Raw genomic sequence first — 103719 nt, forward strand, 5'->3', positions numbered from 1 at the left:
GCTTGCCTGCAGCATCATCTGTCTCCGACGGCTTCGGGCGGCATTCTGAAACGATCAGTAAACGAAAACAGCCACCCTGCCCGGTAAACGACCAGCTCAGGAAGTGTGGACCCCGCGCCTGCGGGGATGGTCCGTCGACGAACCGGCTCCGGGTGCTCACCGCCATGTGGACCCCGCGCCTGCGGGGATGGTCCGTCTGAGCTTCCGGGCTGGCCGGAGAGAGGGAAGTGGACCCCGCGCCTGCGGGGATGGTCCGGTGAGGAGTGCGACGCCGAGGGCGACGAGGGAGTGGACCCCGCGCCTGCGGGGATGGTCCGCGGGTCAAGAAGCAGTCCGAGCGCGCATCGTGGTGGACCCCGCGCCTGCGGGGATGGTCCGTGCCGGTGCGCCGAGCCGGGCGCCGACCCGTAGTGGACCCCGCGCCTGCGGGGATGGTCCCTACGGGCGGACCTGGCAGGAGTCCGGCATCGCGTGGACCCCGCGCCTGCGGGGATGGTCCAGAGTTCCAGATCCGGGCCACCGACGGGTCGGAGTGGACCCCGCGCCTGCGGGGATGGTCCTCGGCTGGTCCGGCAGCGCGATCACCTGGTCGTGTGGACCCCGCGCCTGCGGGGATGGTCCGGACGGCACCCGCATGGAGTCGGTCCGCCCGGCGTGGACCCCGCGCCTGCGGGGATGGTCCTGCGGCGGGAAGGGCCACGGCGTCATGGTCCAGGTGGACCCCGCGCCTGCGGGGATGGTCCGGTGTGCGCCTGGTGCGGCGGCCCGATCCAGCAGTGGACCCCGCGCCTGCGGGGATGGTCCGGACGGCCCGCACCTGTCGGTGTTGAGCGCGGTGTGGACCCCGCGCCTGCGGGGATGGTCCGTCGACGATGCTGCGGGCCCGCCTGGACGCGCTGTGGACCCCGCGCCTGCGGGGATGGTCCGGGGCCGAAGCGGTCCCGCTAACGAGGGGAAGCGTGGACCCCGCGCCTGCGGGGATGGTCCGTTTGCGAGCGTTGCTGCGGGGTCCGAGCGAACGTGGACCCCGCGCCTGCGGGGATGGTCCCTTGGCGTCCCCGACAGCGGCCATCTCAGGCTCGTGGACCCCGCGCCTGCGGGGATGGTCCGACCAGTGGGAGGCCGGTCACGACGCTGACGGCGTGGACCCCGCGCCTGCGGGGATGGTCCGAAGGAGACGCCGAGCGCGGAGATGAAGATGTTGTGGACCCCGCGCCTGCGGGGATGGTCCGTCGGCGGTGGAGGCCTCGGCGGAGATCAAGAAGTGGACCCCGCGCCTGCGGGGATGGTCCCTGATCACCGCCTACCAGCAGTAGCCCCCACCCGTGGACCCCGCGCCTGCGGGGATGGTCCGTCGATCTGGCGCAGCCTGGGTCTCAAGCCCGGGTGGACCCCGCGCCTGCGGGGATGGTCCGTTGCCGATCTGTCCGTCATCACCGGCACGGACGTGGACCCCGCGCCTGCGGGGATGGTCCGATGGACGGCCTGTCCGATCTGCTGAACTGGATGTGGACCCCGCGCCTGCGGGGATGGTCCCGCAGAGCGAGGACAGCGGGGAGCCGCCATGGTGTGGACCCCGCGCCTGCGGGGATGGTCCGCGGTCCGTGAGGGCCGCTCACAGCGTCAGATCGTGGACCCCGCGCCTGCGGGGATGGTCCCGATCGTGGAGGCCGGTGACGACGCGACCCGAGGTGGACCCCGCGCCTGCGGGGATGGTCCGGGTTTGTAATCATGACGGATCACGAGGGGGAGGTGGACCCCGCGCCTGCGGGGATGGTCCGAGACGACGCCCGTCGCCCCGTCGGCGTCCACCGTGGACCCCGCGCCTGCGGGGATGGTCCGCGTCGTCCACACCCCCGGACCGGTAGCACGGTGTGGACCCCGCGCCTGCGGGGATGGTCCGGCGGAGAAAGCGGCCCAGGCCGCCGCCGAGACGTGGACCCCGCGCCTGCGGGGATGGTCCCCTGTCCCGGGTGCGCGCACGCAAGGCACGCACGTGGACCCCGCGCCTGCGGGGATGGTCCGCGACTCGCCGAGCGCTTCCGACCTCTCCCGCTGTGGACCCCGCGCCTGCGGGGATGGTCCGGTGGAGGTCTCGGCCACCGCCGACACCCCGAGGTGTGGACCCCGCGCCTGCGGGGATGGTCCCCCCGCGTCCGCCGGCGCACCGGGAGCCGTGGCGTGGACCCCGCGCCTGCGGGGATGGTCCTCCGCGGCTGCCCCGGCCGCGCCGAAGGCAACGGTGGACCCCGCGCCTGCGGGGATGGTCCGGCCCCCGGCGTCTCCAAGGCGGTTAAGGCCCTGTGGACCCCGCGCCTGCGGGGATGGTCCGTCCTCGCGGAATCCGGGATGTACGGGGTGCTCGTGGACCCCGCGCCTGCGGGGATGGTCCCCGGGTGTCCGGCATCAGCGCGTGCCGTGGGTGGTGGACCCCGCGCCTGCGGGGATGGTCCGACAGCGATCCTCGCGTTCGAGGACAGGCCGGAGTGGACCCCGCGCCTGCGGGGATGGTCCGTCGGCGCCCTTGCCGGCAGACCCCATGACGTTGTGGACCCCGCGCCTGCGGGGATGGTCCGGCGCGCGACATCGTCATCGACCTCGACCTCATGTGGACCCCGCGCCTGCGGGGATGGTCCGAAGCCCCCCACCTATAGTTGCTGGTGAGAGGCGTGGACCCCGCGCCTGCGGGGATGGTCCGGCTCGGGTTCGGGCCCGCGTCCCCGGCGGTGGGTGGACCCCGCGCCTGCGGGGATGGTCCCGTCCGTGACGACCACGGGGAGCCCCAGGCGGTGTGGACCCCGCGCCTGCGGGGATGGTCCGCGCCTGCTGTATCCGGGCGTTCATCTCGTCGCGTGGACCCCGCGCCTGCGGGGATGGTCCGCCCTGATCAGCGACGAGCACCCGGCCGACCGAGTGGACCCCGCGCCTGCGGGGATGGTCCCGGCTACCAGTTCTTCACCGACTGACCAGGGGCGTGGACCCCGCGCCTGCGGGGATGGTCCGGCGAGGTCGCGAACCTGAACATCCGGGTGAACGTGGACCCCGCGCCTGCGGGGATGGTCCGGCGGACGAGGACGAGACCGCCCGGGTCCTGGAGTGGACCCCGCGCCTGCGGGGATGGTCCGCGACGCGCCACAGCTCTCGACGCCCGTTTGGCGTGGACCCCGCGCCTGCGGGGATGGTCCGGCTCTTGAGGAGCTGGGCGGTCTGCTCGATGGGTGGACCCCGCGCCTGCGGGGATGGTCCGACCAAGCAGGTATCACCGGTCACCACGCCGAAGTGGACCCCACGCCTGCGGGGATGGTCCGCATTGGGACACGATCGTGAACGCCACGCGGAGGTGGACCCCGCGCCTGCGGGGATGGTCCGATGGCCCGGGAGATCCTGGACGTGGTGGCCCGGTGGACCCCGCGCCTGCGGGGATGGTCCGGAGGCGTGCTCCATGGCCTCCCCGCTGGCCGAGTGGACCCCGCGCCTGCGGGGATGGTCCGCGATCCTGCGGGCACTCGAGGAGGGCGAAGCCGTGGACCCCGCGCCTACGGGGATGGTCCGGGGATCAAGCCGCCGATCGACGCCGGGGCGACGTGGACCCCGCGCCTGCGGGGATGGTCCGGCGAGCAGGGCGACCGCGCGCCGACCCCGGACGTGGACCCCGCGCCTGCGGGGATGGTCCCATCTGGGACGGCCAGGCCAAGGCCCTCAACCTGTGGACCCCGCGCCTGCGGGGATGGTCCGACGGGCTGCCGCCTCCTGGACGACCTGGAGGCGTGGACCCCGCGCCTGCGGGGATTGTCCGGCCGCCACGTCCACAGGCACGAGCGTGGCCGGGTGGACCCCGCGCCTGCGGGGATGGTCCCGTATGCCGCAGAACGTGGAAGCCGTCCTCGCGGTGGACCCCGCGCCTGCGGGGATGGTCCGAGGGCGGCCAGTTCCAGGTCCGTCCGGGCCTCGTGGACCCCGCGCCTGCGGGGATGGTCCGAGGATCGGGATCACGGCGTGCATTCCTACGCCGTGGACCCGGCGCTCGCCGGGATGGCCGGGCAGCGTCGTCGTCGTGCCCTGCCAGACGATGTCGACCCCGCGCTCGCGGGGATGGTCCGTGCGCCGGAAGGCTCCGCGAGTATGTCCGGAGTGATTCCGCACGGCGGGAACTGCCCCGCCTTCACCCGTGCGCGACCGCGGACGATGCGAGCCCCCGGCGTATCCACCAGAGGTCCTGTCCGGTGATACATGGGGCGGTGGAGATGCTCGCGAGGCGTAGAGGGAGTCCCCCCGCCGGGAGGTGCGCAGTACCCGCCCAGCGGCGCCGGGTCGGCCGCGAGCGCCTCCTCCGGAGTTCGCTCGCCTCGACGGTCGCGGGGTGGCTGAGATGAATGTTGGTGACATATCATGTGTATGTATATCGTGGACTATGGCGAAGGGTGGCCGGTATGTCTGTGACCCAGGTCGATCTCGATGACGAGGCGTTGGCCGAGGCCATGCGGCTCATGGGCACCTCGACGAAGAAGGAGACGGTAAACGGCGCCTTGCGGGACTACGTGGCGCGGATCAAGCGACTGGAGGCTGCCGAGAAGTTGGCCGCGCGTGGTGAGAAGGGCGAGTTCGAGGCTGCTGCTGCGGCCCATGCGGCTGCGAAGCGCGCCCGGCGGGCGGCCTTCGAGTGATCACGTACCTCCTCGACACGTCCGCTCTCTGGCATCTCTTCCGGACGCCCGGGGCGTTGCGGCCCTGGGAGGGGCACATCGCTGCCGGCGTGTTCCGCATCTGCGAGCCCACGAGGACGGAGTTTCTCTATTCGGCCACAGGTCCGGCTCACCGGGACGAGTTGGCCGAAGAGCTGGATGATCTCTGCTATCTCTCGCCGGTCCCCAAGGGTGCGTGGCGCTGGGTCGAGACCGCACAGTACAAGCTCACCCAGCGAGCACAGCACCGTGCCGCCGGCGCCATCGATCTTCTGGTGTGTGCGACAGCGGTCCACCATGGTCATACGGTGCTTCACGTGGACAACGACTTCACCGCCGTGGCGGCGGTCCTCAAGGAAGTGCAGCAGCGAGACGTGCGCGTCTGATTCTTCGCCGGAACCTGACGGGAGCTGCTGCCTCTGGCCGCCCGCATAGCTGGGCGAATCCATGCACGGCTTGTACGCATGGGCTGCTCCAGGCCCCGTTCGGCCACCCGGGAGGGCCCCTGGCTACCATCCCCTGTGACCGAATCAGCCGAACCGCGTGCACGACGCACCCATATACTCGCCGACCTCACGCCCCTGCGGACCTCGCCCGACTACCGGCGGCTCTGGTTCGGGAACACCGTTTCCTGGATCGGGCAGGGCATGACGGCCCTCGCGGTCTCGCTCCAGGTCTACGACATCACCGGGTCCGCGTTCTCCGTCGGGCTCATCGGGTTCTGCTCGCTGGTGCCGCTCGTCGTCTTCGGGCTCTACGGCGGGGCCGTCGCCGACACCGTCGACCGGCGCAGGCTCGGGCTGTTCAGTGCCGCCGGGTCGTTCGGGCTCTCCCTCGTCCTGGTGGCGGCGGCCGTCGTCGGCATCGAGCACGTCGGGCTGCTGTATGCGATCGTGGCCCTCCAGGCCGTCTGCTTCGCCCTCAACGCCCCGGCCCGCTCCTCGATGATCGCCCGGCTGCTTCCGGCCGAACAGCTGCCCGCAGCCAACGCGTTGACGACGATGACCGGTACGACGGGCACGCTCGTGGGCCCGATGCTGGGGGGTCTGATCGTCGGCTGGTGGGGCTACCGGGCCGCGTACACCGTGGACGCCGTCTGCTTCACCGCCTCCCTGTACGCGATGTGGCGCCTGCCCTCGATGCTGCCCGACCGCAAGGGCGGCGAGGAGGGCAAGCGGGCCTCCGTCCTGGACGGGCTGCGGTTCCTCGGGACCCGGCCGAATCTGCGGATGACCTTCTTCACCGACCTGTGCGCCATGGTCCTCGCCCATCCCCGCGCCCTCTTTCCGGCCGTCGCCGTCCTCTGGTACGGGGGTGACGCCCGGACCACGGGCCTGCTCGTCGCCGCTCCGGCCCTCGGCGCGCTGCTCGGCGGGGTGTTCTCCGGCTGGCTCGGCCGGATCCGGCGGCACGGACTCGCGATCCTGCTGGCCGTCGGCTCCTGGGGTGCCGCCATCGCCGTCTTCGGACTCACCCGCAACCTCTGGCTCGGGCTGCTGTTCCTGGCCCTTGCCGGCTGCGCCGACACCGTCTCCATGGTCTTCCGCAACACGATGCTCCAGGCGGCCGTGCCCGACGAACTGCGCGGCCGCCTCCAGGGCGTCTTCATCGTCGTCGTCGCGGGCGGGCCCCGGCTCGGCGACTTCCTGGCCGGTTCGGTCGCCGACCTCGCCTCGCCCGCCGTCGCCGTCACCGGCGGCGGCATCCTGTGCGTGGCCGCCGTGACCCTGCTCGCGCTGAAGTGGCGCGCCTTCGCCCGCTACGACGCCCGCGCCCCACAGCCGTAGCGGGGGCGGGGGAAGGAACCGTCAGGCTGTGTAACCGCCGTCCACCGCCAGGGTGGTCCCGGTGATCCACTGGGCCTCCGGGCTCGCCAGGAAGGCCACCGCGTTCGCGACGTCCACGTCGGCCCCCATGACCTTTGCCGCCGTCCTCAGGCGCTCCGCCTCGGCCACGTCCGTACCCGCCGGATTCATGTCGGTCACCGTGGGCCCGGGGTCCACGATGTTCGCGGTGATGCCCCTGGGCGCCACGTCGTGCGCCAGGCCCTTGGTGAAGCCGACCAGCGCCGACTTGCTCATCGCGTACAACGTCACGTTCGGCACGGGTACGCGGGTGGCCCAGCAGCTCCCGACGCTGATGACCCGTCCGCCGTGTCCCATGTGGGGGAGGGCGGCCTGGGTCGCGAGGTAGACGGCCCGCACATGAACGGCGAGCGTGCGGTCGATCTCGGCCAGGGTCACGTCCTCGACCGGTCCGAAGGGGAAGATCCCGGCGTTGTTCACCAGGATGTCGAGCCGGCCGAACGTGGCCGCGGCCTTCCCGACGGAATCCACCACGGCCGCCGGGTCCGCACTGTCGGCCCGGACGGCCACCGCCTTGCGGCCCAGCGCCTCGATCGCCGCCACGACTTCCGCCGCCCTGTCCGCCGCGCTCACATAGGTCAGCGCCACGTCCGCGCCCCCCTCCGCCAGTCGGAGAGCGGTCGCGGCGCCTATGCCGCGGCTTCCTCCGGTCACCAACGCCACTCTGCCCGCGAGTTGAGACATCTCGATACCTTCCGCCGCCATGGTGAGCTATTTTTAGATCGAACGATCCAAAAATACACACCGGGCAGACTGAGGTGGCAACAACTCCCGGACGAGAAGGCGGATATGGCTGAAAGAGGACGACCGCGCGCGTTCGATCGCACGGTGGCGCTGCGGCGTGCGATGGAGGTGTTCTGGGAACTCGGCTACGAGGGCACGAAGCTCACCGATCTGACCGGCGCCATGAACATCAACTCCGCCAGCCTGTACAACACCTTCGGGTCGAAGGAGCAGTTGTTCCGCGAGGCCGTGGAGCTCTACGGCAGCACCACGGGCTCGGCGACCGCCCGTGCGCTGCGCGAGGAACCGACGGCCCGGGCCGCCGTCGAAGCCATGCTCCGCGGCAACATCGACATCTTCGCCGACACGGGCACCCCGACCGGCTGCATGATCGTCCTCGCGGCCGCCAACTGCGCCCACCAGAACAGAGGTGTCGCCGAGCATCTGGCCGGCCATCGCCGGAGAACGGTCGCCGAGCTGGAAGGCAGACTGGAACGCGCCGTCACCGAAGGCGAGTTGGCACCCGGGACGGATGTACGCGCCGTGGCCGGCTTCTACGCGACCATCCTGCACGGGCTCTCGATCGAGGCGCGCGACGGCGTCCCCGTGGAGCGGCTCCGCTCCACCGTGGACCAGGCCGTCGGCCTCTGGGACACCCTGGTGCGACAGGCGGCCCCGCGACCGTGAGCGGGGCCGGAATCGTGCCTACCCGACGATCGAGCGTGCGAAGCCCAGGTCCACGAGGTCCTGCGGGCGCAACCGCAGCTGGTCGGCCGTCGCGCCCGTCTCCGACGGCGGTCGCTTGAGGATCGCCGCGGCGAGTTCCGGGGCGATGACCGAGAAGTAACTGTCCACCGTGACATGGGTGTTCTCCGGCGCTGCGAGCGCCAGCGCCCCGCCCGAACCGCCCTCGCCGATCACCAGCGTCGTCACCGGGACCCGGGCCGCCGCGATCGCCGCGAAGGTGTCCGCGATGGCCGCGCCCGCGCCCGCCCGCTCCGCCTCGGCGTCGTTGGCCGCGCCCGGGGTGTCGACCAGAGTCAGGACGGGGACGCCGAGCCGGTCGGCCAGCCGGATCGTCCGGGCCGCCGCGCGGTAACCGGCCGGGCGGGTCGGCGTACCGCACTGGGCGACGTACGCCACGGGCCGCCCGTCCGCGCGCAGCCCGAAGCCGCACAGCAGCCCGGGGTCCGTGGAGCCCGAGCGGTCCCCGTGGAGGGGGAGTCGTACGGCGAAGTAGTCCGCCAGATACGCCTCCGCGCGCGGCCGTCGCGGATCGCGGGCCCGTGCCACCGCCTCCCGCCCGGTCCCGGGGAGCGTGGCCGCCGATCCCGCACCGGTTCCGGGTCCAGTGCCGGCTCCGGGCCCCGTGCCGGCTCCCGGTCCCGCAACGGCTCCCACCGCCGTACCGGCTCCGGCCGCCGACCCGGCTCCCGGTCCCGTACCGGCTCCCCCTGCCGACCCGGGTCCGGCCGCCGACCCGGCCCCCGGTCCTGCAACGGCTCCCGCCGCCGACCCGGCTCCCGGCCCCCCACCGGCTCCGGCAGCCGCACCGGCTCCCGGTCCCGCACCGGCTCCGGCAGCCGACCCGACTCCCGATCCCGTACCGGCTCCCCCTGTCGACCCGGCTCCCGCCGCCGACCCCGCACTGGCTCCCGCCCCCCTGCCGGCTCCGGATGCCGACTCGCCGCCGCCCGCCGGCAGAGCGCGCGGAACCGGCGCCGCGGGCAGATCCTCGTGCGGCCCCAGCGCGCGCAGCCAGTGCGTCACCGTGGTGGCCAGCCCGTCGGCCGGGACGACCGCGTCCACCTGGCCCGCCGCGAACTGGCCCTCTGCGCTGTACGCGTACGGGTCGGCATCCGGCGGACGGACCCGGGAACCGGCGAAGCCCACCTGCGCGCCCGGCAGCGCCAGCACCACGTCCGCGCCCGCCCCCACCGTGGCCCAGCCGCCGCCGGTCGTCGGGTCGCGGACCACCGCGATCTGCGGGAGTCCGGCCGCGCGCAGCCGGACGGAGGCCGCGGCCACCCGCTGGAGCTGGGTGAGCGCGACCATGCCCTCCTGCATCCGGCTGCCACCCGTGGCGACGAGCGCGAGCAGGGGGAGGCGGCGGGTCAGGGCCAGTTCGTACGCGGCCGCCAGCCGATCTCCCGTTCTCCGGCCCAACGAGCCGCCCAGGAAACCGAATTCGAAGGAGAGGAGCACGCACGCGCGGCCCCCGACGACCCCGGCGCCGTACACCACGGACTCTTCCTCGCCGGTCAGGGCCGAGGCACGTTCCCGCGCCACGTCGTACCCGGCCCAGCCGAGCGGACCGTCCGGCGGCAGGGGGCGCGGCGGCGGGCGGTGCTCGGTGAAGCCCGCAGCACCGGTGAGCAGGGCGATCGCCTCACGAGCCGTCGCGCGGCCGGGGTTGGCGTCAGGCACGGAGCGACCTCTTCATGATCTTGCCCAGGTCGTTGCGGGGCAGCGCGTCCAGGTAGCGCACGGTGCGCGGGCGCTTGTGCGGGGCCAGTTGGGCCGCCACCAGATCCGCCAACTCTTCGAAGGAGGGCGGAGAGCCGGGGTCCGTCGCGACCACCCACGCCACGACCCGCTCGCCGAGGTCCGGGTCCTCCTCGCCGGTCACGGCCACTTCCCGGACCCCGGGGTGCGCGAGGAGCACGTTCTCGATCTCGCCCGCGCCGATCTTGTAGCCGCCGCTCTTGATCAGGTCGGTGGCCTTGCGGCCGACGATGGTGACGTACCCGTCCGCGTCCACCGTGCCCACGTCTCCCGTACGGAACCAGCCGTCCGCCGTGTGGGCGGCGGCCGTGGCGTCGGGCCGGTTCAGATACCCCGTGAACAGATTCGGGCCGCGCACCTGGATCTCGCCGATCGCCCCGGGTGCGTCGAGCACCGTGCCGTCGTCCTCCGCGAGACGCAGCTCCACCCCGGCGAGCGGCGGCCCCACCGTGCCCGGGCGCGGCGCGCCGTCCGCCCGGATCCCCGTGTTCATCAGGGTCTCCGTCATGCCGTACCGCTCGATCACCCGCCGCCCGGACGCCGCCGCGATGCGCTCGTGGTCGTGCACGGGCAGCGCCGCCGAGCCGGAGACCAGCAGCCGCGCCCCGCTCAGCGCCCGGGTCAGGGACTCCCGTTCCGCGTCGGCCGCCGGGCCGTCCAGCACCTCGGCCAACCGGTGGTACATCGTCGGCACGCCGAACAGCATCGTGCCCCCGGACCCCAGCTCACGGGCCACCCCCTCCGGTGAGAACTTCCCCAGGTGGCGTACGGAGCCGCCGCGCCGCAGTGGGCCGAGGACGCCCAGGATCAGCCCGTGGACGTGGAACAGCGGCAGCGCGTGGACCAGGACGTCGCCACCGGTCCACCCCCACGCGTCCTCCAGTGCGTCCAGGGACGCGGCGACGGCCCGGCGCGGCAGGACGGCCCCCTTGGGCGGGCCGGTGGTGCCGGAGGTGTAGACGATCAGGGCGGGAGCCTCTGCGTCGGCCTCACCGAAGTCGTGTGCGGCGGGACGCGCCTCACCCACCCCAGCAGCCTCGCCCGTCCTCTCAGCCTCGCCCACCCCAGCAGCCTCGCCCGTCCTCTCGGCCTCGCCCGCCCCAGCAGCCTCGCCCGTCCTCTCGGCCTCGCCCGCCCCAGCAGCCTCGCCCGTCCTCTCGGCCTCGCCCGCCCCAGCAGCCTCGCCCGTCCCCTCACCCTCGCCCGCCCCGCACGCCCCGGAGCCCCCCGGGGCACCCGAGGTCGCCGCCGCCCGCGCGTCCACCGTCACCCGCCGCAGCTTCTCCAGCGCCGGGGGCAGCTCGTCGTCCGGGCCCGCCAGGGCGACCGTGGGCTCGCTGTCGGCCAGGATGTGCGCCAACTCGCCCTCGCCCGTACGAGGGTTGAGCGGTACCGCCGGAACCCCGGCCCGGAGCGCCGCCACCACCGCGATCACCGTCTCCGGCGTCGGGGTGGCCCAGACGGCGACCCGGCCCGCGTCCGCGATCCGGGCGGCGAGAGCGGTGGAGGCGGCGGCCAGCTCGCCGTAGGTCAGGGAGAGGGTGCCGAAACGGACGGCCTCCCGGGAGGCCGCCGGGCCGGCGGGGGACTGGAGCGCGGGAAGGAGGGTCACGCCGGGAAGCCTAGGGCGTCGGCGGCCCTCTCGCCGGGACCCGGAGACCGATGAGGGCAGCGTCACCCCGGGTCGGGCTTTCGGAGGGGACCGCCCCGCCCGCGACATGGCTGCACGGAGCATCGAACCGTGATTTCGACACAGCATTGACAAATTAATTTTGCGTTGCCAGCATGCAAAAAGCTTGCTCAGTAAGCGAGTTGGAGCGCTCTCTCCAGGGAAAAACCCGCCCGCACCCGAGCGCCCGAGGCTCCCCAGCACGTCGCAAAGCGCGACAGCGCCTTGCCTGACAGACCCCACGTACCGTCAGGAAGGAACCAGCCGCCCATGTCACCCGCACCCCCACGGTGGGCCGGATACGCCACCGCCCTCGCCGCCCTCCTCGCGGCCGCGCTCGCCGCCCCCACCGCAGGACCTGCCCTCGCCGCCGACCCGGAGACGCGAGCCCCCCGCGTCGCGGCCGACCTCCCCGCCGCCGACTACCAGCAGGTCCAACTCGCTCTCGGAGCAGCCGAACTGGGCGAGGCCATGTCGCTCGCCGTGCTGCCCGACCGGTCCGTACTGCACACCGCCCGCGACGGCACGGTCCGGCTGACCGACGCCGCCGGGTCGACGAAGACGGCGGGCAAACTCGACGTCTACACCCACGACGAAGAGGGCCTCCAGGGCATCGCCGTCGACCCGGACTTCGCGGCCAACCGCTTCGTCTACCTCTACTACTCCCCGCTCCTGGACACTCCGCCCGGCGACGCCCCCACCACCGGCTCGGCCGCCGACTTCGAGGCGTGGAAGGGGCACCTCAACCTCTCCCGCTTCGTCCTCAAGGCCGACGGCACGCTCGACCCCGGCAGCGAGAAGGTCGTCCTGGAAGTGGAGAGCGACCGGGGCCAGTGCTGCCACGTCGGCGGCGACATCGACTTCGACGCCGCCGGGAATCTGTATCTGACCACCGGGGACGACACCAACCCCTTCGAGTCGAGCGGCTACGCGCCGATCGACGAACGCACCGACCGAAACCCGCAGTTCGACGCCCAGCGCTCCTCCGGCAACACCAACGACCTACGCGGCAAACTGCTGCGGATCAAACCCACGGCGGACGGCGGCTACACGGTCCCGGCGGGCAACCTCTTCGCGCCCGGCACCGCGAACACCCGCCCCGAGATCTACGCGATGGGCTTCCGCAACCCGTTCCGGATGTCCGTCGACCAGAAGACCGGAGCCGTCTACATCGGCGACTACGGCCCCGACGCCGGAACCACCGACCCGGACCGGGGCCCCAGCGGCCAGGTCGAGTTCAACCGCGTCACCGCGCCCGGAAACTTCGGCTGGCCCTACTGCACGGGCACCAACACGCCCACGGAGACGTACGGCGAGTACACCTTCCCCGGCGGCCCGTCCGGCGCGAAGTACGACTGCGCCGCCGGCCCCGCCAACAACTCCTTCCGCAACACCGGACTCGCCACGCTGCCGCCCGCCCAGCCCGCCTGGATCCGGTACGCCGGTGACGCGGGCTCCCCGCCGGAGTTCGGCGGCGGCTCCGAGTCCCCGATGGCCGGGCCCGTGTACGACTTCGACGCGGACCTCGACTCCGCCGTGAAATTCCCCGCCTCCCTCGACGGCCGCTTCTTCGCCACCGAGTACGGCCGCAAGTGGATCAAGCCCGTGGAGGTGAAACCCGACGGGTCGCCGGGCGTCATCGACACCCTCCCGTGGACCGGCACCCAGGTGATGGACTCCGCCTTCGGGCCCGACGGCGCGCTCTACGTCCTCGACTACGGCACCGGCGCGAACAACCAGGCGCTGTACCGCGTCGAGTACCTCGCGGGCAGCAACCGGTCCCCGGTCGCCAAGGCCGCCGCCGACCGGACCTCCGGGCCCACCCCGCTCGCGGTCTCCTTCTCCTCGGCCGGCAGTGCCGACCCCGAGGGCGGAAACCTCACCTACGCCTGGGACTTCGGCGACGGAGCCACCTCCACCGACCCGAACCCCAGCCACACCTACACCACCGCCGGGACCTACGACCCGACGCTCACCGTCACCGACCCCGAAGGCCTCACCGGCACCGCCAGCCTGGTCGTCACGGCGGGCAACACCGCGCCCACGGTCACCCTCACCACCCCGGCGAACGGCAGCCTCTTCTCCTTCGGCGACTCCGTCCCCTTCACCGTGACCGTCAGCGACCCCGAGGACGGCACGGTCGACTGCTCCAAGGTCAAGGTCACCTACCTCCTCGGCCACGACAGCCACCGCCACCAGATCACCTCGAAGAACGGCTGCTCCGGCACCATCGACGTCCCCGTCGACGGAGAGCACGACAGCGCCGCCAACATCTACGGGGTCTTCGACGCCGAGTACACCGACGCGGGCGGACTCACCACGCACAGCGACTCCGTCCTCCAGCCCCGCCACCGCCAGGGCGAGCACTACACGGCCCGGCACGGCATCGAGCTCGCCCCGCACGGCTCCGCCGAGGGCGGCGCGGCGGTCGGCTACACGGACGACGGCGACTGGGTCTCCTTCGAGCCGTACGTGCTGTCCGACGCCACCTCCATCACGGCCCGGGTCGCGTCCGGCGGCGCGGGCGGCACCCTGGAGGTGCGGGCCGGGTCCCCGACGGGCACCTTGCTCGCCTCCCTGCCCGTCGCCCCGACCGGCGGCTGGGAGAACTACGTGGACGTCACGGCGGACGTGAACAACGCGCCCACCGGTCCGACCGAGCTGTTCTTCCTCTTCACGGGCCCGACAGGTCAGGGCAGCCTCTTCGACCTGGACGCCTTCACCTTCAGCACCCGGGGAGCGAAGGTGAACGACCGATGAGACGAACCCGTACCCCTCTCCGCCGCCGTCTCGCCTGCGCCGCCGCTCTCGCCCTCGGGGCCGCCCTCCTGGGCCCCGGTGTCCAGAGCGCGGCAGCCGCCGAGCCGTACCAGGTCCTCGTCTTCTCCAAGACCGCCGGATTCCGGCACGACTCGATCCCGGCGGGCATCGCCGCCCTCCGGCAGCTGGGCGCGGAGAACGGCTTCACCGTCACCGCCACCGAGGACGCGACCGCCTTCACCCCGGCGAACCTCGCCGACCACAAGGCCGTCGTCTTCCTCTCCACCACCGGCGACGTCCTGAACGACACCCAGCAGAGCGCCCTGAAGGGGTACGTCGACGAGGGCGGCGGATTCGTCGGCGTACACGCGGCCGCCGATACCGAGTACGACTGGCCGGAGTACGAGGACCTGGTCGGGGCGTGGTTCCAGAGCCATCCGGCGATCCAGGAGGCCCGCCTCACCACCGAGGACCACGTCCACCCGGCGACCGCGCACCTGGACGACACCTGGACCCGGACCGACGAGTGGTACAACTACCGCTCCAACCCCCGCGACAGCGTCCACGTCCTCCAGTCCCTCGACGAGACCAGCTACAGCGGCGGCGAGATGGGCGGCGACCACCCCATCACCTGGTGCCACGAGCAGGCGGAGGGGCGCTCCTTCTACACCGGGCTCGGCCACACCACCGAGTCCTTCGCCGACCCGGACTTCCGCCAACTCATGCTCGGCGGCGTCCAGTACGCGGCCGGAGCCGTCGAGGCGGACTGCTCCGCCGGTGATCCAGGACCCGGCCCGGGCGGCGACAGCGCGGAGGCGGAGGCGTACACCTCCTCCTCGGGCGTGCAGAGCGCCGCCCACGGATCGGCGAGCGGGGGAGCCACCCTCGGCTACATCGACGACGGCGACTGGGCGGGCTACTCCTTGCTCGACACCGCCGGAGCCACCGCCTTCACCGCCACCGTCTCCTCGGCCGGCGCGGGCGGCACGATCGAGATCCGCTCCGGCTCCGCCACCGGACCGCTCCTCGGCTCCGTCGGCGTCGCCCCGACCGGCGGCTGGGAGACCTTCACCGAGGTCACCACCCCGCTGACCGCCGGGACCGGCCCGCTCTTCCTGCGGTTCACCGGGGGAGCGGGCGCCCTCTTCGACATCGACCGCTTCACCCTGACCCGAGCCCCGGCCACCGAGGACGAGGGCTCGTCCAACGTGCACCTCTTCTCCTACCCGTGGTACGGCACCCCCGAAGGCCCGGCGGGCAGTTGGCGGCACTGGCAGCAGGGCGGCCACACCCCGCCCGGCTCCATCGGCGCCGACCTCTACCCGAAGCTCGGCCCGTACGACTCCGGGGACATCGCCGGAGCCGTTGAGCAGCACATGGCGTGGGTCAAGCGTTCCGGCGCGGGCGTCATCGTCTACAGCTGGTGGGGGCAGGGGAGTTACGAGGACGGCCTCGCCGGTGAGGTGATGGACGCCGCCGCCCGCCACGGCATCGAGGTCGCCTGGCACATCGAGCCGTACGGCGGCCGCACCGCCGCGTCCGTCGTCGACGACATCGCCTATCTGGAAGGCAAGTTCGGCGACCACCCCGCCTTCCACCGGGACGCGGCCCACGGCGACCGCAACGCCTACTACGTCTTCGAGAGCCTGAGGATCCGGGACTGGTCGGCGCTCGACGCCGTCAAGGACACCGCCATCGTCCTCGCCCAGACCACCGACACCAGCAGGGTCGACCACTTCGGCGGGATCTACACCTACGACGGCATCGCCGGCGCCACCGCCCCCGGCTGGAAGAACGCGGGCGACTACGCCAAGGCCAACGGCCTCGTCTGGGCCCCCTCGGTCGCCCCCGGCTACGTCGACGACCGGGCCGTCCCCGGCAACACCACCCCCACCCTCGGCCGCGAGGACGGCGCCTCCTACGACCTGGAGTGGAGCAACGCCCTCGACCCCGCCATCGGCGGCGATCCCACCTGGGTCTCCGTCACCTCGTTCAACGAGTGGCACGAGGGCAGCTCCATCGAACCCGCCTCCTCCACCCCGCCCCCGGGGCAGGGTTACGAGACCTTCGAGGGGGCCTACGGAAAGACCGGGGAAGCCGCCGAGACGGCCTACCTGGACCGGACCGCGTACTGGGCGGACCGGTTCGAACAACAGCTCCGGCAGCGCCGGTAGCTCGCACACGAACGGCCGCGTTCCGGCGGGAACGCGGCCGTTCTCACGCACCGGTGAGCCTCACTCGTCGCGCTGAACGTTCCGCATCCTGCCGTACGCGTACACACACCCCGCCAGCGCCAGATCCGACAGCAGCATGAAGCCGATCGCGTAGGAGTCCTTGGCGCTGTAGATCGCGCCCATCACCAGCGGCGGCACGAACCCGCCGAGCCCGCCCATCGCTCCGACGATGCCCGTCACGCTGCCCACCTTCGGCTGCGGCGTCACCTGCGAGACCAGGGCGAACACACTGCCGCTCGCGGTGCCTAGCCCGGCCGCCATGGCCAGGAGCGCGATCGTGCCGACCGGGTCCAGCGGCGGCTCGAAGGCCTGCACGATCGCCATCAGCGCGGCCAGCAGCAGGGCCACCGAGGTCACCGCCGCCGGGTGGATCCGGTCCGAGAGCCAGCCGCCGACCGGCCGGAGGACCACCGTGACCAGGGCGAACCCGGCCGCCTTGGTGCCCGCCTCGGTCGGCGACATCTCGTACCAGGTCTTCAGATACGTCGGCAGATAGACCCCGAACGCCACGATGCCGCCGAAGCCGATCGCGTACAGCGCCGACAGCTCCCAGGTCACCCGCAGCTTCCCGGCCGCGCCGAGCCGGTGCGCCAGCGTGTCCGCGGGGATCTTCCGGCCGGGGTGGTCGGTCACCAGCACGGCGGCCACCAGCGCGAACACCACCAGCGCCCCCGCCACCACGAGGGAGGGCAGATCGTCGCCGTGCTTCGCGATGCGCGGGGTGAAGTAGCCCGACAGCGCCACCCCGCCCATGCCCATCCCGAACACGCCCAGCGCGAAGCCCCGTTTGCGCGGCGGGAACCAGGCGTTGACCAGCGGAACGCCGATCGCGAACGTCGTCCCGCCGAGCCCCAGCAGGAAGCCGACCGCGAGCATCGCCCCGTACGAGTTCTTCGCCGGGATCAGGAGCAGCACCGGCACGATCGTCAGCGCGGAGACCAGCGGGAACATCAGCTTCGCGCCGTACTTGTCCGTCAGCGCCCCCACCGGGATCCGGCCCAGCGACCCGACCAGCACGGGCACGGCCACCAGGAACGACTGCTGGAACGAGCTGATCCCGAGGCGGTCCTTGTAGTCCCCGGACATCGGCGCGATCAGATTCCACGCCCAGAAGGTCAGCGCGAAGCCGACCGTCGCGAGGATCAGATTCCGGTACGCCGCCGAGGACGGCGCCTCCCCCGCCGGGGCGGGGGAGGCGGGCGGCTCGGGGGACGGTTTGACAGAGGTGTCCACACCAGCAAGTCAAGGGCCCGGGACGGCGCACGGCCCGTCGGACTGCGCCGACCGGGCGACAGCGAGCCGTTCCGGGCTCCCTCAGCCGATATCGCCGCCAGCTGGGACAATCGCCGTATGGATCGGCTGGACAGGGAAATCCTCGGCATTCTCCAGGAAGACGCCCGGATCTCGTACCGGGACCTGGGCGTACGCGTGGGGCTCAGCGCCAACGCGGCGGGTGACCGGGTCCGCCGGATGCGCCGCGACGGGGTCATCCGGGGCTTCACCGTCATCGTCGACCCGGCCGCCGACACCCGTTCGGGCCTGGTCGTCTTCATCGATGTGACGCTGCGCCTCGACACGACCAACGAGGAGTTCGAGCGCTCGGTGCTGATGCTGCCGGGGATCACGGAGGTGGTGCACGTGACCGGCGGCCACGACTACCTGCTGCGGGCCACCGCCGCCGACCCGGGGGCGCTGGACAGCCTGCTGCGCCGGCTGAAACGGGAGGCGGGCGTCGCCCACTCCAACACCCGGGTCGCGCTGCGGGCGGCCCCGAAGCACTGAGCCGGCGGCCGCCGGGGCCCTGCGGTCCCCGTCAGATCGGGGCCTGCCAGGTCACCGTCGTCGGCCGGCCGCCGTCCTCACCGCGCCCGTCGTCCGCCACCACCAGCCGCACCCCGCTCCGCCCGTCCGGCAGCCGGACCGGGGCGTCCACCTCCACCTCGATGGCCGAGACCCCGGGCCTGCGGTGCGCGGCGGCCAGCGCCCCGCGCAGCGCGGCCAGCAGCTCCCGGCCCGTCTCCTCGCCCACCAGCGCGTCCACGGCCCCGGTGAACTGCACCGACGGCGGGAAGCCCAGCAGGGCCGCCGCGCCCCCGGTCTCCCGCAGCACCCGGCCGCGGAAGGTGCTCGGCGCCGCGGCGGGCGGCTGCTGAAGGGCGAAGATGGCGGTGCGGACCTCCTGGATGGTGGAGTCCAGCTCGTCCACGGCCCGCCCCAGCAGTACGTCGGCCCCCTGCTCCTCCGTCTGCCCGCCGTTCCCGGGCTCCGCGGCGACCGTGCTCTCCTCCGACGCGGCCCGCCGCCGGGTCGACTCCAGCATCATCTCGGTGGCGAAGAGCCGCTGGACCACCAGATCGTGCAGGTCACGAGCGATCCGGTCGCGGTCCTCGTACACCGCGAGCTGCTCCCGGTCGGCCTGCGCGTCCGCCAGCACCAGGGCGAGCGCCGCCTGCGAGGCGAACTGGGTCGCCAGCAGCCGGTCCAGATCCGTGTAGGGGCGCTCGCCGCGCCGCCGGGGCAGCGCGAGGGTGCCGATGAGCCGTCCGCCGCTCTGCAACGGCAGCATCATGCTCGGCCCGAAGCGGGAACGTACCCCGGTGGTCATCCGGGGGTCGGTGGCCGAGTCGTCGATGAAGACCGGTTCGCCGCCGAGCAACTGCACGAGCACCGGCGAACCGGGCTCGATCACCGTGCCGACGATGCCCGCCGGATCGTCCGGCGTCGAGGCGGTGACGATCTCCATCCCGCCCTCCTCCGTCGGCTGGAGGATCACCCCGGCCGACGCGCCCGCCAGCACCCGGGCCCGCTCGGCCACGGTCATCAGCGCGTCGGCCGCGTCGGTACCGGTCAGCAGGGCCGTGGTGACGGCCGCCGCGCCCGCGATCCAGCGCTCGCGCTGCCGGGCCGTCCCGTACAGCCGGGCGTTGCCGATCGCGATCCCCGCCTGGGCGGCCAGGACCCGCAGCAGGCCCGCATCCGTGTCGCTGAACGGCCCCGGCCGCTTCCTGCCGACGGAGAGGTGGCCGAACACCTCGGTGTCCACCAGGACCGGTTCCCGCAGGAAGCTCCCTTCCGTCTCGACCTCCGCCGTTCCGGTGGCGTACAGCGCGTCGATCCGGTCCCGGTCGGGGTCCAGCACCGCGAGCGCGCCGTGGCGGGCCCCGGTGAGAGCGGTCGCGGCCTCCACGATCTGCTGGAGAGTGGAGCCCAGCTCCAGATCGCTGCCGACGCTGAGGACCGCCTCCAGCAGCATCGGCAGCCGCCCCAGGCCGACGGCATCGGACTCGGCGGGCCCGGACTGGGCCGGTTCGGGCTGGGCCGGTCCGCGGTCGGCCCGCCCGGCCCCGGCCGGTCCCGGCTCCATGGTTCCGGGCGTCCGCGCCGACGCGCTCACCCCGCCAGCGGGTTGAGGACCATCGGCTGGATCTTGCCGTCCAGCATCGCGCCCAGGCCGAGCACCGAGCAGACATCGGGCCGCTCGGCGATGTGCACCGGCATCCCGGTCGCGCTCCGCAGCATCTGGTCGAGGCCCGGGAGCAGCGCGCTGCCGCCGACCATCATGATCCCGCGGTCCGCGAGATCGGCCACCAGGTCCGGCGGGCAGTCGCGGAGCACCTTGCCCACGCCGTCGAGCACCGCGGTGAGCGGGGTGTTGATGGCCTGTCGTACGGCGGCGGTGTCGACCCGCACCGTGCGGGCCAGGCCGGTCGCCACGTCGCGGCCGTGGATGTCGGTGAGGGCCGGGCCGGTGAGCTGGAGCCCGTTGCCGTGCAGCGCCAGCTGGAGCGGGCGCACCGACTGGCTCGGCAGCAGCAGCTCGTGGTGCTGGCGCAGGTACTGGATGATCGCCTCGTCGATCGCGTTGCCGCCCACCGGGATCCGGACGGCGGTGACGATCGAGCCGAGCGAGAGCACCGCGATCTGGGTGGTGGCTGCCCCGCACATCATGATCATGGTGGCGGTCGGCTGCTCGACCGGCAGCCCGCAGCCCACGGCCGCCGCGATCAGGGTGTCCACCAGCTCGACGCGGCGGGCGCCGAGGCCGACCAGGGTCTCCACCGTCGCCCGCTGGGCCAGCGGATCGGCCTCGTGCGGGGTGCAGGCGGCGGCCCGCAGCCGGGGCTTGCGGCGCAACTGGCGGCGGAGCTTGTCGCCCAGCAGATGACGCAGCATGCGCTGGGCCATCTCGATGTCGACGACGGTCCCGCCGGAGACCGGGCGGGCCACCCGGATGTACTCCGGGGTACGGCCGGTCATCTGCTCGGCGAGCGCGCCGACGGCGATGAGGGAGCCGGTACGGGTGTTGACGGCGGCGACGCTCGGTTCATCGACGACGAGCCCGAGCCCCTTCACGTACACCCGGGTCCTCGCGGCCCCGAGGTCGACGGCGACATGGCAACGCTGCAACTGCTCAAGGCTGACGGTCACGGCGATTCTCCCGAGCGCGCGGATGGAGGGGGTGCCGGCGGTGGCCGGTATGTCTCATATCAACTTTGGCGCTGTCGGGCCCGTCGCGCGCGTTGAGATGCGCCGGAAGGGGAGCGGGAGCTGACGGCTCCTCAGCTCACCCGCTCGGCAGCAGCCGCTGGAACAGGCCCCAGGTGAACTCGGCGACCCGCTCCCGGCCGGACCCGGGATCCGTGACGGCCAGCGCCCACCGGGTCGGGGCGCTGCCCTCCATCGGCCGGGCCGGGGGAAAGGCGCGGGCCGCCTCGTCCACGGTGCACGACCAGGGGCGCAGCTCCGTTACGGAGGTGAGCTCCGGGCCCGCCGCGCCCGGGGCCCGGACCAGCCACTCGTTCCAGACGGCGCCGCCGGGCCCGGCCATCACCTCGAACCGCAGATCGGGCCAGAGCGGCAGTGGCCACAGCAGCGCCTCGCACTCCAGGTCGCCGACCCGGCGCGGCCGGATCAGCTCCGGTTCGCCGAGGACCGAGCGGTAGCGGCGCAGCGCTCCCCGGCCCCGGGGCGCCCGCACCATGGCCTGCCAGCGGCGGTTGGCCTCCCGCAGGTCGGCGAGGGAGGCGCTCAGTTCGTGCCGGGCGTCTTCGACCAGGCCGGGCTGGAAGTCGGCCATCCGGCGCAGCAGGACGAGCTGGAACTGGAGCGGGCCGAAGGGGGCGGGAGTGCTCATGCCGCCCATCCTCCCGTGTGCCAGGCGTATCGGACCGGCTGTCCCCGGAGTCCTTGATTCCTCACACAATCCTCACCCGGGTGGCTTCCCCGGTTGTTCCGCGCCCGCCTAACCTGCGGGCGCCATGGATTACTGCCACCCGTGCCGACGGCATCTCAACGGAGCCCTGGCCTGCGCCGGGTGCGGTACGCCCGCCGAGGCGCTGGGCCCTTACGCGATGCCCGCGGACGCCGGCCCCGCCCCGGCCGAGCGGCACGGGGCGGCCGCCCCCGCCGACGGGGACGGCGCCCCCGGCCGCATCCGGAGGGACGCCCGAAGGCCCCGGGGCGACGCCGCCCGTGAACCCGGACGAGCGTCCCGCAGCGAGGCCGGTGGGGTGACCCGGACGGGCGAGGCCGGTGGGGACGCCCGGCGCGGCACCGCCCGCAAGCCCGCCCGGGAGTCCCGCCGCGACGCCGCCCGTGAGCCCCGCCCCGGCTCCCGGCGGCGGGCCCGCGGCAGCCACCGGCGGCGCGGCCGGACCGTGCTGCTCGGGGTTCTCGGGCTGCTCCTCGCGGCGGGCGCCCTGAGCCTGGCGGAACTGGCCGTGGAGCCCGGGCGGGACGACACCGCGGCCGACTTCGTCAGCGACGCGCCGGCCGACCCGGCCGAGCCCGGGCCCGCGAAGACCTCCGCCGAAGCGCCCCGCGATCCCGGTCCGGCCGGCTCCCGGGCCGGGGCGGCCACCGGCCCCGCTACCGACGCGAAACCGGCGGACGCCCGCGGCGAAAGCCCGGACCCGTCCGGCTCCCCGGGCCCCGGCGCCTCCACCACGGACGAGCCCACCGCCTCCCCGGAACCCGACGGGGCGGACCCGTCCGAGGCCCCGGACAGCCGGCCCGCCGACCCACCGGGCGCGGACGACCCGGAGGAGCCGACGACCGCGCCCCCGCCGCCCCCGGCGGAGCCGACGCCCGCCCCGACCCCCTCCCCGACCTGCACCCGCTTCCTGTGGTGGTGCGCGTAGGCAGGTGAGCGCGACGCCTACGGGGTCTCCTCCCCCAGCATCCGGCGCAGCAGATCCCGCAGCACCGTGCGCTCGTCGTCGGAGAGCCCGGCCAGCGGCTCCCGGGCGAAGTCCAGCGCGTCCCGCAGCTCACGGGCCGTACGCCGGCCCCGCTCCGTCGCCGCGGCCAGCTTCACCCGCCGGTCGGCCGGATCGGGCCGCCGCTCGACCAGGCCCCGGGCCTCCAGCCGGTCGACGATCCCGGTGATGTTCGACGGCTCGCACTTCAGCCTGACGGCGATCTTCCGCATCGGCAGCGGATCCAGCGAGAGCAGCCCGAGCACCCGTGCCTGCGCGCCCGTGAGGGAGTGCTCGGCGGCGGCCCGGTCGTACTCCTCGTGGTAGCGCGCCACGACGGTGCCGATGAGCTCGACGACCTCAAGGGTCAGGGTGTCTGTGCGAGTGGCCATGGACGACAGCGTACCGATTTACTTGACATCATGAAATATTCAGGAGCATGGTTGTTTCATGTCATGAAGCTTTTCGTGCCGTGCGGCGCGGAGGCTCACCCCCCGTAGGACATTGAGGAGAACCCGAGCCCATGTCTGCAGCACTTCCCACGTCCAGCCGCGAATGGCACCTCGTCGCCCGCCCGCACGGCTGGCCCAAGGCCGAGGACTTCGCGCTGCGTGAGGCCGCGGTGGCCGCTCCGGCCGAAGGCCGCATCCTCGTCCGGAACAAGTACTTCTCGGTCGACCCGTACATGCGCGGCCGGATGAACGACGTGAAGTCCTACACCCCGCCCTTCAAGCTCGACCACCCCATGGACGGCGGCGCGGTCGGCGAGGTCATCGCCTCGAACGCCGAGGGCTTCGCCGTCGGCGACCACGTCCTGCACGGTCTCGGCTGGCGCGAGATCGCCGACCTGCCCGCCAAGCACGCGGTGAAGGTCGACCCCGACATCGCCCCGCTCTCCGCCTACCTCGGCGTGCTCGGCATGCCCGGACTCACCGCCTACGCGGGCCTGTTCGAGGTCGCCTCCTTCAAGGAGGGCGACGCGGTCTTCGTCTCCGGCGCGGCCGGGGCCGTCGGCAGCCAGGTCGGCCAGATGGCGAAGCTCAAGGGCGCCTCCCGGGTCATCGGCTCTGCGGGCTCCGACGAGAAGGTCAAGCTCCTCGTCGAGGAGTACGGCTTCGACGCCGCGTTCAACTACAAGAACGGCCCGGTCCGCGACCAGCTCAAGGCCGCCGCCCCCGAGGGCATCGACGTCTACTTCGACAACGTCGGCGGCGAGCACCTCGAAGCCGCGATCTCCTCGCTCAACGTGCACGGCCGCGCCACCATCTGCGGCATGATCGCCCAGTACAACGCCACCGAGCCGACCCCCGGCCCGAACAACATGGCGATGATCATCGGCAAGCGGCTGCGCCTCCAGGGCATCCTGGTGAGCGACCACTCCGACCTCCAGCCGCAGTTCGTCCAGGAGGTCGCCGGCTGGCTGGCCTCGGGCGAGCTGAAGTTCCAGGAGACCAAGGTCGAGGGCATCGAGAAGGGGTACGACGCCTTCGTCGGCCTGCTGCGCGGCGAGAACACCGGCAAGATGATCGTCTCCCTGGTCTGACCCGCCTCCTGCCGTTCGCCGGGCATCGGCCGCGCGTTACGCTCGTCCGCAGGCCGTCGCGATCGTGGGCGCGAGTCGCGGCGCACCAACCGGAGGAATCGTCACACCATGACCATCCAGAAGATCGACGTCGCCTACACCGCCGTGGCCACCGCCGAGAACGGCCGCGACGGCCGGGTCTCCTCCGACGACGGTCACCTCGACGTCGTCGTGAACCCGCCGAAGGCCCTGGGCGGCAGCGGCGAGGGCACCAACCCCGAGCAGCTCTTCGCGGCGGGCTACAGCGCCTGCTTCCAGGGCGCGCTGGGCGTCGTCGCCCGCCAGGAGAAGGCCGACGTCTCCGGCTCGACCGTGACCGCCTCGGTCTCCATCGGCAAGACCGAGGCCGGCGGCTTCGGCCTGGAGGTCGCGATCAGCGCCTCCATCCCGAACGTCGACGCCGCCACCGCGCGGGCGCTCATCGAGAAGGCCCACCAGGTCTGCCCGTACTCGAACGCCACCCGCGGCAACATCGAGGTCGAGCTCTCGGTCGCCTGACCGTCAGGACTCCACACGCGAGGACCGCACCCCTGCCAGGGGTGCGGTCCTCGCGGCCGTTGCGCACGCCGTACGCTGACGCCCATGAGTGATCTCGGGGCGGGTTTCGGCTACTTGATGAAGGGGCAGCGCTGGGTTGCCCGGCACGGACGATGGTTCGGCTTCGGGCTGCTGCCGGGGCTCGTCACCCTCGTCGTCTACGCCGGAGCTCTGATCGGACTCGGCTACGGGGCCGACGACCTCGTCGGCTGGGCGACCCCGTTCGCCGACGACTGGTCCTCGCCCTGGCAGGGCCTCCTGCGCACCGGGCTGACCGCGCTCGTCTTCGTCTTCGGTCTGTTCCTCGCGGTCATCACCTTCACCGCCGTGACCCTCCTGGTCGGCCAGCCCTTCTACGAGTCGCTCTCCGAGGAGGTCGACCGCAGCGAGGGCGGCGAGGTCCCCGAGTCCGGACTGCCGCTCTGGCGGGAGCTGTGGATCTCCGCCCGCGACTCCGTACGCATTCTGCTGCGCGTCGCCCTGTACGGGATCATCCTCTTCGCCTGCGGTTTCATCCCGGTCGTCGGGCAGACCGTGGTCCCCGCGATCGGCTTCTGCGTCTCCGGCTTCTTCCTGGCGGAGGAGCTGACCGCCGTCGCCCTCCAGCGCCGGGGCATGGTCCTCAAGGACCGCCTCGTCCTGCTCCGCGGCCGCCGGATGCTGGCGCTCGGCTTCGGCGTCCCGCTGGTCCTGGCCTTCCTCATCCCGTTCGTCGCGGTGTTCCTGATGCCGGGGGCCGTCGCCGGGGCCACCCTGCTCGCCCGCGACCTGCTGGACCCGGACCCGGACCCGGAGACCGAGCCCAGTCCCGGCACCACGGACAGCGGTGACGTTCCCCCGGCCCCCCGGACGTGGTCCGCGTGACCGAGCTGCTGGCGGTCGCCGCCATCACCGTCCTCGCGGTCGTCTCCCCGGGCGCCGACTTCGCCATGGTCGTCCGCAACAGCTATCTGTACGGGCGCACCACCGGCGTCCTCGCGGCGGCGGGGGTCGCCGGGGGCGTCCTGGTCCACGTCACGTACACGATGCTCGGCGTCGGGCTGCTCATCGCCTCCTCGACCGCCCTGTTCACCGCGGTCAAGCTGGCCGGCGCCGCCTATCTGATCTACATCGGGGTGCGCACCTTCCTGGCCCGCGCCGACCTCGACGTCGACCTGTCGGACCGGCCCGGGCTCTCCCCGTTCGGGGCGCTGCGCAGCGGCTTCCTGACCAACGCGCTCAACCCGAAGACGACCCTGTTCGTCGTCGCGACCTTCACCCAGGTCGTCGGCCCCGGCACCGCGCTGTGGCAGCAGGCGGGGTACGGCCTCTTCATGTCCGCCGCCCACCTCGGCTGGTTCGCCCTGGTCGCGCTGTTCTTCTCGCACTCCCGGCTGCGGGGCGCGATGCTGCGCCGCCAGAAGGCGCTGAACCGCTCGATCGGCTCGGTCCTGGTCGGCCTCGGCATCACCCTGGGTCTGGCCCGCTGAACGGCCTCCCCACCCTGCCCCCCTCCTCCAGCACCAGGTTCCGGTCGTGTCGCCGCCGGGTCCGTGCTGTCCGTGCCGCCGGTGACGGTCATCGACCCCGCGCGGGCGGCTCCGCCGCCGTGACGTTGCGGTAGGCGATCTCCGCCAGCCGGGCCTGGCCGTCGCGGCTCGGGTGGAACCAGTCCCACGGGCTGAGCTGCGTCCCGGTGAACCGGAAGTCGAACACCGCCCCGCCGTCGTACCGGCAGTGACGATCCTTCGCACACACGTCCCGCAGCACCTCGTTGTACGCCACCACCCGGTCCTGCACGGCATCCCGCCGGGCCACGGCGGCCGGCCCGAGGTCATCCGCGTCGGCCAGCATCGACTGGCAGATCCCGAGGCTCCAGATCCTCTTGCCCAGCTCGTTCACCCGCCCCGTCGACCAGAGCCGCTTCAGGTCCGGCACGCTGGAGACGTACACCTGCGCCTTCGGCGCCCCCGCCCGCAGCTGCCGCATCGAGGCCTCGAACGACGCCCGGAAGTCCGCCACCGGCGTCATCAGCCGCACCGAGTCCCGGCACGCGTCGTTCGCGCCCGTCATCACCGTCACCAGCTCCGGCCGCTCCTTCGCCGCCCGCGCCATCTGCTCCGGCAACTGGACCATCCGCGACCCCGACACCGCGAGGTTCCAGCTGCGGTCCGCCGCCCTCGACGGGCCGAGGAGCCGCACCGCGAGACTGCGCACGGTATCGTCCGTGCCGGTCGCCCACGACACCTCCGGGCAGTCGGCCAGCACCGAGCAGGCGTCGAAGCCCCGGGTGATCGAGTCCCCGACCGCCGCGATCGACCGGGGCCGGGGGTTCCAGTCCGGGGTGGGGGAGGGGGACGGCGAGGCGCTGCGCGAGGAGGCCGGCGCGTTCCGCGACACGCCGCCCTCCGGGCCGCCCCCGGAGCATCCGGCCAGCACGGCGACGCCGAGGGACGAGAGCGCCGTCAGTGCGGCGGCAGCGGTACGCATCCGTGGGCGTGTCGCACGCTCCGGCATCGGTCGGGTCCCCTCCGGTCAACCTGTGGCGTATGCCTCTGGACATGCCCCCGGCAACCACACGATCCCCAGGTCGGGGCCGTGCGCGCCCTGCCGGGTGAAACCCGGCGAATCAGGGGCCTGAGACCGACGGTACGTCACACGGACGGCCCCGGCGCACGGTAGCTTTTCCCCGTCGAACCAGTGGCGTTCCGCCCGCCCGCGCACACGGACGGCTCCGGTACATTACGTCACGTCACATACTGTCCCTTTTCAGGAGATTAACTCCCGATGCTGTTTACTGATGACAACCTCGGGCCCTGGCCGGAAAGAGGCGGTACGGACGCGAGGCCGCTGGGGAAGGCGTACCTCGTCCCACACGGGAGGTTCCGGTGACGACACGTGGAGTCCTGTACGTTCACTCCGCACCGCGCGCGCTGTGCCCACACGTTGAGTGGGCAGTGGCGGGCGTCCTCGGTGTGCGGGTCCAGCTGGACTGGATCAGACAGCCGGCCGCGCCCGGCACCTGGCGGTCCGAATTCTCCTGGCAGGGCCGCGCCGGCACCGCCTCGCAGCTCGCCTCGGCCCTGCGCGGCTGGGATCTGCTGCGCTTCGAGGTGACCGCCGAGCCGTGCCCCACCGCCGAGGGCGAGCGCTACAGCTCCACCCCCGGCCTCGGTATCTTCCACGCCGTCACCGGCATGCACGGCGACATCCTGGTCCCCGAGGACCGGCTGCGGGCCGCGTTGGCGCGTTCGGTGCGCGGCGAGAGCGACCTGGAGACCGAGATCGCATCGCTGCTCGGCAAGCCGTGGGACGACGAGTTGGAGTCCTTCCGCCACGCGGGCGAGGGCGCACCGGTCCGCTGGCTGCACCAGGTCGTCTGAATTCCGGGCGCGTGATCAAGCCCCTCCGGCGATGGAGGAGCGGGGTCCGGGACAGAGCCCCGCAAACGATGAAGCCCGCTTCCCAGGATCCCGGGAAGCGGGCTTCGCCCGTACGGCAGGGTCACACGGACCTGAACGCCAGCACCACGTTGTGCCCACCGAACCCGAACGAGTTGTTGATCGCCGCGATCGGCCCCTCGGGCAGCGCCCGGGGCTCACCGCGCACGACGTCCGCCTCGACCGCCTCGTCGAGATCGTCGACGTTGATGGTCGGCGGGGCCGTGCGATGGTGCAGCGCGAGAACGGTGGCCACCGTCTCGATACCGCCCGCGCCACCCAGCAGGTGACCCGTCATCGACTTCGTCGCGGAGATCGCGACATGGTCCAGGTCGTCGCCCAGCACCCTCCGCAGCGCCTTGATCTCCGCGATGTCACCCTGCGGCGTCGACGTGGCGTGCGCGTTGAGGTGGACCACCTCGGACGGCTTGAGGTCGCTGGAGTCCAGCAGGTTCTGCATCGCGGCGGCGATGCCCCGCCCGGTGGGCTCGGGCTGCGCGATGTGGTGGGCGTCGGCCGACAGGCCCTGGCCCAGCACCTCGCAGTAGACCTTCGCGCCACGCTTGGCGGCGTGCTCGGCGGACTCCAGGATGACGACGCCCGCGCCCTCGCCGAGGACGAAGCCGTCCCGGCCGGTGTCGTACGGGCGCGAGGCCTTCTCGGGCTCGTCGTTGTTCTTGGACATCGCCATCATGTTGGCGAACGCGGCGATCGGCAGCGGGTGGATCGCCGCCTCCGTGCCACCGGCGACGACCACGTCGGCACGGCCGGTACGGATCATCTCGACGGCGTACCCGATGGCCTCCGCGCCGGACGCGCAGGCCGAGACGGGGGTGTGGACGCCGGCCTGGGCGTTGACCTCCAGGCCGACGTTGGCCGCCGGGCCGTTGGGCATGAGCATGGGCACGGTGTGCGGGGAGACGCGGCGTACGCCCTTCTCCTTCAGTACGTCGTACTGGTCGAGCAGGGTGATCACGCCGCCGATGCCGGAGGCGATGACCGAGCCCAGGCGTTCGGGGGCGATGGCCTCGTCCTCGCCCGCCTTCGCGGTGAAGCCCGCGTCCGCCCAGGCCTCGCGGGCCGCGATCAGCGCGAACTGCGCCGAGCGGTCCAGCTTGCGGGCCAGCGGACGGGGAAGGACGTCGCCCGGGTCGACGGCCGCGAGGGCGGCGATCCGGACGGGCAGGTCGGCGAAGCGCTCGCCTTCGAGAGGCTTGACGCCGGACCGGCCGGCCATCAGACCTTCCCAGGTCGATGCGGAGTCGCCACCCAGCGGAGTGGTTGCGCCGATACCGGTGACGACCACGGTGCGATTGGTCGAGTTCACTGGAAAATCTTCTCCACGTGTAGAGGGTCGTGAATCAGCGGCGCCACCGCCGGGTGGCGACACAGCCGGGCTGGGATCAGCCCTGGTGCTTCAGGATGTAGTCGGCGGCGTCGCCGACCGTCTTGAGGTTCTTGACGTCCTCGTCGGGGATCTTCACGTCGAAGCGCTCCTCGGCGGCGACGACGACCTCGACCATGGACAGCGAGTCGACGTCGAGGTCGTCGGTGAAGGACTTCTCCAGCTGGACGTCCTCCTCCGGGATCCCGGCGATCTCGTTGACGATCTCGGCGAGACCCTTGACGATCTCTTCCTGCGTGGCGGCCATCTTGGCGCTCCTTCGGTGGTTTCTTCGGTGTTCGTGCATCCGGACCCAAAAGGTCCGGTGTGCCTAGGGGAGGGTAACGACCGTCGCGGCGTAGACGAGACCCGCCCCGAAGCCGATGACGAGCGCGGTGTCGCCGCTCTTCGCCTGACCGGTCGCCAGGAGCCGCTCCATGGCGAGCGGAATCGAGGCGGCGGACGTGTTGCCGGTGGACTCGATGTCACGGGCGACCGTGACGTGCTCCGGCAGCTTCAGGGTCTTCACCATCGAGTCGATGATCCGCATGTTGGCCTGGTGCGGGATGAAGACGTCCAGGTCCTCCGGGGCGATCCCGGCCGCGTCCAGCGCCTGCTGGGCGACCTTCGCCATCTCGAAGACGGCCCAGCGGAAGACCGCCTGGCCCTCCTGCGTGATGGCGGGGAACTTGACCTCGCCCTTCGAGTCGAGCGGCAGCTGCGAGACGTCGCCGAGGCGGAACTCGTTCCAGCCGACCGTCTGCTTGATGGTCTCGGACTTGTCGCCCTCGGAGCCCCACACGGTCGGGCCGATGGCCGGCTCCTGGGAGGGGCCGACGACGACGGCGCCCGCGCCGTCACCGAACAGGAAGGCCGTCGCGCGGTCCTCCAGGTCGGTCAGGTCGCTGAGCCGCTCCACGCCGATCACGAGGACGTACTCCGCCGAGCCCTCGACGACCATGCCCTTGGCGAGGGTGAGGCCGTAGCCGAAGCCCGCGCAGCCGGCCGAGATATCGAAGGCGGCGGGCTTGCCCGCGCCGATCCGGTGCGCGATGTCGGTGGCGACGGCCGGGGTCTGCTTGAAGTGCGAGACGGTCGAGACGACGACCGCGCCGATCTGCCCGGGGTCGATGCCCGCGTCGGCGATGGCCTTGCCGGACGCCTCGATCGACATCATGGCCACGGTCTCCTCCTCGGAGGCCCAGTGGCGGCTGACGATGCCGGAGCGGGAGCGGATCCACTCGTCGGACGAGTCGATCGTCTCGAGGATCACCTCGTTCGGCACGACCCGGGTCGGGCGGTAGCCGCCGACCCCGAGGATCCGTGCGTACGGGGCGCCCTTGCTGGGCTTGATCTTCGACATGCTCGCTCCTTAGACGCCTGCGTGCTCGGACATGAGCGCGCGGGCCGCGTCGAGGTCGTCGGGGGACTTGAGCGCGAGCGTCTTCACGCCGGGCAGCCCGCGCTTGGCGAGTCCGGTCAGCGTGCCGCCGGGACTCAGCTCGACGAGTGCGGTGACGCCCAGGGACTGGAAGGTCTCCATGCACAGGTCCCAGCGGACCGGGTTGGCGACCTGTCCGACGAGCCGGGCGACGACCTCGGTGCCGGTGGCCACGGTGTGGCCGTCGGCGTTGGAAACGTAGCGCACGGTCGGGTCGGAGACGGTGAGGTCGCCGACCGCCGCGCGCAGCTTCTCCACGGCCGGGGCCATGTGGTGCGTGTGGAAGGCGCCGGCCACCTTCAGCGTGACGACCCGGCGCACGCCCTCGGGCATGTCGGCCTCCAGGGCGGCGAGCTGCGCGGCGGTGCCCGCGGCGACGATCTGGCCGGAGCCGTTGACGTTGGCCGGGGTCAGCCCGAGCTTCTCCAGGTGCGGGACCGTGACGGCGGGGTCGCCGCCGAGGAGGGCCGCCATACCGGTCTCGGTGACCGCGGCGGCCTCGGCCATGCCGAGCCCCCGGGTCCGGACGAAGCGCAGGGCGGCCTCGTCCTCGATGACACCGGCGAGCGCGGCGGCGGTGATCTCACCGACGCTGTGGCCCGCGACGACGTCGGGGGAGGCGGCGTCCAGGGCGGCTGCGGAGAGCAGCCCGGCGGCCACCAGGAGCGGCTGGGCGACGGCCGTGTCGCGGATCTCGTCCGCGTCGGCCTTCGTGCCGTAGTGGGCAAGGTCGAGCCCGATGGCGTCGGACCAACCCGCGATGCGGTCGGCGGCACCGGGGAGGTCGAGCCAGGGAGTCAGGAAGCCGGGCGTCTGAGCGCCTTGGCCGGGAGCGACGAGTACGAGCACCCTCACACTCTCTCTTGTGGACGGCTCCGCACGCCCGTGGGGACAGGGACGAAGAACCGTCGGGGGAATTGTTGAAGTCCAACAAAAGTCTAGGACTGAGGATCCGCTGCGGCCAAGCGCCCCAGGATCAGGGCGATCCGCAGCGTGAACGCGGAGCGCACATCGGAGGGTGACCATCCGGTGACGTCGGTCACACGTCGCAGCCGGTAGCGCACGGTGTTGGGGTGCACAAAGAGCATCCGGGCGGCGCCTTCCAGACTGCTCGCCTGCTCCAGATAGACACTCAGCGTTTCCAGAAGAGCCGAACCGGCCTCCTCCAGCGGTCTGTAGATCTCCTCCACCAACTGGTCCCGCGCGGCCGGGTCTCCGGCCATCGCGCGCTCCGGGAGGAGATCGTCCGCCAGCACCGGGCGCGGCGCGTCCTGCCACGCCGAGCACGCCTTCAGACCGGCCGCCGCCGCCTGCGCGGACCGCGTCGCGGCCAGCAGGTCGGGCACCACGGGCCCGGCGACGACCGGCCCGGCCGCGTACGGCCCGATCAGGCCCTTGGCGACCTGGAGCGGATTGTCGCTGCCGCCCGCGATGACGACGAGCCGATTGCCCAGGACTCCCGTGAGGACCTGGAGCTTGGCGTGCCGGGCGGCGCGCCGGATCGCCTCCACGGTCAGCTCGCTGTCGCCGTCGGGCGCGGTGCCGAGGATGACGCAGACGTGCTCGGGGGAGTTCCAGCCCAGTGCGGCGGCCCGGGAGACGGCTCCTTCGTCAGCCTCGCCGGAGAGCACCGCGTTCACCACCAGCGACTCCAGCCGGGCGTCCCAGGCGCCCCGGGCCTCGGCTGCCTGGGCGTAGACCTGGGCGGTGGCGAAGGCGATCTCGCGCGCGTAGACGAGCAGCGCCTCCCGCAGCAGCGACTCGTCGCCGGGGGCGGCCACGTCCTCGATCGCGGCCTCCATGACCTCGATCGTGGTCCGCACCATCTCCACGGTCTGCCGCAGGGTGATGGCCCGGGTCAGTTCGCGCGGGGCGGTGCCGAACACATCGGTCGAGATCGCCTGCGGGGTCTCGGGATGCCGGAACCACTCGGTGAACGCGGCGATACCGGCCTGGGCGACCAGGCCGATCCAGGACCGGTTCTCCGGCGGCATCGCCCGGTACCACGGCAGCGATTCGTCCATGCGGGCAATCGCGTTCGCGGCCAGCCGGCCGGAGGACTGCTCCAGCCGTTTCAGGGTCGCGGCATGCAGGTGGGCGTCGTGGGCGGCGGGCTGCTCAGGATCGGGTCGGGGCACGAGGACAAGACTGCCTTATCGGGCCGGTGGATCGGTGGGGCGGGGCGACGCAGCACCGTACCGGCGGGTAGCGGCAGACGGGGTGCGAGGCCCCGCGTCCGCCGCGCCGAGCCGGATCCGCCTCCCCCGGGCTACCGTGGCCGGGTGATATCCGTGCACCGGTCCGAGGACCGCTACCGGGGCGGCGACGAGGCCGCCGGGATCGACACCCGGCACGCCCTCTCCTTCGGCCCCTTCTACGACCCGGACAACCTCCGCTTCGGCCCGATCCTGGCCTGCAACGAGGAACGCCTCGCGCCGGGCGCCGGGTTCGAGGAGCATCCGCACAGCCACACCGAGATCGTCACCTGGGTCGTCGAGGGCGAGCTGACCCACCGCGACTCGGCCGGGCACTCCACCGTCGTCCGGGCCGGGGACGTGGCCCACCTGAGCGCCGCCTCCGGGGTCCGCCACGTCGAACGCAACGACGGCACCGACCCGTTGACCTTCCTCCAGATGTGGCTGGCCCCCCTGGAGCCGGGCGGCGAACCCTCGTACACGGTGGTGCCCGGCATCGCCGACTCCACCCCGTACGCCCTGCCCGGCGCGACCGCGATGCTCCACGTCCGCCGCCTGACCGAGGGCGGCCGCACGGCGGTCCCGGACGCGGCGCGCCTGTACGTGCATGTGGTACGGGGCCGGATCGCCCTGGACGGCGAGGAGCTGGGCCCCGGCGACGCCGCCCGGATCACCGACGCCCGGGACCTGGCGGCGGTCGCGGTGGCGGGCCCGGCGGAGCTGCTGGTCTGGGAACTGGCGGGCTGAGGCCTGCCGCTACCGGCGGGCCCGCCACAGGTCGCGCAGCAGCGCGATCTCGGCCATGTGGTGGATGAGCTCCAGATTGCCGTTGGCCAGCGTGCCGATGTACGCGTCGCCGGGATCGGAGCCGTACGGGTACTGCGAGAGGCCGACCGTGTCGAGCTGCTCCTCGGTGAGCGCGCCGATGCTCGCCCGATGCCGGTCGAGGGTCGCCCAGAACCGCTCCAGCGCGAGCGAGGCGGACGGGGTGAAGTCGACCAGCAGGTGCGGGTCCTGCCGCCGCTCGCCGAAGGTCCACTCCCAGCGGCCCTCGAAGTCGGAGTGCAGATGGCCGAGCCGCCACGCGATGGTCGTGATCGGTACGACGTCGGGCTCCGGCTCACCGGTGAACGCGAGGACCTCCTCGACCCGCTCGACGCTCACGCTCCAGTCCTCGGCGACCTGCGCGACGGACATCCCGTCCGCCACCTGCCGTGCGACCTCCGCGTACTCGTTCGCCGGGATCTCCGGCGCCCCCTTGTCGAGGACCCAGGCGCCGGGACCGTACGCCCGGGGCGTCACCGCCTCCTCGCGGCGCCGGATCGACCAGCTGCCGGGCGCGGGCTCCCAGAGGTACTCCTCGTCGCCGAGCCCGTGCAGTCGGACCTCGGCCATCTCCCGGGCCTGGTCGAACTGCTCCAGCAGAATGCCCAGTCGGTCGGTCCGTGGCCCCTGGCCGCTCATGCGCAGCTCCCTCGTCGTACGGCCCCGGGCGGTTCCCGGCGTCCGGAGGGAAGCTAACGGCTCACCCGGCGGGGCGCGACCGAATTCCCGGAGGGTTACCGGAACCTCCCGTCACTCCTGGGGCCGCCCGGACTCCTCGGACTCCTTCGCGCGTCTCTCGGCCAGCCGGTCCAGCTCGCGCATCGCCTGGGCGTGCCCGCTCATCCGGCGGCTCACACTGCCGGTCGTGAACAGCGCGGTTCCCACGAGCGCCACGGGGACGGAGAGCCCGAGGACGGCCAGCGCCTCGGGCCAGTCGCGCTCGGCCGCGCAGTAATCCCCGGCGTACACCCCCTCGTTGGCGGTGCCGCCGTCCGTGAACAGCCGTGCCGCGCACTCCCTCGTGCTGCCGGCACGCGTCTCGACCTCGTACTCGGTCATCAGCAGAACGGCACACCAGCCCCAGAGCAGCCCCGCCACGACCAACAGGACGGTGCCCCAGTCACGTATGCGGGCGGCCCGCTCCCGGAATTCGAGGTCGTAATCTCGTGATCGCATGGCGGACGAATCTAGCAGCGCACCCAGTGGCTCGGTGAAGCCATGTCAGGGCCGAAGCACGGGCAACCGGATCGGCGCGAACTCGGCACGCGGGGAGGCGGGTCGGGGCTCGCGGCAAAGGGCCGGTTCAGCCGGACGCCGGGAGAGCCGCGACGGCCTCAGGACAGTTCGGCCAGAACCGCGTCCGTGAACGGAGTCCACGCCTCCGCCGCCCACGGGCCGAAGGCGCGGTCCGTCAGTGCGACGCAGGCGACGCCCGCGACCGGGTCGATCCACAGGAAAGTGCCCGACTGGCCGAAGTGCCCGAAGGTGGCGGGGGAGGAGGAAACGCCCGTCCAGTGCGGGGACTTGGAGTCGCGGATCTCGAAGCCGAGGCCCCAGTCGTTCGGGCTCTGGTGGCCGTAGCCCGGCAGAACGCCCTTGAGGCCCGGGTGCACGACGCTCTGGGCCTCCAGGACCGTACGCGGGTCGAGCAGGCGCGGGGCCTGGACCTCGGCGGCGAAGCGGACCAGATCGTCGACCGTGGAGACGCCGTCGCGGGCCGGGGAGCCGTCCAGGGTCGTGGACGTCATGGACAGCGGTTCCAGGACCGCCTGGCGCAGGTACTCCGCGAACGGGATGCCGGACGCCTTCGCGATGTGGTCGCCCAGCACCTCGAAGCCGGCGTTGGAGTACAGGCGGCGGTTGCCGGGCGGGGCCGTCACCCGGTGCTCGTCGAAGGCGAGGCCGCTGGTGTGGGCGAGCAGGTGGCGCACCGTGGAGCCCTCGGGCCCGGCCGGCTCGTCCAGCTCGACGGCCCCCTCCTCGTACGCCACCAGCGCCGCGTAGGCCGCGAGCGGCTTGGTGACCGAGGCGAGGGGGAAGCGGTGGCCCACCGGACCGTGCGTGCCGAGGACCGTGCCGTCCGCCCGCACGACGGCGGCCGCCGCCGTTGTGACCGGCCAGGTGTCGATGATGCGCAGGCTCTCCATGTGTCCGAGCCTAACGGCCGGGCCCGGTGGCCTGCCCCGGGCCCCGGCCCCGGGGAGCCCGGGGCCGCCTGGCGGGGGAGGCCCGGCCCCTGCCACCCGGACCGAGGCCCTCAAGCGGCCAGCGGGGCGACCGGTGCCAGCCGGGTCCCCAGGGCCATGATCCGCATGGCCCGCTCCGTCGCGTCCGCCAGGAACTCGCCGCTCCGGCCGATCGCCTCCACCAGCGTCATCGGCGCGGGCAGGATCGCGCTGTACGCGTCGACGCCCACCGCCCGTACGTCCTGTGCGCCCGGCCCGATCGTCCCGGCCAGCACCAGGACCGGTACCCCCGCCGCCCGCGCCCGGCGTGCCACCTCCGCCGGGATCTTCCCGCGCACGGTCTGGTGGTCGAGTGCCCCCTCCGCCGTGATCACGAAGTCGGCGCGGGCCAGGCGGGCGTCCAGGTCGAGGCCGTCGAGGAGGACGTCGTACCGGGGGAGGAGCCGGGCTCCGACGGCGGCCAGGCCGGCTCCCAGGCCGCCCGACGCTCCCGTGCCGGGGGCCGTCCGCAGGTCGACCGGGGCGCCGGCCGTCGGGGCGAACGCCGGGGCCAGGTCCCGGGTGAGGACGGCGGCCAGCCGTTCCAGGCCCGCCGAGAGCAGCTCCACCTCCGCCGGGGTGGCCCCCTTCTGCGGCCCGAACACCCGGGCCACGCCGCGCCTCCCGCACAGCACGTTGTACGGGTTGCAGGCCACCAGCAGCTCGGTGTCGGCGAGCCTGGGGTCGAGACCGGCCGGGTCGATGCGCTCCAGCTCGTGCAACGACCCGCCGCCCGGACGGAGTTCGCGACCGTGCCGGTCGGTCAGCCGGGCCCCGAGCGCCTGGAGCGCGCCCGCGCCCCCGTCCGACGTACCGGAGTCGCCGCAGCCGACGAGGACGCGCCGGGCCCCGGTGTCCAGGGCGGCCCTGATCAGCTCGCCGACGCCGTACGTCGTCGTCGCGCCCGGGTGGCGGCGGTCCGGCGGGACCAGTGCGAGGCCCGCGACCGCCGCCATCTCCACGACGGCGGTGAGCGGGCCGGGCGTTGTGCCGCCGCCCAGCAGCGCGAAGTGCGAGGCGACCGGGTCGCCCACCGGGCCCGTCGCCGTGCACGACACCAGCCTGCCGCCGCCCGCCAGGGCCAGCGCCTCCGCCGTGCCCTCGCCGCCGTCCACGAGGGGGACGAGGTCCAGTTCGGCGTCGGGGATCACCCGGCGTACCCCGGTGGCGATGGCCTCGGCGACCCGGGCGGCGGACAGGGACTCCTTGAAACCGCTGGGGGCGATGGCGATGCGGTGGGGACGAGTGGTCATGGCTGGGTCTCCAGGAGTACGGGCACGCCGAGCAGCGGCCAGACGACGAGGGCGAAGGCGAGGACGAGGGCCGCCGTGAGCGGCGCGAGGAAGGCGGACAGCCGCAGCAGATCGCGCGGGGTGTACGTCGGGGCGCCGGGCACGTCCGCGAAGAGCGCGACCGGCTTGGCCGAGGACGGCAGGGTGTGGCAGAAACCGGCGGCGGCCGTGGACGCCAGCGCCGCGGTGACCGGGTTGACCCCGGCCCCGACCGCCGCCGCGACGACCAGCGGGACGAGGACGGAGGACCGGGCGGAGCGCGACTGGAGCGCCAGATGTGCGGCCGTGCTGACGACGACCACGCCGGCCAGGAAGATCCACGGGGGCGTGGACGCCCCGAGCGGTATCCACCCCACCAGCCAGTCGGCCGCCCCCGAGTCGGAGAGCGCCACGCCCATCGCCATCGTGGCGGCCATGAACAACAGCAGCGGCCAGGGGACCGTCCGCAGACCGTCCTTGAAGCGGACCGTTCCCAGCGCGGGCGAGGTCGCCACCAGCGCGCCGATCAGCGCGACCACGGCGGGCGACACCCCGTGCACCGGCTCGCTGCACCACAGCAGCACGACCGTCGCCAGGAGGAGCAGACACCGGGACTCCGCCGGGGTGAACGGACCTTCGACGGCCGTCTCGGAGTGCTCCTGGATCTGCGCCGCCGTGATCGTGACCGGACCCTTGCGGTCGGCCCGCCGGGTCGTCGTCAACAGCACCAGTTCGGCCGCGAGATGGGAGGAGGCGACCGCCAGCGGCAGTCCGAGGAGCAGCCATTGCACGAAGCTCAGCTGCTCCCCGGTCTGCTCCCACAGCACCCCGACCGTGATCAGGTGCGCTCCCGCCCCGATCAGCGTCGCGACGGCGGACAGCAGGATGACGGTCGGGAAGAGCAGTGCCAGCATGACGACGAGGCGGCCGCGTTCCCGGAGCGCGGCCGCCAGCGCGAGGAACACCGGCAGGGCGAGCGCGGCCCGCCCCGAGGTGGCCGGCACGGCGAACGCGGTGACGACCAGACCCGCGGTGGTCAGATGCGTCAACTGGCGTACGGTCCTGGCCCCGCCGACCAGGAAGACCGCCGCCCGGCCCGCCAGACCGGTCCGGGTCACGGCGGCCGCCAGGACGAAGGCGCAGATCAGCAGCCACACCGTCTCCTCGCCCAGGGTGGCGAACAGGGTCTCGCTGCTGATCACCCCCGTCACCGTCAGTGCCAGCCCCGCGCCGAGCGCGATGTAGGCGTCGTCCACCGGGGTGGCGATCCAGGCCGCGGTGGCCAGGGCGAAGACGGCGAGCGAGAGCCGCCCGTCGGCGCTGAGGCCGGGGGCGGCGCCGGGGACGGCGAGGAGAGCGCAGAGCCCGAGGACGGCGCAGAGGCCGACGGTCTGCCGGAGAGGGAGAGGCACGCTGTACAGCCTCTGCGGGCGGGGTGAGCCGTCGATGAGCCGCCCGTGAAGGATCTTTCATGCGGGCCGTGGCCCGGAGGCCCTAAGGCAGCCGGTACCCCATGCCCCGGACCGTCTCCAGCCGCTCCGCCCCCAACTTCCGGCGCAGCGACCGGACGTACACGTCGACGATGTTGGAGCCGGGGTCGAAGTCGTACCCCCACACATGCGACAGGATCTGCTCGCGCGACAGCACCTGGCCCGGGTGGCGCAGGAACATCTCCAGCAGCACGAACTCGCGCGCCGTCAGATCCACCGTCCGGTCCTCCGCACGGGCCCGGCGCGTCCGCAGGTCCAGGGCGAGGCTGCCGCTGCGCAACATGGTCACCTCGGGCGCGCGGGCGGCGGTGCGCTGGCGCAACCGTACCCGGGCGAGCAGCTCCTCGAAGCGGAACGGCTTCGTCATCCAGTCGTCGGCGCCGCCCTCCAGACCGGCCACGGTGTCGCGGACCGAGTCGCGGGCGGTGAGGACGATCACCGGCAGCGTGACGCGCGCCTCGCGCAGCTCCCGCAGCACGGTGAAGCCGTCCCGGCCCGGCAGCCCGATGTCGAGCACCATCAGGTCGAAGCCGCCGGTCAGCGCGTGGCCCAGCGCCAGGTCGCCGTCCTCGGCGACGACCGTGGTGAAGCCGTTGGCGCGCAGCCCCTTCTGGACGAACGAGGCGATGCGCTCCTCGTCCTCGGCGATCAGGATGCGGTTCATGAGTCGGTCTCCAGCGTGAGTACGAAGGTGGCTCCGCCGCCCTCGGTCCGGCGGAGTTCGACGCGGCCGTGGTGGCCCTCCGCGATGGCCTTGACGATGGCGAGGCCGAGCCCGGCCCCGCTGGTGCGGGTCCCGCGCCGGGACGTGCCCCGGCGGAACCGCTCGAAGATGACCTCGGCGTCCTCCGGCGGAATGCCGGGCCCGTGGTCGGCGACGTACAGTTCGACGCGCCCCGCATCCGCCCGGGAGCCGACGCGGATGCGCTGGCCGGGCACGGTGTGCTGGACGGCGTTCTGCGCGAGCTGGACCATCGCCTGGGTCATCCGCTGCGGATCCAGGCGCACTTCGCGGTCCTCGACCCCGTCGAGCTGCCACTCCCGCTCGCCGAGGGTCCGCACCTTCACGAACACGTCGGCGGTCAGCTCCGCGAGCTGGACGGGCTCGGGGCGCACGAAGTCGGGGCGCTCGGCCCCCGCGAGCAGCAGCAGGTCCTCCACGATCCGGCTCATCCGGTCCAGCTCGTCGGTGACCAGCCGTACCGTCTCCTCCCGGTCCGCCGGATCGTCGCCCATCAGCTCCAGATGGCCCCGGACGATGGTGATCGGGGTGCGCAGCTCGTGCCCGGCGTCGTCGACGAAGACCCGCTGCGCCGCGAACGCCCGCTCCAGCCGGTCCAGCATCGCGTTGAACGTCTCGGCGAGGGCCGCGATGTCGTCCCGGCCCTCCACGGGGATCCGCCGGGTCAGGTCCTGCTCGGTCAGCTCCGCCGCCGTCGTCCGCACGAGCCGTACGGGCGCGAGGATGCGTCCGGCGACGGCCCAGCCGATCCCGGTCGTCATCAGCAGGGCGACCCCGGACAGGGCGAGCAGCATCCAGAACGTCTTGTCGGCGACGGCCCGTTCGCGCTCCGGGTGGAAGGCGACGACGAACGCCCCGGGCTGCCCGCCCGCCGACGGCCCGATCTCGACCTTCGCCCAGCGCAGTTCGCCCTGCGGGCGCTCCAGCGTGCCGAAGGAGTCCTGGGAGGCGCGGATCCGGGTGAGCGCGTCGGTGTCCCGCCACAGGGCGGTGTCCGGCGGAAAGTCGCGGCGCTGCCGGATGACGTCGGGCCGGTCGCCGGCCGGGCCGGTCAGACCCAGCAGCTCCTCGTCCGGGTCGGCGTACTGGCGTTGCAGATAGATGCGGAGCAGCCGGTCGGCGGTGTCGAAGCGGCCGCCGGTGTCCGGGTCCACCCCCTGCGGCACGAAGTTCGCGAACTCGCCGGTCTCCTGCGTGAGCAGCTGGCTGATGCGGTGGTCCACGTCCCTCTGGAGGATCGAGCGCACGGTGACGGCGACCGCGCCCAGCGCGACCGCCATCACGACCAGCAACCACAGCAGGATCCGGACGCGGGCGGAGATCCTCGGGAAGCCCAGGGGCGACCGGCTAACCGTCATCACCGAAGTCGTCGTCATCGTCGTCGTCGGCCGCGGAGGGGCCCGGGACGACGGAGCTGTCCGGTGTACCGGCCGGGGGTGCGGAACCGCTCGGCGTCGGGATGCCGCCCGGGGAGGCGGCACCGCTCGGTGACGTGTCCCGGCCCGGCGGCGGTGTGCCGCGCGGGCTCTCCTCCAGCCGGACGGTGGGGGGCACCTTCGGCGCCTCCGATGAGTCGGTCATGGCGTAGCTGGTGGCCGCTATGCCCAGGGGCACGGCGACGACGGCTGCCAGGGCCGCCAGACGAGGTGAGAAAGCCATGTGTTCACTCTGACGGTCCCGGACGGTACGAACATGAAGCCAGGATGAACAATCTTTCATCTCGGACATGCCCGACATATGGAGCTGGAGGGGCGTCAAGGGGTGCCGGGGAGACGGCGCCGATTCCGCTTGCTTCGAGTGCACTCCAAGGATCTAGCGTGGAACACATGACGGAGCACCCCCGCCCCGCGGGCCAGGACAGCTACTCGATCAGCGAGGTGGTCGCCTTCACCGGACTCACCGCGCACACCCTGCGCTGGTACGAGCGCATCGGGCTCATGCCCCACGTAGACCGCTCGCACACCGGCCAGCGCCGCTTCAGCAACCGCGACCTCGACTGGCTGGCCTTCGTCGGCAAACTGCGGCTGACCGGGATGCCCGTCGCCGACATGGTGCGGTACGCGGAGCTGCTGCGGGAAGGGGAGTCCACCTTCGAGGCACGGCAGGAGCTGCTGGAGGCGACCCGCCGTGATGTGATCTCGCGGATCGCGGAGCTCCACGACACCCTCGCCGTCCTCGATCACAAGATCGAGTTCTATGCGGGCGCCCGCCGGGCGCCGGAGAGGCACAGCGTCCGATGAATGTTGACAAGATCGCCACCGTGCAGCTGGGAGCGGACGGACCGCTGGTCGGCGTCCAGGGCCTCGGCTGCATGGGCATGAGCGAGTTCTACGGCGACACCGACGAACGCGCCGCCCGCGACACCCTCGACGCGGCCCTGGAGGCGGGCGTCACGCTCCTCGACACGGCCGACGCCTACGGGCGCGGGGCCAACGAGGAGTTCCTCGCCCCGTTCGTCGGGGCCCACCGGGACGAGATCACCCTCGCCACCAAGTTCGCCCTCGTCCGCACCGACGACCCCCACTACCGGGGCATCAGCAACGACCCCGCGTACATCCGTACCGCCGTCGAGGCGAGCCTGCGCCGGCTGGACACCGACGTCATCGACCTCTACTACATGCACCGCCGTGACCCGGCCGTCCCGCTCGCCGAGTCGATCGGCGCGCTGGCGGAGCTGGTCCGGCAGGGCAAGGTCAAGCAGCTCGGGCTGAGCGAGGTGACGGGCCCGGAGCTGCGCGAGGCGCATGCCGTGCACCCGATCGCCGCCCTCCAGTCGGAGTGGTCCCTCTTCAGCCGCGACGTGGAGAAGAGCGCCGTCGGCGCGGCGGCCGAGCTGGGCGTCACGCTCGTCCCGTACTCCCCGCTCGGCCGGGGCTTCCTCACCGGGGCCTTCACCGACGCGGGCAAGGACCTGGCCGAGGGCGACTTCCGCAAGCACCAGCCCCGGTTCACCGGCGAGAACGCCCGGACGAACGCGGCCCTGCTGGAGCCCGTCCACCGGATCGCCGCCGCGCACGGGGCGACGGCCGCGCAGGTGGCCCTCGCCTGGGTCCAGCAGCGCGCCGAGGTCCACGGCCTGAACGTGCTCCCGATCCCCGGCACCCGCAAGCGCGGCCGGCTCCTGGAGAACGTCGCGGCGACCCGGCTGACCCTGACGGCGGACGAACTGGCCGCGCTGGAGCCGATCGCGGACCGGGTGGCGGGGGACCGCTACCCGGACATGAGCAGTACGGCGGCTGCGCGGGAGTAGGCGTCACCAGGCGGCCGGGGCCCCTCACGCCAGCCCCAGCGCGAACACCGCGAACCCCGCCGCGAGCAGTCCCGCCAGCGCGCGGCGGGCGTTCGCGGCGCGGGTGCCCGCCGCCCACGGTGCCTCGAAGCGGCGCGCGTACCGGGCGATCAGCACCAGCAGCCCGGCGAACACCGGCAGCCAGGCGATCCGGGCGAGGATCCAGCCCACCGTGTCCGGCGCGGTCGTCAGCCCCGCCACCGCGGTGCCCCCCGCACCCGCGAGCGAGGCCGGTACGGCGGCGGCCAGCATCGCCGTCTGGTGCCAGCACAGGATCGTCATCGCCGACAGGTTCACCACCACGACCGGCGCCCAGAGCAGCGGCTTGCGCAACAGCCGCCCGAGCCGGTCGCGCAGCAGGACCGCCGCCCCGCTCTGGGCCGCCGCCAACGCCACCACCAGCAGCGACGGCGGATGCGAGTTCGTCCGGGCCTCGCCGGGCACGCCGACCATCGACGCCGGGTAGTGGAAGACCAGCAGCAGGACGGCGAACAGCGCCCCGCCACCGATCAGCAGCAGCCGGGCCCCGCGCTTCTGGATCCGGCCCTCGCCCCACGACACACCGAGCTGGTACGCGAACAGCCAGCCGGGCAGGATGTTCAGCACGCTCAGCCAGGACGGCATCGCCTCCGCGTACGGCCCGTAGCGCAGGAAGTCCACGACGGCGACGGAGAGCAGCAGCGGGAGCGCCGCCCAGCCGCCGAGCCGTCGTGCCGACGTGACGCAGAGCGGGGTGAGGGCCGTGACCACGGTGTACACCCCGACGAACCAGAGCGGCTGGATCACCAGCGTCGACCCCGTACGCAGTGTGTCGCCCGGTACGCCCAGCGCGGAGAGCACCGCGAGCAGCACCGCCCACACGGCGCTCACCCCGAGGACCGGCCGGCCGAGGCGGGCCAGCCGGCCGCCCAGCCAGGCGGCCGTCGTCGAGGCCCGGCGACGGTAGGAGAGGACCGAGGCGTACCCGCCGACCAGGAAGAAGATCCCCAGCATCTGGAGCACCCAGCTCGCGGGGGCGAGCGCGCCGAACGTGGCCAGCGGGCTCGCGTTGTGCAGGCCGTCGGCGTCCAGCCGGAACCCGCCGAGCATCCAGTGGCCGAGCGGCACGGCGAGCAGGGCCAGGGCACGCAGGCCGTCGACGGCCCGGTCGCGGTGGGCGGGGGTGGAGGCGTCGATGCGGGCGGCGAGCCGCCGCGCGTTCTCCCGTACGGCGTTCATCGGGCAGCCCCTTCCACGAACGGCGCGCCGGCCGGGACGGTCGCGCCGGCCGGGACACGGGCCCCTTCCGGCGTGGCGGTGCCCCGCGCGATGGCGGCGAAGGCCCGCAGCGAATCCGTCCCCGGCGCGAAGTAACCGGCATGGCCCCGGGCCTCGTTCGCCGGTACGCGACGGGCGCCGAACGCCGGGTCGGTCGGGTCCGTGCCGTGGCCGAGGCCCGCGAAGCGCACGTTCGGCACGTTGTCGATCCAGTCGGTCGGGTCCTTCGCCGCCCACACCCGGGCCTTCGTCCGCAGCCCCGCCGCATCGTCCGCCCGCATGCCGGGGGAGCCGAGGACCACCAGGTCGGTGACGGGGAGGCGGTGTGCGGCGATCCCGCAGACGACGGAGCCGTAGCTGTGGCAGAACACGGCGGGCTCGGGCAGCCCGTCCGCCGTCAGGCCCTGTGTGAACCGGGTCAGCCGCCCGGCGCCCGCCTCCGCGAGGCCGCCGGTCGCCGCGTCGATGCCGACGCCCACCGGGGTGGTGTACCCGACCCAGGCGACGACGGCCGTGCCCGGACCGGCCGCCGAGTGCAGGGTCCTGGCCATCCCGGGCGGTGCCCCGTGCGCGGCGACCTTCCGGTCGAAGGTCCCGGCGTCGTTGTCGGACCCGGGCACCACCACGGAGACACGCCGTGCGGTGCGCAGGTCCCCGAAGACCTCGGCGACCTGGCCGCGCCCACGCGGGTCGAACGCGAGGATCTGCCGGCCGGGGGCGGCGAGTGAGCGGTAACGGGGGTCGTCCTCGGCGGACAGGGCAAGGGAGTTGGCGCGGTAACGCAGCTCCAGCGGCACCCCGTCGAGATTCCCGACGACGGACGGATGCCGCACCAGCAGCAGTTGCCGCTCCCCGGAGCTCAACCCGGCGAAGAACCGGGCGACTTCGGCGGGCGTCGCCCGCTCCGGATCCGGTAGTCCCGTCCCCAGCACCCGGTCAGCCCGCCACTGCGCACTGCCCGGCGGCGGCCCGGTCAGCGCCTGCTGCGCATCCCCCGCGACCCAGCCCGTGGTGCCCGCCACCACGCTGGTGGCCAGTGCGAACGCGACCAGGGTCCTGGCGTATCGGCGCATCGTGCCCTCCCTCTCCGGATCCGCACCGTCCGGTGCGACCGGGAGGAAGGTAGGAAGAGGACGGGTGACGCGACGTCACACCGGGGAGCCAATTGCGGAGTGATACCGGGGTAGGGGGTGGGGGAGGCCCGTACCGCTACGCGGGACAACACGCGGGACAAGGAGCCCGCAACGACGGGCTACGTCCCCGCGTCCCCCGGTGTCACCAGGCCCGACTCGTACGCGAAGATGACCGCCTGCGCCCGGTCCCGCAGGTCCAGCTTGGCCAGCACCCGCCCGATGTGCGTCTTGACGGTCTGCTCGGCCAGCACCAGGCGCGCCGCGATCTCCTGGTTCGACAGCCCCCGGGCGATCAGCTCCAGCACCTCGCTCTCGCGCGGAGTCAGGCCCTGCCGCCGGAGCGCCTGCCCGGTGCGCGTCGCCCCGGCGGGCCGCTGCGCCGCGAAGTCCGCGATCAGCCGCCGGGTCACCGACGGCGCGAGCAGCGCGTCCCCGGCCGCCACCACCCGTACCGCCGCGATGAGATCGGCGGGCGGCGCGTCCTTCAGCAGGAACCCGGACGCCCCGGCGCGCAGCGCCTCGTACACGTAGTCGTCCACGTCGAACGTCGTCAGCATCAGGACCTTCGGCCGGTGCACCACCCCCGCCGGCGGGTTCAACAGCTCGCGCGCGGCGGCCAGTCCATCCATCTCCGGCATCCGCACGTCCATCAGGACCACGTCGGGATGCTGGTTGCGGCTGACGTCCACACCCCGGCGGCCGTCCGCCGCCTCGCCCACCACGTCGATGTCGCTCTGCGCCGCCAGCAGCGCCGCGAACCCGGCCCGCACCATGGCCTGGTCGTCGACGATGATCACGCGGATGGTCACAGGTCCTCCGAAGAAGGTGGTACGGCAGGGGAGTCGGACGGCGGGCCGGACGGGCCGGACGGGGGGCCCGGCGGGGGCAGCGGCATCCGGGCGGCCACCCGGAACCCGCCGTCGGGCAGCGGCCCGGTGTCCAGCGTGCCGCCGGTCAACCGTACGCGCTCGCGCATCCCCACCAGCCCGTGCCCGGTCCCGGCGCTCTCCAGCGGCGAAGCGGGCTTCGGCGCGGGCCCGTTGACCACCAGCACGTTCAGATGTCCCGCGGCCGCCCGGACCGAGACCTGGGTAGGCGCACCCGGGGCGTGCCGCACCACATTGGCCAGTGCCTCCTGCACGATCCGGTACGCCGACAGATCCACCGCCGACGGCACCTCGCCCAGATCCGCGGCGCGCGACAGCGTCACCGGCAGCCCGGCCCGTACCGTCGCCTCCACCAGCTGCTGGAGCCGGTCGAGGCCCGGCTGCGGCGCCCGGTCGCCCTCCGTCCCGTCGCTGCGCAGCACCGACAGCAGCCGCCGCATCTCGCCCAGGGACTCCCGCGCCGCCGCCGCGATGGAGGCGAACTCCTCCCGCGCGGGCTCCGGGAGACCGGAGATCCGGTACGGCGCCGAGTCCGCCTGCACGGTGATCACCGACATGTGGTGCGCGACCACGTCGTGCAGCTCGCGGGCGATCCGCGTCCGCTCCTCCAGCAGCGTGCGCTGCGCCCGCTCCGCCTCGCTGATCGTCTCCTGCTCGGCCAGCCGCCGGGTCGCCTCGCCCCGCTCCCGTACCGCCGCGCCGATCACCAGGACCACCGCGCCGAGGATCGGCAGCAGCAGGGCGCTGCCGGTGGCGCGGTCCGAGGGCGCGATCAGATGCAGGACCGCCCCGGCGGCGGCCGTCGCCGCCCACACGGCGACGACCGTGCGCCGGGTCTCGCGCAGGCCGAGCGCCAGCAGCAGGAAGAGGTAGGCCACCAGGGTCGGCGGGGGCCACGGCCAGACGTCGAGCCGCCCGGGATCGCGGGCCAGCAGCACCAGCGCGCCCACGATGTCGGCCGGGAAGATGATCCACCACGCCTGGAGAGGCCGGTGGGCGAGCATCAGCAACGGGGCCGCCTGGGCCACCCCGAGCGCCCCGGCGACCGCGCCCGGCATGCCGTACTGCGAGGTCAGGACGGTGATGGTGACCGGGATGAAGGTCGCGGCCAGGGCGAGCACCACAACGTACGGCAGCAGTCGCTGCCACCGCTTCGGCGCGTCGGCCAGCAGCGGGGTGGACGGATGGGACGTGTGGGACAGCCCGTGGGCCAGCTCGCGCAGATTGCGGCGGGCGGCGCTCAGCAGGCCGTCGGCGGGCGGCGGGGGCCCGGCGGGAGAGGAGGAAGAGGAAGTGGCCATGGCCCGGTCAGCCTAGGCAGGCGGAGGCTCCTGGGGCGTCATACCGGAGTTCCGACCCGGCCGGACCGCCTCATACTCCGGTACGGGGTGGGGGGTACGGCGTCACGACCCGGCGTACGGTCACGGGCGCCGCCGGCACGGCGTATGCGGGCAAGCCCGGTGCCGGCTCACAGCTCCGCGAGCAGCTGGGCCTTCTTCGCGGTGTACTCGGCGTCCGTCACCAGTCCGGCCCGGTGCAGCTCGCCGAGGTGATGTATCCGCTCGGCGATGTCCGCGGGGTCGCGCCGCCCGGCGGTCACCAGGGCCGGGGCGGAGACCGCGGGCGCGGGCTGGGTCCGGCGTACGGATTCCAGGACGGCGGCGGCGAACGGCAGCGACTCGTGCACCGGCCCGTAGCCCAGGCCGAACAGCACGGCGGCCGGGTCCTGGTCCGCGGCCCGGGTGACCGGAGCCGCGGCGGGCACCCCGTCGGCAGGCCCGCCGCCCGCGCTCCCACAGCCCTCGGGACCGTGCAGATCGCCCAGGCTGCCGCCGGTGCGGTGGTCGCCCGGGGCCGCCGCACGGGGCAGCAGCCGCAGGTAGCCGTCGAGCGCCTCGGGCGAGCGCCACACGATTCCGGCCAACTCGCTCACCTTGAAGGTCTGGTCGCCGGCCTTCCACTTGGTGCTGGACGCTCCGGTCCAGGACCACCGGAAGGAGACCCGCTCGCCGTCGAAGCCGGCCCGGCCGTCGTACGCCTTGAAGTTCATCGGGGCCTCGGGGGCCGCCACCAGGAAGCGGTCGGCGGGCTCGTCGGACGCCGGGTCCAGCAGGGCCCGCAGCTCGTCGGCGTAGTACTCGGCGAGCACCTCCCGCTCCGCCGGAACCACCAGGCGATAGGGGTCGCACCCCTCCTTGAGCTGCCCGGAGGCAGCCTCCACCAGAGGATCGGCACCCGCCCTCGGTACGGCACGCAGCACCACCGTGCCCCGCTTGCCGGGGGTCAGCGTCACCGACGACAGCGCCGCATACGGGATGCGGCGTTCCCGCAGGCTCTGGAAGAGCTTCGGTGTGCGGATGCCCCGTTCGTAGCGGATGAGCACGGAGTCGGTGTCGAACTCCCAGGTGGCATGAATTCCGGCCAGCACATCACCCATGTGCCTCATCGTATGCGGCACAGTCCCGCACGTCCCCCCTCGAAGTACGTCCCATTTTTTCGGCCCGGCACGGCCCTCTACGCGCGTCAGCCGTTCCGTCCGCCGGAAATACCGCGGTGGCATGCGCTGTCGGCGCTCGCGCAGCTGACCGATCCGTACGCTCCGACGCCGATCGCGGCGAAGTTGTCGAGGCTCTCGGTGCCCGGTTCGAAGTAGCCGCTGTGCCCGGAGGCCCCGGCCGCCGAGACGATCCGCGCACCGAACGCCGGGTCGACCGGGTCGGCTCCGTGACCGATCCCGCCGAACTCCATGTGCGGTACGTCCCCGATCCAGTCGTCCCCGTCCCGGGTCGCCCAGATCCGGGCCCCGGTCTCCAGCTGCCCGGCGCTGGCGGCCCGCATACCGGGGCTGCCCGCGACCGCGATGTCGGCCACCCGGTCGGGGGCCCGGTGGGCGGCCACCCCGCACACCACGGAGCCGTAACTGTGGCAGAACAACGAGACCTTCGAGGTGCCGGGCAGCGCGCCGACCATCGCGTTCAGCCGGACCGCGCCGTCCGCGGCGAGCCCGCCCAGCGCCGCGTCCATGCCGAGACCGGCCGGAGAGGTGTAGTCGGCCCACGCGATGACCGCCGTACGGGTGCCCGGAGAGGCCGAGCGCTCCGCCCCGTACAGGGATTCCGCCATGCCGACAGGGGCCGCGTACTTGCGCTTGCTGCGCTCCAGGGTCAGCAGATGGGTGTCGACGCCGGGAACGACGACGGAGACCCGTGCGGCCCGGTCGAGATCGCCGAACACCTCGGCCGCCCGGCCCTTCCCGGACGGGTCGAAGGCCAGGATCTGCCGCTTGCTCTTGAGCAGCGACCGGAACCGGTCGTGGCGGGCCTGCGCCTCGTCGCGCCCGTCCGGCGAGAGCTTCTCGTCATGGGCCCGCGCCTTCTCCACGGCCGCGGCCTGGCGGAGCGCCACCCGGTTGGCGTGGTAGCGCAGGGTGACCGGCGCGCCGTCCAGATTCCCCACCACCGACGGGTACTTGCCCGCGAGCGCGAACCGCTGCCCGGAGGTGAGGGTGGCGAAGAAGTGGGCCAGCCGATAGGCGGGGGCGTCGGTCTCCGGCAGCGCATGGCCCGCTATCCGGTCCCGCGCCCAGGCGGCGAGCGCCAGCTCGCGCGCCCCTTCGGCCTGCTGATCGCGTACGGCGCTCCAGCCCGTCGTCGCCAGCATCACGAACACCACCGCTACGGCGAGCAGCGCGCGCCATACGGTCAACGTGGGGGAGGTGTCGAAGGAAGTCACTGCGCCACACCCTAGGAGACGCGCGCCGACGTCCGTGATGCGGGTGACGTACATCACCCGTCCGCGAAGGATTGACCCCGGATTCCGCACGGAGAGTCACAGCCGCCCCGTGGCTGCGCTACCGGTGACCGTCGGAAACGCTCCGGCTCTCACGCCAGTCGCGGGCGAGGGCCGGGACGAGCTGGTCGAGATACTCCTCGGTCAGATCGCGCAGCGCCTCCACGCTCGGATCGACCCCGTGCCCCCACAGCTGGCCGGTCACCCGCATCACCCCGGAGAACGCGGCCACGGCCACCCGGGGCCGGGGGTCCCGCTCCACGTCCAGCCCCTCGCGCTCCGCGATCAGCAGGGCGATCTGGTTCTCCAGGGCGATGCCGCGCCGCATATGGGCGGCGAGCAGGGACGGGGTCGACTCGATCATCTGGTAGGTCCGCATGTGGAGGTCGACGGTGATGACCTCCTCGATCGCCTCGCCGATGCTGTTCCACGCACACAGCACCGCCCGGCGCATGGCCTCGAAGGGCGCTTCGTGCGCGGGGCGCCGGCGCAGCTCCTCGATGAAACGGGACTCGACCATCTCCTGCACGGCGAAGGTGGTCTCCTCCTTGCTCGCGAAGTAGCGGAAGAAGGTGCGCTGGGAGACCTCCACGGCGTCGACGATCTCGTCGACGGTGGTGCGTTCGTACCCCTGGGTGGTGAACAGTTCGAGGGCGGCGCGCAACAAGGCGTCGCGGGTGCGCTGCTTCTTGCGTTCACGCAGTCCGGGGCGGGGCTCGACTGTCTGCCCGTCGGTCACGTACCGGTCCCTCTTTTCCCGTGTTTGTCCAGCTCAGCATACCTGTGAGCCACGTGTGAGCTACGTGACAGTTACTGACTTGTGAATTGGTTTGTCAACTGTCAGACGCTGTCACTAGTCTCCCCCGTATGACTAGTCAGACCACCGTCGAGAAGGCGCCGCGGGAGCCCGAAGACAACGCAGGACCCGCCCCGGTCAAGGGGCTTCGCGGCCACCCCTGGCTGACCCTCTTCGCCGTCGCCATCGGCGTGATGATGGTCGCCCTCGACGGCACCATCGTCGCCATCGCGAACCCCGCCATCCAGAAGGACCTCGGCGCCACGCTCGCCGACGTCCAGTGGATCACCAACGGCTATCTGCTCGCCCTCGCCGTCGCCCTGATCACCGCGGGCAAGCTGGGCGACCGCTTCGGCCACCGGCAGACCTTCCTCATCGGCATCGCGGGCTTCGCCGCCTCGTCCGCCGCCATCGGCTTCTCCGAGGAGATCGGCCTCGTCGTTCTCTTCCGGGTGCTCCAGGGCCTCTTCGGTGCCCTGCTGATGCCGGCCGCGCTCGGCCTGCTGCGCGCCACCTTCCCCGCCGAGAAGCTGAACATGGCGATCGGCATCTGGGGCATGGTGATCGGAGCCTCCACCGCGGGCGGCCCGATCGTCGGCGGTCTGCTCGTCGAGCACGTCAGCTGGCAGTCGGTCTTCTTCATCAACGTGCCGGTCGGCATCGTGGCGCTCGCCTTCGGCCTGGTGATCCTCAAGGACCACCGCGCCGCCAACGCGCCGCGCTCCTTCGACATCCTCGGCATCGTGCTGCTCTCGGGTGCGATGTTCGCCCTCATCTGGGGCATCATCAAGGCCGGTGAGTCCTGGGGCTGGGGCGACGGCCGGACCTGGGCCTGGCTGGCCGCCGCCGTCGTGCTCTTCCTCGTCTTCGGCCTCTGGGAGACCAGGGTCCGCGAGCCGCTCGTCCCGCTGGGGATGTTCCGCTCCATCCCGTTGACGGCCGGTGTCGTCCTCATGACGCTGATGGCCTTCGCGTTCATGGGCGGCCTTTTCTTCGTGACCTTCTTCCTCCAGGGCGTCCACGGCCTCAGTCCGGTCGACAGCGGTCTGCGCCTGCTGCCGCTGACCGCCATGATGATCGTCGCCTCGCCGGTCGCCGGCCTGCTGATCACCAAGTTCGGCCCGCGCGTCCCGCTGGTCGGCGGCATGGTCTGCACGGCCACCGCGATGTTCGGCATGACCACGCTCACCGATTCCACCGGCACCTTCGCGATGTCCCTCTGGTTCGCCCTGCTGGGCTGCGGGCTCGCCCCGGTCATGGTCGGCGCCACCGAGGTCATCGTCGGCAACGCGCCCATGGAGCTGTCCGGCGTTGCCGGCGGTCTCCAGCAGGCCGCCATGCAGGTCGGCGGCGCGCTCGGCACCGCCGTCCTCGGCGCCGTCATGTCCGCCAGGGTCAGTGCCGACTTCGCGGACAACTGGGCGGGCGCGGGCCTGCCCGGCGCACCCGACCCGAAGCTGGAGGAGGCCGCGGAGTTCGGCGTGGTCCCGGTCGACGCCCTTTCCAAGGCTCCCGGCATGACGCCGGACATCGTCGAGCGCATCGGCGGGGTCATCCACGACACCTTCATGTCCGGCATGGGCCTGGCCTTCACCGTCGCGGGCATCGTCGCGGTCGTCGCCGCCTTCGTCGCCACCCTCACCAAGCGCGGCGAGAACGCCGAGGCGGGTGCCGGGGTCGGTCACATCTGACGCGCCCCGCACGACAGCCCCGACGGCGCAGATCGTCAACACAGCGCAGGTCACAGCCCCGCCGAATCCTTTCGGCGGGGCTGTCGCCTATCAGGGTGGAGCACCCCGGCCCCTCTTCCGCGCCGCTCGTCCGGTGACGCAGAGTGAGCGTCGTCAGCACAGCACCGACCAACCACGGGGGTTGATCCACCATGCGCACGAACGTCACCCGTCCGCGTCCCCCGCGTACGGGCCTCACGCGTACGGCCGCTCTCGCGGCCGTACTGGCCGTTTCCGCACTCGTTCCCCCGGCCCTGGCCCACGACCGGGCGGCCGCCGCCCCCGAGCGGTCCCGGGCCGTCGCTCTCGGCTCCTGCGAGGCGGGCAGGCTCTGCCTCTGGAAGAAGCCCGACTTCGCCGGGGCCCGCCACACCTTCGAGCTCTCCGACACCGACATCGAAAGCTGCGTCCCCCTCCCGAAGGGCGGCGACGCCCAGTCCCTCGCCAACCGCACCGGGCGGCCCGTCACCACCTACCAGTCCGCCGAGTGCGCGGAGACGGGCGAGTTCGAGACGTACCCGGGCGGAGGCACCTGGGCGCCCCGGTCCCCGTACCAGGTACGCGCCTTCAAGATCTGGGAGAACTGAGCCCGGACACACGGGAGGGGCGGCGGCGCTCCCGCGCCACCGCCCCTCCCGGCCGTTCCTGCCTACGCGTCGCCGCCCGCCGCGCCCGGATCGGCCGCGGCCACGTCCAGGAGCTCGTAGCGGTCGACGGCCTTCTTCAGGGCCGACCGGTCGACCTTGCCCTCCTTGGCCAGCTCGGTCAGCACCGCCAGCACGATCGACTGCGCGTCGATGTGGAAGAACCGGCGGGCCGCACCCCGGGTGTCCGCGAAGCCGAAGCCGTCCGCGCCCAGCGACTGGTACGCGCCCGGCACCCAGCGCGCGATCTGGTCCGGCACCGAACGCATCCAGTCCGAGACCGCCACGAACGGGCCCTGGGCCCCTTCGAGCTTCTTCGTCACGTACGGGACGCGCTGCTCCTCCTCCGGGTGCAGGAGGTTGTGGCGCTCCACCTCCACCGCGTCACGGCGCAGCTCGTTCCAGGAGGTCGCCGACCAGACGTCCGCCTTGACGTTCCACTCGTCCGCGAGGATCTTCTGCGCCTCCAGGGCCCAGGGGACCGCCACACCCGACGCCATGATCTGGGCCGGGATCTCGCCCTTCTCGCCGGTGGAGAAGCGGTGGATGCCCTTGAGGATGCCCTCGACGTCCACGTTCTCGGGCTCGGCCGGGTGCTGGATCGGCTCGTTGTAGACGGTGAGGTAGTAGAAGACGTCCTCGTTCGCCTCGCCGTACATCCGGCGGAGCCCGTCCTGCATGATGTGCGCGATCTCGAACCCGTAGGCCGGGTCGTACGCGACACAGCCCGGGTTCGTCGAGGCGAGCAGCTGAGAGTGGCCGTCCGCGTGCTGGAGGCCCTCACCGGTCAGGGTCGTGCGCCCGGCGGTCGCGCCCAGCACGAAACCGCGCGAGAGCTGGTCGGCCATCTGCCAGAACTGGTCACCGGTCCGCTGGAACCCGAACATCGAGTAGAAGACGTACACCGGGATCAGCGGCTCGCCGTGCGTGGCGTACGCCGAACCGGCCGCGATCAGGGAGGCCGTGCACCCCGCCTCGGAGATGCCGTCGTGCAGCATCTGGCCCGTGGGGGACTCCTTGTACGCGAGCAGCAGCTCCCGGTCGACCGCCTCGTACTGCTGCCCCAGCGGGTTGTAGATCTTCGCACTCGGGAAGAACGCGTCCATGCCGAAGGTGCGGTACTCGTCGGGGGCGATCAGCACGAACCGCTTGCCGATCTCCTTGTCCCGCATGAGGTCCTTCAGGATGCGGACGAACGCCATGGTGGTGGCGATCGACTGCGAACCCGAACCCTTCTTCGCTGCCGCGTACGTCTTGTCCGCGGGCTGCGGCAGCGGCTTCGCACGGACCACCCGGGTCGGGACGTAACCGCCCAGACTCTGCCGGCGGTCGTGCATGTACTGGATCTCCTCCGAGTCGCGGCCCGGGTGGTAGTAGGGCGGGTAGCCCTCGTCCAGCTGCTTGTCCGTGATCGGGATGTGCAGACGGTCCCGGAAGCGCTTGAGGTCCTCGACCGTGAGCTTCTTCATCTGGTGGGTCGCGTTGCGGCCCTCGAAGTTCGGCCCCAGGGTCCAGCCCTTGACCGTCTGCGCCAGGATGACCGTCGGCTGGCCCTTGTGCGCCTTGGCCGCCGCGTAGGCCGCGTAGACCTTGCGGTGGTCGTGACCGCCGCGCCCCAGGTGCAGGATCTGCTGGTCGGTCATGTCCTTGACCATGTCCCGCAGCCGCGGGTCGTCGCCGAAGAAGTGCTCGCGGATGTACGCGCCGGTCTCGGTGGCGTACGTCTGGAACTGGCCGTCCGGCGTGGTGTTCAGCTTGTTGACCAGGATGCCCGTGCGGTCCTGCGCCAGCAGCGGGTCCCAGGAGCGGTCCCAGACCAGCTTGATGACGTTCCAGCCGGCGCCCCGGAACTGCGACTCCAGCTCCTGGATGATCTTGCCGTTGCCGCGCACCGGACCGTCGAGCCGCTGGAGGTTGCAGTTGACGACGAAGGTCAGGTTGTCCAGGCCCTCGCGGGCCGCGATGGACAGCTGGCCCAGCGACTCCGGCTCGTCCATCTCGCCGTCGCCCAGATAGGCCCAGACGTGCGACTTGGAGGTGTCGGCGATGCCGCGCGCCTCCATGTAGCGGTTCATCCGCGCCTGGTAGATCGCGCCGAGCGGGCCGAGGCCCATCGAGACGGTCGGGAACTCCCAGAAGTCCGGCATCAGCCGCGGGTGCGGGTAGCTGGACAGCCCGTTCGGGGCCTTCGACTTCTCCTGGCGGAACGCGTCGAGCTGCGCTTCGCTCAGCCGGTCCAGCAGGAACGCGCGGGCGTAGATCCCGGGGGACGCGTGCCCCTGGAAGAAGATCTGGTCACCGCCGTCGCCCTGGTCCTTGCCCCGGAAGAAGTGGTTGAAGCCCACGTCGTACAGCGAGGCGGAGGAGGCGAAGGTGGCGATGTGGCCGCCGACGCCGATGCCGGGGCGCTGGGCCCGCGAGACCATCACGGCGGCGTTCCACCGGGTCGCGTTGAGGACCTTGCGTTCGATCTCCTCGTCGCCGGGGAAGAACGGCTCGTCCTTCGTGGCGATCGTGTTCACGTAGTCCGTGCTGCGCATCTCGGGCACCGCCACACGCTTCTCGCGTGCGCGCTCGATGAGCCGGAGCATCAGGTAGCGGGCCCGTTCGCGGCCGCGCTCGTCGACGGCGGCGTCGAGGGAGTCCAGCCATTCCTTGGTCTCCTCGGGATCGAAATCCGGGACCTGGCTGGGAAGGCCGCCAATGATGATCGGGTTGCGATCGGATCCGGAAGCCACACTGTTCCTTCGCTGTTCGGTGGTGCTCTACGGGGCTGTTGCGGGGAAACCTGCCCCCAGACAGCTCTGCCAACTCTGTCAACTCTGTGTGCGCCGCCTCCATCGTGCTACCGCGAGGGCCCGAACGTCATCTCTACCGAGTGGTAACCCGAAGGTTCGGAAAACTCGCCCGGCGGGCACGAGTGTGGGCAGTACGCGGCTGGGTACGGGCAAACCGCAACCTTACGCCCAAGCCGTCCAAGCGTTCCCAAAGGCTGTTCGACTCCTAATGGCGGAGCGAAACCGCATAAGCTGAGGAAGGACGTAAACGGATGGAGCGAACCGGGGCAGGCCCCGGGAAGCCGCCGGAGAGACATGCCGGAACTTGCGGTGACGTGGCAGGGAACGTCACCGTATAGGCGGTCTCGCACACTGGGTACTTGCGCGATTCGCCGGGCCCGTGTGGACTACGGCCTACGCCCCGCGCACGCGCGTGGCTGCAGCATTTTCCGAAGACATGATCAGGAGGCAACCCGTGAGCGCGACCGCGGACCACGCGGAGGAGCGGACCAACCCGGCGGCACGCCTGGGGTTCGAGCCCGGACAGGTGGTCCAGGAGATCGGCTACGACGACGACGTCGAGCTGGAGCTCCGTGAGGGCATTGAGGCCACTACCGGCCAGGAACTCGTCGACGAGGACTACGACGACGTCGCAGACGTCGTCCTGCTCTGGTTCCGCGACGAGGACGGCGACCTTACGGACGCGCTGGTGGATGCCATCGGTCTGATCGAGGACGGCGGGATGGTCTGGCTGATGACGCCGAAGACCGGCCGTGACGGATACGTCGAACCGAGCGACATCAATGAGGCCGCCCAGACGGCCGGGCTCGCCCAGACCAAGAGCATCAGCGCGGGCAAGGACTGGACGGGCAGCCGTCTGGCCACCCCCAAGGGGGCCAAAGCCAAGCGCTGAACCGCTTTTCGCACCACCCCGAGGCCCTCACGGGCGCATCCGCACCCGTGAGGGCCTTCGTACGTCCGCCGCCGGGCTGCGTAGGGTGGGAGCCACCCGGACGGGCCCGGCCAGGGTCCCGGGCAAGCGGAGAAGCGGCGAAGGGATACGTGTTCCATGACGATCGAGGTCGGCAGCCAGGCCCCGGACTTCCAGCTCAAGGACAACCACGGCCGGACCGTGCGCCTGTCGGAGTTCCGCGGTGAGAAGAACGTGGTGCTGGTGTTCTACCCGTTCGCCTTCACCGGCGTCTGCACCGGCGAGCTGTGCGCGCTCCGCGACGAGCTGCCCCGCTTCGAGGACGAGGACGCCCAGATCCTCGCCGTCTCCAACGACTCCATCCACACCCTGCGCGTCTTCGCCGAGCAGGAGGGGCTGGAATACCCCCTGCTGTCCGATTTCTGGCCGCACGGCGAGACCTCGCGGGCGTACGGCGTCTTCGACGAGGACAAGGGCTGCGCGGTGCGGGGCACCTTCGTCATCGACAAGGCGGGCACCGTCCGCTGGAGCGTCGTCAACGGCCTCCCGGACGCCCGCGACCTGAAGGACTACGTCAAGGCGCTCGAAGCGCTCTGAGACGATCTCCTGGCGACGCCCGGTCAAAAGCCTGTTTTGGCCGGGAACCGGTCACTAGGATCCAATCGTTGATCCGATGCCAACGAACGACGGGGACGCTGGTGTCTGCCGGCCCCTGAGAAAACTACTGGAGGACTCGTGGGAGTCAGCCTCAGCAAGGGCGGCAACGTCTCGCTGACCAAGGCCGCGCCCAACCTGACCGCGGTCATCGTCGGTCTGGGCTGGGACGCCCGCACCACCACCGGGGGTGACTTCGACCTCGACGCCAGCGCGCTGCTGACGAACCCCGAGGGCAAGGTCGCCGCCGACGGCAATTTCGTCTTCTTCAACAACCTGAAGAGCCCCGACGGCTCCGTCGAGCACACCGGTGACAACACCACCGGTGAGGGCGAGGGCGACGACGAGGTCATCAAGGTGAACCTCGCCGGTGTCCCGGCCGACGTCGACAAGATCGTCTTCCCGGTCTCGATCTACGAGGCCGAGACCCGCCAGCAGAGCTTCGGCCAGGTCCGCAACGCGTACATCCGCGTGGTCAACCAGGCCGACAACACCGAGCTCGCCCGCTACGACCTGAGCGAGGACGCCTCCACGGAGACCGCGATGGTCTTCGGCGAGCTCTACCGCAACGGCGCCGAGTGGAAGTTCCGCGCCATCGGCCAGGGGTACGCCTCCGGCCTGCGCGGCATCGCCCAGGACTTCGGCGTCAACGTCTGACGTTCTGGCGCCAAGGGGGTGGCCGGCCGGTCCTGATCCGCCGGACACCCCGACCGGGCGCTTTCGACGCCCGACCCCGGGCGTCGAAAGCGCCCGGCAGCGTTTTTTCACGACTCGGGGAGGACACACATGGGCGTCACGCTCGCCAAGGGAGGCAATGTCTCCCTCTCCAAGGTCGCACCCAACCTCACCCAGGTGCTGGTCGGGCTCGGCTGGGACGCACGCTCCACCACGGGCGCCGCTTTCGACCTCGACGCCAGCGCTCTGCTGTGCCAGTCGGGCCGGGTGCTCGGTGACGAGTGGTTCGTCTTCTACAACAACCTCACGAGCCCGGACGGCTCCGTCGAGCACACCGGCGACAACCTCACCGGTGAGGGCGACGGCGACGACGAGTCCGTCATCGTCCGCCTCGACCAGGTGCCGGCCCACTGCGACAAGATCGTCTTTCCGGTCTCGATCCATGACGCGGACAACCGGGGCCAGGCGTTCGGCCAGGTCAGCAATGCGTTCATCCGCGTGGTCAACCAGGCCGACGGCCAGGAGCTGGCCCGCTACGACCTGAGCGAGGACGCCTCGACGGAGACCGCGATGATCTTCGGCGAGCTCTACCGGTACAACGGCGAGTGGAAATTCCGTGCAGTCGGCCAGGGGTACGCGTCAGGCCTGCGCGGCATCGCTCTAGACTTCGGCGTCAACGTTTCATAATGCCGCGCAGGACCTAGGCGCGGGGGGCCCCGACGCACGGGGGAGACCCTTTACCAACACGATGGGGTAGCCAGTGGTACTGAAAACCTTCGGCTGGTCGTTCGCGGTCACCGCGCTCGGCCTGGTCGCAGCGATTTTCTACGGGGGGTGGCAGGCTTTCGGCATCGTCGCGATCCTGTCCGTCCTGGAGATCTCGCTGTCCTTCGACAACGCGGTGATCAACGCCGGAATCCTGAAGAAGATGAATGCCTTCTGGCAGAAGATCTTCCTCACCATCGGCATCCTCATCGCCGTCTTCGGTATGCGACTGGTGTTCCCCGTCGTGATCGTCGCCGTGAGCGCCAAGCTCGGGCCGATCGAGGCCATCGACCTGTCCTTCAACGACCCGGACAGGTACAAGGAACTGGTGACGGACGCCCATCCGTCGATCGCCGCCTTCGGTGGCATGTTCCTGCTGATGATCTTCCTCGACTTCATCTTCGACGAGGACCGGGACATCCACTGGCTGCGCTGGATCGAGCGTCCGCTCGCCAAGCTCGGCAAGGTCGACATGCTGTCGGTCTGCGTGGCGCTGATCATCCTGATGATCACCGCCATGACCTTCGCGACCCAGGCCCACCAGCACGGTGGCGGGCACGTGGACAAGTCGGCGACGGTCATGCTCTCCGGCATCGCCGGTCTGATCACCTACCTGATCGTCGGCGGGCTCTCCGGATTCTTCGAGAACAAGCTCGAAGAGGAGGAGGAGCGTGAGCACGAGGCCGAGGAAGAGGCCAAGAAGAAGGGCAAGCCCGTCACCGGGGTCGCCCTCGCCGGAAAGGCCGCGTTCTTCCTCTTCCTCTACCTGGAAGTCCTGGACGCCTCGTTCTCCTTCGACGGCGTCATCGGGGCCTTCGCCATCACCAACGAGATCGTGCTGATGGCGCTCGGTCTCGGTATCGGCGCCATGTACGTCCGTTCGCTCACCGTCTACCTGGTGCGCGAGGGCACGCTCGACGACTACGTCTACCTGGAGCACGGCGCGCACTACGCGATCGGCGCCCTCTCGATCATCCTGCTGATCACCATCCAGCACGAGATCAACGAGCTCATCACCGGCTCGGTCGGCGTGATCCTGATCGCCCTCTCCTTCTGGTCCTCGGTCAAGCGCAACCGCGCGCTCGCCGCCGGATCGGGTGAGGGCGGCGGCTCGGGCACCAAGGCGGAAGTGTCCTCCGGGGTGTGACCCGGTAAGGATTGAGGAACGCTCTCTGCGGGGCGGCCCACACGGCGACGGCTCTCCGGGATCTCCCGGACCCGGCCCGGTGGCCGCCCCGCAGTGATGTCCGGGGTGCGCGACAGGCGATGCGAACAGGCAACGCGAACAGGCAACGCGAACAGGTGGGGGTAGGGATGGGATTCTTCGACGGCCTGTGGCCGGGGCGCGCGGCGCAGTTCGACTCGGGCAACGCGCCGTCGAGCGCCGTCGTGCTGTCCAAACGGAACGCCACGATCTCGCTCAGCAAGCAGGGAGCCCTGTCGGGCAACCTCCGGGTCAACCTCTCCTGGCGGATGCGGACCTCGGACATCGAGGGCCGCTCCCGCCAGAGCGGCATGCTGCGGCGTCCGCTCCAGCTCTTCAAGCCCGAGGTGGTCCAGGCGCACACCCAGGGCGTCGTCAACGTCGACCTGGACCTCGGCTGCATGTACGAGCTGATGGACGGCACCAAGGGGGTCGTGCAGCCCCTGGGCAGCCTGATCGGTGACCTCAACGGCCCGCCGTACGTCCGGCTCAGCGGCGACGACCGGTTCGGCGCGCCCTCGGGCGAGACGGTCTACGTCAACCTCGACCAGCGCGACAAGATCAAGCGGCTGCTGTTCTTCGTCTACATCTATGACCGGACGCCCGCGTTCGACCGTACGCACGCCAAGGTCACGCTCTACCCGGGCAACGGCCCGCGCATCGAGATCGAGCTGGACGAACGCGCGCCGCAGGCCCGCTCCTGCGCGGTGTTCACCGTGGAGAACGTCAAGGACGAGCTGATCGTGCGCCGCGAGGTGAAGTTCGTGTACGGATTCCAGTCCGAGCTGGACCGGCTGTACGGCTACGGCATGCAATGGGGGCGCGGCTACAAGTCCCGGACGTGATCCGGAGCCCGCTCCGGAGCACGATTCAGGGCGCGACCCGGAGCTCGGTTCAGGGCACGGCTCAGGACCGGACGAACTGCGGACCTTGCGGAGGCAGCACGAAATGGGGGTCGGGCGCGTGCGCGGCGGCTGCCGCGGGCTGCGGATATCCGTAGGCGGGCGGCGCGGCGGCGGGCTGGGGATAGCCGTACGCCGGCTGCTGGGCCCCGGCGGCGACGGGGGGCGCGGCCGGAGGCGGATAGCCGTAGGAGGGCTGCTGATGCTGCACCGTGGCCTGCGAGTCGGGCCCGGTTCCGGTGGCGGCGGCCGGGACGGGTCCCGGCGGCGCGCTCGGCGGCGGCACGGCGGGCGGGAGAGGGGCCGCGGCGGCCGGCTCCTGCGCCCCGCCGGACGCCCGGTCCTCGTCCGCCGCTTCCGACTCGTCCACCGAGATGCCGAAGGCGGTGGCCAGGCCGATCAGGCCGGTGGGATAGCCCTGGCCGACCGCACGGAACTTCCAGCCCTCGCCGCGGCGGTACAGCTCGCCGCAGATGATCGCCGTCTCTTCTCCGGTCTCCGGCCGCACATCGAACACCGCCAGCGGCTCGCCGTCGGCGAATGCCGCGTCGAACAGGAGTATCCGCAGGTCCGCGACCTGTTCGAAGGCGGCCCCGTCGGAGGAGGCCGCGATGACGACCTGGTCCACCGAGGCGTCGAGCGCCCCGAGATCCGCCTCGATCGTGTCCGTCAGCCCTTCCGGGACACTGCGCTTCGGCAGCCGCCGGACCAGGCCGGAGGGGTGCCGGGGCTGGTTGTAGAAGACGAAGTCCTCGTCCGACCGCACCCGCCCGGACGCACCGAGGAGCAGGGCGGAGGCGTCCACGTCGGGAACCCCGGCGCCCGGGGTCCAGCGCAGCACGGCCCGGACGGCCGCGGCATCGACAGGGACGTTCGAGCCCTTCAGCATCGTGTGCGTCATGACGGTCATCCTGCCTGCTGGGGACCCGTGCGGACAACGCGGGGGGCGGCACTGCCGTGCCCGGTCGCGGTACGGACCGAGCGGGACGGTACCGCGAGAGGGGGCCGGACAAGGGGCGGGTAACCGGAAATTCATGTGCATCGGGAACTGTTGACACCCGTCCGTACGTACTATTACCGGCCATGTGTTGTTCGGCCGGTCAGGCAGTTCGGGGGAAAAGGATGCGTCACTTCGGGCACATATCGCCCACTGCCCGCGAGGGTCTGTTCTACAAAGAGCCTTGCGCCTTCACCGCGGAGTCCCCGGCGCGGATGCTCTCCGTCGCCCTGGGGGCCACGCTCTACTCCCCGGCCACCCGTCCGTCGCTCGCCGACGACGTGCTGAAGCAGGCCGCGCGCGGTGTCGTCTCCATGGTGCTGTGCCTGGAGGACTCGATCGACGACGCCGAGGTGATCGACGCCGAAGCCAACCTAGTCAGGCAGTTTGCCGAGCTGGCCGCCCGGGAAGCGGCGCCGGGGCCCGCACCGCGCCACGAGGGCGACGCCGGGAGCGCGGCGGGCGCGGACGTCCCGCTCCTCTTCATCCGCGTACGGGAGCCGGCCCAGATCACCGACCTGGTGCGGCGCCTCGGCGACTCGGTCCGAATGTTGTCCGGTTTCGTACTTCCCAAGTTCACCGAGGAGCGTGGCAGGCACTTCCTGGAGGCGCTCGCCGAGGCCGAGACGGCATGCGGCCGACGGCTCTTCGCCATGCCCGTCCTCGAATCCCCCGAACTGCTCCACCTGGAGACGCGCGGCGACATCCTCCGGGGCATCGCCCGCAGCGTCGACAAGTACCGGGACCGGGTGCTCGCCCTGCGGCTCGGCGTCACCGACTTCTGCTCGGCCTACGGACTGCGCCGCGCCCCCGACATGACGGCGTACGACGTCCACATCGTCGCCTCCGTGATCGCCGACGTGGTCAACGTGCTCGGCCGGGCCGACGGCAGCGGCTTCACGATCACCGGCCCGGTCTGGGAGTACTTCCGCCGCCAGGAGCGCATGTTCAAGCCCCAGCTGCGCCGCAGCCCCTTCCTGGAAGGCCGCGCCGAGGAGCTGCGCACGGCCCTCATCCAGCACGACATGGACGGACTGCTCCGGGAGATCGAGCTCGACCGGGCCAACGGCCTGCTCGGCAAGACCTGCATCCACCCGTCGCACGTGGCGCCCGTCCACGCACTGTCCGTGGTCAGCCACGAGGAGTTCACCGACGCCCAGGACATCCTGAGCCCCGAGCGCGGCGGCGGCGGGGTGCTCCGCTCGGCGTACACCAACAAGATGAATGAAGTGAAGCCCCACCGGGCCTGGGCCGAGCGCACGCTCCAGCGGGCCGAGGTCTTCGGGGTGGCGAGGGAAGACGTCGGCTTCGTCGACCTGCTGGCCGCCGGCCTGACGAACTGAGCGCGTCGATGAGCGAGCGCGCGACGAGAAGAGAAGAGAACGTGGACGTGGTGTGGTCGGGCGACTGGGTGGCCGAGCGGCTCGGAGTCGGCCTCGAAGGCGACGGAGAACTGCGGGAACTGCTGGGCCTGGCCCTGCGCCGCAACCCCAAGCGGGCGCACCTGCTCGTCTCCAACGTGCTGGGCAAGCATGTGCCCCAGAAGCCGTCCGTCGTGTACGGGGCGGGGTACGGGCTCGGTGAGCGGGTCCGGGAGCTGCTCGGCGCCGAGGAAGCCCGCCGCGCGGTGGTCCTCGGATACGCGGAGACGGCCACCGGTCTCGGCCACGCCGTCGCGGACGGCCTCCGGGACGCCCCGTACCTGCACTCCACCCGGCGCCCGGTGGCGGGCGTCCGGCAGGCGGGCGGCTTCGAGGAGGCCCACTCGCACGCCACCTCGCACCTGCTGCTGCCGGAGGACCCCGCACTGCTGGCCCCGGGGGCGGGCGCCTCCACGCTGGTGCTGGTCGACGACGAGTTCTCCACCGGCAACACCGTGCTCAACACCATCCGCGCCCTGCACGAGACGCACCCGCGCGACCGCTACGTCATCGTCGCGCTGGTCGACATGCGTTCCCCGGCCGACCGCGACCGGCTGACCGTCTTCGCCGCCGAGATCGGCGCCCGCGTCGACCTGGTGACCCGCTCCACGGGCACGGTCACGCTCCCGGACGGCGTACTGGAACGCGGCCAGGCCCTCGTCGCGGCCCAGGAGGCGGAGGCGGCCCAGGAGGCGGAGGCGGCCGGGGAGGCGGAGGCGGCCGGGGAGGCGGAGGCGGCCGGGGAGGCGGAGGCGGGCTCCGCCTCCGCGCCGGCTCCCGCCCCGGTCACCCGCGTCGACCTCGCCTGGCCCGCGGGCGTTCCCGACGGCGGCCGGCACGGCTTCACCCCGGCCCACCGGGCGGCGCTGGAGGCGGCGCTCCCGGACATGGCGGAGCGGATCGCGGACGCGCTGGGCGACGTCGCCCGCCAGGGGCGGGTGCTCGTCCTCGGCTTCGAGGAGCTGATGTACGCGCCCCTGCGCCTGGGCACCGCCCTGGAGGAAGCCCTGGGGGCCGGCACCGACATCCGGTACTCCACCACCACCCGCTCGCCCGTCCTCGCCGTCGACGACCCCGGCTACGCGATACGCACCCGCCTCGTCTTCCCGGCCCACGACACCCCGGCCGACGGCCCCGGCGACCGGTACGCGTACAACGTGGCGGGCGCCGGCTTCGACGCGGTGGTCGCCGTCGTCGACTCCACCGCCGACACCCCCGAACTGCACTCCCCCGAGGGGCTGTTGGCCCGCCTGGCGGCCCACTCCGGCCAGGTCGTCCTCGCGGTCGTCCCCTCGTACACCCCCACACCCGCCCAGGAGCCCGCCGTGCTGCCCGAGCCCCTCCGAGGCCCCCACTTCTCCAGCTACGCCCCCGAAGACGTCGGCTGGCTGCTCCAGGACCTCTCGGACACCGAGCTGGAGGCCCCCACCGAGGAGCGCGAGGAGGCGATCCAGAGCGGCGGCGCGCACTACGCGGAGTCGCTGCCCGTGGAGTACCAGCCGAGCGCCGAGTACCAGGCGCTGTTCTCCGCCGCCCTGGAAACCTCCGCCGCGCGCATCGCCCGCGCGGTCGGCACCGTCACCGAGACGGTCCTCGCCGAACGCGGCCCCCGCCCCGTCCTCGTCTCGCTCGCCCGGGCCGGAACCCCGGTCGGGGTGCTGATGCGCCGCTGGGCCCGGCACCGGCACGGCCTGGACCTGCCGCACTACGCCATCTCCATCGTCCGGGGCCGGGGCATCGACGCCACCGCCCTGCGCTGGCTGGCCGCCCATCACGACCCGGCCGACGTGGTATTCGTCGACGGCTGGACGGGCAAGGGCGCGATCACCCGCGAACTGGCGGCGGCGATCACCGAGTTCGAGACCTCGGGCGGACCCGCCGGCTTCGACCCGGAGATCGCGGTGCTCGCGGACCCGGGCGGCTGTGTGCGGACGTACGGCACCCGCGAGGACTTCCTCATCCCCTCGGCCTGCCTCAACTCCACGGTCTCCGGCCTCATCTCCCGTACGGTGCTCCGCGCCGACCTGGTCGGGCCGGACGACTTCCACGGCGGGAAGTTCTACCGGGAGCTGGCGGAGTCCGATGTCTCGGGCCGCTTCCTCGACACGGTCGCCGCCCGCTTCGACGAGGTGGCGGGCCAGGTCGAGGCCGAGGCCAAGGAACTGCTCGCCGCCGACCGCGCCCCGACCTGGGAGGGCTGGGCGGCCGTCGAGCGGATCAGCGAGGAGTACGGCATCCACGACGTCAACCTGGTCAAGCCGGGCGTCGGCGAGACCACCCGGGTGCTCCTCCGCCGCGTCCCCTGGAAGATCCTCGCGAAGCGCGGCGCGGGCACGGACCTGGAGCACATCCGGCTGCTGGCCCAGCAGCGCGGCGTCCCGGTCGAGGAGGTCGACGACCTCCCGTACAGCTGTGTCGGCCTGATCCACCCCCGCTACACGCGCGGCGCGACGGGCGCGGACGGCAAGGCGGTGAAGGGCGCATGAGTACCCCGACCGCCGTGAACGGCTCCACCACCCTGGTGGCGAGCGACCTCGATCGCACGCTGATCTACTCGGCGGCCTCGCTCGACCTGTCCATGCCGGACGCGGAGGCCCCCCGGCTCCTGTGCGTCGAGGTGTACGGCCACAAGCCCCTCTCCTACATGACGGAGCCCGCCGCCGCGCTCCTCACCGAGGTGGCGGCCTCCACCGTCTTCGTGCCGACCACCACCCGCACCCGCGAGCAGTACGGACGCATCCACCTCCCCGGCCCCACCCCCCGGTACGCGATCTGCGCCAACGGCGGCCACATCCTGGTCGACGGTGTCTCCGACCGCGACTGGCAGCAGCGGGTGGAGTCCCGGATCGCCGCCGAGTGCGCGCCGCTCACCGAGGTCCGCGCCCATCTCGCGACCACCGCCGATCCGGCCTGGCTGCTGAAGGAACGGGTCGCCGAGGACCTCTTCGCCTACCTCGTCGTCGAACGGTCCCTGCTGCCCGAGGAGTGGGTGAAGGAGCTGGCGGCCTGGGCCCGCCCGCGCGGCTGGACGGTCTCCCTCCAGGGCCGCAAGATCTACGCGGTGCCGGCGCCGCTCACCAAGAGCGCCGCGATGCACGAGGTCGCCCGCCGCACGGGAGCCACGCGCACGCTCGCCGCCGGGGACTCCCTCCTCGACGCCGACCTGCTGCTCGCCGCCGATCTCGGCTGGCGCCCCGGCCACGGCGAACTGGCCGACGAGGGCTGGCGGGCCCCGCACGTGGTGGCCCTGGAGGAGCGGGGCGGGGCGGCGGGGGAGGAGATCCTGCGCCGCTTCCTGGCGGCCGCGGCTGGGTGAGTTCTCCTGCGCGCGGGCGCGCGTTGCGCGAGGCTGGGGCCATGACCAAGGGCAACGACACAACGATCACCGACGAGCTCTACCAGTACATGCTGGCCCACAACCCGCCGCTGGACCCGGTCCAGCGGGAGCTGGTGGACACCACGTACGCGCGGTTCCCCGATCACGCGGGCATGGTGTCGGCCGAGGAGCAGGCCCCGCTCCTGGCCTTCCTCGTCCGGCTGGTGGGCGCCCGGCATGTGGTGGAGGTCGGCACCTTCACCGGCTTCAGCGCCCTGGCGATGGCCCGGGCGCTGCCCGCCGACGGCACGCTGATCGCCTGTGACATCTCGGAGGAGTGGACGGCGTACGGCCGTGCGGCCTGGGAGAAGGCGGGCGTCGCGGACCGGATCGACCTGCGCATCGCCCCCGCCCTGGACACCCTGCGCGCGATGCCCGCCGAGCCGCACATCGACTTCGCCTACCTGGACGCGGACAAGGGCGGCTACATCGCGTACTGGGAGGAGCTGGTGCCCCGGATGCGGCAGGGCGGGGTCATCGCCACGGACAACGTGCTCTTCCACGGCGGGGTGACGGACCCGGAGGCGACGGGCCCGACGGCGGCGATCAAGGAGTTCAACGACCATGTGAGCGCGGACGCCCGGATGGACAGCGTCCTGCTGACGGTCGCGGACGGCCTGACGCTGTCCCGCAAGAGGTAGAGCCGGACGCCCTCCCGCAAGAGGGCGGGGCGGGGTGGGCTCAGCCGCAGCACCCGCCTCCGCAGCAGCCGCCCCCACCGCCTCCACCGGACGGTGCGGGAGCGGACCCGGCAGCGCCGCCCACGGCCACGGCGGACAGCAGCTTGACGGTGTCGTCGTGGCCCGCGGGGCAGGCGGCGGGGTCCGAGGACTGCGCCATGGGACGGCTGACTTCGAAGGTGTCTCCGCAGGTGCGGCAGCGGAATTCGTAACGGGGCATGGGCTCAGGCTAGAGCACACGCCCTACGCGCCACCGCCGCGTTCCTCGCGGATGCCGGAGACGACCCGGGCGGCGGTCCGGCGCACGGCCTCGGTCTCGGTCAGGAAGTGCCAGTAGTCGGGGTGGCGCCCTTCGAGTCCGGCGATGGCCCGCTCCAGCCGGGCGACGGAGTCGTCGAGCGGCCGCGCGTGCCGGGGATCGGGCGTGTGCCGGCCTGCCATGGCGAGACGCTGCGCGTCCCGCACCGCGAACCGGGTCCGCTCGATCTCCTGCTGCGGGTCCTTCGCCACCGCGTTCAGCCGCTGCAACCGGTCCCCGGCGGCGGAGACCGCCTCGTCCACCGCGTTGAGCAGGGCCCGGACCGTGGACAGCCGGGACGTGGCGTCCGCCCAGCGCTGTTCCTCGCGCGCCTTCGCCGCCTCGGCCAGCTTGTCCTCCGCCTGCCGTACGTTGACGGCGGCCTGCTCCGGGACCGGCTGGAGGTCCTGCCAGCAGGCGGCCGAGAACCGCCTCCGCAACTCGCTGAGCACCGGCTCCACCGAGCCCGCCCGCGTCGTCAGCGCCTGGGCCCGGGTCCGCAGGGACACCAGCCGCCGGTCGATCTCGGCGGCCCGCTCGGGCAGCCGCTCCGCCTCGGTGCGCACGGCCTCGGCGTCACGGAGCACCACATCGGCCCGCTGGAGGGTCTCGGGGACGCCGTGCTGTCCCGCGCCCTGGTTCAGCTTGGTCAGCTCGGGGGCGAGCGCGGCGAGCCGGGCGGCGAGCTCATCGGCCCGCAGCCCTGCGGCCCGCACGGCATCGAGGGCGTTGCTCGCCGCGAGAAGCGCCTGGCGGGCCCGCTCGACGGCGGGGGCGAGCCGGGCCAGCTGGGTCTCCGCGCTGCCCAGCAGCGGCCCGAGCCCCTGGGCGAACCGGTCCAGCTCGCCCTTGACCCGCACGAGGTCGTCCTTGGCCCGGGTCAGCTCGGTGCGGGCCCGGGAGGCGACGGCGGGCTCCAGGTCGTCCCGGTCCAGGTCATGGCTGTCGACGGCGGTGATGTAGGCGTGGCTGACCTCGTCGATGCGCCGGCCGAGCGCGGCGAAGTCCTCGGCCGCCTTGCGACCACGCGGGGAGCTGTCCACGGCATTGATGGTCTCGATGGAGATCCGGAGGTCCCGCTGGGCGGTGTCCAGCTCGTAGAAGGCCTCGGCGGCGGCGTCCTTGGCGGTCTGCGCCTCGGCCCGCTGGCTCTCCCCTCCGCGCCCGCCGAACCACCGGCGCGTACCGCCACCGGCGAAGGCGGCGGGCAGCACGGCCAGCACGAGAGGCAAGGGCAGCGATATCAGCGCCAGAAGATCCCTGCCACTGCGAACGGCGGACCTCGCACCCGCTCCTGCCTCCGGCCGCGCGTTGGTCGCCGTCACATCCCTCTCCCGTGCCGATTCGCCCTGCCCGGTACATTCTCCCACCAGGTAAGGACGAACACACGGGTCGGTTAGTTCGCGCTTCGCACGGTGACTTCCCCGTTGTCGCTGTAGGCCTTCACGACATGGGTGCTGTCGTCGCCGCGCGGCACGTCGACGGAGACGTCCCCGTTGTCGGCGGAGGCATCGACCTTGTACGTCTGCCCCCGCGGCAGATCGATGGTGATGCTTCCGTTGTCACTGACGGTGTCCACCAGGTCGGGCACGGAGGTGAAGCCCAGCCGGATCTCCCCGTTGTCGGCACGGGCGACCACGGAGGGGCCGGATATCCGCTCGGCCCGCACCTCCCCGTTGTCGCTCTTCAGCCTCAGCGTGCCGCTCGCGTCCCGGACCTCGATCTCGCCGTTGTCGGACGACAGGTCCAGCGCGCTGTCGAAACCGCTGGCGCTGACCGTCCCGTTGTCCGAGGCAGCGGTCACCGCGACCCCGCGCGGCACCTTCACCCGGTGCCGGGAGTCGCAGTTGCCGATGCCTTCGCACTTCACCCGGAGCGTGAGGGTGTCGTCCTCCATCCTCCAGACGGCGTCGGGCCCGCTGCCGAACACGGCCCACCCGTCGAACTGCCGCTCCACCTCGACCTGCTCCACATCGGCCGGCACGAGGTCCACGACGCCGTTCTCGGCGTCGATGTTCAGCGTCTCCCCCTTCAGCGCGAACGACTTGCGCTCGACGGGCGCGCCGTCCACGTCCGTGCCCCCGCACCCGGTGAGCGCCAGCGCCAGCAACGCCACCCCGCCCCCGAGAGCGAGGGCCCGCCCTGCGGCACCCCCGAGGCGCGCCCCGGAACGGGTGCGGGTCGGTGCGCTCGTAACGATGTCCACGGTGATCGGTCCCCCAGTGCGTGCGGTGCGTGCTGCCGGACGGCGCCACCGGACGTCGTTGCCGGTGTACTCGAACTGTAGGCAGCGGCGGCCCTCCGGCGGGATCCGGCCGGCCACCGTCTCGGGGGTGGGGTTATCCCCCGGTCCCGAACGGTTTATGAGCAGGGGCCCGGTCCATGTACGCTGTTGCCTCATCCACGGGTGCGTAGCTCAGGGGTAGAGCGCTGCTCTTACAAAGCAGATGTCGGCGGTTCGAAACCGTCCGCGCCCACCAGCACAAAGACCCCCAGCCGATCATGGCTGGGGGTCTTTGACATCCACCTCTGACATCAACGGGCGCGGTCACCCACGGTCGGGATGCTGCCGCCTCAGCATGCGGTCGAGGTGACTCACGGCCTCGCGCTGCGTGTCCTGGACGACGTGGGCATAGATGTTCATCGTCACTGCGATCTGACTGTGCCCGAGGATCTCCATCACGACACGGGGCGGGACGCCAGCGGCGGTGAGCAGGGTCGCGCAGCCGTGGCGGGCATCATGCAGCCGGATGACGCGAAGCCCTGCGGTTCCGGCGACCCGGGTGAACGAGCGGTACAGGTTGCGCGGCTCAACCGACGAATCGAAGCTCCTCCAACTTGCCCCAGGAGAGCCCGTCGTCGAATTGCACCGGACGACGTACACAGCTGATGGAGCGGTGGTGGAGTTCGCCATCGGGGTACACGCGGCATCGCGCTTCTCTTGGGAGTACAAGTTTCAGGTGCCCGACTCGGTGACGGACAAGGGAAACCCTCAGTGATCACCACGCAGGACTGGGAAGACGCCCGGCGCATCTGGAGCTATCACCAGATGGGCCACGCCCTTCATCCCTGCTCTGTTGCCATCGGGCTCGGCAGCCATGACCTCGGAGTAGCCGACACGTCGGTAGACCTCTACAAGCGCGGGCTGGTGCCGCTTCTCCTCTTCACCGGGGCCACGAGTCCCACGACGAGGGAGCGGATGCCCCGGGGTGAAGCTGTCCACTACCGGGAGCGGGCAGTCGAATTGGGGGTGCCTGAGTCTGCTGTCCTTGTGGAGCCCAGGGCCCGCAACACAGGTGAGAACATCCGCTTCGCGCGGGATGTGTTGGAGAAGGAGGGCGTTGAGGTGGCCTCCGTACTCCTCATCAGTAAGCCGTACGAGGAGCGGCGGGCATACGCCACGGCTCGCAGGCTGTGGCCCGAAGTGGAGATCGTCAGCGCTTCGACTCCGATGACGCTGGACGAGTACGTGAACTCGATTGGTGACGCGCGTCTGGTGATCGACATGCTGGTCGGCGCACTGCAACGGCTGATGATCTACCCGGATCAGGGATTCATGATCCGCCAGCCCGTACCTGCCGACGTATCCGAGGCGTACCAGCGCCTCCGCCAAGCCGGGTTCACCAGCCGACTCCTCGCGACGGATTCACGCTCTTCTTGACCGAGCCTGAGAGCTGTTACAGGTTTCTCTACCTCATCAAGGCACCCGGCTGCGCTCCGCTCCGCCGGGCGCGCTTCCCGGCTCTGGCTGCGCCCGAGCTCCTGCCTTCGGCCCGCTCGGCGCTGCCGCCGCCGACGCGCGCCCACAACTGGATAGGCCCGGGGGCATGAGACGAGAACCAAGCCCGCGGCTTCAAGAGGATGCCTCCGGCGGGGGCGCTCAGACTCCGGGATGGGACGGGGCGCCGTTCGCGAGTGCCGGCCGGAGTAGGGCGAGCGTCGTGGGGCTCCCATCCCGACCACCTTCGACCCAGGCAGAGCCGAGCAGCCGCGGCCCGGGGCGTCAAGGTCGTTCGTACAGTGGCGCGCTCCACCTTGACGCCCTGAACCACGACCGCTCCACGGTGTGTGGGTCGAAGGCGGACGGGGTGGAAGCCGGGGCGAGGGGTGGGTTGGCGATGGCAAGTGCCTGACTGTCTGTCAGTGGTGGACCTTAGGCTTCCACCATGCGCAAAGGTGCGATCAGCCGAGACGGTGTCTTCCAAGCTCTGACGGAGTATGACGACCTCGGGCAGGACGAGTTTCTGTCCAAGTACGGGTACAAGCCAGCCACTGGGTATCTCCTCTTGCACGAGGAACGAACCTACGACTCCAAGGCCATCGCTGGCGTGGCTCACAAGTTCGATCAGGGTCGAGCGCTGAGGCCTGACGAGCTGATCGGTGGAAGGTCGCACGCCGCCAGATGGCTGGCCCGACTCGGCTTTACGATCCGTTCGTCCCGGAGTCCCGACTGGACGCGTGACGAGATCATCCTTGCCTGCGATCTGGCCATGGCCAACGGCTGGAAGCGACTGGAATTTGACGACCCGCGGGTGGTTGAGCTGTCTGCGCTGCTCCAGACCATGCCGATCCATCCTGGGGAGCTGCGCAACGAGTTGTTCCGAAACCCCAACGGGGTAGCGCGTAAGACGGTTGACATCACATGCCGGCATCCCAGTTACACGGGCAAGCCGACGAACGGAAACGCCCTAGATGTCGAAGTCATGAACGACTTCCTCGCCCGGCCGACTGAGATGGCGAAGGTGGCCCGGCACATCAGGCAAGGCCTGGTCGCAGGAGAGTTTCAGGAGCTAGCACCCGAGGTCGAGGAGGAAGACGACGACTACAGCGCACCAGAGGGCAAGTTGCTGCTACGCCGCCACCGGAGCCGCGAGCGGAACAAGGCTTTGCGTAAGAGGAAGATCGACGCGGCATTGCGGCAGGGCCGTCCGCTCGCTTGCGAGGCGTGCGGCTTCGACTTCGAGCAAGTCTACGGCGACCGCGGAAGCGGATACATCGAGTGTCACCACGTTGTTCCCCTGCATGAGGCTGGCGAAGGCCGCACCAAGCTCAACGATCTCGCCCTCATCTGCGCCAACTGCCACCGCATGATCCACCGGCGCGCGCCATGGCCGACCCCTGCGGAGCTTCGAGCCTCGATAGAGCAGAAGCACGCTGACGACAGGCGCGCCGCGGCGGCTTTGACGCGACCGCGTAGGGCAGCCGACGAGCAGATGCCGAACCCGTGAGCTGACATCCACGGCCGACATCAACGTCGGTGCACAACGGCAGTCCCGGAGAGCCATGGACGGCAGTTGCGGCCCGGCCCGCCAGGGTCCATGACCACCTCCGGCCGAACTTACACAGCAGATGTCGGCGGTTCGAAACCGTCCGCGCCCACCGGGGATAAGTAGCAGGTGAGAGCCTGTTTCGGCCCCCCCAATCGCGATCGATTGGGGGGCCTTCTCATGCCGGGAGTCCCCCGAGAGGCCACATGGTCGTCAGACGGACTCCGACCGTGTGTCGACGACCCGGCCGGGAGCCGAGGCGGTGCCGTAGCCCGCTGCGGCCTGCCGCAGTTCGGTGTGGGTGGTGTGCGTATGCTGCCGCGCCTCTTCGAGCCGGGCCTCGATCTCCGGTGTGTAGCGGCCGTTCTGCGGCACGCCGGGGTCGATTTCGCTCAGGCCCAGGGCGCTCCAGGCCGCGCGCCCGGCTGCCCGGAGCAGGGTCTCGTCCGTGACGGAGAGGGCGAGCCGGTCCCGGGCCTCGGTCACGTCGCTGCGGGCCTGATAGAAGTCCGCCCGGACGACGGGGTCCGGCTCGCCCGCCCGGAGGGCGTCCACCCGGAGCCAGTACAGCTGGCGGTAGCGGAGCGCGGCGCTCAGGAGCCGGCCGGTGAGGTCCGCCACCTGCTCACGGTGCTGCTCGCGCCGGCGGCGCCGGTCGGTCAACTGCTGGGTGATCGTGACGAGGAGTCCGCCGGCGAGGGTGCCTATGACGGCGATGGCGCTTTCCCACATCAGATGTGACCCTCGTCGGTCTCGCTTCGGTCGAAGTGGTTGGGCTCGAACAGATCTTGATCGGTCATGGGGATATCGTCCCTTCTGCCGTTGGCCGTTGGAGGCCGATCCGTGTTTCTCCGGTACGCGGGCGGCTCACCCGGGCGGCCTTCGCCGCGTCGGACATCGAGCCGGGCGGTTACGGGGCGGGGCGACGGCCTGACCGAACGGCGAGGGAAATGGGGGAAGTTGATGGGGCAGACACGGGCGGAGGTCCTGGACGGGGCTGCGTGCGGGCGGTTTCCGGAGGGCGACGGGCGGGCGGCCGTGGCGTACTCGCTGCGCGGTGAACCCGGCCTGATCGTCGAGCTGGAAGAGGACGCCCGGCACCCGGTGCCCTCGCAGGCGCTGTTCCTCGCCCGCCGGGAGGAGGCGTGACCGGCTCACTCGCGAGCGCGACGGACACCGAGGTCGCGGCAGCCGCCGCGCTGGCCGGGGCGGAGGTCGTACGGGCCCGGTACGGGCGGCTCCACTCCCGTATCGACAAGGGTTCCGGGGACTTCGCCACCGACGTCGACCTGGCCGCCGAGGAGGCGATCCTCGATGTCATCCGAGCCGCCCGGCCCGGGGACGCGGTGCACGGTGAGGAGGGCGGACGGCAGGGGGTGGCCGGTGCGGAGCGGGAGTGGCTGGTGGACCCCCTGTGCGGGACGCTCAACTACGCTTCCGGCTCCCAACTCGTCGCCGTCAACGTGGCGTTGCGCAACGGCCCGGCCGCCGTGGCCGATCCGTTCAGCGGCGAGGTCTTCCTCACCGACGGGGAGGGCGCCCGGGTCCGGTCCGGAGCGCGGGGCGACGAGCGGCCGTTGGCGCCCACGGCGGACACCCGGCTGGTGGACGTGAACCTTGACCCGCCCTTCCCGAGCGCGCCCGGATTCCGGGGCGTCGACCTGCTCGCCCACCCCGGGTTCGCCGAGAACTTCCGCCCGCGCGTCGTCTCCACGACGCTGGCGCTGGCCTGGGTCGCGGCGGGCAGGCGGGCCGCCTACGTCACGGACGGCGGCGACCTGAGCGGGAGCGTGCACTTCGCCGCCGGTATCGCCCTGTGCCGGGCCGCCGACTGCGTCGTCACCGGAGTCGACGGCGCTCCGGTCGGACCGGGCGAGCCGGACGGCCGGGGGCTCGTCGCCGCCGCGGACCCCGGGACGCACGAGCTGCTCCTGTCGATGATCGATGATCGCCGGCCGCGGGCGGAAAGGCGGGAACGGTAGCAACGGTAGGAACGGTAGAAGCGACTGGATCTCCTCAGATGCGCTCCTCGGGAGGGAAGCCGGTCCAGCGCAGTTCGGCGGGCAGATGGCCGGTGTCGTTGAACAGGAGCAGTGCGGCGGGGCGGCCGGGCGAGTAACGGATCACGGTCAGTCCGGCGTTGGCGTGGTGGAGGCCCAGCCAGCGCCAGTCCGGGGCGTCCAGCGCGTCCCGGACGAGCCAGCCGACGAGGAAGTTGTGCGTGACGAGGAGTTCATGGCGGGGCTCGTCGCCCTCGACCGTTCCCGTGAACCGTGCGAGCGCCTCCTCGGCGAGACCGGGGCCCAGCTCGCGCTCCGCCGCCGGGAACTCGGCCAGCCGTGCGAGCGTCCGGTCGGCCGACTCCCTCGGCAGCTCCTCCCGCGACGGCAGGTACGGGAGGTAGTCACCGGCCGGTTCGGACCGCCGCAGGGGAACCCCCGGCAGCCGCTCGCCCACCAGCCGGGCTGTCTGCTCGGCGCGGGGGAGCGGGCCGTGGTGGATCGTGGTGATCGGGGCCCCGCGCAGCCGCTCCCCGAGCAGGGCGGCCTGGCGGCGGCCGGCCTCCGTCAGCGTGGTCTCGTCCTCGGAGGCCTCACCGTGCCGGGTCACGTACAGGTAGCGGGCAGCCGTTGCCGTCATGGTGTTCCTCCGTCGCGGTTCATGATCGTTCGACCGTCTGCGGGGACGTCGGGCCGAACCCAGGCGGTTCCGGATGCGCCGGGGCAGCGATCGGGGCACCGTGGATGCATGGCCGAGCACCCGCCCGTGATCGTCTATCCGCCTTCCGCGACCGGAGGACGGCGGGTCACCGTGCACGGCCAGATCGTGGGCCTGGCGCACGGCCGGGGCGAGGTGGCCGCGCTGCTGCGGGCCGCGGGGTTCGCCCCCGGGCCCGACAAGGTCGTCGAGCTGGACCGGCCCGGGCTGATCGAATGGCGCGGGGGCGACCTCGACACCTGGGGGTGATCCCGTGAAGCGTCGTCGGACGGTACGGGAGAGCGCGTCGATCGAACCACCGCCCGGGTACTACGCGGCCGGGGCCGAGCCTCCCGACGCGGCGCAGAGAGCGCTGATCCTGGACTGGGTCGTGAGCCGGCGCGTCGCGAGCGGCTGGCGCGTGGAGTGCCGCTCCGGGAGCCAGGTGGTGCTGGTGCGCGGACAGCCGGTGAACCATGAGCTGCACGCCTTCCTCACCGTCTTCTCGTGCCTGGTGTGGGGCGCCGTGTGGGCCGGCCTCGCCCTGGTCAACCGGGTCGAGCGGGAGGCGCTCACCGTCGACGCCCAGGGGCGCGTCGTCACGGTCAGCGCGCCGTGACCCTTCACCCGAACGGGTGCGTCCCGCTGGCTGTGCCCGGACGCCGCGAGGAACGTCGGAGGTGGCCCGCCCGTACCGCCGTGGCAGGTCAGGACAGCAGGCGCCCGGTACCCACCCGTTCCGGCCGAACCTCCGGCCGCACCGGGGCCCGTTCCGGCCGAACCTCCGGCCGCACCGGGGCCCGTTCCGGCTAAGGAGTCCTCATGTCGCAGTCCAGCACGCTCCCGCCCGGATCCTCGCCCGGATCCTCGCGCCCCGCCGAACCCCGTCCGGGCGGCAATCCGGGCAGTCCGTGGGCGGCCGGGGGAACGGTGTTCGCCGGTGTTCTGCTCTTCGTGGACGGCGTCCTCGGAGTGCTCAAGGGCATCGCGGGGATCGCCTCGAACGACGTGTACACGCGGATCAACGACTACGTCTTCAAGTTCAGCGTGAACTCGTGGGGCTGGATCCACCTCGTCCTCGGCGTGATCCTCATCCTCGTGGGCTGGGGCATCCTCAAGGGCGCGGCCTGGGCCCGCGGCGCGGGTGTCGCTCTCGCCTCCCTGAATCTCATCGCCAATTTCATGTGGCTCCCGTACACCCCGGTCTGGGCCATCGTCACCATCGCGATCGACGTCTTCGTCATCTGGGCCCTGTGCACCGACCGGTCGAGCGAGAACGACTGGGCGCGGAGCGGCTGAGCGACCGGCGCGGGCAGGGGGGCGCAGGCGGAGCGGACACCCGGCCGCGGGGCGGCCGGGTGTCCGTTGTCAGTGGGGCGGTCCACACTGGAGTCATGTGCCGCAGCATCAAAACACTCCGCCCGCCCGCCCTCCCCGAGGAAGCCACCGAGGAGGACATGCGGGCCGCCGCCCTTCAGTACGTACGCAAGGTCTCCGGATTCCGCGCGCCCGCCGCGCACAACCGGGAGGTCTTCGACCGGGCCGTCGACGAGATCACCGAGGCGACGATGAAGCTGCTCAACGGGCTTGAGATACGCGGCGCGACGCGGGGCGCTTGACCACGAACGCGGCCAGGGCGCCCGCCACGAACAGGGCCAGCACCGAGACGGCCGTGCCGAACCACGTCGAGCCCAGCCACCGGCCGCCGAAATAGCCGAGGCCCACGCTGTAACCGGCCCAGGCCAGGCCCGCCAGCGCGGACCAGGGGAGGAAGTCCCGCTTCCTGCGGTGGGCGGCGCCCGCGCCGAGGGAGACCACGGAGCGGCCCGCCGGGGCGAACCGGGCGATGATCACCAGCGCGCCGCCACCCCGGCTCAGGGCCGCGCCGAGACGTTCCTGCGCGCTGGTCAGGCGCCGGGAGCGGGCGATGGCCCGGTCCAGCCGGTCGCCCCCGCGCCAGGCGAGCCGGTACGCGACGAGGTCGCCGAGCACCGAGGCGGTGGCCGCGCACAGGATCAGCACGACGAGCGAGGGGACCTGGCCGCCGGCGCCCTCACCGGAGCCGTTGACGGTGGTGGAGCCCGCTGCCGCCGCGGTTGCGGCCGTGATGACGAGAACACCGCTGGGCAGGAGGGGCAGGAAGACGTCCAGGAGGACGGAGAGGGCGACCACCACGTAGATCCATGGGCTGCTGGTCAGCGCGGCCACACTCTCCAACACCGTCTACTACTCCCCGGTCGTGTCAACGCCGCGACGGTCGCAGGGGAGCGGCAGGGCGGCAGGTTCAGCTGTACAGCGTACGCGTGGGGCTTCTCCCGACACCGCCCAGGGCGGGTGATGTTGTGCAGGTCACGTACACCTGGCGGCCGTGCGCCCGTTAGGCGGGGAGAACGACCGGCACGAGCGAGGAGCAGCGCATGACGGCATGGATGGTACGGACGGGACACGGTCCCGCGCACCCGAATTCGGGGCGGGGGCCGACGGCGGGACCCGAGGGGGAGCCGAGGTCGCGGGGCCGGGGGACCTCACGGGTTCCGGGCGTGCTGGCGGGTGCGGCGGCACTGCTGACGCTCGCGTACGGAGCGGGCGTCGGCGTCGCCGCCGGGGAGCCCGCCCCCGGCGCCCCCGGTGGCCGTGCCACCCCTGGCGCCCATGAAGCGCACGGAGGTCAGGACGCCGGTCTCCACGCCGCACCCGCCACTCCCGTGGGCCCCGACGCGCACGGCGGCCCCGACGCCCCCGGCGGCCCCGGCGCGCACGGGGCTTCGGTGGTGGACCCGAGCCGCGCCGATGACGTCGCCGGCGCGGGCGGCACCTCGTGGATGCGGGCCGCGGGGGTGTTCTCCCCGCCCGGTTCGTTCGTCCCGTCCGACGCGCTGACGTACGACACCCGGCTGGTGCCGGCGGGCGCGCGGATCGAGATCACCGAGTTCAGGGACCCGTCCGGCACCCGGGTCGGGGCACACCTGCGAGGACTCGTGCCCGGCCGGGCGTACGGGATGCACGTGCACACCTCGCCCTGCGGCGCCGACCCGGCCGCCGCGGGCCCCCACTACCAGCACCGCCCCTCGGCGACCGCGGACCCGGTCAACGAGGCGTGGCTGGACTTCCGGACGGACGAGGACGGCGACGGGCGCGCGGAGGCCGTCCACGACTGGAACTTCCGGGAGGGCGGGGCACGGTCGGTGATCATCCACGACCGGCAGGGCGGTGCGGGGGAGCGGGCGGCCTGCTTCACGGTGCCGTTGGGGCCCGACGGCAGGGACTGACCGGGGAACACGGCGTACGCCGGAGCGCCCCGCTCCCTCCGCGAACTCGGGGGAGCGGGGCGCAGCCGTACGCTTCCGGTCTCACCGCCGGGGCCTCACCGCGCGCCGGGTCGGCGCCGGAACGCGGGGCTGGGCGGGGCCGTGGAGGGACGTGGCGCGGGGGTGGCCGGTCAGACCGGGACGGTCGGGGCCTTGTCGGGCCGCGTCGCGTCCCCGGCGGTGGCAGCGGTGCCCGTGCTCCGCGAACCGAAGAACCGGTCCAGGGCGACGGCGCCCGGGCCGGTGAAGACCAGCAGCAGGAACGCCCAGCAGAACATCGCCGACGGCTCGCCGCCGTTCTGGAGCGGCAGGAGCGCCTCCGGCTGGTGCACCTTGAAGTACGCGTAGGCCATCGAGCCCGAGGCGAGGAACGCCGCGGCACGGGTGCCGAGTCCGACGGCGACCAGAGACCCGCAGACCAGCTGGATCAGAGCGGCGTACCAGCCTGGCCAGGCACCGGTCTCGGCCTGGTTGCCGCCGAGCACCCCGAAGAGGGTGGCGGCGCCGTGGAAGGCGAAGAGCAGGCCGACGACGAAGCGGAAGAGGCTGAGCACATAGGGCTGCGCCTGATGCAAGCGGATGAGCATGGGGGGTGGGCTCCTTCGGTCGGGGTGGGGACGTGAACCGACTGGGCGCATCAGGTTAGGAAAACCTCACCAGTACTTGCAACTTCAACATTCTGTCGGGTGGCTTGAAGTCGACTAGCTCTATTGAGTGAGCGAACGCTCAAAAGCCCCTGCGAGCTGGGCTCTCCGCTTCCTCGGTGTGGCCTGCACCCGTGGCAGCGCAGACTTCCGGCCAAGCGGTGTGAGCGTCATGGGCAGGTATGCGCGGGAGTGCGTCCGGTTCCGCTTCCCGCGGCCGGCCGGTCCTCTCGGGATCGGGCGTCGTCCGCTGTCCCGCGGCCGGGCCGCCGGCCGCGCGGGTGCCGCCCGTCACCGGCCGTACTCGGCCGAAAACACCCCGGTACGCCGGCCGGGTGCGTGCGCTCGGTCGGCGTACCGGGGTGGTGACGGGGTCAGCAGCCGTTCAGCGCCGACCGGAGGGCGCTCTTCTCGGCGGAGTCGACGCTCAGGTTGTAGTGCTTCTTGACGTGGACCCAGGCGCGGACGTACGTGCACGTGTACGAGGAGCGCGGCGGCAGCCACTCGGCCGGGTCCTTGTCGCCCTTGGACTGGTTCACGTTGTCGGTGACCGCGATGAGCTGGGGGCGGGTCAGGTCGTTGGCGAACGACTGGCGCTGGGAGTTGGTCCAGCTGCTCGCGCCGGAGCGCCAGGCCTCGGCCAGCGGGATCATGTGGTCGATGTCCACGTCGGACGCGGCGCTCCAGGTGGCGCCGTCGTAGGGCGAGTACCAGCGGCCGCTGACCGCGGCGCAGGAGGAGTCCTGCTGGACGTTGGTGCCGTCGCGCTTGAGGACGACCTCACGGGTGTTGCAGGATCCCGACTGGGTGATCCAGTGCGGGAACTTGTCGCGGCTGTAGCCGCTGGACGACCCCTCCGCGCCGACGGTGAGCTGGCTGAGGTAGGTGCGCGCGGTCGCCGCGCTGACCGGGGTGGGCATGGCGGCCTGGGCGCCGGGGGCGCTGAACAGGGTGGACGTGGCGGCGAGCGCTGCGGTTGCGGCGACGACGGAGAGGCGACGCGCGTAGACACCGGACATGCGAACTCCCTTGATGTGGGGGGTGCGTGGGTGGGCGACGATCGGGCTTCGGCGGATCCCGGCCATCGTGGCGACGCCAGGTTTCTGTGGGGTGGGCGTCAGGTAACAGAGTGGCGACATGTGCACGTCACATCAAGGGGTGTGCAGGGGGAGTGACGGATCGCGGGGGCGCGCAGGTCCGTCACGGGCGGTTTGTCCGGGGGGTGTTCGGTGCTCCGGTGGAGGGGCGGGGGCGCTAGGCTTCCGCTCGCGCCCCTCGGAGTGGCCTGCGGCGTCGGGAAGTCGGGCGGACGGGGCGTGGCTCTACCGTTGCCGCGTGCTGTTTCCGGTCTCCGTCACCCTCGGCGTCGTGCTCGCCGTCCTGCTGGTCCTCGCCGCCGCCGTCGCCGCGTGGGCCTCACTGGGCCGCTCGCGCGAGATTCTCGTCGCGGGGGTGCGGGCGGCGGCCCAACTCGCCGCCGTCTCCCTGCTCATCGGCTGGGTCGTCCGCTCGGTGGCACCGCTTCTCGGGTTCGTGGCGCTGATGTTCGCCGTGGCCGTGTGGACCGCCGGCCGTCGCATCACCGGCAACCGCACCTGGCGTTGGGCCGCCGTGCTGATCGGGGCGGGAGTGCTGCCCGTCGTGGGAGCGCTGCTGGTCACAGGACTTGTGCCGCTCCGGGGTATCGCGCTCATCCCCGTCGCGGGCATCCTCATCGGCGGGGCGCTCACCGCGACCGTACTCGGCGGGCGGCGCGCGCTGGGCGAACTCGCCGCCCGGCGCGGGGAGGTGGAGGCGGGCCTGGCCCTCGGGCTGCTCGACCGGGACGCCCGGCTGGAGATCGTACGGCCGGCGGCTTCGGACGCGTTGGTGCCCGGGCTCGATCAGACCCGGACCGTCGGGCTCGTCACGCTACCGGGGGCGTTCGTGGGCATGCTGCTGGGCGGCGCCTCACCGGTGGAGGCGGGCGCCGTGCAACTCTTCGTCCTCGTCGCGCTGATGGCGGTCCAGGCGGTGGCCGTCGCGACGGTCCTGGAGCTGGTCGCGCGGGCTGGTGTACCGCGACTGAGGCTTGGGGGCGCGGGGTCTTCCGGCCGCCGTCCCGGGCCTCGTCAAGGTGCGGGCGGGTCTCAGGCCTCGTCGATGTGCAGCCGGATCGAGCCGTTCTCGGCCGCCTCCACCCGCACCCGCGTCAGGTCCGCCACATGGGCGTCCGGTGCCAGGGCCGCAGCGCGCGGGCCGACGCCCACGACGCGCATGCCTGCCGCCCGGCCCGCCGCGATGCCCGCCTCGGAGTCCTCGAACACGATGCAGTCCGCCGCGTCGAAGCCCAGCTCCGCCGCGCCCTTGAGGAAGCCCTCGGGGTCCGGCTTGCTGGCACCGACCTGCTCGGCGGTGACGCGGACGGCGGGCATCCGCAGTGCGGCCGCGCCCATCCGGGCCGTCGCGAGCGCGCTGTCGGCGGAGGTCACCAGGGCGTGCGGCAGCTCGGCGATCGCGGCCATGAACGCGGGTGCCCCGTCGATCGGTACGACGCCCTCGACGTCGGCGGTCTCCTCGGCGAGCATCACCCGGTTGTCCGCGTAGTTCTCCTCCATCGGGCGGTCCGGGAGCAGGACGGCCATCGTGGCGTACCCCTGCCGGCCGTGCACCACCTTGAGTGCGGCCTCGGGGTCCAGCCCGTGCTCCACCGCCCAGCGCCGCCAGCAGCGCTCCACCACCGCGTCGGAGTTCACGAGGGTGCCGTCCATGTCCAGAAGGAGGGCGCGTGCGGTGAGGACGGTGGCCGGCATCGGCTGCTCCAGAAATGCGGGGAGGTGTGCGAACAGCCCGGGCGCGCGTGCCGCAGGGCGGAACCAGAGCAACCCCCGCCCGCCGGTCAGGGAGTGCGGGCGGGGGCTACTTTGTTCCATCACGATACAAAAACCGGGGCCAGAACGCCAATCCCCCCGCTCGCCCTTCTCCCCTCGCCGCTCCTCACTCTCTCCTCGCCGCTCCTGGGTACGCCGGGTGACCTGGCTCAGCGGTGTCCGCGCCCGCTCGTCTCCGCCTCCAGCGCGCGCCGGGTGTTCGGTCCGTACACGCCCACCGGATCGCCCTGGATCGCCTTGTACGACTGGTAGACCGCCACCGCGTTCTCCACCCGGTCGTTGTAGTTCTGGTCGGACGGCCCCGAGTAGAGCCACAGCTCCCTGAGCCGGTTCTGCAGCACTCCGACCTCCGGGCCGCGGTCGCCGGGCCGCAGCGAAGAGCCCGCGAACTCCGCGGGCGGGGCGGCGGACGGCGAGGACGTGGGCGCGTCGCCGTCCGCCGGGGTGGGTGACGCGCTCGCCGTCGGCGACGCGGACGCGGTGGCGGTCGGCGAGGGCCCCCGGCTCTTCGTCGGCGAGGCGGACGCGGACGGCGAGACCGACGGGGCGGCCGAGCGGGACGGCGTACGGGAGGGAGTGGCCGACGCCGAGGGGGACGGGGCCACCGAGGCGGCCGGTTCGTCCTCCAGGTCCGGGACGCTCGTGGTCGCCTCCGGCAGCGCCTCGTCCCCGCTGTCGTCACCGCCGAGAAGCCCGCCGGCGAAGGCCGCCGTGCCGACCACCGCGGCCACGGCCGCCCCCACGGCGAGCGCCCCGAAGGGCCGCCTGCGGCGCGGCTGCACGGGGTCGGGGGCGAAGGCGGGGGTCGCGGCGGCCGTCCGCCTGCGGTTCCGGTCCCCGCTTCCGGCCGGTGCGGGGTACACGCCGGTGGGGGCACCCGGGCCCGCGGCCGTACCCGTACCCGCGTCCGAGCCGCCGCCCAGGAACAGCGGCATCGTGGTGGCCGCCGCGCCCGGGACGTCGGGCCCCGGCCCTCCGGCCCCGGAAGCCCACACGCCGGTCTGCCGTACGCCTTCGGTCGGGCCGGAGGCCCCGTCGGCCCACACGCCGTTCTGCCGTACGCCCTCGGTCGGGCCGGAGGCCCCGTCGGCCCACACGCCGGTCTGTCGCACGCCCTCGGTCGAGCCGGAAGCCCCGCCCGCCCCCGAGCGGTCCGGCCCCGGCCCCGCCCGGTTCGTCAGCGTCACGTACGGCCGGATGCGCAGCGGGTCGAAGTCCTCGGCCGCGGCGATCTCCGCCGTACGGGCGGCGCGCTGCTCGTCCTCCGTGAGCGGGGCCGAACCCGCGCCCGCGCCGCACCGGCACGGCACCCGGTACTCCGTGCCGGGCTCCCCGGCCGTCCGTCTACCACACTCCGGGCATGCGTGTCCGGTCATCGTGGGTCCCCTCCCCTTGAACTGCCTGCGATTATGCAGCCCGCTCCGGGGAAGCCCAACGGGCCGCAGGGGGTACGGCCCGCCCTCGGCAGGCCATAACGGGGCGAAACGTCCAGGATGGGGGTGTAGTGGATCAGCGGACACAGCGGATCGAGGAGACGCCATGGCCCAGCAGAGGAGACGCCCATGTCCCAGCAGCTGAGCCCGCCGCCCTCGGCCGCGTTCCCCGGTGAGGGGCATTCCCACCGGAGCGTCCTGGTGGCGATCGGGGCGCTGCTCCTGGGCATGCTGCTCGCGGCACTCGACCAGACCATCGTCTCCACGGCGCTTCCGACGATCGTCAGCGAGCTCGGCGGGCTCGACCATCTCTCCTGGGTGGTGACGGCCTATCTGCTGGCGGCCACAGCGGCGACCCCGCTGTGGGGCAAGCTCGGCGACCAGTACGGCCGCAAGAAGCTCTTCCAGACCGCGATCGTGATCTTCCTGATCGGCTCCGCGCTCTGCGGAGTCGCCCAGAACATGCCCCAGCTGATCGGATTCCGCGCTCTCCAAGGGCTCGGCGGCGGCGGGCTCATGGTGCTGTCGATGGCGATCGTCGGCGACCTCGTCACCCCGCGCGAACGCGGAAAGTACCAAGGACTCTTCGGCGCCGTCTTCGGTGTGACGAGCGTCCTCGGGCCGCTCCTCGGCGGCTTCTTCACCCAACACCTCAGCTGGCGCTGGGTCTTCTACATCAACCTGCCGATCGGCGTCGTCGCGCTGGGCGTCATCGCGGCCGTCCTGCACATCCCGGTCCACCGCGAGAAGCACACCATCGACTACCTCGGCACCTTCCTCATCGCGGCCGTCGCGACCAGCCTGGTGCTCATCGCCTCCCTCGGCGGCACGACCTGGGCCTGGGCCTCCCCGCAGATCATCGTGCTCGCGGTGCTCGCCGTCGTCCTGCTCGTGGCCTTCATCGCCGTCGAACGGCGTGCGGTCGAACCCGTGCTGCCGCTGAAACTGTTCCGGATCCGCACCTTCAGCCTCGTCGCCGTGATCAGCTTCGTCATCGGCTTCGCCATGTTCGGTGCGATGACCTACCTGCCGACGTTCCTCCAGGTGGTCCACGACATCACCCCGACGATGTCCGGTGTGCACATGCTGCCGATGGTGTTCGGCCTGCTGATCACCTCGACCGCCTCCGGCCAGATCGTCAGCCGGACCGGCCGCTGGAAAGTCTTCCCGCTCGCGGGCACGGCCCTCACCACCGCCGGTCTCCTCTTGCTCCACAACCTCGACGAGAACAGCTCGACCTGGCTGATGAGCGCCTACTTCTTCGTCTTCGGCGCCGGGCTCGGGCTGGTGATGCAGGTCCTCGTCCTGGTCGCCCAGAACTCCGTCTCGTACCAGGACCTCGGCGTCGCCACCTCCGGCGCCACGTTCTTCCGGTCGATCGGCTCCGCGTTCGGCGTGGCGATCTTCGGCACCCTCTTCGCCAACCGCCTGACCGGTCAGCTCACGGACGCGCTCGCCGGGCAGCCGCTGCCGCCGGGCATCGACGCGGGCAGCCTGTCCGCCGACCCCCGGGCGATCGGGCAGCTCCCCGCGGACCTGCGGCCGGGAGTCCTCAGCGCGTACTCCACCTCCATCACGGACGTCTTCCTGTACGCCGCCCCGGTCGTCCTCCTGGCCTTCGTCCTCGCCTGGTTCCTCCGCGAGGACAGGCTCCGGGGCTCGGTGACCGCCCCGGACACCAGCCAGACCCTCGCCTCCAACCCCGTCGAGCGCTCCTCGTACGACGAGTGCGCCCGCGCCCTGTCCGTGCTCGCCACCCGGGAGGGCCGCCGGGAGATCTACGAGAAGATCACCGCGCGGGCGGGGTACGACCTGCTGCCCGCGGCCAGCTGGCTGCTCCTGCGGATCAAGCGGCACGGCACGGTCGAACCCGCCCGGCTCGCCGAGACGGCTCCCGTACCGCTGCACGTGATCACCGACGCGGCCCGGCAGATCGAGGAACGCGGACTGGCCCGCCGGGAAGGTCTCCAGATGATCCTCACGGACACCGGGGCCGAGGCCGTCGTCCGGCTGTCGCAGGCCCGCGAGGACTCGCTCGCCGAGCTTCTCGGCGACTGGTGGGGGCCCGAACGCCCCACCGACCTGGTCGGACTCGTCCATGAACTGACCGCCGAGGTCAGCGGCTCGACCAGGGAGCGGCCCCACTCCCCGACGCCTCCCCGCGACCACGAGGCCCATCTGCGCCGCGACGAGCACGAGGCCCACCGCCGGGCCCTCGACGACCCGGACGGCCTCGACCACCGGGACGGCCACGGCCACCACCACCCGCCCGTCTGAGCCCGAACGGTTCACGCGCGCCGGGACCGGGTCACAGCTCCTTGGCGAACCAGCGCTCCGCGTACCGGTTGCGGCGGTGGAACGCCCGCACCTCCCGGTACCCGTGCTTCGCGTACAGCCCGCGCGCCTCGACCAGGTCGTTGCGGGTGTCCAGGCGCAGCAGACGTACGCCGTACGCCCTCGCCGCCTCCTCCACCGCGGCCAGCAGCAGCCCGCCGCCGCCCGTGCCCCGGAACGCCGGGCGCACGTACACCCGCGTCAGCTCCGCCGTACCCGCCTCGGCCTCCTCCGTGAGCACCAGCCCGGCACAGCTCGCAGCCTCGCCCCCGTACCGGCCGACGACGAACTGACCGGTCGGCGGCACGAGCAGGTCGGCCCCGTCGTCGGCCAGCCCGTCGGCGATCTCCTCGGCGGTCGCGGGCCGGTTCCAGTAGCGGCTCGCGACCTCGTCGTAGTAGTCGCGGCGCAGGGCGCTCGCGTCGGGGGAGTCGAATCGTTCGGCGGCCACGGTCCAGGTCATGTGGGGCATTCTTGCTGCCGTACGGCCTGACGACGACGTAATTACCCGTGCAGGGGGCAGCAGTGACCGACGTGTCCGCGACATCGGCGATACCCACGACCCGAGCGATTCAGCGCCTCGCCGAACGCTGGATACAGGGCGGCACGGCCGCCGCCGGAGCGGCAGCCCGAGGCCGGGGCCGTACCGAGCAGGCCGAGGGCTTCGTCTGTTCGCCCGCCGGGCTGTGGCTCGCCCTGGCCGCCGTCGCCGCGGGCGCCCGCGGCGGGACCGCGGCCGAGCTGCGGGCCCTCCTCGGCACCGCGGACCGGGAGGCCGCCCCGGCCGTCACGGAGGTGGCCCGGGAGCTGGCGACGACCGGGGCGCTGGGCGTCGCCACCCGGGTCTGGAGCCGGGTGCCCGTGCTGCGCGCGTACCGGGAGGCACTGCCGGACGTCCGCTTCGACCCGATGGACCCGGCGGCCGCCGACGCCTGGGTGCGCGAGGCCACCGGCGGGCTCATCGAGCGGCTGCCGCTGGAGATCACCGACGACACCCTGCTCGCCCTGGTCAACGTCCTGGCGCTGAAGGCCCGCTGGGAGAAGCCGTTCGAGGGGTGGCGCACCAGGGACCTGCCGTTCACCGACGCGGCCGGGGCGGTCCGCGAGGTGCCGACCATGGGCAAGGACGTGCCGGTGGCCGACGCCTGGACGGCCGGCGGGGCGTATGTCGTCGAGCTGCGCTGCGCCCAGGAACCGGGCGGCGCTCCCGGGGCCCGGGTCCGTCTCGTCCTGGGCGAGCCGGGGGCCGGCCCGGAGCGCGTGCTCCCCGTGGGCTGGGCGCCCCGGACCGCCGGGGCCCGGCTGGACGCCGACCGGGTGACCGTCGCGCTGCCGCGGCTCGCCCTGCGGACCCGGGTGCCCGTCACCGAGCAGCTGCCCGCCCTCGGCGTACGGCTGGCCACCTCCGACGACGCCGACTTCTCCGGACTCTCGCCCGAACCGCTCCTCGTATCCGACGTGATCCAGGAAGCCGTGCTGAAGATCGCGGAGGAGGGTGTGGAGGCCGCTGCCGTGACGGTGGTCGCCATGGCCCCGGCGGGCGCGGCGCCCCGGCCGCAGCGGGTGCACCACATCGCCTTCGACCGGCCCTTCGGCATCGTCGTGCTGGCCGGAGCCGACGACGTCCCCCTGTTCACCGCCTGGCAGGCGGAGACCCCCGCGGCCCCGGACGCCTGAAGCCTTCCGGCTCCCGCCTGACGCCTTCCGGCTCCCGCCTGACGCCTTCCGGCTCCCGCCTGACGCCTTCCGGCTCCCGGCCGGTGCCTCCCCGCGCGCCCCCGTCATCCCCACGGACGAATTCTTCCGGACCAAAGCAGGATGACAGTCAGGCAAAGAGGGGGTTGATTGGGTCTACCTCGTAGGGCAATGCGAGGCTTCATCCTGCATGGCCCCCACTCGAAGGGCGATGCACGGAACGGTGGGAGGGTCGGCGCAGCGTGGTGAATGCGGATCACAGTGTGCGCGGTGACGCGGCGGCGGACACGGGAGCGAGAACGGGGCTGACCAGGGCCCTGCTCTGGCTGGTCGTGGCCGCGCTCGCGGTACGGCAGGTGGCGGTGGTGCTCCGGCAGCCACCGGGGGAACGGCTCCTCGATCTGGAGACCTGGATCGGGGAGAACGGCGTCCTGCACGGCACGGGCTCGCTGTACGACAGCGGCCGGTTCACCGGGACGCCCTTCGCCGGGCTCGTCCTGAAGCCGCTCACCGCCACGGCCCAGCAGACCCTGGGCGTGGCCTGGACGTTCGGGTCCCTGCTGCTCGTCGTCGCCCTCGGCCTGGTCGCGGCCAAGGCGTTGCCCGGGCCGGTGGGTCGCCGGACGGCCCTGCTCGCGGCCCCCGTCGCGATCAGCCTGGTCATGCTGTCGCTGCCGGTCCGCAACGCCCTGCACCTGGGCCAGACCAGCATCCTGCCCGTCCTGCTGGTGCTGCTGGCGTGGTTCGTCGTCCGGGAGCACCGGGCGGCGGGCGTCCTCGTCGGTGTCGCCGCCGCCTTCCAGCCGGTGCTGCTGCTCTTCGCCGCCCTGCTCTGGCTGACCGGCAGACGGCGGGCGTCGGTGAGCGCGGGTGCGACCTTCGCCCTCGCCACGGCCGTCGCCTGGGCCGCGGCGCCGAAGGACTCGTGGACGTACTGGGTGCACCATCTCGCGGGCGCCGGACTGGGGGAGCGGCCCGACAGCCTGGCCAACCAGTCCCTGCACGGGGCGCTGCTCCGGCTCGGCCTCGAAGGGCCCGTGGAGATCGCCCTGTTCCTGGTGCTCGCCGCCGCCGTCGTGGTCCTCGGGCTGCGGCGCGCGGTGCGGTACGCCGAGGACGGTCAGGTGCTTCTCGCGGTAGCGGTGACCGGCTGCGTCGTGGTCGCCGTCTCGCCGACCGCCTGGCAGCACCAGTTGCTCTGGGTGCTCCTCGCGGTCGTCGGCAAGGTCGGCAAGCGGGCCTCCGACCGGCTGGTCTGGCCGTCCGTGGTGGTGCTCGCCGTCACCCTGCCGGGCACGATGCTGCTGCCGAACATCGAGCCGCTCTTCCCCGTACGCGACAACATCCTGCTTCTCACGGCGCTCGGCGCGGCCTGCCTCGCCCCGTTCCTGCCCCGCACCTCGCCGTACTGGCAGCACCCGGTCCCCACCGACTACGCCAAACCGGTCGCGGCGCGCTGGAGACGCGTGCCGCTCCTGCCGTTCTGGCGCCGGGTCTTCACCCGCCCGAACCTGCTGCTGGAACTCCTGCTGATCCGGGTCGTCTACGACGCCTACGCCCAGGTCCGCCTCGCCGCCCGGGCGGGCCGCCCGCTCGCCGAGGAGCACGGCCGGCAGATCCACGCCATCGAGCAGTGGCTGCACATCGACATCGAGCACTGGGTCAACCACGCCGTCGTCAAGATCGATTGGCTGCGGGAGTTCTTCGACTACTACTACTCCACGTTCCACTTCATCGTCCCGCTGACGATCCTCGGTGTGCTGTACGTGCGCCGCCCCGCCGACTACCGCTGGGTCCGCTCCTCCATCGGCTTCGCCACGCTCCTCGCGCTCGTCGGCTTCTGGCTCTACCCCCTGGCCCCGCCCCGGCTCATGCCCGGCCTCGGCTTCATCGACACCGTCCACGGGGTGCAGGACTTCGCGAAGCCCGACTACGGGACGCTGACCACCGTCACCAACCAGTACGCGGCGATGCCGTCGCTCCACTTCGGCTGGTCGCTGTGGTGCGGTGTGGTGATCGTGATGCTGGCCCCCAAGCTGTGGATGAAGGCGCTCGGCCTGCTGCACCCCCTCTTCACCATCGCCGCGATCGTGGCCACCGCCAACCACTGGGTGCTCGACGCGGTCGGCGGCGCGCTGGTCGTGGCGGCGGGCTTCGGGCTGACGTACGTGCTGTCGGGGCCGCGGAAGCTGGTGACCGACGAGGAGCGGGAAGCGGCGGCGGGCCCCGTGGAGGCGTCGCCCTCGGAACCGGTGGGACCCGCGGAACCGGTGGCAGACCCCGGCCCCGACCCCGTACCGGCCGGGAAGGTGACGGCGAGCGGCACGTAGGCACCCGGCACCCGCGGCGCTCGGTGCGCGGAGGGCAGGCCGAAGGGGTGCCGGGACAGGATTCACCCCCGGCACCCCTTCGGCGTGGATCGCCGCGTCCTTACATGGTCCGCCGGTCGCGCCCGCCCCGCCACTCGGCGGGGCGGGTCAGGATTCCGCCGCCGTGCTCACCTGAAGCTGTTTGATCCCGTTGAGCCAGGCCGACCGCAGCCGTCGCGGATCCTCCCGCAGCCGCAGATCCGGCAGCACGTCGGCGACGGCGTTGAAGATCAGGTCGATCTCCATCACGGCCAGCGACTTGCCCAGGCAGAAGTGCGGACCGCCGCCCCCGAACCCGAGGTGCGGATTGGGGTCGCGGGTGATGTCGAAGGTCTCCGGGGAGTCGAACACCTCCGGGTCGTTGTTGGCCGAGGAGTAGAAAAGGCCCACCCGCTCGCCCTTCCTGATCCGCTGACCGCCCAGCTCCAGGTCCTGGGTGGCGGTCCGTTGGAAGGAGACGACCGGCGTCGCCCAGCGCACGATCTCCTCGGCCGTGGTCTTCGGCCGCTCCCGTTTGTACAGCTCCCACTGTTCGGGATGGGTGAGGAAGGCGTGCATGCCGTGGCTGATCGCGTTACGGGTCGTCTCGTTGCCGGCCACCGCGAGCAGGATCACGAAGAACCCGAATTCGTCGGAGGACAGGTTCCCCTCGCCCTCCGCCGCGACCAGCTGCGTGACGATGTCCTGTGCCGGGCACTCCTTGCGGGCCGCCGCCAGGTTCATCGCGTACGCCACGATCTCCATCGCCGCCTCGGCGCCGGCCTCCTGCGTGATCGCGTACTCCGGATCGTCGTACGCGGCCATCTTGTTGGACCAGTCGAAGATCTTGGAGCGGTCGTCCTGCGGTACGCCGATGAGCTCGGCGATCGCCTGGAGCGGCAGCTCCACCGCGATGTTGGTCACGAAGTCGAAGGAGCCGTCCGCGTCCGCCGACGCGAGGGCCCTCTCGACGATCGAGCGGGCCCGGGAACGCAGGGCCGCCTCCAGGGAGCGCACCGCGCGCGGGGTGAAACCGCGCTGGACGATCTGGCGGACCCGGGTGTGTTCCGGTGGGTCCATGTTCAGCATGATCAGCTTCTGGACGTCGATCTGGTCGCGGCTGATCGACTCGTTGAAGCGGATGACGGCGGTGTTGGTGTTCGAGGAGAACAACTCCGGGTGCGTGGAGACGTACTTGACGTCCGCGTGGCGGGTGACCACCCAGTAGCCCTCGTCGCCGAACCCGGAGGTGTTGGGCGGCTGGGTGCACCACCAGACCGGGGCGGTCTCCCGCATCAGGGCGAACTCCGGGTGCGGTACGCGGTCTTGGAGGAGATCGGGATCGGTGAAGTCGAACCCGTCGGGCAGATGGGGGCAGCGCATGGGCACCTCTCCACTCCGGATCTGATCGCGAACCGTCCGAGTCCGATGAGCGCGCCACCCTGATTCTGACGGCCCATCAGGAATTGCCCGCAAGGTAGTAACGAGTTCTACAAGTGGCAAGGGCCGTGGCCGGATCCTTTGCCCACGGGCGGGTGCGCGGAAGCGCGGAAGGTGTCTACGGGAGTGCGGAAGGTCTCTTCCGGGGCGGAGTCGCGCGTGTGCGGTGCGTGCACACCCCTTGCGCCGCCGGGGTGGCGTCACGAGACTGCTGGACAGAACTAGAACGCGTACTAGTTCCTTCCGCGGGCGCCGGGACGCCCCCTGCGGAAGCGCGAGGAGAGGACGAGCTCATGGCCACGGAACCCGTCATCGTCGAAGCCGTACGCACCCCCATCGGCAGGCGCGGAGGCGCACTCGCCAATCTGCACCCCGCCTATCTGCTGGGCGAGACCTACCGTGAACTTCTCGGCCGCACCGGCATCCAGGCCGACTGCGTCGAACAGATCGTCGGCGGCACGGTCACCCACGCCGGCGAGCAGTCGATGAACCCGGCCCGCACCGCCTGGCTGACCGTCGGCCTGCCCTACGAGACCGCCGCCACCACCGTGGACTGCCAGTGCGGATCCTCGCAGCAGGCCGCCCACATGGTCGCCAACATGGTGGCCGCCGGGGTCATCGACGTCGGCATCAGCTGCGGTGTCGAGGCGATGTCGCGGGTGCCGCTCGGCAGCGGATCCAAGCACGGCCCGGGAAAGCCCTGGCCCGACGAGTGGAACGTCGACCTGCCCAACCAGTTCGAGGCCGCCGAACGCATCGCCCGCAAAAGCGGTCTGACCCGGGAGCGGGTCGACGCCCTCGGCCTGCTCTCCCAGCAGCGGGCGGCCGCCGCCTGGGCCGAGGAGCGCTTCAAGCGCGAGACGTACGCCGTCCAGGTCCCGACCACCGAGGAGGAGCAGGCGGCCGGGCAGGGCATGTGGCGGCTCGTCGACCGGGACGAGGGGCTGCGCGACACCTCGATGGAGGCGCTCGCCGGGCTGAAGGCGGTGATGCCGAGCGCGATCCACACCGCCGGGAACTCCTCCCAGATATCCGACGGGGCCGCCGCCATCCTCTGGTCCTCCAAGCGCATGGCCCGGGCCCTGAAACTCAAACCCCGGGCCCGGATCGTCGCCCAGGCCCTCGTCGGCGCCGACCCGCACTTCCACCTCGACGGTCCGATCGACGCGACCCGGGCGGTGCTCGGCAAGGCCGGCATGTCACTGCGGGACATCGACCTCGTCGAGATCAACGAGGCGTTCGCCTCCGTGGTGCTGAGCTGGGCGCAGGAGTTCGAGGCGGACCTCGACGGCCTGGAGAAGGTGAACGTCAACGGCGGCGCGATCGCGCTGGGCCACCCGGTCGGCGCGACGGGCGCCCGGCTGATCACCACGGCCCTGCACGAACTGGAACGCCGCGACAAGGAGTTCGCGCTGATCACGATGTGCGCGGGAGGAGCGCTGGCGACGGGAACGATCATCCAGCGGCTGTGAGAACGCCCGGCGTCCGGGGAGCCCCGGGGCCTGTCAGCCGTCCCCGGGCTCCCCGAACGCCGCCCGCGCGTCGAACGCGGCGCGGCGGGTGGCCCGGCGCAGCGCCCTCAGCAGCGTCGGGCCGAGCGTCAGGGTCAGGACCACCGTCAGCACCGCCCGCCCCAGGTCCCAGCCCAGCGAGGTCGTCGCGCAGTAGGCCAGGAAGCGGACCAGGTTCTCGTGCACCGGGGCGCCCGGGACGAACGAGATCCCCGAACCCAGCTCGGTGAGGATCACCCAGCCCTGCAGATTCATCACCGTGCCGTACGCGAACGCCGCCACGCACCCGTACACCGCGAGCATCGCCAGCTCGGCCCGCCCGCGCAGCCGGCCGGGCCCCGGCAGCAGGCCCGCGCCCATCGTGAACCAGCCCATCGACAGCATCTGGAACGGCATCCACGGCCCTACCCCGCCCGTCAGCAGCGCCGAGGCGAACATGGTCACCGAGCCGAGCACGAAGCCGAACCCGGGGCCGAGCACCCGGCCGCTCAGCACCATCAGGAAGAACATCGGCTCCAGCCCCGCCGTCCCCGCGCCGAGCGGGCGCAACGCCGCCCCGACCGCCGCCAGCACACCGAGCATCGCGACGGCCTTCGCGTCCATCCCCGACTCGGAGATCGTCGCCACCACCACCGCGACGAGCAGCGGCAGCAGCGCCGCGAACAGCCAGGGCGCGTCCTTCGCGTGCGCGAGCCCGGACTCGGCGTCCGCCAGCAGCGGCCACCCGAAGGCGACCACACCGACGGCCCCGGTCAGCAGCAGCACGGCCACCGACTTCGGCCCGAGCCGCACGGGCCGGGCAGCCCGTTCCCGTACTTCCGTCATCGCCTTCACGCCCCCGCCTCCAACGCCGTGCGCACCTGGGACACGGTCAGCCACTCCTGCGGGGCGAGGATCTTCGCCGTCTGCGGGGCGAACGCGGGGGAGGAGACCACCACCCGGCCGGTCGGGCCGTCCGCGACGACCTCCCCGTCCGCGAGGATCACCACCCGGTGCGCCAGCTCCGCCGCCAGTTCCACGTCGTGCGTCGCCAGGACGATCGCGTGCCCCTCGGCCGCGAGTCCGCGCAGTACGCCGACGAGCCGGGCCTTGGCCGCGTAGTCCAGGCCGCGCGTCGGCTCGTCCAGCAGCAACAGCGGCGGCCGCCCCGTCAGCACCAGCGCCAGGGCGAGCGCGAGGCGCTGCCCCTCGGACAGGTCCCGGGGGTGGGTGTCGTCCCCGACCCCCGGCAGCAGCTCCGACACCAGCGCCCGGCAGGTGCCCTCCGCCGCGCCCGCGTCCCGGTCGGCGGCCGCGCACTCGGCGGCCACCGTGTCCGCGTACAGAAGATCGCGCGGCTCCTGCGGTACGAGGCCGACCCGGCGCACCATCGCCCGCGGGTCCGTCCGGGCCGGGGCCAGGCCGCCGACGCGCACGGTGCCCGCGGTGGGCTCGATCATCCCGACGAGCGCGCCGAGCAGGGTGGATTTGCCGGCCCCGTTGCGCCCCATCAGGGCCACCGTCTCGCCCGGCGCCACGGCGAGCGTCACCCGCCGCAACGCCTCGACCCGGCCGCGCCGCACCCCGAGCCCGTCGACCCGGGTGACCGGATCGGCGGCGGAGGGGGTGGCCGGGGTGGCGGGCCCCCGTCCGAGGAGCCGGGCGAGGCGTCCGGGACGGGAGCGCTCCGCGGCGACCTCCCGCACCGGTGTCGTCCCGGGCCCCGACGCCGGGACCGTCGGCCCCGACGTCGGGGCGCCGCCCGTCCGCGCGGGCACCGAGGCCCCCGCCAGCCGCTCCCGCAACCCGCCCGCCCCGCGCCGGGCGTCCCGCACCGACAGGGGCAGCGGGTCCCAGCCCGCCAGCAACCCCAGCTCGACCACCGGCGGCCGGACCGGCGACACCTGCATGACCCCGCCGGGCGGCCCCATCACCGGGGGCGCGCCCGGCGCGGGCAGCAGGACGACCTGGTCCGCGTACTGCACCACCCGCTCCAGCCGGTGCTCGGCCATCAGCACGGTCGTGCCCAGGTCGTGCACCAACCGCTGGAGCACCGCGAGGACCTCCTCCGCCGCCGCCGGGTCCAGGGCGGAGGTCGGCTCGTCCAGCACCAGCACCTTCGGGTGCGGGGTGAGCACCGAACCGATCGCCACCCGCTGCTGCTGGCCGCCCGACAGGGTGGCGATCGGCCGGTCGCGCAGCTCGGCCAGGCCCAGCAGATCGAGGGTCTCCTCGACGCGGCGGCGCATCACGTCCGGGGCGAGGCCCAGGGACTCCATGCCGTACGCGAGCTCGTCCTCGACGGTGTCCGTGACGAAGTGCGCCAGTGGATCCTGGCCCACCGTCCCGACCAGATCGGCCAGTTCACGCGGCTTGTGCGTACGCGTGTCGCGGCCGTCCACCGTGACCCTGCCCGACAGCAGCCCGCCCGTGAAGTGCGGGACGAGCCCCGAGACCGTACCCAGCAAAGTCGACTTACCGACACCGGAGGGGCCGACGAGCAGCACGAGCTCGCCCTCGGGGACCGTGAGGTCGACCCCGGACAGTGTGGGGCGCTCCGTGCCCTCGTACCGCACGGAGACCCGCTCGAACCTGATCACGCCTGCTCCTTGCCGCGTCGCGCCGGTCTGTCGGTGGCCGTCCGGTTCGACGGCGGTACGGGGGCGACGAGTGCGGGCAGCAGCCCGGTCAACGCCGCCGCCGCGGGCCACAGCGGCAGCACCGGCGCGGTCAGCGGCACGACCCCGGGGCGCAGCGCCTCCGGAGCCACCGCCCCCGCCCAGATCATCGCCGCCGCGGCGACGGCACCCGAACACGCCACCAGCCAGGCCCGCACGCCCCACCGGTCCGGGCGATAGCGGGTCCGCACCGAGCGCCGCCCGCCGAGCCGCAGCCCGGCCATCGCGATGACCAGACCGGCCAGCAGCAACGGCAGCCCGTACACCGCCCCCTGCGCGGCCAGCAGCCCGTACGTACCGGCGCACACCCCGAGCAGCCCGCCCAGGGTGAGGACGTTCGTGGTGTGCCGGACGGCCGCCGGGACCTGGGCGGTACGCCCGTACCCCCGCGCGTCCATCGACGCGGCCACCGCCACCGACCGCTCCAGCGCGCCCTCCAGCACCGGCAGCCCGATCTGCGCCACGGCCCGCACCCCGCCGGCCGGCCGCCCCCGCAGCCGGCGCGCGGTGCGCAGCCGGACCACGTCGGCCACCATGTTCGGCGCGAACGTCATCGCGACCACGACGGCGACCCCGGCCTCGTACAGCGCACCGGGCAGCGACTTCAGCAGCCGCGCCGGGTTGGCCAGCGCGTTCGCGGCGCCGACGCAGATCAGCAGGGTGGCCAGCTTCATCCCCTCGTACAGCGAGAAGACCAGTTGTTCGGCGGTGACCCGGCCACCGATCCGCACCCCCTGCGCCCAGTCGGGCAGCGGCAGCTCGGGCAGGGTCAGCACGGTGTGCGAGCCGGGGATCGACGAGCCGAGGAAGACGGAGAACAGCAGCCGCAGCACCACGACGAACAGCCCGAGCTTGACGAACGCCCCGTAACTACGGGCCCATGGCGCGTCCGTACGCCGCGCCGCCACCACATACCCGGCGACCCCGACCAGCAGCCCGAGCAGCAGCGGGTTGGTGGTCCGGGACGCGGCGGTGGCGAGCCCCAGCGCCCACAGCCACCACGCCCCGGCGGGCAGCGCGTTGGCACGGTCCGCCTCGGGGGCGTACAGGGCACGGCGCAGCAGCCGGGCCGGTGCCGGGGCGGCGGTCACCGGCGGCGGCGGGCCTGGACGACGGCGGCGATGCCGAGCAGCAGGACCGCGCCGAGGCCGACGAGGAGCCCGGCGGAAGGGCCGCCGCCGCTGCCCCCGCCCGCGTCCTCGTCCGGGGCCTCGACGGTCTTCGTGGGCTCGGACGGCTTCGCGCTGCCGGTGTCGCCGGACACCTGCTCGCCGCAGCCCGTCCTCGGATAGCCGGAGATCGCGCAGAGCATGGCGCTGTCGTCGTACCGCAGCGGCTTCGCCACCGCCGCGAGCGCCTCCGCGCTGCTGGCGTCCGGCGCGACCCGGGCACAGGCCGTGCGCAGGGCGGGCGGCTTCTCCCCGTCCGGGGCGTCCGTGGTCGTCCCCGGATCGATCACCAGCGCCACCCGCTTCTTCCCGTCCTGCGCCGGGGTGTCCGCGCAGATCGCCCCGAAGTCGGGGGCGCGGCGCGGCCGGTCGGCGTCGCCGGAGTCCTCGCTCACGGCGAACCGGAAGCCCTGGACCGTACCGTCGTCCGGGCGCAGGACGGACGGCCCCTGGGTGGCGTACTCCCAGTTCTTGCCGTTGCCCTCCCAGAAGGACCAGTAGCGGTACCCGGCGGCCTGGGCGCTGCCCGCGCCGAGCAGGACGGCGGAGGCGGCGACGAGGGCGGCCAGCAGGGCGGCCAGGGGGGCGCGCAGCCGGGGGGAGGTCCGCGCACGGCCCGCGGCGGCCGTCTCCTGCGACGCGGGGCTCACGGCTGCTGCTTCTTCCGGCGCATGCTGAGCAGGAACCCGATCCCGGTGCCGGCGAGCAGCCCGATGCCGATCAGCCACCCCAGGCTCAGCCCGCCGTCGTCGCTGTCGGTGCCGCTGGAGGGCTGCGGACCGGTCGGCGTCGGGGAGGGGAGGGCGGTGGCGGCCGGGGCGGGCCCCATCGAGTTGAGCTGCTTGACGAGGTCGACGCCGCCGAAGCTGCGGGCGTCGGCGCCGGTGGCGTGCGCGGCGAGGATCAGCTGCCCGGTGGCGGCCGGGCCGCCCTGCCTCGCCCAGCCGTTGGCGTTCTTCTCCAGCCAGGCCACCGACGCCTCGGCCTTGTCCGTGTGCCCGGAGGCGGCGAGCGCGACGACCGCGTCGGCGGTGTTGCCGTAGTCGGGCTGCGGAGCGGAGTCCTCGGCGCCCGGCATCGGGGCCTGCTCCAGATACGGCTGCTTCTTCAGCGTGGCCGCGAGGAAGGAGGCGCCGTTCTGGGCGCTCTGCTCCGGGCTGAGGTCGTCGCCCTTCGTGCAGGAGGGGTCCTTGACCGCGTTGGACGTGCCGGCGGCGATGCCCTTGCCCATCAGACCGAGCACGGAGGCCGCGGTGGCGTCCATGTTGGCGGTCAGCTCGCCCTTCTTGCCCGGCTGGTAGGCGAACGCGCCGCCGTCCTTCTTCCCGCAGGCGATCGCCAGGGACTGGAGCGCGGTGTACGGGGTGCTGCCGTTCTTGGTGGTGAGCTCGTTGACCGGGACGCCGGTGCGGGCGAGCGCGCCGATGACGATGGAGGTGGAGTTCGCGTCGGACGGGCTGCCCGGGTTGTAGCCCCAGCCGCCGTCCTCGTTCTGCACGGACTTCAGCCAGTCGGCCCCGTTGTTGGCGTCCTCGCGGCGCTGGTTGATCTCGACGAGGGCCTGGACGGCGATGGCGGTGGCGTTGGTGTCCATCACCGTCGAGGCGTCGCAGGGCTTGGAGGTGTCGGCCCGGTACGAGGTGAACGCCCCGCTGTCGCACTGCTGGCCCGCCAGCCAGTCGACCGCCTGGGTCGACGGCGTGACGTACTCGATCTTCTGCGCGAGGAAGGCGAGCGACTGCCGCCACACCCCGTCGTAGGTGGGGTCCGTGGTGCCGTAGAGCCCGGCCGGCAGTTCCGCCGACGGAGAGGGGCTCGGTGCGGCGACCGCCACGGGGGCGGCGGCGCCCAGGAGCACGGCGGTGGTCGCGAGCGCGGCTGCGCTGCGGCGTACGGTCATGGCTGGCTGGGCCTCTCCTGCGAGGGCCGGACTCCCCGGGCGCACGAGGGCACCGGGCTCCGGCCCCGTATGCCTCGACGGTGCCGGCCACCGGGGTTCCGGTGGCCCGAGCCGGTCACGCTCCGCGGAGGGCGGTCCGGCTGCCGTCGGACGGACGGGTCACGGCTGGGGCGCTGCGCCGGACGGTGTCCGGCTTCCCCCTGTACGGGCATGATGACGACCTGCCCACTCTACCGGGCCGTAGGGGAGGGGCCGGGGGCGCACGTGGCGATGTACGTCACCGACGTCGCCCCTGGTGGGGGCTCGGACGGCGGCGTACGTCACCGGGGCACGGGCCGCGACGGGACACGACGGGGCGGCCGTGCGGGCCACGCCGGGGCGGGACGGTGCGGGACGGGGTGCGGGCCACGACGGGGCGGGACGGTGCGCGGGCCGCGACGGGCGGGACGTCACCCGGCTCGGGACGTCACACGGCGATGTACGTCACCGGGCTCGGGACGTCACACGGCGACGCACGCCACCCGGCTCGGGACGTCACCCGGCTCGGGACATCACACGGCGATGTACGTCACCGGGGGCCCGCCCGGGACGGCCTCCGCGCGGCCGAGCTTCACGAGCCGCCGCAGATGGGACTCGGCCTCCGACACGGCGATGGACCGCGAGCCGTGCGGGATCTGCTCCCAGGGCCGGTTCCACTCCATCCGCTCGGCGAGCTGCCACGGAGTGAGGGGCGTGGCGAGCAGGGCGAGGAGCCCGCTCAGCCGCTCCTTGTGGTGGTCCAGCAGCTCCCGCGCCCGCCCGCCCGCATCGGTGAAGGCGTGCTGGTGCGCGGGCAGCACCTCGGCCACCCCGAGCCGGCCGATCCGCTCCAGCGAGGCGAGATAGTCGCCCAGCGGATCGGTGACGGCGGTGTCGTCCGGGTCCTCGTACAGCCCGATGTGCGGACTGATCTCCGGCAGCAGGTGATCGCCGGAGAACAGCCGCCCGTTCCCGACCAGCCCGGCGGGATGCCGCTCCTCCAGATGGAGGCAGACGTGGCCCGGAGTGTGCCCGGGCGTCCGGACAGCACGCAGTTTCCGCCCGGCGAGATCGAGCAGCTCGCCGGGGACGATCTCCCGGTCCGGCAGGGCGGCACGCAGCCCGGGCAGGGTCCGCAGCCGCCCCCCGCCGCGGGCGGCGCGGAGCGGGGCGAGGTGGTCGTCCGGCGCGCCGACGGCGGCGAGCTTGCGGACGAGGTAGTCGAGCCAGGTGCCGGGCTCGGACTCCCGCGTGCGGCGGACGATCGCGGTGTCGGCCTCGTGCATCGCGATCCAGGCCCCGGACGCCTCGCGAACCTGTCCGGAGAGGCCGTGGTGGTCGGGGTGGTGGTGGGTGATGACGACGCCGTGGATGTCGCTGACGGCGGTGCCGAGGGCGGTGAGCCCGGCGACGAGGGTGTCCCAGGAGGCGGGATCGTCCCACCCGGTGTCGATGAGGACGGGCCCGCGGTCGGTGTCGAGGAGGTGGACCAGGGTGTGCCCGAGGGGGTTGTCCGGGATGGGCACCCTGATGCTGTGGACGCCCCCGCCGTGATCGGCCACCCGCGTCCCGGTCCCGTGAGTCACCTGTGCCATGGGCTCCCCTTCTCCGCTCGGGCCTCCACTGTAACGAGAACTCGTTCCAGTGGTAGCCCGGGCCTACCAAATCGCCGGGGTGCGAAGGCCGTTGACGCCGCGACCCCCGTGGACTACTGAAACAGGAACTGGTATCAGTTCTGACGAGCAGTCAGTTGAAGGTGTCCGGGTGCAGGGGTGTACGGATTCACGGGAGGCGACGGCCATGACGGAACGTACGGAGCTGGTGGAGCACGGACGCCTGTTCATCGGCGGGGAGTTCACCGATCCGCTCTCCACCGAGGTCATCGAGGTGATCTCCCCGCACACCGAACAGGTCATAGGCCGCGTGCCGCACGCATCGGAGGCGGACGTGGACCGGGCGGTCGCGGCGGCCCGCCGGGCCTTCGACGTGGGCCCGTGGCCCCGGATGGCGCTGGACGAGCGGATCGCGGTGATCACCCGGATCAAGGACGCCTTCGCCGTACGCCACGAGGATTTCGCACGCCTGATCAGCGCGCAGAACGGCACGCCGTACAGTGCGAGCGTCATGGTGCAGGCGCTGGCCGCGATGATGGTCTGGGACTCGGCGATCACGGTGGCGCGGACGTTCCCGTACGAGGAACGGCGCGACGGCGTCCTCGGCCCGCTCCTGGTACGCCGCGAACCGGTGGGCGTGGTGGCGGCGGTCGTCCCGTGGAACGTCCCGCAGTTCACGGCGGCGGCGAAGCTGGCCCCGGCGCTGCTGGCGGGCTGCACGGCGGTGCTGAAGGTCTCCCCGGAAACCCCGCTGGACGCCTACCTCTTGGCCGAGGTGGCAGAAGAGGCGGGCCTGCCGCCCGGGGTCCTCTCCATCCTCCCGGCCGACCGGGAGGTGAGTGAGTACCTGGTGGGCCACCGGGACGTGGACAAGGTCTCCTTCACCGGCTCGGTGGCGGCCGGCCGCCGCGTGATGGAGGTGGCCTCGCGCAACCTGACCCGCGTCACCCTGGAGCTGGGCGGCAAGTCGGCGGCGGTGATCCTGCCGGACGCGGACCTGGAGGCGGCGGTGGCGGGCATCGTCCCGTTCGCCTGGATGATCAACGGCCAGGCGTGCGTGGCGCAGACGCGGATCCTGGCACCGCGCTCCCGCTACGACGAGATGGCGGAGGCGTTCGCGGCAGCGGCAGGAGCACTCCGCGTGGGCGACCCCCTGGACCCGGCAACGGAACTGGGCCCGCTGGTGGCCAGGCGCCAGCAGCAACGTTCCCTGGACTACATCAGGTTGGGTCAGGAGGAGGGCGCCAAGATCCTGACAGGGGGCAACGTGCCCGCCTCCCAGGAGCGCGGCTGGTACGTCGAACCCACCCTCTTCGGCTCGGTCGACAACTCGATGCGCATCGCCCGGGAGGAGATCTTCGGCCCGGTGATCTGCCTGATCCCGTACGGAGACGAGGCCGAGGCCGTCCGCATCGCCGACGACTCGCCGTACGGCCTGAGCGGCAGCGTCTGGACGGCGGACACGGAACGCGGCATCGACATCGCCCGCCGCATCCGCACGGGCACGTACAGCGTGAACACGTTCAGCCTCGACATGCTCGGCCCGTTCGGTGGCTACAAGAACTCGGGCCTGGGCCGCGAGTTCGGCCCCGAGGGCTACGGCGAGTTCTTCGAGCACAAGATGATCCACCTGCCCGCCGGCTACCGGGAGGCGTGATGGGCGACCGCTGGCACGTGGAGGTCGACCGCTCGGTCTGCATCGGCTCCGGCATGTGCGTCAACCACGCGGGCGACGCCTTCCACCTGGACTCGGCCCGCCAGTCCCACCCGACGACGGAGAACCGCGACGCGGACGAACACGTCCTGGCGGCGGCGGAGGGCTGCCCGGTGGAGGCGATCACGCTGAGGCTGGCGGGGTCGGGGGAGGTGGTGTTCCCGCCGGAGGAGTGACCCGTTTCCAGTCTCGCTCTTCTCCGTGGCTACGAGGCTTGGGAAACTAGCCCAACGCGCGCTGCGACGAGACTTACCGTGCGCGCCCGAAAAGTAGCTGAGCTGCCCTCCGACGTGATGGTAACCATCAGAGTTTCATCTGTTTTGCGCCGGATGGAAACTTCCTTGCACCCGGGATCTGCCCATCCCTGGATGTCTAGTTCATGCACTCCGGAAAAGAAGAGGTAGAAGGTGAAGGAGTTGTAGTCCTTATCCATCCAATCGGGCCTGATGCGCTCCGGGGTCTGGGCAGTTTGGAAGCCCAGAGTGATGCTGTCTTTCCGCTCATCTGCAAGCATGTGGAAGAGGTCGCAGCGGCTGAGGTCGGGTCCCTCGTCGTACAAGCTATAGATGGATTGAGGGTCATCGAGGAAGCTGGGCCAATCAGCGGTCATAGAAATTGCTCACATGGGTGTCGGGGATGGAGGAAAATCTGCGCGCATCGATTGGACGCAGGAAGCTGTGAGGAACCTCCTCTGATCCAGATTCGGTAGCTTGGAAGGAGCTGATATGGCCGATGGTGAGGGAATTGCTGCAATTGAATTGGATTTCTAGACCTGCGCCACTGATGTTCGTTTGAATTGTCCAGTCGTTCAGGAAGGAAATGTCGATGTCAACGAAAGTTGAAGGAATCCAACCATGCACCGTAAGGTCATCGACAGCTGCAAACTGAAGATGAGCCTGCAGGGTGTTGTGCCCCAGTGTGGACCATTCGGGCGGGGCGTATTCCGGATATTCAGGAAAGTCGATCCGAGTCGTCAATGCAGGCCCGCGCCAGTCGATGTGAAATGACCTCAGGCGTACAGATTTCAGAGGCGGAATGGTGGAGTAGAAAGAACCTAGAGGGTGCGGGTTTCGTAGTAGATCAGCCCAGTGAGGTTTTCTCAGCGAAATGATCTTCGCGAAGCGGGCTGAACCATGTTGATCGGGTCCGA

At 72.2% G+C, this 103719-nt stretch carries 93 protein-coding genes, 1 tRNA gene, 4 pseudogenes and 1 CRISPR repeat array; of the genes and pseudogenes, 46 read left to right on the forward strand and 52 right to left on the reverse strand.

All coding sequences use genetic code 11. From position 1 onward, the window contains the following. Positions 1-105 precede the first annotated feature (105 nt). Positions 106-3978: a CRISPR direct-repeat array (repeat unit 28 nt; unit sequence GTGGACCCCGCGCCTGCGGGGATGGTCC). Positions 3979-4430: 452 nt separating this feature from the next. From IE145_RS25645 to IE145_RS25655, 3 genes are all read left to right on the forward strand, one after another. Continuing rightward, positions 4431-4664, forward strand: coding sequence for a type II toxin-antitoxin system VapB family antitoxin (locus IE145_RS25645; RefSeq protein ID WP_118905198.1), 234 nt, complete (start codon positions 4431-4433; stop codon positions 4662-4664). Continuing rightward, positions 4661-5068 carry a PIN domain nuclease gene (locus IE145_RS25650; protein WP_189527825.1) on the forward strand — a complete coding sequence of 136 codons (408 nt, stop codon included), beginning with the start codon at positions 4661-4663 and terminating at the stop codon, positions 5066-5068. The genes IE145_RS25645 and IE145_RS25650 overlap by 4 nt, the downstream gene beginning before the upstream one ends. 135 nt (positions 5069-5203) lie before the next feature. Next, on the forward strand, positions 5204-6469 hold the full coding sequence (locus tag IE145_RS25655; RefSeq protein WP_189527826.1) for an MFS transporter: 1266 nt from the start codon (positions 5204-5206) through the stop codon (positions 6467-6469). 21 nt (positions 6470-6490) lie between these two features. Here the strand turns inward: IE145_RS25655 and IE145_RS25660 are convergent, their stop codons facing one another. Next, complete coding sequence (locus IE145_RS25660) at positions 6491-7231, reverse strand: SDR family NAD(P)-dependent oxidoreductase (protein WP_189527827.1); 741 nt, start codon at positions 7229-7231, stop codon at positions 6491-6493. Between the two features lie 105 nt (positions 7232-7336). Between IE145_RS25660 and IE145_RS25665 the strand changes: the two genes are divergently transcribed. Further along, positions 7337-7957 (forward strand): TetR/AcrR family transcriptional regulator, encoded by a 621-nt coding sequence (locus IE145_RS25665; RefSeq protein WP_189527828.1) that lies wholly within the window; start codon positions 7337-7339, stop codon positions 7955-7957. An 18-nt stretch (positions 7958-7975) separates the two neighbouring features. Here the strand turns inward: IE145_RS25665 and IE145_RS25670 are convergent, their stop codons facing one another. After that, a complete protein-coding gene (locus IE145_RS25670) occupies positions 7976-9697 on the reverse strand; it encodes a carboxyl transferase domain-containing protein (RefSeq protein WP_189527829.1) in 1722 nt (573 codons plus the stop codon). Continuing rightward, positions 9690-11387: an acyl-CoA synthetase gene (locus IE145_RS25675; RefSeq protein ID WP_189527830.1), complete on the reverse strand. Its 1698-nt coding sequence runs from the start codon at positions 11385-11387 to the stop codon at positions 9690-9692. The genes IE145_RS25670 and IE145_RS25675 overlap by 8 nt, the downstream gene beginning before the upstream one ends. A 327-nt stretch (positions 11388-11714) precedes the next feature. Here IE145_RS25675 and IE145_RS25680 point away from each other — a divergent pair, with 327 nt between their 5' ends. Both IE145_RS25680 and IE145_RS25685 read left to right on the forward strand, forming a co-directional pair. Further along, positions 11715-14204: a PQQ-dependent sugar dehydrogenase gene (locus IE145_RS25680; RefSeq protein ID WP_189527831.1), complete on the forward strand. Its 2490-nt coding sequence runs from the start codon at positions 11715-11717 to the stop codon at positions 14202-14204. Next, complete coding sequence (locus IE145_RS25685; protein ID WP_189527832.1) at positions 14201-16378, forward strand: glycoside hydrolase family 99 protein; 2178 nt, start codon at positions 14201-14203, stop codon at positions 16376-16378. The genes IE145_RS25680 and IE145_RS25685 overlap by 4 nt, the downstream gene beginning before the upstream one ends. 60 nt (positions 16379-16438) lie before the next feature. On the opposite strand, the gene IE145_RS25690 is transcribed toward IE145_RS25685, so the two are convergent. Continuing rightward, positions 16439-17671 carry a nitrate/nitrite transporter gene (locus IE145_RS25690; protein ID WP_189527833.1) on the reverse strand — a complete coding sequence of 411 codons (1233 nt, stop codon included), beginning with the start codon at positions 17669-17671 and terminating at the stop codon, positions 16439-16441. A gap of 117 nt (positions 17672-17788) precedes the next feature. On the opposite strand from IE145_RS25690, the gene IE145_RS25695 reads away from it, so the two are divergent. After that, positions 17789-18220, forward strand: coding sequence for an Lrp/AsnC family transcriptional regulator (locus IE145_RS25695; RefSeq protein ID WP_006124231.1), 432 nt, complete (start codon positions 17789-17791; stop codon positions 18218-18220). A gap of 31 nt (positions 18221-18251) precedes the next feature. On the opposite strand, the gene IE145_RS25700 is transcribed toward IE145_RS25695, so the two are convergent. The 3 genes from IE145_RS25700 to IE145_RS25710 all read right to left on the reverse strand — a co-directional run bounded on the left by IE145_RS25700 (position 18252) and on the right by IE145_RS25710 (position 21572). After that, positions 18252-19691, reverse strand: a complete 1440-nt coding sequence (locus IE145_RS25700) for a sensor histidine kinase (RefSeq protein ID WP_189527906.1) — start codon at positions 19689-19691, stop codon at positions 18252-18254. A 137-nt stretch (positions 19692-19828) separates the two neighbouring features. Next, entirely contained in the window at positions 19829-20866 is a 1038-nt protein-coding gene (locus IE145_RS25705) for a rod shape-determining protein (RefSeq protein WP_189527834.1), read from the reverse strand. A 136-nt stretch (positions 20867-21002) separates the two neighbouring features. Continuing rightward, complete coding sequence (locus IE145_RS25710; RefSeq protein ID WP_189527835.1) at positions 21003-21572, reverse strand: hypothetical protein; 570 nt, start codon at positions 21570-21572, stop codon at positions 21003-21005. Between the two features lie 124 nt (positions 21573-21696). On the opposite strand from IE145_RS25710, the gene IE145_RS25715 reads away from it, so the two are divergent. Continuing rightward, the gene (locus IE145_RS25715) at positions 21697-22578 is read left to right on the forward strand and encodes an SCO2400 family protein (RefSeq protein ID WP_189527836.1); all 882 of its coding nucleotides are present in this window, start codon (positions 21697-21699) and stop codon (positions 22576-22578) included. Positions 22579-22595: 17 nt separating this feature from the next. Here IE145_RS25715 and IE145_RS25720 read toward each other — a convergent pair whose 3' ends face one another. After that, positions 22596-23027: a MarR family winged helix-turn-helix transcriptional regulator gene (locus tag IE145_RS25720; RefSeq protein WP_189527837.1), complete on the reverse strand. Its 432-nt coding sequence runs from the start codon at positions 23025-23027 to the stop codon at positions 22596-22598. Between the two features lie 131 nt (positions 23028-23158). Between IE145_RS25720 and IE145_RS25725 the strand changes: the two genes are divergently transcribed. From IE145_RS25725 to IE145_RS25740, 4 genes are all read left to right on the forward strand, one after another. Next, positions 23159-24178, forward strand: coding sequence for an NADP-dependent oxidoreductase (locus IE145_RS25725; protein WP_189527838.1), 1020 nt, complete (start codon positions 23159-23161; stop codon positions 24176-24178). A gap of 108 nt (positions 24179-24286) precedes the next feature. After that, complete coding sequence (locus IE145_RS25730; protein WP_189527839.1) at positions 24287-24715, forward strand: organic hydroperoxide resistance protein; 429 nt, start codon at positions 24287-24289, stop codon at positions 24713-24715. 84 nt (positions 24716-24799) lie between these two features. After that, positions 24800-25618 carry an EI24 domain-containing protein gene (locus IE145_RS25735; RefSeq protein ID WP_189527840.1) on the forward strand — a complete coding sequence of 273 codons (819 nt, stop codon included), beginning with the start codon at positions 24800-24802 and terminating at the stop codon, positions 25616-25618. Beyond that, positions 25615-26223 (forward strand): LysE family transporter, encoded by a 609-nt coding sequence (locus IE145_RS25740; RefSeq protein WP_189527841.1) that lies wholly within the window; start codon positions 25615-25617, stop codon positions 26221-26223. Before IE145_RS25735 ends, IE145_RS25740 begins: the two co-directional genes overlap by 4 nt. 88 nt (positions 26224-26311) lie before the next feature. Here the strand turns inward: IE145_RS25740 and IE145_RS25745 are convergent, their stop codons facing one another. Beyond that, a complete protein-coding gene (locus IE145_RS25745; protein ID WP_189527842.1) occupies positions 26312-27223 on the reverse strand; it encodes an SGNH/GDSL hydrolase family protein in 912 nt (303 codons plus the stop codon). Positions 27224-27621: 398 nt separating this feature from the next. On the opposite strand from IE145_RS25745, the gene IE145_RS25750 reads away from it, so the two are divergent. Further along, complete coding sequence (locus tag IE145_RS25750) at positions 27622-28116, forward strand: DUF3145 domain-containing protein (protein WP_189527843.1); 495 nt, start codon at positions 27622-27624, stop codon at positions 28114-28116. Between the two features lie 121 nt (positions 28117-28237). Here the strand turns inward: IE145_RS25750 and fabF are convergent, their stop codons facing one another. From fabF to IE145_RS25775, 5 genes are all read right to left on the reverse strand, one after another. Beyond that, positions 28238-29500 carry a beta-ketoacyl-ACP synthase II gene (gene fabF / locus IE145_RS25755; protein ID WP_189527844.1) on the reverse strand — a complete coding sequence of 421 codons (1263 nt, stop codon included), beginning with the start codon at positions 29498-29500 and terminating at the stop codon, positions 28238-28240. 76 nt (positions 29501-29576) lie between these two features. Continuing rightward, positions 29577-29825 carry an acyl carrier protein gene (locus IE145_RS25760; protein WP_189527845.1) on the reverse strand — a complete coding sequence of 83 codons (249 nt, stop codon included), beginning with the start codon at positions 29823-29825 and terminating at the stop codon, positions 29577-29579. 63 nt (positions 29826-29888) lie between these two features. After that, complete coding sequence (locus IE145_RS25765; protein WP_189527846.1) at positions 29889-30920, reverse strand: ketoacyl-ACP synthase III; 1032 nt, start codon at positions 30918-30920, stop codon at positions 29889-29891. Positions 30921-30929: 9 nt separating this feature from the next. Beyond that, a complete protein-coding gene (locus tag IE145_RS25770) occupies positions 30930-31847 on the reverse strand; it encodes an ACP S-malonyltransferase (protein WP_189527847.1) in 918 nt (305 codons plus the stop codon). A gap of 89 nt (positions 31848-31936) precedes the next feature. Beyond that, the gene (locus IE145_RS25775) at positions 31937-33136 is read right to left on the reverse strand and encodes a PucR family transcriptional regulator (protein ID WP_189527848.1); all 1200 of its coding nucleotides are present in this window, start codon (positions 33134-33136) and stop codon (positions 31937-31939) included. A 144-nt stretch (positions 33137-33280) separates the two neighbouring features. Here IE145_RS25775 and IE145_RS25780 point away from each other — a divergent pair, with 144 nt between their 5' ends. Continuing rightward, positions 33281-33940 (forward strand): pirin family protein, encoded by a 660-nt coding sequence (locus IE145_RS25780; protein ID WP_189527849.1) that lies wholly within the window; start codon positions 33281-33283, stop codon positions 33938-33940. Between the two features lie 9 nt (positions 33941-33949). Here the strand turns inward: IE145_RS25780 and IE145_RS25785 are convergent, their stop codons facing one another. The 8 genes from IE145_RS25785 to IE145_RS25820 all read right to left on the reverse strand — a co-directional run bounded on the left by IE145_RS25785 (position 33950) and on the right by IE145_RS25820 (position 41405). Then, a complete protein-coding gene (locus IE145_RS25785; protein WP_189527850.1) occupies positions 33950-34657 on the reverse strand; it encodes a DinB family protein in 708 nt (235 codons plus the stop codon). 111 nt (positions 34658-34768) lie between these two features. Beyond that, positions 34769-35194 carry a hypothetical protein gene (locus IE145_RS25790; RefSeq protein WP_189527851.1) on the reverse strand — a complete coding sequence of 142 codons (426 nt, stop codon included), beginning with the start codon at positions 35192-35194 and terminating at the stop codon, positions 34769-34771. 158 nt (positions 35195-35352) lie between these two features. After that, the gene (locus IE145_RS25795) at positions 35353-36165 is read right to left on the reverse strand and encodes a serine hydrolase domain-containing protein (RefSeq protein ID WP_189527852.1); all 813 of its coding nucleotides are present in this window, start codon (positions 36163-36165) and stop codon (positions 35353-35355) included. A gap of 110 nt (positions 36166-36275) precedes the next feature. After that, positions 36276-37496 (reverse strand): glycerate kinase family protein, encoded by a 1221-nt coding sequence (locus IE145_RS25800; protein ID WP_189527853.1) that lies wholly within the window; start codon positions 37494-37496, stop codon positions 36276-36278. Next, the gene (locus IE145_RS25805) at positions 37493-38926 is read right to left on the reverse strand and encodes an SLC13 family permease (protein WP_189527854.1); all 1434 of its coding nucleotides are present in this window, start codon (positions 38924-38926) and stop codon (positions 37493-37495) included. The genes IE145_RS25800 and IE145_RS25805 overlap by 4 nt, the downstream gene beginning before the upstream one ends. Before the next feature lie 82 nt (positions 38927-39008). Further along, positions 39009-39668 (reverse strand): response regulator transcription factor, encoded by a 660-nt coding sequence (locus IE145_RS25810; RefSeq protein ID WP_189527855.1) that lies wholly within the window; start codon positions 39666-39668, stop codon positions 39009-39011. Further along, entirely contained in the window at positions 39665-41104 is a 1440-nt protein-coding gene (locus tag IE145_RS25815; protein ID WP_189527856.1) for a sensor histidine kinase, read from the reverse strand. Before IE145_RS25815 ends, IE145_RS25810 begins: the two co-directional genes overlap by 4 nt. Then, positions 41094-41405 (reverse strand): small hydrophilic protein, encoded by a 312-nt coding sequence (locus IE145_RS25820; RefSeq protein WP_189527857.1) that lies wholly within the window; start codon positions 41403-41405, stop codon positions 41094-41096. Before IE145_RS25820 ends, IE145_RS25815 begins: the two co-directional genes overlap by 11 nt. 167 nt (positions 41406-41572) lie before the next feature. Here IE145_RS25820 and IE145_RS25825 point away from each other — a divergent pair, with 167 nt between their 5' ends. Continuing rightward, positions 41573-41986, forward strand: a complete 414-nt coding sequence (locus IE145_RS25825) for a MerR family transcriptional regulator (protein ID WP_189527858.1) — start codon at positions 41573-41575, stop codon at positions 41984-41986. Continuing rightward, positions 41983-42996: an aldo/keto reductase gene (locus tag IE145_RS25830; protein ID WP_189527859.1), complete on the forward strand. Its 1014-nt coding sequence runs from the start codon at positions 41983-41985 to the stop codon at positions 42994-42996. The genes IE145_RS25825 and IE145_RS25830 overlap by 4 nt, the downstream gene beginning before the upstream one ends. A 24-nt stretch (positions 42997-43020) precedes the next feature. Here the strand turns inward: IE145_RS25830 and IE145_RS25835 are convergent, their stop codons facing one another. From IE145_RS25835 to IE145_RS25865, 7 genes are all read right to left on the reverse strand, one after another. Beyond that, on the reverse strand, positions 43021-44253 hold the full coding sequence (locus tag IE145_RS25835) for an acyltransferase family protein (protein WP_189527860.1): 1233 nt from the start codon (positions 44251-44253) through the stop codon (positions 43021-43023). Continuing rightward, complete coding sequence (locus tag IE145_RS25840; RefSeq protein ID WP_189527861.1) at positions 44250-45365, reverse strand: alpha/beta hydrolase; 1116 nt, start codon at positions 45363-45365, stop codon at positions 44250-44252. The genes IE145_RS25835 and IE145_RS25840 overlap by 4 nt, the downstream gene beginning before the upstream one ends. A gap of 179 nt (positions 45366-45544) precedes the next feature. After that, a complete protein-coding gene (locus IE145_RS25845) occupies positions 45545-46234 on the reverse strand; it encodes a response regulator (protein WP_189527862.1) in 690 nt (229 codons plus the stop codon). Then, a complete protein-coding gene (locus IE145_RS25850) occupies positions 46231-47613 on the reverse strand; it encodes a sensor histidine kinase (RefSeq protein ID WP_189527863.1) in 1383 nt (460 codons plus the stop codon). Before IE145_RS25850 ends, IE145_RS25845 begins: the two co-directional genes overlap by 4 nt. 167 nt (positions 47614-47780) lie before the next feature. Beyond that, positions 47781-48749, reverse strand: coding sequence for a DUF4429 domain-containing protein (locus tag IE145_RS25855; protein ID WP_189527864.1), 969 nt, complete (start codon positions 48747-48749; stop codon positions 47781-47783). Between the two features lie 86 nt (positions 48750-48835). Then, complete coding sequence (locus IE145_RS25860) at positions 48836-50044, reverse strand: alpha/beta hydrolase (RefSeq protein ID WP_189527865.1); 1209 nt, start codon at positions 50042-50044, stop codon at positions 48836-48838. Positions 50045-50162: 118 nt separating this feature from the next. Beyond that, complete coding sequence (locus IE145_RS25865) at positions 50163-50840, reverse strand: TetR/AcrR family transcriptional regulator (RefSeq protein ID WP_189527866.1); 678 nt, start codon at positions 50838-50840, stop codon at positions 50163-50165. A 251-nt stretch (positions 50841-51091) separates the two neighbouring features. Here IE145_RS25865 and IE145_RS25870 point away from each other — a divergent pair, with 251 nt between their 5' ends. Together IE145_RS25870 and IE145_RS25875 are read left to right on the forward strand one after the other, a co-directional pair. Further along, positions 51092-52588, forward strand: coding sequence for an MFS transporter (locus IE145_RS25870; protein ID WP_373296636.1), 1497 nt, complete (start codon positions 51092-51094; stop codon positions 52586-52588). A gap of 191 nt (positions 52589-52779) precedes the next feature. After that, a complete protein-coding gene (locus tag IE145_RS25875) occupies positions 52780-53214 on the forward strand; it encodes a peptidase inhibitor family I36 protein (RefSeq protein WP_229825813.1) in 435 nt (144 codons plus the stop codon). 62 nt (positions 53215-53276) lie between these two features. On the opposite strand, the gene aceE is transcribed toward IE145_RS25875, so the two are convergent. Beyond that, positions 53277-56009 (reverse strand): pyruvate dehydrogenase (acetyl-transferring), homodimeric type, encoded by a 2733-nt coding sequence (gene aceE, locus IE145_RS25880; protein WP_189527868.1) that lies wholly within the window; start codon positions 56007-56009, stop codon positions 53277-53279. Between the two features lie 514 nt (positions 56010-56523). On the opposite strand from aceE, the gene IE145_RS25885 reads away from it, so the two are divergent. From IE145_RS25885 to IE145_RS25910, 6 genes are all read left to right on the forward strand, one after another. Continuing rightward, positions 56524-56961 (forward strand): DUF3052 domain-containing protein, encoded by a 438-nt coding sequence (locus IE145_RS25885; RefSeq protein WP_010070596.1) that lies wholly within the window; start codon positions 56524-56526, stop codon positions 56959-56961. A 156-nt stretch (positions 56962-57117) separates the two neighbouring features. Further along, on the forward strand, positions 57118-57576 hold the full coding sequence (locus IE145_RS25890) for a peroxiredoxin (protein WP_189527869.1): 459 nt from the start codon (positions 57118-57120) through the stop codon (positions 57574-57576). Between the two features lie 138 nt (positions 57577-57714). Then, the gene (locus IE145_RS25895; RefSeq protein ID WP_006124182.1) at positions 57715-58290 is read left to right on the forward strand and encodes a TerD family protein; all 576 of its coding nucleotides are present in this window, start codon (positions 57715-57717) and stop codon (positions 58288-58290) included. A 129-nt stretch (positions 58291-58419) separates the two neighbouring features. Next, positions 58420-58995, forward strand: a complete 576-nt coding sequence (locus tag IE145_RS25900; protein ID WP_010057499.1) for a TerD family protein — start codon at positions 58420-58422, stop codon at positions 58993-58995. 73 nt (positions 58996-59068) lie between these two features. Next, positions 59069-60220 carry a DUF475 domain-containing protein gene (locus IE145_RS25905; protein ID WP_189527870.1) on the forward strand — a complete coding sequence of 384 codons (1152 nt, stop codon included), beginning with the start codon at positions 59069-59071 and terminating at the stop codon, positions 60218-60220. Between the two features lie 167 nt (positions 60221-60387). Further along, positions 60388-61122: a TerD family protein gene (locus tag IE145_RS25910; RefSeq protein WP_189527871.1), complete on the forward strand. Its 735-nt coding sequence runs from the start codon at positions 60388-60390 to the stop codon at positions 61120-61122. A 61-nt stretch (positions 61123-61183) separates the two neighbouring features. Here IE145_RS25910 and IE145_RS25915 read toward each other — a convergent pair whose 3' ends face one another. Next, positions 61184-62080 carry a TerD family protein gene (locus tag IE145_RS25915; RefSeq protein ID WP_189527872.1) on the reverse strand — a complete coding sequence of 299 codons (897 nt, stop codon included), beginning with the start codon at positions 62078-62080 and terminating at the stop codon, positions 61184-61186. Positions 62081-62301: 221 nt separating this feature from the next. Here IE145_RS25915 and IE145_RS25920 point away from each other — a divergent pair, with 221 nt between their 5' ends. From IE145_RS25920 to IE145_RS25935, 4 genes are read left to right on the forward strand one after another with little or no spacing between them, the layout of a single operon-like run. Continuing rightward, positions 62302-63519, forward strand: a complete 1218-nt coding sequence (locus IE145_RS25920) for an HpcH/HpaI aldolase/citrate lyase family protein (protein ID WP_189527873.1) — start codon at positions 62302-62304, stop codon at positions 63517-63519. Between the two features lie 8 nt (positions 63520-63527). Next, entirely contained in the window at positions 63528-66083 is a 2556-nt protein-coding gene (locus IE145_RS25925) for a phosphoribosyltransferase (RefSeq protein ID WP_189527874.1), read from the forward strand. After that, positions 66080-66913: an HAD family hydrolase gene (locus IE145_RS25930; protein WP_189527875.1), complete on the forward strand. Its 834-nt coding sequence runs from the start codon at positions 66080-66082 to the stop codon at positions 66911-66913. Before IE145_RS25925 ends, IE145_RS25930 begins: the two co-directional genes overlap by 4 nt. A gap of 41 nt (positions 66914-66954) precedes the next feature. Beyond that, a complete protein-coding gene (locus tag IE145_RS25935; RefSeq protein WP_189527876.1) occupies positions 66955-67614 on the forward strand; it encodes an O-methyltransferase in 660 nt (219 codons plus the stop codon). Positions 67615-67654: 40 nt separating this feature from the next. Here the strand turns inward: IE145_RS25935 and IE145_RS25940 are convergent, their stop codons facing one another. The 3 genes from IE145_RS25940 to IE145_RS25950 all read right to left on the reverse strand — a co-directional run bounded on the left by IE145_RS25940 (position 67655) and on the right by IE145_RS25950 (position 70157). Then, on the reverse strand, positions 67655-67873 hold the full coding sequence (locus tag IE145_RS25940) for an FmdB family zinc ribbon protein (RefSeq protein WP_073769609.1): 219 nt from the start codon (positions 67871-67873) through the stop codon (positions 67655-67657). Between the two features lie 23 nt (positions 67874-67896). Beyond that, positions 67897-69276 (reverse strand): coiled-coil domain-containing protein, encoded by a 1380-nt coding sequence (locus tag IE145_RS25945; RefSeq protein ID WP_189527877.1) that lies wholly within the window; start codon positions 69274-69276, stop codon positions 67897-67899. A gap of 71 nt (positions 69277-69347) precedes the next feature. Beyond that, positions 69348-70157: a DUF4097 family beta strand repeat-containing protein gene (locus IE145_RS25950; RefSeq protein WP_189527878.1), complete on the reverse strand. Its 810-nt coding sequence runs from the start codon at positions 70155-70157 to the stop codon at positions 69348-69350. Positions 70158-70356: 199 nt separating this feature from the next. Between IE145_RS25950 and IE145_RS25955 the strand changes: the two genes are divergently transcribed. Continuing rightward, positions 70357-70431, forward strand: a tRNA-Val gene (locus tag IE145_RS25955). Positions 70432-70499: 68 nt separating this feature from the next. On the opposite strand, the pseudogene IE145_RS25960 reads toward IE145_RS25955, so the two are convergent. After that, positions 70500-70766: pseudogene (locus IE145_RS25960) on the reverse strand (tyrosine-type recombinase/integrase); the annotation flags it as partial. Here IE145_RS25960 and IE145_RS25965 point away from each other — a divergent pair. From IE145_RS25965 to IE145_RS25975, 3 genes and pseudogenes are all read left to right on the forward strand, one after another. After that, a pseudogene (locus IE145_RS25965) lies at positions 70762-70950 on the forward strand (UTRA domain-containing protein); the annotation flags it as partial. The pseudogenes IE145_RS25960 and IE145_RS25965 overlap by 5 nt on opposite strands. After that, a complete protein-coding gene (locus IE145_RS25970) occupies positions 70947-71612 on the forward strand; it encodes a YdcF family protein (protein WP_189527879.1) in 666 nt (221 codons plus the stop codon). The pseudogene IE145_RS25965 and the gene IE145_RS25970, both read left to right, overlap by 4 nt. Before the next feature lie 505 nt (positions 71613-72117). Next, positions 72118-73179, forward strand: a complete 1062-nt coding sequence (locus IE145_RS25975) for an HNH endonuclease (RefSeq protein WP_189527880.1) — start codon at positions 72118-72120, stop codon at positions 73177-73179. 252 nt (positions 73180-73431) lie between these two features. Here the strand turns inward: IE145_RS25975 and kilB are convergent, their stop codons facing one another. Further along, complete coding sequence (gene kilB, locus IE145_RS25980; protein ID WP_189527881.1) at positions 73432-73950, reverse strand: plasmid transfer protein KilB; 519 nt, start codon at positions 73948-73950, stop codon at positions 73432-73434. Between the two features lie 231 nt (positions 73951-74181). Here kilB and IE145_RS33475 point away from each other — a divergent pair, with 231 nt between their 5' ends. Next, positions 74182-74367 carry a hypothetical protein gene (locus tag IE145_RS33475; RefSeq protein ID WP_229825814.1) on the forward strand — a complete coding sequence of 62 codons (186 nt, stop codon included), beginning with the start codon at positions 74182-74184 and terminating at the stop codon, positions 74365-74367. Beyond that, positions 74364-75200: an inositol monophosphatase family protein gene (locus IE145_RS25990; RefSeq protein ID WP_189527882.1), complete on the forward strand. Its 837-nt coding sequence runs from the start codon at positions 74364-74366 to the stop codon at positions 75198-75200. The genes IE145_RS33475 and IE145_RS25990 overlap by 4 nt, the downstream gene beginning before the upstream one ends. A gap of 34 nt (positions 75201-75234) precedes the next feature. Here the strand turns inward: IE145_RS25990 and IE145_RS25995 are convergent, their stop codons facing one another. Beyond that, positions 75235-75858: a histidine phosphatase family protein gene (locus tag IE145_RS25995; RefSeq protein WP_189527883.1), complete on the reverse strand. Its 624-nt coding sequence runs from the start codon at positions 75856-75858 to the stop codon at positions 75235-75237. A gap of 108 nt (positions 75859-75966) precedes the next feature. Here IE145_RS25995 and IE145_RS26000 point away from each other — a divergent pair, with 108 nt between their 5' ends. The 4 genes from IE145_RS26000 to IE145_RS26015 all read left to right on the forward strand — a co-directional run bounded on the left by IE145_RS26000 (position 75967) and on the right by IE145_RS26015 (position 77534). Next, entirely contained in the window at positions 75967-76185 is a 219-nt protein-coding gene (locus IE145_RS26000) for a hypothetical protein (RefSeq protein ID WP_006124168.1), read from the forward strand. 4 nt (positions 76186-76189) lie between these two features. Continuing rightward, positions 76190-76534 carry a DUF8108 domain-containing protein gene (locus IE145_RS26005; protein WP_189527884.1) on the forward strand — a complete coding sequence of 115 codons (345 nt, stop codon included), beginning with the start codon at positions 76190-76192 and terminating at the stop codon, positions 76532-76534. Positions 76535-76737: 203 nt separating this feature from the next. Next, positions 76738-77214 (forward strand): DUF7144 family membrane protein, encoded by a 477-nt coding sequence (locus tag IE145_RS26010; RefSeq protein WP_189527885.1) that lies wholly within the window; start codon positions 76738-76740, stop codon positions 77212-77214. A gap of 95 nt (positions 77215-77309) precedes the next feature. Beyond that, positions 77310-77534 carry a DUF2277 domain-containing protein gene (locus tag IE145_RS26015; protein WP_189527886.1) on the forward strand — a complete coding sequence of 75 codons (225 nt, stop codon included), beginning with the start codon at positions 77310-77312 and terminating at the stop codon, positions 77532-77534. On the opposite strand, the pseudogene IE145_RS26020 reads toward IE145_RS26015, so the two are convergent. Then, a pseudogene (locus tag IE145_RS26020) lies at positions 77500-78135 on the reverse strand (DedA family protein); the annotation flags it as partial. The gene IE145_RS26015 and the pseudogene IE145_RS26020 overlap by 35 nt on opposite strands. A gap of 320 nt (positions 78136-78455) precedes the next feature. Between IE145_RS26020 and IE145_RS26025 the strand changes: the two are divergent. Then, the gene (locus tag IE145_RS26025; RefSeq protein WP_229825815.1) at positions 78456-79184 is read left to right on the forward strand and encodes a superoxide dismutase family protein; all 729 of its coding nucleotides are present in this window, start codon (positions 78456-78458) and stop codon (positions 79182-79184) included. Positions 79185-79354: 170 nt separating this feature from the next. Here IE145_RS26025 and IE145_RS26030 read toward each other — a convergent pair whose 3' ends face one another. Next, positions 79355-79810: a DoxX family protein gene (locus IE145_RS26030; protein WP_189527889.1), complete on the reverse strand. Its 456-nt coding sequence runs from the start codon at positions 79808-79810 to the stop codon at positions 79355-79357. A gap of 431 nt (positions 79811-80241) precedes the next feature. Continuing rightward, positions 80242-80886, reverse strand: a complete 645-nt coding sequence (locus tag IE145_RS26035) for an HNH endonuclease family protein (protein WP_189527890.1) — start codon at positions 80884-80886, stop codon at positions 80242-80244. A gap of 316 nt (positions 80887-81202) precedes the next feature. Here IE145_RS26035 and IE145_RS26040 point away from each other — a divergent pair. Next, positions 81203-81931 (forward strand): annotated as a pseudogene (locus IE145_RS26040) (ABC transporter permease); the annotation flags it as partial. A 65-nt stretch (positions 81932-81996) separates the two neighbouring features. On the opposite strand, the gene IE145_RS26045 reads toward IE145_RS26040, so the two are convergent. Together IE145_RS26045 and IE145_RS26050 are read right to left on the reverse strand one after the other, a co-directional pair. Further along, on the reverse strand, positions 81997-82659 hold the full coding sequence (locus tag IE145_RS26045; protein WP_189527908.1) for an HAD-IA family hydrolase: 663 nt from the start codon (positions 82657-82659) through the stop codon (positions 81997-81999). 227 nt (positions 82660-82886) lie between these two features. Beyond that, positions 82887-84047, reverse strand: coding sequence for a peptidoglycan-binding domain-containing protein (locus IE145_RS26050; RefSeq protein ID WP_189527891.1), 1161 nt, complete (start codon positions 84045-84047; stop codon positions 82887-82889). A gap of 252 nt (positions 84048-84299) precedes the next feature. Between IE145_RS26050 and IE145_RS26055 the strand changes: the two genes are divergently transcribed. Continuing rightward, entirely contained in the window at positions 84300-86447 is a 2148-nt protein-coding gene (locus IE145_RS26055; RefSeq protein ID WP_189527892.1) for an MDR family MFS transporter, read from the forward strand. A 31-nt stretch (positions 86448-86478) separates the two neighbouring features. Here IE145_RS26055 and IE145_RS26060 read toward each other — a convergent pair whose 3' ends face one another. Further along, positions 86479-86967: a GNAT family N-acetyltransferase gene (locus tag IE145_RS26060; RefSeq protein ID WP_189527893.1), complete on the reverse strand. Its 489-nt coding sequence runs from the start codon at positions 86965-86967 to the stop codon at positions 86479-86481. A 62-nt stretch (positions 86968-87029) separates the two neighbouring features. On the opposite strand from IE145_RS26060, the gene IE145_RS26065 reads away from it, so the two are divergent. Together IE145_RS26065 and IE145_RS26070 are read left to right on the forward strand one after the other, a co-directional pair. Next, positions 87030-88181: a serpin family protein gene (locus IE145_RS26065; protein ID WP_189527894.1), complete on the forward strand. Its 1152-nt coding sequence runs from the start codon at positions 87030-87032 to the stop codon at positions 88179-88181. Between the two features lie 281 nt (positions 88182-88462). Continuing rightward, complete coding sequence (locus IE145_RS26070; protein ID WP_189527909.1) at positions 88463-90529, forward strand: bifunctional glycosyltransferase 87/phosphatase PAP2 family protein; 2067 nt, start codon at positions 88463-88465, stop codon at positions 90527-90529. Between the two features lie 147 nt (positions 90530-90676). Here IE145_RS26070 and IE145_RS26075 read toward each other — a convergent pair whose 3' ends face one another. Then, complete coding sequence (locus IE145_RS26075; RefSeq protein WP_189527895.1) at positions 90677-91930, reverse strand: cytochrome P450; 1254 nt, start codon at positions 91928-91930, stop codon at positions 90677-90679. Between the two features lie 350 nt (positions 91931-92280). Between IE145_RS26075 and IE145_RS26080 the strand changes: the two genes are divergently transcribed. Continuing rightward, entirely contained in the window at positions 92281-93459 is a 1179-nt protein-coding gene (locus tag IE145_RS26080) for a steroid 3-ketoacyl-CoA thiolase (RefSeq protein WP_189527896.1), read from the forward strand. Between the two features lie 33 nt (positions 93460-93492). On the opposite strand, the gene IE145_RS26085 is transcribed toward IE145_RS26080, so the two are convergent. The 6 genes from IE145_RS26085 to IE145_RS26110 form a co-directional block, all read right to left on the reverse strand. Continuing rightward, positions 93493-94323 (reverse strand): ECF transporter S component, encoded by an 831-nt coding sequence (locus IE145_RS26085; RefSeq protein ID WP_189527910.1) that lies wholly within the window; start codon positions 94321-94323, stop codon positions 93493-93495. Between the two features lie 5 nt (positions 94324-94328). Continuing rightward, a complete protein-coding gene (locus IE145_RS26090) occupies positions 94329-96077 on the reverse strand; it encodes an ABC transporter ATP-binding protein (protein ID WP_189527897.1) in 1749 nt (582 codons plus the stop codon). After that, the gene (locus IE145_RS26095) at positions 96074-97246 is read right to left on the reverse strand and encodes an energy-coupling factor transporter transmembrane component T (RefSeq protein ID WP_189527898.1); all 1173 of its coding nucleotides are present in this window, start codon (positions 97244-97246) and stop codon (positions 96074-96076) included. The genes IE145_RS26090 and IE145_RS26095 overlap by 4 nt, the downstream gene beginning before the upstream one ends. Continuing rightward, positions 97243-97974: an SCO2322 family protein gene (locus IE145_RS26100; RefSeq protein WP_189527899.1), complete on the reverse strand. Its 732-nt coding sequence runs from the start codon at positions 97972-97974 to the stop codon at positions 97243-97245. Before IE145_RS26100 ends, IE145_RS26095 begins: the two co-directional genes overlap by 4 nt. Continuing rightward, the gene (locus IE145_RS26105) at positions 97971-99224 is read right to left on the reverse strand and encodes an SCO2321 family membrane protein (RefSeq protein WP_189527900.1); all 1254 of its coding nucleotides are present in this window, start codon (positions 99222-99224) and stop codon (positions 97971-97973) included. The genes IE145_RS26100 and IE145_RS26105 overlap by 4 nt, the downstream gene beginning before the upstream one ends. 551 nt (positions 99225-99775) lie before the next feature. Further along, positions 99776-100837, reverse strand: a complete 1062-nt coding sequence (locus IE145_RS26110) for a Strvi_7410 family MBL fold metallo-hydrolase (protein ID WP_189527901.1) — start codon at positions 100835-100837, stop codon at positions 99776-99778. Between the two features lie 205 nt (positions 100838-101042). Here IE145_RS26110 and IE145_RS26115 point away from each other — a divergent pair, with 205 nt between their 5' ends. Then, complete coding sequence (locus tag IE145_RS26115; protein WP_189527902.1) at positions 101043-102512, forward strand: aldehyde dehydrogenase; 1470 nt, start codon at positions 101043-101045, stop codon at positions 102510-102512. Further along, positions 102512-102745 carry a ferredoxin gene (locus IE145_RS26120; RefSeq protein WP_189527903.1) on the forward strand — a complete coding sequence of 78 codons (234 nt, stop codon included), beginning with the start codon at positions 102512-102514 and terminating at the stop codon, positions 102743-102745. The genes IE145_RS26115 and IE145_RS26120 overlap by 1 nt, the downstream gene beginning before the upstream one ends. A gap of 29 nt (positions 102746-102774) precedes the next feature. On the opposite strand, the gene IE145_RS26125 is transcribed toward IE145_RS26120, so the two are convergent. Further along, complete coding sequence (locus IE145_RS26125; RefSeq protein WP_189527904.1) at positions 102775-103179, reverse strand: Imm50 family immunity protein; 405 nt, start codon at positions 103177-103179, stop codon at positions 102775-102777. Beyond that, positions 103169-103719: Imm50 family immunity protein (locus IE145_RS26130; protein ID WP_189527905.1), on the reverse strand; the 551-nt coding region annotated here is incomplete at its 5' end. The genes IE145_RS26125 and IE145_RS26130, both read right to left, overlap by 11 nt.

Source organism: Streptomyces sindenensis, from assembly GCF_014649035.1.
Classification (GTDB): Bacteria; Actinomycetota; Actinomycetes; order Streptomycetales; family Streptomycetaceae; genus Streptomyces; species Streptomyces sindenensis.

Coding starts and splice junctions, on each gene's coding strand:
- IE145_RS25645 (WP_118905198.1), top strand. CDS start 4,431: ATGTCTGTGACCCAGGTCGATCTCGATGACGAGGCGTTGGCCGAGGCC.
- IE145_RS25660 (WP_189527827.1), bottom strand. CDS start 7,231: ATGTCTCAACTCGCGGGCAGAGTGGCGTTGGTGACCGGAGGAAGCCGC.
- IE145_RS25665 (WP_189527828.1), top strand. CDS start 7,337: ATGGCTGAAAGAGGACGACCGCGCGCGTTCGATCGCACGGTGGCGCTG.
- IE145_RS25680 (WP_189527831.1), top strand. CDS start 11,715: ATGTCACCCGCACCCCCACGGTGGGCCGGATACGCCACCGCCCTCGCC.
- IE145_RS25685 (WP_189527832.1), top strand. CDS start 14,201: ATGAGACGAACCCGTACCCCTCTCCGCCGCCGTCTCGCCTGCGCCGCC.
- IE145_RS25695 (WP_006124231.1), top strand. CDS start 17,789: ATGGATCGGCTGGACAGGGAAATCCTCGGCATTCTCCAGGAAGACGCC.
- IE145_RS25700 (WP_189527906.1), bottom strand. CDS start 19,691: ATGCTGCTGGAGGCGGTCCTCAGCGTCGGCAGCGATCTGGAGCTGGGC.
- IE145_RS25710 (WP_189527835.1), bottom strand. CDS start 21,572: ATGAGCACTCCCGCCCCCTTCGGCCCGCTCCAGTTCCAGCTCGTCCTG.
- IE145_RS25715 (WP_189527836.1), top strand. CDS start 21,697: ATGGATTACTGCCACCCGTGCCGACGGCATCTCAACGGAGCCCTGGCC.
- IE145_RS25720 (WP_189527837.1), bottom strand. CDS start 23,027: ATGGCCACTCGCACAGACACCCTGACCCTTGAGGTCGTCGAGCTCATC.
- IE145_RS25725 (WP_189527838.1), top strand. CDS start 23,159: ATGTCTGCAGCACTTCCCACGTCCAGCCGCGAATGGCACCTCGTCGCC.
- IE145_RS25730 (WP_189527839.1), top strand. CDS start 24,287: ATGACCATCCAGAAGATCGACGTCGCCTACACCGCCGTGGCCACCGCC.
- IE145_RS25735 (WP_189527840.1), top strand. CDS start 24,800: ATGAGTGATCTCGGGGCGGGTTTCGGCTACTTGATGAAGGGGCAGCGC.
- IE145_RS25745 (WP_189527842.1), bottom strand. CDS start 27,223: ATGCGTACCGCTGCCGCCGCACTGACGGCGCTCTCGTCCCTCGGCGTC.
- IE145_RS25760 (WP_189527845.1), bottom strand. CDS start 29,825: ATGGCCGCCACGCAGGAAGAGATCGTCAAGGGTCTCGCCGAGATCGTC.
- IE145_RS25765 (WP_189527846.1), bottom strand. CDS start 30,920: ATGTCGAAGATCAAGCCCAGCAAGGGCGCCCCGTACGCACGGATCCTC.
- IE145_RS25785 (WP_189527850.1), bottom strand. CDS start 34,657: ATGAGCGGCCAGGGGCCACGGACCGACCGACTGGGCATTCTGCTGGAG.
- IE145_RS25790 (WP_189527851.1), bottom strand. CDS start 35,194: ATGCGATCACGAGATTACGACCTCGAATTCCGGGAGCGGGCCGCCCGC.
- IE145_RS25795 (WP_189527852.1), bottom strand. CDS start 36,165: ATGGAGAGCCTGCGCATCATCGACACCTGGCCGGTCACAACGGCGGCG.
- IE145_RS25800 (WP_189527853.1), bottom strand. CDS start 37,496: ATGACCACTCGTCCCCACCGCATCGCCATCGCCCCCAGCGGTTTCAAG.
- IE145_RS25810 (WP_189527855.1), bottom strand. CDS start 39,668: ATGAACCGCATCCTGATCGCCGAGGACGAGGAGCGCATCGCCTCGTTC.
- IE145_RS25815 (WP_189527856.1), bottom strand. CDS start 41,104: ATGACGGTTAGCCGGTCGCCCCTGGGCTTCCCGAGGATCTCCGCCCGC.
- IE145_RS25820 (WP_189527857.1), bottom strand. CDS start 41,405: ATGGCTTTCTCACCTCGTCTGGCGGCCCTGGCAGCCGTCGTCGCCGTG.
- IE145_RS25825 (WP_189527858.1), top strand. CDS start 41,573: ATGACGGAGCACCCCCGCCCCGCGGGCCAGGACAGCTACTCGATCAGC.
- IE145_RS25830 (WP_189527859.1), top strand. CDS start 41,983: ATGAATGTTGACAAGATCGCCACCGTGCAGCTGGGAGCGGACGGACCG.
- IE145_RS25835 (WP_189527860.1), bottom strand. CDS start 44,253: ATGAACGCCGTACGGGAGAACGCGCGGCGGCTCGCCGCCCGCATCGAC.
- IE145_RS25840 (WP_189527861.1), bottom strand. CDS start 45,365: ATGCGCCGATACGCCAGGACCCTGGTCGCGTTCGCACTGGCCACCAGC.
- IE145_RS25850 (WP_189527863.1), bottom strand. CDS start 47,613: ATGGCCACTTCCTCTTCCTCCTCTCCCGCCGGGCCCCCGCCGCCCGCC.
- IE145_RS25855 (WP_189527864.1), bottom strand. CDS start 48,749: ATGGGTGATGTGCTGGCCGGAATTCATGCCACCTGGGAGTTCGACACC.
- IE145_RS25870 (WP_373296636.1), top strand. CDS start 51,092: ATGATGGTCGCCCTCGACGGCACCATCGTCGCCATCGCGAACCCCGCC.
- IE145_RS25875 (WP_229825813.1), top strand. CDS start 52,780: ATGCGCACGAACGTCACCCGTCCGCGTCCCCCGCGTACGGGCCTCACG.
- IE145_RS25890 (WP_189527869.1), top strand. CDS start 57,118: ATGACGATCGAGGTCGGCAGCCAGGCCCCGGACTTCCAGCTCAAGGAC.
- IE145_RS25900 (WP_010057499.1), top strand. CDS start 58,420: ATGGGCGTCACGCTCGCCAAGGGAGGCAATGTCTCCCTCTCCAAGGTC.
- IE145_RS25910 (WP_189527871.1), top strand. CDS start 60,388: ATGGGATTCTTCGACGGCCTGTGGCCGGGGCGCGCGGCGCAGTTCGAC.
- IE145_RS25915 (WP_189527872.1), bottom strand. CDS start 62,080: ATGACGCACACGATGCTGAAGGGCTCGAACGTCCCTGTCGATGCCGCG.
- IE145_RS25920 (WP_189527873.1), top strand. CDS start 62,302: ATGCGTCACTTCGGGCACATATCGCCCACTGCCCGCGAGGGTCTGTTC.
- IE145_RS25925 (WP_189527874.1), top strand. CDS start 63,528: ATGAGCGAGCGCGCGACGAGAAGAGAAGAGAACGTGGACGTGGTGTGG.
- IE145_RS25930 (WP_189527875.1), top strand. CDS start 66,080: ATGAGTACCCCGACCGCCGTGAACGGCTCCACCACCCTGGTGGCGAGC.
- IE145_RS25935 (WP_189527876.1), top strand. CDS start 66,955: ATGACCAAGGGCAACGACACAACGATCACCGACGAGCTCTACCAGTAC.
- IE145_RS25940 (WP_073769609.1), bottom strand. CDS start 67,873: ATGCCCCGTTACGAATTCCGCTGCCGCACCTGCGGAGACACCTTCGAA.
- IE145_RS25975 (WP_189527880.1), top strand. CDS start 72,118: ATGCGCAAAGGTGCGATCAGCCGAGACGGTGTCTTCCAAGCTCTGACG.
- kilB (WP_189527881.1), bottom strand. CDS start 73,950: ATGTGGGAAAGCGCCATCGCCGTCATAGGCACCCTCGCCGGCGGACTC.
- IE145_RS33475 (WP_229825814.1), top strand. CDS start 74,182: ATGGGGCAGACACGGGCGGAGGTCCTGGACGGGGCTGCGTGCGGGCGG.
- IE145_RS25995 (WP_189527883.1), bottom strand. CDS start 75,858: ATGACGGCAACGGCTGCCCGCTACCTGTACGTGACCCGGCACGGTGAG.
- IE145_RS26000 (WP_006124168.1), top strand. CDS start 75,967: ATGGCCGAGCACCCGCCCGTGATCGTCTATCCGCCTTCCGCGACCGGA.
- IE145_RS26010 (WP_189527885.1), top strand. CDS start 76,738: ATGTCGCAGTCCAGCACGCTCCCGCCCGGATCCTCGCCCGGATCCTCG.
- IE145_RS26015 (WP_189527886.1), top strand. CDS start 77,310: ATGTGCCGCAGCATCAAAACACTCCGCCCGCCCGCCCTCCCCGAGGAA.
- IE145_RS26030 (WP_189527889.1), bottom strand. CDS start 79,810: ATGCTCATCCGCTTGCATCAGGCGCAGCCCTATGTGCTCAGCCTCTTC.
- IE145_RS26035 (WP_189527890.1), bottom strand. CDS start 80,886: ATGTCCGGTGTCTACGCGCGTCGCCTCTCCGTCGTCGCCGCAACCGCA.
- IE145_RS26045 (WP_189527908.1), bottom strand. CDS start 82,659: ATGCCGGCCACCGTCCTCACCGCACGCGCCCTCCTTCTGGACATGGAC.
- IE145_RS26055 (WP_189527892.1), top strand. CDS start 84,300: ATGTCCCAGCAGCTGAGCCCGCCGCCCTCGGCCGCGTTCCCCGGTGAG.
- IE145_RS26060 (WP_189527893.1), bottom strand. CDS start 86,967: ATGACCTGGACCGTGGCCGCCGAACGATTCGACTCCCCCGACGCGAGC.
- IE145_RS26075 (WP_189527895.1), bottom strand. CDS start 91,930: ATGCGCTGCCCCCATCTGCCCGACGGGTTCGACTTCACCGATCCCGAT.
- IE145_RS26080 (WP_189527896.1), top strand. CDS start 92,281: ATGGCCACGGAACCCGTCATCGTCGAAGCCGTACGCACCCCCATCGGC.
- IE145_RS26085 (WP_189527910.1), bottom strand. CDS start 94,323: ATGACGGAAGTACGGGAACGGGCTGCCCGGCCCGTGCGGCTCGGGCCG.
- IE145_RS26105 (WP_189527900.1), bottom strand. CDS start 99,224: ATGACCGTACGCCGCAGCGCAGCCGCGCTCGCGACCACCGCCGTGCTC.
- IE145_RS26110 (WP_189527901.1), bottom strand. CDS start 100,837: ATGGCACAGGTGACTCACGGGACCGGGACGCGGGTGGCCGATCACGGC.
- IE145_RS26115 (WP_189527902.1), top strand. CDS start 101,043: ATGACGGAACGTACGGAGCTGGTGGAGCACGGACGCCTGTTCATCGGC.
- IE145_RS26120 (WP_189527903.1), top strand. CDS start 102,512: ATGGGCGACCGCTGGCACGTGGAGGTCGACCGCTCGGTCTGCATCGGC.
- IE145_RS26125 (WP_189527904.1), bottom strand. CDS start 103,179: ATGACCGCTGATTGGCCCAGCTTCCTCGATGACCCTCAATCCATCTAT.